Annotated in this window: 101 protein-coding genes, 2 tRNA genes, 3 rRNA genes and 5 pseudogenes (2 of these 111 running past the window's edge); 71 read left to right on the forward strand and 40 right to left on the reverse strand. The window is 63.0% G+C overall.

What is annotated here, in order from left to right; genetic code table 11:
* Positions 1 to 49, reverse strand: the start of a protein-coding gene (locus tag CAFEA_RS05115; RefSeq protein ID WP_063937329.1) for an NUDIX hydrolase. 962 nt of this gene lie to the left of the window's left edge; only the first 49 of its 1011 coding nucleotides appear in the window; it begins with the start codon at positions 47 to 49; its stop codon lies off the left edge, out of view.
* 102 nt (positions 50 to 151) lie between these two features.
* Here CAFEA_RS05115 and CAFEA_RS05120 point away from each other — a divergent pair, with 102 nt between their 5' ends.
* Together CAFEA_RS05120 and CAFEA_RS05125 are read left to right on the forward strand one after the other, a co-directional pair.
* Positions 152 to 1150: an NAD(P)H-dependent glycerol-3-phosphate dehydrogenase gene (locus CAFEA_RS05120; RefSeq protein ID WP_034999887.1), complete on the forward strand. Its 999-nt coding sequence runs from the start codon at positions 152 to 154 to the stop codon at positions 1148 to 1150.
* A 21-nt stretch (positions 1151 to 1171) separates the two neighbouring features.
* Positions 1172 to 2212: a D-alanine--D-alanine ligase family protein gene (locus tag CAFEA_RS05125; protein ID WP_076589935.1), complete on the forward strand. Its 1041-nt coding sequence runs from the start codon at positions 1172 to 1174 to the stop codon at positions 2210 to 2212.
* On the opposite strand, the gene CAFEA_RS05130 is transcribed toward CAFEA_RS05125, so the two are convergent.
* On the reverse strand, positions 2213 to 3139 hold the full coding sequence (locus CAFEA_RS05130) for a DUF3515 domain-containing protein (protein WP_063937327.1): 927 nt from the start codon (positions 3137 to 3139) through the stop codon (positions 2213 to 2215). It lies immediately after the preceding gene.
* A 34-nt stretch (positions 3140 to 3173) separates the two neighbouring features.
* Here CAFEA_RS05130 and CAFEA_RS05135 point away from each other — a divergent pair, with 34 nt between their 5' ends.
* Genes CAFEA_RS05135 through CAFEA_RS05165 form a run of 7 tightly spaced genes read left to right on the forward strand, consistent with a single transcriptional unit; the run spans position 3174 to position 10257 of the window.
* Positions 3174 to 4136 carry a thiamine-phosphate kinase gene (locus CAFEA_RS05135; protein WP_253704934.1) on the forward strand — a complete coding sequence of 321 codons (963 nt, stop codon included), beginning with the start codon at positions 3174 to 3176 and terminating at the stop codon, positions 4134 to 4136.
* A complete protein-coding gene (locus CAFEA_RS05140; RefSeq protein ID WP_172796711.1) occupies positions 4136 to 4777 on the forward strand; it encodes a uracil-DNA glycosylase in 642 nt (213 codons plus the stop codon). The genes CAFEA_RS05135 and CAFEA_RS05140 overlap by 1 nt, the downstream gene beginning before the upstream one ends.
* Before the next feature lie 24 nt (positions 4778 to 4801).
* Positions 4802 to 6334, forward strand: a complete 1533-nt coding sequence (locus tag CAFEA_RS05145; protein ID WP_063937325.1) for a DAK2 domain-containing protein — start codon at positions 4802 to 4804, stop codon at positions 6332 to 6334.
* Entirely contained in the window at positions 6335 to 8437 is a 2103-nt protein-coding gene (locus CAFEA_RS05150) for an ATP-dependent DNA helicase RecG (protein WP_063937324.1), read from the forward strand.
* An 18-nt stretch (positions 8438 to 8455) separates the two neighbouring features.
* The gene (gene rsmD / locus CAFEA_RS05155) at positions 8456 to 9046 is read left to right on the forward strand and encodes a 16S rRNA (guanine(966)-N(2))-methyltransferase RsmD (RefSeq protein WP_063937323.1); all 591 of its coding nucleotides are present in this window, start codon (positions 8456 to 8458) and stop codon (positions 9044 to 9046) included.
* Positions 9047 to 9523, forward strand: coding sequence for a pantetheine-phosphate adenylyltransferase (gene coaD, locus CAFEA_RS05160; RefSeq protein ID WP_034999893.1), 477 nt, complete (start codon positions 9047 to 9049; stop codon positions 9521 to 9523).
* Positions 9523 to 10257 (forward strand): sulfite exporter TauE/SafE family protein, encoded by a 735-nt coding sequence (locus CAFEA_RS05165; protein ID WP_034999894.1) that lies wholly within the window; start codon positions 9523 to 9525, stop codon positions 10255 to 10257. Before coaD ends, CAFEA_RS05165 begins: the two co-directional genes overlap by 1 nt.
* On the opposite strand, the gene CAFEA_RS05170 is transcribed toward CAFEA_RS05165, so the two are convergent.
* The 11 genes and pseudogenes from CAFEA_RS05170 to CAFEA_RS05220 form a co-directional block, all read right to left on the reverse strand.
* Positions 10254 to 11027: an amino acid ABC transporter ATP-binding protein gene (locus CAFEA_RS05170; protein ID WP_034999895.1), complete on the reverse strand. Its 774-nt coding sequence runs from the start codon at positions 11025 to 11027 to the stop codon at positions 10254 to 10256. The genes CAFEA_RS05165 and CAFEA_RS05170 overlap by 4 nt on opposite strands.
* Positions 11027 to 11992, reverse strand: a complete 966-nt coding sequence (locus tag CAFEA_RS05175; RefSeq protein WP_051106483.1) for an amino acid ABC transporter permease — start codon at positions 11990 to 11992, stop codon at positions 11027 to 11029. Before CAFEA_RS05175 ends, CAFEA_RS05170 begins: the two co-directional genes overlap by 1 nt.
* A 2-nt stretch (positions 11993 to 11994) precedes the next feature.
* Entirely contained in the window at positions 11995 to 12894 is a 900-nt protein-coding gene (locus CAFEA_RS05180; protein WP_034999896.1) for an ABC transporter substrate-binding protein, read from the reverse strand.
* Positions 12895 to 13010: 116 nt separating this feature from the next.
* Positions 13011 to 13646, reverse strand: coding sequence for a hypothetical protein (locus tag CAFEA_RS05185; protein ID WP_063937322.1), 636 nt, complete (start codon positions 13644 to 13646; stop codon positions 13011 to 13013).
* A gap of 22 nt (positions 13647 to 13668) precedes the next feature.
* Positions 13669 to 13905: a hypothetical protein gene (locus CAFEA_RS05190; protein ID WP_200803044.1), complete on the reverse strand. Its 237-nt coding sequence runs from the start codon at positions 13903 to 13905 to the stop codon at positions 13669 to 13671.
* Positions 13887 to 14747 (reverse strand): annotated as a pseudogene (locus CAFEA_RS05195) (MFS transporter). The gene CAFEA_RS05190 and the pseudogene CAFEA_RS05195 overlap by 19 nt, the downstream one beginning before the upstream one ends.
* A 53-nt stretch (positions 14748 to 14800) precedes the next feature.
* Positions 14801 to 15256, reverse strand: coding sequence for a MarR family winged helix-turn-helix transcriptional regulator (locus CAFEA_RS05200; protein ID WP_063937321.1), 456 nt, complete (start codon positions 15254 to 15256; stop codon positions 14801 to 14803).
* An 84-nt stretch (positions 15257 to 15340) separates the two neighbouring features.
* Complete coding sequence (locus CAFEA_RS05205) at positions 15341 to 15844, reverse strand: hypothetical protein (protein WP_063937320.1); 504 nt, start codon at positions 15842 to 15844, stop codon at positions 15341 to 15343.
* Positions 15844 to 16053 carry a helix-turn-helix transcriptional regulator gene (locus tag CAFEA_RS05210; protein WP_063937319.1) on the reverse strand — a complete coding sequence of 70 codons (210 nt, stop codon included), beginning with the start codon at positions 16051 to 16053 and terminating at the stop codon, positions 15844 to 15846. The genes CAFEA_RS05205 and CAFEA_RS05210 overlap by 1 nt, the downstream gene beginning before the upstream one ends.
* A 1576-nt stretch (positions 16054 to 17629) precedes the next feature.
* Positions 17630 to 18855, reverse strand: a protein-coding gene (locus CAFEA_RS05215) for an IS3 family transposase (protein WP_143313387.1) whose coding sequence is annotated in 2 segments (ribosomal slippage) — positions 17630 to 18576 and positions 18576 to 18855 — 1227 coding nt in all. Because the reading frame shifts where the segments join, the coding sequence is not laid out codon by codon here.
* Between the two features lie 171 nt (positions 18856 to 19026).
* Positions 19027 to 19434, reverse strand: a complete 408-nt coding sequence (locus CAFEA_RS05220; protein WP_143313315.1) for a hypothetical protein — start codon at positions 19432 to 19434, stop codon at positions 19027 to 19029.
* Positions 19435 to 19719: 285 nt separating this feature from the next.
* On the opposite strand from CAFEA_RS05220, the gene CAFEA_RS05225 reads away from it, so the two are divergent.
* A complete protein-coding gene (locus CAFEA_RS05225) occupies positions 19720 to 19986 on the forward strand; it encodes a hypothetical protein (RefSeq protein ID WP_063937318.1) in 267 nt (88 codons plus the stop codon).
* Between the two features lie 271 nt (positions 19987 to 20257).
* On the opposite strand, the gene CAFEA_RS05230 is transcribed toward CAFEA_RS05225, so the two are convergent.
* The 4 genes and pseudogenes from CAFEA_RS05230 to CAFEA_RS05245 all read right to left on the reverse strand — a co-directional run.
* Entirely contained in the window at positions 20258 to 20602 is a 345-nt protein-coding gene (locus CAFEA_RS05230) for a hypothetical protein (RefSeq protein WP_063937317.1), read from the reverse strand.
* 659 nt (positions 20603 to 21261) lie between these two features.
* Positions 21262 to 22215, reverse strand: a complete 954-nt coding sequence (locus tag CAFEA_RS05235) for a hypothetical protein (RefSeq protein WP_076590015.1) — start codon at positions 22213 to 22215, stop codon at positions 21262 to 21264.
* Positions 22216 to 22340: 125 nt separating this feature from the next.
* Positions 22341 to 22574 (reverse strand): hypothetical protein, encoded by a 234-nt coding sequence (locus CAFEA_RS05240; protein WP_063937315.1) that lies wholly within the window; start codon positions 22572 to 22574, stop codon positions 22341 to 22343.
* A 451-nt stretch (positions 22575 to 23025) separates the two neighbouring features.
* Positions 23026 to 23604 (reverse strand): annotated as a pseudogene (locus CAFEA_RS05245) (transposase-like zinc-binding domain-containing protein); the annotation flags it as partial.
* 307 nt (positions 23605 to 23911) lie between these two features.
* Here CAFEA_RS05245 and CAFEA_RS05250 point away from each other — a divergent pair.
* Positions 23912 to 24607 (forward strand): hypothetical protein, encoded by a 696-nt coding sequence (locus CAFEA_RS05250; protein ID WP_143313317.1) that lies wholly within the window; start codon positions 23912 to 23914, stop codon positions 24605 to 24607.
* A 460-nt stretch (positions 24608 to 25067) separates the two neighbouring features.
* On the opposite strand, the gene CAFEA_RS05255 is transcribed toward CAFEA_RS05250, so the two are convergent.
* From CAFEA_RS05255 to CAFEA_RS05270, 4 genes are all read right to left on the reverse strand, one after another.
* Entirely contained in the window at positions 25068 to 25262 is a 195-nt protein-coding gene (locus tag CAFEA_RS05255; RefSeq protein WP_126858284.1) for a hypothetical protein, read from the reverse strand.
* 226 nt (positions 25263 to 25488) lie between these two features.
* Positions 25489 to 26100: an ATP-binding protein gene (locus CAFEA_RS05260; protein WP_253704933.1), complete on the reverse strand. Its 612-nt coding sequence runs from the start codon at positions 26098 to 26100 to the stop codon at positions 25489 to 25491.
* A gap of 157 nt (positions 26101 to 26257) precedes the next feature.
* Positions 26258 to 26971, reverse strand: coding sequence for a Mu transposase domain-containing protein (locus CAFEA_RS05265; protein ID WP_253704929.1), 714 nt, complete (start codon positions 26969 to 26971; stop codon positions 26258 to 26260).
* 166 nt (positions 26972 to 27137) lie between these two features.
* Entirely contained in the window at positions 27138 to 27896 is a 759-nt protein-coding gene (locus CAFEA_RS05270; RefSeq protein WP_253704927.1) for a DDE-type integrase/transposase/recombinase, read from the reverse strand.
* A 587-nt stretch (positions 27897 to 28483) separates the two neighbouring features.
* Between CAFEA_RS05270 and CAFEA_RS05275 the strand changes: the two genes are divergently transcribed.
* Entirely contained in the window at positions 28484 to 30343 is a 1860-nt protein-coding gene (locus CAFEA_RS05275) for a DUF4365 domain-containing protein (protein ID WP_063937314.1), read from the forward strand.
* Between the two features lie 155 nt (positions 30344 to 30498).
* On the opposite strand, the gene CAFEA_RS05280 is transcribed toward CAFEA_RS05275, so the two are convergent.
* The 5 genes from CAFEA_RS05280 to CAFEA_RS05300 form a co-directional block, all read right to left on the reverse strand.
* Positions 30499 to 31134 (reverse strand): hypothetical protein, encoded by a 636-nt coding sequence (locus CAFEA_RS05280; RefSeq protein ID WP_143313320.1) that lies wholly within the window; start codon positions 31132 to 31134, stop codon positions 30499 to 30501.
* Between the two features lie 6 nt (positions 31135 to 31140).
* Positions 31141 to 33729 carry a DEAD/DEAH box helicase gene (locus tag CAFEA_RS05285; protein ID WP_063937312.1) on the reverse strand — a complete coding sequence of 863 codons (2589 nt, stop codon included), beginning with the start codon at positions 33727 to 33729 and terminating at the stop codon, positions 31141 to 31143.
* A gap of 2 nt (positions 33730 to 33731) precedes the next feature.
* Positions 33732 to 35741: a site-specific DNA-methyltransferase gene (locus CAFEA_RS05290; RefSeq protein WP_063937311.1), complete on the reverse strand. Its 2010-nt coding sequence runs from the start codon at positions 35739 to 35741 to the stop codon at positions 33732 to 33734.
* 251 nt (positions 35742 to 35992) lie between these two features.
* Positions 35993 to 36066: transfer RNA gene (locus CAFEA_RS05295), tRNA-Leu, on the reverse strand.
* 74 nt (positions 36067 to 36140) lie between these two features.
* Positions 36141 to 38249, reverse strand: coding sequence for a metallophosphoesterase family protein (locus CAFEA_RS05300; protein ID WP_063937310.1), 2109 nt, complete (start codon positions 38247 to 38249; stop codon positions 36141 to 36143).
* 193 nt (positions 38250 to 38442) lie between these two features.
* Between CAFEA_RS05300 and polA the strand changes: the two genes are divergently transcribed.
* Positions 38443 to 41046 carry a DNA polymerase I gene (polA, locus tag CAFEA_RS05305; protein WP_063937506.1) on the forward strand — a complete coding sequence of 868 codons (2604 nt, stop codon included), beginning with the start codon at positions 38443 to 38445 and terminating at the stop codon, positions 41044 to 41046.
* Positions 41047 to 41457: 411 nt separating this feature from the next.
* Here the strand turns inward: polA and CAFEA_RS05310 are convergent, their stop codons facing one another.
* The gene (locus CAFEA_RS05310) at positions 41458 to 42690 is read right to left on the reverse strand and encodes a YkvI family membrane protein (protein WP_063937309.1); all 1233 of its coding nucleotides are present in this window, start codon (positions 42688 to 42690) and stop codon (positions 41458 to 41460) included.
* A gap of 307 nt (positions 42691 to 42997) precedes the next feature.
* On the opposite strand from CAFEA_RS05310, the gene rpsA reads away from it, so the two are divergent.
* From rpsA to CAFEA_RS05340, 6 genes are all read left to right on the forward strand, one after another.
* Positions 42998 to 44461, forward strand: coding sequence for a 30S ribosomal protein S1 (gene rpsA / locus CAFEA_RS05315; protein ID WP_034999903.1), 1464 nt, complete (start codon positions 42998 to 43000; stop codon positions 44459 to 44461).
* Positions 44462 to 44566: 105 nt separating this feature from the next.
* On the forward strand, positions 44567 to 45160 hold the full coding sequence (gene coaE, locus CAFEA_RS05320) for a dephospho-CoA kinase (RefSeq protein WP_063937505.1): 594 nt from the start codon (positions 44567 to 44569) through the stop codon (positions 45158 to 45160).
* Positions 45161 to 45228: 68 nt separating this feature from the next.
* Positions 45229 to 45579 (forward strand): DUF4259 domain-containing protein, encoded by a 351-nt coding sequence (locus CAFEA_RS05325; protein ID WP_063937308.1) that lies wholly within the window; start codon positions 45229 to 45231, stop codon positions 45577 to 45579.
* Between the two features lie 134 nt (positions 45580 to 45713).
* Positions 45714 to 47813 carry an excinuclease ABC subunit UvrB gene (gene uvrB / locus CAFEA_RS05330; RefSeq protein ID WP_063937307.1) on the forward strand — a complete coding sequence of 700 codons (2100 nt, stop codon included), beginning with the start codon at positions 45714 to 45716 and terminating at the stop codon, positions 47811 to 47813.
* 15 nt (positions 47814 to 47828) lie between these two features.
* A complete protein-coding gene (locus tag CAFEA_RS05335) occupies positions 47829 to 48287 on the forward strand; it encodes a universal stress protein (protein ID WP_063937306.1) in 459 nt (152 codons plus the stop codon).
* Positions 48288 to 48346: 59 nt separating this feature from the next.
* The gene (locus tag CAFEA_RS05340; RefSeq protein WP_034999907.1) at positions 48347 to 48790 is read left to right on the forward strand and encodes a universal stress protein; all 444 of its coding nucleotides are present in this window, start codon (positions 48347 to 48349) and stop codon (positions 48788 to 48790) included.
* 3 nt (positions 48791 to 48793) lie between these two features.
* On the opposite strand, the gene CAFEA_RS05345 is transcribed toward CAFEA_RS05340, so the two are convergent.
* From CAFEA_RS05345 to CAFEA_RS05355, 3 genes are all read right to left on the reverse strand, one after another.
* Positions 48794 to 50947, reverse strand: a complete 2154-nt coding sequence (locus CAFEA_RS05345) for a HelD family protein (RefSeq protein WP_063937305.1) — start codon at positions 50945 to 50947, stop codon at positions 48794 to 48796.
* Positions 50948 to 51023: 76 nt separating this feature from the next.
* Positions 51024 to 52064, reverse strand: a complete 1041-nt coding sequence (locus tag CAFEA_RS05350) for a DoxX family protein (RefSeq protein WP_063937304.1) — start codon at positions 52062 to 52064, stop codon at positions 51024 to 51026.
* An 87-nt stretch (positions 52065 to 52151) separates the two neighbouring features.
* Positions 52152 to 52745: an MBL fold metallo-hydrolase gene (locus CAFEA_RS05355; RefSeq protein ID WP_063937303.1), complete on the reverse strand. Its 594-nt coding sequence runs from the start codon at positions 52743 to 52745 to the stop codon at positions 52152 to 52154.
* Positions 52746 to 52830: 85 nt separating this feature from the next.
* On the opposite strand from CAFEA_RS05355, the gene uvrA reads away from it, so the two are divergent.
* The 4 genes from uvrA to rplT all read left to right on the forward strand — a co-directional run bounded on the left by uvrA (position 52831) and on the right by rplT (position 57166).
* A complete protein-coding gene (gene uvrA / locus CAFEA_RS05360; protein WP_063937302.1) occupies positions 52831 to 55689 on the forward strand; it encodes an excinuclease ABC subunit UvrA in 2859 nt (952 codons plus the stop codon).
* A gap of 240 nt (positions 55690 to 55929) precedes the next feature.
* Positions 55930 to 56502, forward strand: coding sequence for a translation initiation factor IF-3 (infC, locus tag CAFEA_RS05365; RefSeq protein WP_082855650.1), 573 nt, complete (start codon positions 55930 to 55932; stop codon positions 56500 to 56502).
* A gap of 33 nt (positions 56503 to 56535) precedes the next feature.
* Positions 56536 to 56730 carry a 50S ribosomal protein L35 gene (gene rpmI, locus CAFEA_RS05370; protein WP_034999913.1) on the forward strand — a complete coding sequence of 65 codons (195 nt, stop codon included), beginning with the start codon at positions 56536 to 56538 and terminating at the stop codon, positions 56728 to 56730.
* A 52-nt stretch (positions 56731 to 56782) separates the two neighbouring features.
* Positions 56783 to 57166 carry a 50S ribosomal protein L20 gene (gene rplT / locus CAFEA_RS05375; RefSeq protein ID WP_034999914.1) on the forward strand — a complete coding sequence of 128 codons (384 nt, stop codon included), beginning with the start codon at positions 56783 to 56785 and terminating at the stop codon, positions 57164 to 57166.
* Positions 57167 to 57300: 134 nt separating this feature from the next.
* On the opposite strand, the gene CAFEA_RS05380 is transcribed toward rplT, so the two are convergent.
* Positions 57301 to 57621 (reverse strand): hypothetical protein, encoded by a 321-nt coding sequence (locus CAFEA_RS05380; RefSeq protein ID WP_143313322.1) that lies wholly within the window; start codon positions 57619 to 57621, stop codon positions 57301 to 57303.
* A 148-nt stretch (positions 57622 to 57769) separates the two neighbouring features.
* On the opposite strand from CAFEA_RS05380, the gene CAFEA_RS05385 reads away from it, so the two are divergent.
* The 37 genes and pseudogenes from CAFEA_RS05385 (at position 57770) to CAFEA_RS05565 (ending at position 99055) form a co-directional block, all read left to right on the forward strand.
* A complete protein-coding gene (locus tag CAFEA_RS05385; RefSeq protein ID WP_063937300.1) occupies positions 57770 to 58582 on the forward strand; it encodes a TrmH family RNA methyltransferase in 813 nt (270 codons plus the stop codon).
* Between the two features lie 134 nt (positions 58583 to 58716).
* Entirely contained in the window at positions 58717 to 59787 is a 1071-nt protein-coding gene (pheS, locus tag CAFEA_RS05390; RefSeq protein ID WP_238635432.1) for a phenylalanine--tRNA ligase subunit alpha, read from the forward strand.
* A 14-nt stretch (positions 59788 to 59801) separates the two neighbouring features.
* Complete coding sequence (pheT, locus tag CAFEA_RS05395; protein ID WP_063937299.1) at positions 59802 to 62309, forward strand: phenylalanine--tRNA ligase subunit beta; 2508 nt, start codon at positions 59802 to 59804, stop codon at positions 62307 to 62309.
* Positions 62310 to 62362: 53 nt separating this feature from the next.
* Complete coding sequence (gene argC / locus CAFEA_RS05400; protein ID WP_063937298.1) at positions 62363 to 63418, forward strand: N-acetyl-gamma-glutamyl-phosphate reductase; 1056 nt, start codon at positions 62363 to 62365, stop codon at positions 63416 to 63418.
* Between the two features lie 55 nt (positions 63419 to 63473).
* Positions 63474 to 64634: a bifunctional glutamate N-acetyltransferase/amino-acid acetyltransferase ArgJ gene (argJ, locus tag CAFEA_RS05405; RefSeq protein WP_063937297.1), complete on the forward strand. Its 1161-nt coding sequence runs from the start codon at positions 63474 to 63476 to the stop codon at positions 64632 to 64634.
* Positions 64635 to 64646: 12 nt separating this feature from the next.
* Entirely contained in the window at positions 64647 to 65582 is a 936-nt protein-coding gene (argB, locus tag CAFEA_RS05410; protein WP_394326886.1) for an acetylglutamate kinase, read from the forward strand.
* Positions 65579 to 66757 (forward strand): acetylornithine transaminase, encoded by a 1179-nt coding sequence (locus tag CAFEA_RS05415; protein WP_063937295.1) that lies wholly within the window; start codon positions 65579 to 65581, stop codon positions 66755 to 66757. Before argB ends, CAFEA_RS05415 begins: the two co-directional genes overlap by 4 nt.
* Positions 66735 to 67703 carry an ornithine carbamoyltransferase gene (gene argF / locus CAFEA_RS05420; RefSeq protein WP_063937294.1) on the forward strand — a complete coding sequence of 323 codons (969 nt, stop codon included), beginning with the start codon at positions 66735 to 66737 and terminating at the stop codon, positions 67701 to 67703. The genes CAFEA_RS05415 and argF overlap by 23 nt, the downstream gene beginning before the upstream one ends.
* On the forward strand, positions 67700 to 68197 hold the full coding sequence (locus CAFEA_RS05425) for an arginine repressor (protein WP_034999923.1): 498 nt from the start codon (positions 67700 to 67702) through the stop codon (positions 68195 to 68197). The genes argF and CAFEA_RS05425 overlap by 4 nt, the downstream gene beginning before the upstream one ends.
* Positions 68198 to 68287: 90 nt before the next feature.
* Positions 68288 to 69502: an argininosuccinate synthase gene (locus CAFEA_RS05430; protein ID WP_063937293.1), complete on the forward strand. Its 1215-nt coding sequence runs from the start codon at positions 68288 to 68290 to the stop codon at positions 69500 to 69502.
* A gap of 3 nt (positions 69503 to 69505) precedes the next feature.
* Positions 69506 to 70942: an argininosuccinate lyase gene (gene argH / locus CAFEA_RS05435; RefSeq protein ID WP_063937503.1), complete on the forward strand. Its 1437-nt coding sequence runs from the start codon at positions 69506 to 69508 to the stop codon at positions 70940 to 70942.
* Between the two features lie 278 nt (positions 70943 to 71220).
* A complete protein-coding gene (locus tag CAFEA_RS05440) occupies positions 71221 to 71883 on the forward strand; it encodes a hypothetical protein (protein WP_063937292.1) in 663 nt (220 codons plus the stop codon).
* A 239-nt stretch (positions 71884 to 72122) separates the two neighbouring features.
* Entirely contained in the window at positions 72123 to 72302 is a 180-nt protein-coding gene (locus CAFEA_RS05445; RefSeq protein ID WP_063937290.1) for a Trm112 family protein, read from the forward strand.
* Positions 72303 to 72314: 12 nt separating this feature from the next.
* Positions 72315 to 73577, forward strand: a complete 1263-nt coding sequence (gene tyrS, locus CAFEA_RS05450; protein ID WP_063937289.1) for a tyrosine--tRNA ligase — start codon at positions 72315 to 72317, stop codon at positions 73575 to 73577.
* 625 nt (positions 73578 to 74202) lie between these two features.
* Positions 74203 to 75719 (forward strand): 16S ribosomal RNA (locus CAFEA_RS05455).
* A 390-nt stretch (positions 75720 to 76109) separates the two neighbouring features.
* Positions 76110 to 79191: ribosomal RNA gene (locus CAFEA_RS05460) — 23S ribosomal RNA — on the forward strand.
* Between the two features lie 170 nt (positions 79192 to 79361).
* Positions 79362 to 79479 (forward strand): 5S ribosomal RNA (gene rrf / locus CAFEA_RS05465).
* Together the 16S, 23S and 5S rRNA genes form the textbook arrangement of a ribosomal RNA operon.
* A gap of 632 nt (positions 79480 to 80111) precedes the next feature.
* A pseudogene (locus tag CAFEA_RS05470) lies at positions 80112 to 80321 on the forward strand (transposase); the annotation flags it as partial.
* 93 nt (positions 80322 to 80414) lie between these two features.
* The gene (locus CAFEA_RS05475; protein WP_290183921.1) at positions 80415 to 81524 is read left to right on the forward strand and encodes an IS30 family transposase; all 1110 of its coding nucleotides are present in this window, start codon (positions 80415 to 80417) and stop codon (positions 81522 to 81524) included.
* Between the two features lie 844 nt (positions 81525 to 82368).
* On the forward strand, positions 82369 to 83094 hold the full coding sequence (locus CAFEA_RS05480) for a tetratricopeptide repeat protein (protein ID WP_350308272.1): 726 nt from the start codon (positions 82369 to 82371) through the stop codon (positions 83092 to 83094).
* Positions 83095 to 83098: 4 nt separating this feature from the next.
* Positions 83099 to 84082 carry an HAD-IIA family hydrolase gene (locus CAFEA_RS05485; RefSeq protein WP_063937223.1) on the forward strand — a complete coding sequence of 328 codons (984 nt, stop codon included), beginning with the start codon at positions 83099 to 83101 and terminating at the stop codon, positions 84080 to 84082.
* Between the two features lie 5 nt (positions 84083 to 84087).
* Positions 84088 to 84258 (forward strand): hypothetical protein, encoded by a 171-nt coding sequence (locus tag CAFEA_RS05490; protein WP_172796708.1) that lies wholly within the window; start codon positions 84088 to 84090, stop codon positions 84256 to 84258.
* A gap of 21 nt (positions 84259 to 84279) precedes the next feature.
* Positions 84280 to 85104 carry a TlyA family RNA methyltransferase gene (locus CAFEA_RS05495; protein WP_063937222.1) on the forward strand — a complete coding sequence of 275 codons (825 nt, stop codon included), beginning with the start codon at positions 84280 to 84282 and terminating at the stop codon, positions 85102 to 85104.
* Positions 85105 to 86025 carry an NAD kinase gene (locus CAFEA_RS05500; RefSeq protein WP_063937221.1) on the forward strand — a complete coding sequence of 307 codons (921 nt, stop codon included), beginning with the start codon at positions 85105 to 85107 and terminating at the stop codon, positions 86023 to 86025.
* A gap of 21 nt (positions 86026 to 86046) precedes the next feature.
* The gene (gene recN / locus CAFEA_RS05505; protein WP_063937220.1) at positions 86047 to 87774 is read left to right on the forward strand and encodes a DNA repair protein RecN; all 1728 of its coding nucleotides are present in this window, start codon (positions 86047 to 86049) and stop codon (positions 87772 to 87774) included.
* 52 nt (positions 87775 to 87826) lie between these two features.
* Positions 87827 to 89059, forward strand: coding sequence for a putative cytokinetic ring protein SteA (gene steA / locus CAFEA_RS05510; protein ID WP_063937231.1), 1233 nt, complete (start codon positions 87827 to 87829; stop codon positions 89057 to 89059).
* A gap of 14 nt (positions 89060 to 89073) precedes the next feature.
* Entirely contained in the window at positions 89074 to 89922 is an 849-nt protein-coding gene (locus CAFEA_RS05515; RefSeq protein ID WP_051106396.1) for a copper transporter, read from the forward strand.
* 19 nt (positions 89923 to 89941) lie between these two features.
* On the forward strand, positions 89942 to 90589 hold the full coding sequence (locus CAFEA_RS05520; protein ID WP_063937219.1) for an NUDIX domain-containing protein: 648 nt from the start codon (positions 89942 to 89944) through the stop codon (positions 90587 to 90589).
* Between the two features lie 3 nt (positions 90590 to 90592).
* Positions 90593 to 91513 carry a site-specific tyrosine recombinase XerD gene (gene xerD / locus CAFEA_RS05525; RefSeq protein WP_063937218.1) on the forward strand — a complete coding sequence of 307 codons (921 nt, stop codon included), beginning with the start codon at positions 90593 to 90595 and terminating at the stop codon, positions 91511 to 91513.
* Between the two features lie 45 nt (positions 91514 to 91558).
* Complete coding sequence (locus CAFEA_RS05530) at positions 91559 to 92689, forward strand: hypothetical protein (protein ID WP_082855643.1); 1131 nt, start codon at positions 91559 to 91561, stop codon at positions 92687 to 92689.
* A 61-nt stretch (positions 92690 to 92750) separates the two neighbouring features.
* Entirely contained in the window at positions 92751 to 93620 is an 870-nt protein-coding gene (locus CAFEA_RS05535; protein ID WP_034999074.1) for a ParA family protein, read from the forward strand.
* Complete coding sequence (locus tag CAFEA_RS05540; RefSeq protein ID WP_063937217.1) at positions 93620 to 94441, forward strand: segregation and condensation protein A; 822 nt, start codon at positions 93620 to 93622, stop codon at positions 94439 to 94441. The genes CAFEA_RS05535 and CAFEA_RS05540 overlap by 1 nt, the downstream gene beginning before the upstream one ends.
* Before the next feature lie 40 nt (positions 94442 to 94481).
* Positions 94482 to 95054, forward strand: a complete 573-nt coding sequence (gene scpB / locus CAFEA_RS05545) for an SMC-Scp complex subunit ScpB (RefSeq protein WP_063937216.1) — start codon at positions 94482 to 94484, stop codon at positions 95052 to 95054.
* An 11-nt stretch (positions 95055 to 95065) separates the two neighbouring features.
* Positions 95066 to 95995 carry a pseudouridine synthase gene (locus tag CAFEA_RS05550; protein ID WP_063937215.1) on the forward strand — a complete coding sequence of 310 codons (930 nt, stop codon included), beginning with the start codon at positions 95066 to 95068 and terminating at the stop codon, positions 95993 to 95995.
* Complete coding sequence (gene cmk / locus CAFEA_RS05555) at positions 95996 to 96697, forward strand: (d)CMP kinase (protein ID WP_063937214.1); 702 nt, start codon at positions 95996 to 95998, stop codon at positions 96695 to 96697.
* On the forward strand, positions 96694 to 98337 hold the full coding sequence (gene der, locus CAFEA_RS05560; protein WP_082855642.1) for a ribosome biogenesis GTPase Der: 1644 nt from the start codon (positions 96694 to 96696) through the stop codon (positions 98335 to 98337). Before cmk ends, der begins: the two co-directional genes overlap by 4 nt.
* Before the next feature lie 4 nt (positions 98338 to 98341).
* Positions 98342 to 99055 carry a CE1 family esterase gene (locus tag CAFEA_RS05565; RefSeq protein WP_063937213.1) on the forward strand — a complete coding sequence of 238 codons (714 nt, stop codon included), beginning with the start codon at positions 98342 to 98344 and terminating at the stop codon, positions 99053 to 99055.
* On the opposite strand, the gene CAFEA_RS05570 is transcribed toward CAFEA_RS05565, so the two are convergent.
* On the reverse strand, positions 99052 to 99834 hold the full coding sequence (locus CAFEA_RS05570) for a class I SAM-dependent methyltransferase (RefSeq protein WP_101494236.1): 783 nt from the start codon (positions 99832 to 99834) through the stop codon (positions 99052 to 99054). The two genes, CAFEA_RS05565 and CAFEA_RS05570, sit on opposite strands and share 4 nt — an antisense overlap.
* Positions 99835 to 99854: 20 nt before the next feature.
* Between CAFEA_RS05570 and CAFEA_RS05575 the strand changes: the two genes are divergently transcribed.
* The 5 genes and pseudogenes from CAFEA_RS05575 to CAFEA_RS05590 all read left to right on the forward strand — a co-directional run bounded on the left by CAFEA_RS05575 (position 99855) and on the right by CAFEA_RS05590 (position 103268).
* Positions 99855 to 100796 (forward strand): CE1 family esterase, encoded by a 942-nt coding sequence (locus CAFEA_RS05575; RefSeq protein ID WP_143313345.1) that lies wholly within the window; start codon positions 99855 to 99857, stop codon positions 100794 to 100796.
* A 48-nt stretch (positions 100797 to 100844) separates the two neighbouring features.
* Positions 100845 to 101810 carry a diacylglycerol/lipid kinase family protein gene (locus CAFEA_RS05580; RefSeq protein WP_159437636.1) on the forward strand — a complete coding sequence of 322 codons (966 nt, stop codon included), beginning with the start codon at positions 100845 to 100847 and terminating at the stop codon, positions 101808 to 101810.
* A gap of 42 nt (positions 101811 to 101852) precedes the next feature.
* Positions 101853 to 101936: pseudogene (locus CAFEA_RS11370) on the forward strand (gamma carbonic anhydrase family protein); the annotation flags it as partial.
* Positions 101937 to 102033: 97 nt separating this feature from the next.
* Positions 102034 to 102342, forward strand: coding sequence for a gamma carbonic anhydrase family protein (locus CAFEA_RS11375; RefSeq protein ID WP_394326880.1), 309 nt, complete (start codon positions 102034 to 102036; stop codon positions 102340 to 102342).
* 200 nt (positions 102343 to 102542) lie between these two features.
* Positions 102543 to 103268, forward strand: a complete 726-nt coding sequence (locus tag CAFEA_RS05590) for a 3-hydroxyacyl-CoA dehydrogenase NAD-binding domain-containing protein (protein WP_338080124.1) — start codon at positions 102543 to 102545, stop codon at positions 103266 to 103268.
* Here the strand turns inward: CAFEA_RS05590 and CAFEA_RS05595 are convergent.
* Together CAFEA_RS05595 and CAFEA_RS05600 are read right to left on the reverse strand one after the other, a co-directional pair.
* The gene (locus CAFEA_RS05595) at positions 103265 to 104494 is read right to left on the reverse strand and encodes a type II toxin-antitoxin system HipA family toxin (RefSeq protein ID WP_063937212.1); all 1230 of its coding nucleotides are present in this window, start codon (positions 104492 to 104494) and stop codon (positions 103265 to 103267) included. The two genes, CAFEA_RS05590 and CAFEA_RS05595, sit on opposite strands and share 4 nt — an antisense overlap.
* A 2-nt stretch (positions 104495 to 104496) precedes the next feature.
* Positions 104497 to 104793: a helix-turn-helix domain-containing protein gene (locus tag CAFEA_RS05600; RefSeq protein WP_159437635.1), complete on the reverse strand. Its 297-nt coding sequence runs from the start codon at positions 104791 to 104793 to the stop codon at positions 104497 to 104499.
* Between the two features lie 68 nt (positions 104794 to 104861).
* Here CAFEA_RS05600 and CAFEA_RS05605 point away from each other — a divergent pair, with 68 nt between their 5' ends.
* The gene (locus CAFEA_RS05605) at positions 104862 to 105221 is read left to right on the forward strand and encodes a VOC family protein (RefSeq protein WP_063937211.1); all 360 of its coding nucleotides are present in this window, start codon (positions 104862 to 104864) and stop codon (positions 105219 to 105221) included.
* A gap of 35 nt (positions 105222 to 105256) precedes the next feature.
* Here CAFEA_RS05605 and CAFEA_RS05610 read toward each other — a convergent pair.
* The 3 genes from CAFEA_RS05610 to CAFEA_RS05620 form a co-directional block, all read right to left on the reverse strand.
* Positions 105257 to 105330: transfer RNA gene (locus tag CAFEA_RS05610), tRNA-Pro, on the reverse strand.
* A gap of 97 nt (positions 105331 to 105427) precedes the next feature.
* Positions 105428 to 105826 (reverse strand): YchJ family protein, encoded by a 399-nt coding sequence (locus CAFEA_RS05615; protein WP_063937210.1) that lies wholly within the window; start codon positions 105824 to 105826, stop codon positions 105428 to 105430.
* Complete coding sequence (locus CAFEA_RS05620; protein WP_082855638.1) at positions 105826 to 107052, reverse strand: bifunctional alpha/beta hydrolase/OsmC family protein; 1227 nt, start codon at positions 107050 to 107052, stop codon at positions 105826 to 105828. Before CAFEA_RS05620 ends, CAFEA_RS05615 begins: the two co-directional genes overlap by 1 nt.
* Before the next feature lie 109 nt (positions 107053 to 107161).
* On the opposite strand from CAFEA_RS05620, the gene secA2 reads away from it, so the two are divergent.
* The 5 genes from secA2 (at position 107162) to CAFEA_RS05645 (ending at position 111993) form a co-directional block, all read left to right on the forward strand.
* Complete coding sequence (gene secA2, locus CAFEA_RS05625) at positions 107162 to 109453, forward strand: accessory Sec system translocase SecA2 (protein WP_063937209.1); 2292 nt, start codon at positions 107162 to 107164, stop codon at positions 109451 to 109453.
* A gap of 87 nt (positions 109454 to 109540) precedes the next feature.
* Entirely contained in the window at positions 109541 to 109966 is a 426-nt protein-coding gene (gene odhI, locus CAFEA_RS05630; RefSeq protein WP_063937208.1) for an oxoglutarate dehydrogenase inhibitor Odhl, read from the forward strand.
* A gap of 20 nt (positions 109967 to 109986) precedes the next feature.
* A complete protein-coding gene (ftsR, locus tag CAFEA_RS05635; protein WP_063937207.1) occupies positions 109987 to 110748 on the forward strand; it encodes a transcriptional regulator FtsR in 762 nt (253 codons plus the stop codon).
* Positions 110748 to 111308 carry a bifunctional nuclease domain-containing protein gene (locus CAFEA_RS05640; RefSeq protein ID WP_063937206.1) on the forward strand — a complete coding sequence of 187 codons (561 nt, stop codon included), beginning with the start codon at positions 110748 to 110750 and terminating at the stop codon, positions 111306 to 111308. Before ftsR ends, CAFEA_RS05640 begins: the two co-directional genes overlap by 1 nt.
* Positions 111309 to 111435: 127 nt before the next feature.
* Positions 111436 to 111993 carry a MerR family transcriptional regulator gene (locus tag CAFEA_RS05645; RefSeq protein ID WP_034999379.1) on the forward strand — a complete coding sequence of 186 codons (558 nt, stop codon included), beginning with the start codon at positions 111436 to 111438 and terminating at the stop codon, positions 111991 to 111993.
* 116 nt (positions 111994 to 112109) lie between these two features.
* On the opposite strand, the gene CAFEA_RS05650 is transcribed toward CAFEA_RS05645, so the two are convergent.
* From CAFEA_RS05650 to CAFEA_RS05660, 3 genes and pseudogenes are all read right to left on the reverse strand, one after another.
* Positions 112110 to 113219 (reverse strand): IS30 family transposase, encoded by a 1110-nt coding sequence (locus CAFEA_RS05650; protein WP_290183919.1) that lies wholly within the window; start codon positions 113217 to 113219, stop codon positions 112110 to 112112.
* 93 nt (positions 113220 to 113312) lie between these two features.
* Positions 113313 to 113798 (reverse strand): annotated as a pseudogene (locus CAFEA_RS11290) (transposase); the annotation flags it as partial.
* Positions 113799 to 113907: 109 nt separating this feature from the next.
* On the reverse strand, positions 113908 to 115343 hold the 3' portion of the coding sequence (locus CAFEA_RS05660) for a vWA domain-containing protein (RefSeq protein WP_063936683.1). 16 nt of this gene lie beyond the right edge of the window; 1436 of the gene's 1452 nt are visible here — the last part of the coding sequence; its start codon lies beyond the right edge, outside the window; it ends in the stop codon at positions 113908 to 113910.

The following is a 115343-nucleotide window of genomic DNA, read 5'->3' on the forward strand; positions in this document are numbered from 1 at the left end:
CGCGCGTGTCCTTGTCCTGCTCGTGCAGTTGGCGGTCGTCATTTGGCATACATTCCATTGTGACGCAGACTCGGCTGGCGCGCTACGTCCGGGCAGGGTCCGGGCGGGGTGGTACGTTGTAGCGGTTGAAAAACGCTGGGAGGACGCACTGATGGTCAACGTGGCAGTACTGGGCGCCGGTTCCTGGGGGACCACCCTTGCCAAAGTGTTCGCGGACGCGGGCAACCCCGTGAGCCTGTGGGCACGGCGCGAGGAGCTCGCACGCACAATCCAGGACACCCGGGAAAACCCCGACTACCTGCCCGGCATCGAACTCCCGGCGGCGATTCAGGCCACCTCGAAGGCCGCCGAGGCGCTGGAGAACGCGGCGATAGTCGTCTTCGGCGTGCCCAGCCAGACCATGCGAGATAACCTCACCCGCTGGGCGCCGCACTTGCCTAGCGACGCCACGCTGGTGTCCATCTCCAAAGGCGTCGAATCCGGCACACACTTGCGCATGAGCGAAATCATCGCGGAAGTCACCGGGGTAGAAAACGAGCGGATCGCGGTGCTGACCGGGCCGAACCTCTCGCGGGAGGTCGCCGAGGAACAGCCGGCCGCGACCGTGATCGCCTGCGCCGACGAAAACCGCGCCAAGCTGGTCCAGGCTGCGTGCGCCACCAGCTACCTGCGCCCGTACACCAACACGGACGTGGTGGGCTGCGAGATCGGCGGCGCCACCAAAAACGTCATCGCGCTCGCCTGCGGCATGGCCGCCGGCCAGGGGTTGGGAGACAACACCCAGGCCACCCTGATCACCCGCGGCCTGGCGGAGATCACCCGACTCGGCGCGGCGCTCGGGGCGGACGCACGAACCTTCGCCGGCCTTGCGGGCATGGGGGATCTGGTGGCCACCTGCGCCTCCCCGCTGTCGCGCAACCGCACGTTCGGCGCCGCGCTGGGAGGGGGCGCCACGATGGACGAGGCCCGCGCCGCCACCAAAGGCCAGGTCGCGGAGGGTGTGGTGTCCTCGCGCAGCATCTTCCAGCTCGCGGAGGAGCACTCCGTGGAGATGCCGATTACCCAGGGCGTGTTTTCGGTGTGCCACGAGGGCATGAAGGTCGCGGACGTCATCGCCGCGCTGATGGGTCGCAGCAAGAAAGCGGAGTAGCGCCCGGTAGGCTAGCTCCCCGTGATCCGCATAGCTGTTTTGTACGGTGGCATGTCCACCGAGCACTCGATTTCCTGCATCTCCGCCGACTCGGTTATGTCGCATATGCCCGCCGAGTACGAGGTGGTTCCCATCGGCATCACGCAGGAAGGTGTCTGGGTTGAGGGTGTGGCGAATCCGGCTCAAGGGGCGGAGCTTCCCGTGGTCAAGCCTGGGCGCGAAGTTGCGCTCTCATTGAACCCGCAGCGCAAGGGATTGCTTTACGACGTCACCTCCGGCGAGACCATCACCACCATCGACGCCGTCTTCCCAGTGCTGCACGGCAAATACGGCGAGGACGGCACAGTCCAAGGCATGCTCGAGATGGCAGGGGTGCCGTACGTCGGCCCGGGCGTGCTGGCGTCCGCGTGCGGGATGGACAAGGAGTACACGAAAAAGCTCGTTGCCGCGGCCGGCATCCCGGTCACGCGCGAGGTGATCTTGGACGGCGCGCGCGAGCTGACCGAGGCGGAGCGTTCGCATCTTGGTCTGCCCGTGTTTGTGAAGCCGGCCAACGGCGGGTCTTCTATCGGCGTGTCCAAGGTGACCAGCTGGGATGCGCTGCCGGACGCGGTGTCGCTTGCGCTCGAGTCCGACGGCAAGGTCATCGTGGAGGCCGAGTTGGTTGGCGACGAGGTGGAAGTTGGCGTGCTTGAGCGCCCCGACGGCACCATCGCCGCATCCGTGCCCGCCAAGCTCAACGGCACCGAGGACTCCGCTGAGGGCTTCTACGGCTTTGAGACGAAGTACCTCGAAGAAGGTGTCACCGCCACCATTCCAGCGCCGTACTCCGACGAGCTGATCGCCCAGCTGCAGGACATGGCGGTGACGTGCTTCCACGCGCTGGATTGCAAGTCGCTCGCGCGCGTGGACTTCTTCGTCACCGACAACGGGCCGGTGCTCAACGAGATCAACACCATGCCCGGCTTCACCGCGATTTCCATGTACCCGCAGGTGTGGGCCGCCACGGGCGTGGACTACCCGCAGTTGCTGGACACCCTGATCCGCACCGCGCTGCGCTAGCTACGCCTGCGCGGTGTGCTCGGCGATGAGGTTGGTCAGGTTCGTGATCGCCTCGTTGCTCTCCGCCTGTGGCAACGACGCCGCCACCTGCACGTCGCGGCCCATCGCGTACCAGGTGGAGGCGGTGGTGCCGTTGGCCAGCTTCACGTCCTCGAACCAGGGCACGCCGTTGATCTGGTCCAAACGCGCGCCCGGGCCGTAGTTGGCCGGGTCGGCGACTCCGCAGCGCAGCACGATCGCGTCCTGGCCTGCGGCGGACCAGGCCACGGTCTGCTCACTCACGGCGTCGACGCGGGTGTAGCCCTCGGCGATGGATTCGGGGGCCGCGGCGAGCAGGCTGTCGCACTTGCTGGAATCGCCGGCGGCGAGGTCGGCGAGCGGGGCGGGGCGCTGCTCGGGGGCGGGGCCGGTCAGCGCGGCGGTGTCGATGCCGGAGACGGGGGCGGTGCCGTCGCGAAGCTGCTGCGTATCGGCGGTGACGGCGAGGACGGGGGAGCGGTCCACAGTGAACCAGGTGGTCAGGGTGGAGCCGGGGGTGGCGTCGTTGACGCGCAGCCAGCGGGCTCCTTCGATGTCCTCGGTCTGCGCGTACGGGGTGTACTGCGCGGGCGCGTCCACGCCGCAGCGCAGGGTGATGCGCTCGGTGGAGGAGGCATGCCACGCGGCGGCGCCCTCGGGGGCGGGCTCGGCCAGTTCGGCGCGTTTGAGGTTTGCGAGGGTGGACGGGAGGGCGTCGATAAGCGATGTGCACTCCGCGGAAGACGCCTCGGGCGCAGGCAGCTGCGTCATCGCCACCGGCTGCAACGCAACGCGGTTGAAAAACACGCGAGCGCCGACGAGCACGCCGAGCACCAGCGCCACCGCCAGCCCAAGACTGACGTAGATGGTGGTGCGGTTAAATTGAGCATTATGCGCCGTGGAACCCATGGCGGCTGAGTCTAGTGAAAGGGTGCGCGCAGACGTGATCGAGACAGGCTTTCCCACCGGCGGGCCGACACTGGGCGAGCTCGGCGAGCGCGAAGTCATCGCGCTCATCCGCGCCCAGGCACCGTCCCCGCTCAACGGCGACGACGCCGCGGTGCTCACCCAAGCGGCACCGAATTCGCGTGTGGTGGCCAGCACCGACATGCTCGTGCAGGACCGCCACTTCACCGCGCAGACCACCACGCCGTACCTGCTGGGGCGCAAAGCGGCGCTGCAGAACTTCGCGGACATCGAGGCGATGGGGGCGCGCCCGATCGCGGCGTTGATGGCGGTCTCCGCGCACCCGGATACCCCGGCGAAAGTGCTGGAGGAGCTCGCGCACGGTGTGGGCGAGATGGCGTCGGACTACGCCTGCGAGCTGGTCGGTGGCGACGTCACGGGCGGCGACTACCTGGTGGTGTCCGTCACCGCCATGGGCGCGCTCGGCGGCAACCGCCCGCCGCTGACCCTGGACGGGGCCCGCCCGGGTCACCGCGTGATCGCACATGGGCGCATCGGGTACTCCGCGGCGGGGCTGGCGCTGCTGCAGGCTGGCGTGGACATCCCGCCCCAGCTAGAGCCGCTGGTCGCCGCGCACCAGGTGCCGGAGCTCACCCCGGGCCGCGGCGTGGTGGCGCGCGCGGCGGGGGCGTGCTCTATGACCGACAACTCGGATGGGCTGATCCGGGACATCACCCAGCTTGCGGCCGCGTCGGGTGTGGGCATCGACCTTGCGTCCAACGCGCTCGCCCCCGACCAGCTGTTGGTTCAGGCCGGCACGCTGCTCGGCGTGGACCCCTGGGAGTGGGTGCTTGGCGGCGGGGAGGACCACACGCTCATCGGCACCATCGAAGGCTCCGCGCCGGTGGGCTTCCGCTCCATAGGCGCGGTGACCAAGAAGCAAGGCGTGCGTATCGACGGCTCCTCACCCGCCACCGACACCGGATGGGAGAGTTTCTGATGTTGCCCGTACACGAATCCTGGCAGGCACCCCTGGCGCCGGTGGAAGATCAGATCCACGCCATGGGCGATTTCCTGCGCGCCGACGGCAGCTACCTGCCGCGCGGCAACGACATCCTGCGGGCGTTTGCGGACCCGTTCGAGGATGTGCGCGTGCTCATCCTGGGCCAGGACCCGTACCCGACACCGGGGCATCCGATGGGGCTGGCGTTTTCCACCCAGCCCGGGGTGGCCGCGCCGCGCTCGTTGGTGAACATTTACAAGGAGCTGCAGGACGATCTCGGCGTCTCGCCGCGCAAGGACGGGGACTTGAGCTCGTGGTCGAACCAGGGAATCTTGCTGCTGAACAGGGTGCTCACCGTGCGTCCGGGCGCGCCGGCGTCGCACCGCGGCAAGGGCTGGGAGGCCGTGACACAGGCGGCGGTCGAAGCACTGGTGGCCCGCGACACCCCGCTGGTGGCCATCCTGTGGGGCCGCGACGCGCAGACGGCCGCGAGGTTTTTGGGCGACACCCCACGCATCGAGTCGCCGCACCCGTCGCCGCTGTCCGCCTCCCGCGGGTTCTTCGGCTCGCGTCCGTTCTCGCGGGCGAATCAGGCGCTGGAAAAGATGGGTGCTCAGGCGGTCAACTGGGCACTCTAAGCGGAACCTGTAAACTCTCTCAGCATGTCTGCATCTCCGCTTTCCGACGGCGCACGCCTGCTCGCATGGGCCCGCCGTGCCTCCGGCGAGCTGGAGCGCAAGCGCGCGGAGATCAACGAACTCAATGTTTTCCCAGTTCCGGACGGTGATACCGGCTCCAACATGGCGCACACGATGGCTGCGGCGGTCGAGGCCGCTGCGGAGCTGCCGGACGGCGCGGGCCTGACCGAGGTCGCCGAGGCGCTGGCCGTCGGCGCGGTGCGTGGCGCGCGCGGCAACTCCGGTGTCGTGCTCTCCCAAATCCTGCGCGGGTTCGCCCAGGCCGCCGACAACGGGGCAACAGAAGGGGAGATGCTCGCCGTCGCGCTCACCAACGCCGTCGGGTTTGTGGACCGCGCCATCGCGGAACCGGTCGAGGGCACCATCATCACGGTGCTGCGCGCCGCCGCCGACGCCGCGCGCCCCAACGCGCACCTCCCGCTTGTCGACGTCGCTGCCGCCGCCACCGCCGGCGCCCAAGACGCACTGCGGCTGACGCAGACCCAACTGCCAGCACTGCACGAGGCCGGCGTGGTCGACGCCGGCGGGGCGGGCCTGGTGGCGGTGCTGGGCACGCTGACGGTTGAAGGGGAAGGCAAGGGGTCGCCGGAGGACGTCGATAGGCAGACGTCCGAAACCCAAGGCACCCAGGGCGAACTGGAGGTGATGTTCAGCTTCCGCGGCGACCTTGATGCGCTGAAAAGCGAGCTTGCGGGGCTGGGCGACAGCCTGATTGTCGCGCCGCTGAACGATAGCGAGGCCACGGTGCACATCCACTCCCGCGACGCCGGAAAGGTCATCGAGACTGCCTTTTCCGAAGGTGAGGTGAGTGATCTGCGCTTGGAGGTGCTCACGAGCGCGGTTCCGGCCGGTGCGCCGGAACGGTTGATCATCGCGGTGACCCCGCCAGGGTCCGTGACCAGCCTGTACGCCGCCTCCGGGGCGGTGACCGTGGTGCCGGGGCCGAACGTGGCGGCGGACATGCTCGACGCGATCACGCGCTCAGGCAGCAACGAAGTGATCGTCCTGCCGAACGGACAGCTGAGCAGCAGCGAGCTCGCGGCGGTGGAAAACGCGGCGCGCGCGGTGGAGCAGTCCATCACCATCCTGCCCACGGTGCGGCTGGTCTCCGGCATCGCTGCGCTGTCCGTGCACGACCCGGCGCAGCCGCTGGCCACCGCCGCGTTCACCATGTCCGAAGCCGCCGGCGAGATGCGCACAGCACTGGCCTTCCGCGCCGAGAAGGGCGCGCTCACCCTGGGCGGCGCGGTGGCGAAGGGCGACGTGGTGGTCACCTCACGCGGCGAGCACCTCCTCATCGCCGACGAGCCGATGGAGGCCGTCGAGCGCGCCTGCCGCCGCCTGCTCGAACACGGCGGGGAGCAGGTGAGCGTCCTGTTCGACCCGAGCGAGCTGCGCGCCGACGGGCTGGAGGAGCTCGCGGGCAAACTCGGTGTCGACGTGATGGTTTATCCTGCGGACGGACTGCAAGCCTGCGCGGAGATTGGGGTGGAGTAGATGCTGGGTTTCGAGGACACGCGCCCGCTCAACCTGGTCATTCCCCTCAAGCAGGCCAAGGCGATAGGCAAGCACCTCGACATCCACACCTGCGGCGAGTTGCTGCGGCACTATCCGAGGCGGTACCTGCACTACGGCACCGGCGCCGACCTTTCCGGGATTCGCCCGGGCGACACGATTAACGTCATCGGCACGGTCGTCGGCACCGAGCAGTTCACCTCCAAGAAGCAGCCGAAGCGGCCCATTTACAAGGTGCACGTGGACGACGGCCGCCAGGTATTTTTGGCCGCCTTCTTCGGCTCCCACTACGCCCAGCGCGTGCTCAAAGAGGGCCGGCGGGTGATGCTCACCGGCAAGTACGACGTGTTCCGCAACCAGCCACAGCTCTCGCACCCAGACTTCGTGCTTTTAGACGGGCCCACGCAGGCCACCGGCGCGCTGCGGCAGCTCGGCCACTTCGGCGACATCGAACAGATCATGAGCGGCCGCGAGTGGCTGCCCATCTACCCGGCAGTGAAAAACGTCAGCACCTGGACCATCATGGGGGCGGTGCATGCGGTGCTCAAGGAGCTTCCGCCTATCGACGAGCCTCTCGGCTTCACCCCAATAGGGTTCTTGCCCCTGAAATCGGCGGTCCACCAGATCCACGAGCCGGGCCCGCCGGGTCCTGCCCGTGCGCTGGAGCGGCTGAAGTACGACGAGGCGCTGTCCGTGGCGTTGGCGATGGGCGTGCGTCGCGCTGACGCGGAGGCCCGCAGCGCCAAGGCTCTGCCGCGCGTGAAAGGCCGCGACCAGGACTTGCTGGTGCAGCGCTTGCCGTTCCCGCTGACCGCCGGCCAAAACGAGGTGGTCGCGGAGATCACCCGCGACATGGCGCGCACCGTGCCCATGAGCCGCCTGCTGCAGGGTGAGGTCGGCTCCGGCAAAACCATCGTGGCGCTGATCGCCATGCTCCAGGCCGTGGACAACGGCGCGCAGTGCGCCTTCCTCGCGCCGACGGAGGTGCTGGTGCTGCAGCACGCCCGTTCCATGACCAAGGTGCTCATGAACGCCGGCCTGCCCACCCGCGTGGTGGCCCTGACCGGGTCGATGACGGCGGCGCAGAAGCAAGACGCGCTGCTGAAAATCGTCACCGGCGAAGCCGACATCGTGGTGGGCACCCACGCGCTGATCCAGGACGGCGTGGAGTTTTTCCGCCTCGGGCTTGTGGTGGTGGACGAGCAGCACCGCTTCGGCGTGGAGCAGCGCGACGCGCTGCGCGCCAAGGCGGGGGATGAAACCCCGCATCTGCTGGTGATGACGGCGACGCCGATCCCGCGCACCATCGCCATGACCGTCTTCGGCGATTTGACCGTGTCCACGCTGCGCGAGCTACCCGGCGGACGCAAACCGATCCAGTCCGCGGTGGTGCCCGAGTTCAAGCCGCGTTGGGTGGCGCGCGCCTGGGAGAAGATCCGCGAGGAAGTCGCCGCCGGGCACCAGGCGTACGTGGTGTGCCCGCGCATCGACGGTGAAGGCGGCGTGCTCGAGGTCTTCGCCGAACTTGCGTCCACGGAGCTCGAGGGCCTGAACGTGGCGTTTCTGCACGGCCGGATGAAGGGCGAGGAGAAAGACACCGTGATGGCGGACTTCGCCGCCGGCGGGGTGGATGTGCTGGTGGCCACCACGGTGATCGAGGTCGGCGTGGACGTGCCCAACGCGACGGTGATGATGGTGCGCGAATCCGAGCACTTCGGTGTGTCCCAGCTGCACCAGCTGCGCGGGCGCGTGGGCCGTGGCGGCAACCAGTCGCTGTGTTTGTTCCACACGCAGGCGGAGGAAGGTACCCCGTCGTTTGAGCGCGTGTCCCAAGTCGCGTCCACCACGGACGGGTTCGCGCTGGCGGAGCTGGACCTGCTCAATCGCCGTGAGGGCGACGTACTGGGCACGCAGCAGTCCGGCATGCACCGCACGCTGAAGTTGCTCAACCTGGTGGAGGACTTCGAGCTGGTGCGCCGTGCGTACGACGACGCCGCGCGTCTGGTGGCGGACAACCTCGAGTTCGCCCGCGCCGCCACTGCGGATTTCATTCCAGAGGACTTCGAGTATTTGGACAAGAGCTAGGGCGTTAGAGTTGTGGCCATGAACCGCATCATTTCCGGCGAGGCCCGCGGCCGCAAGATCAAGGTGCCGCCAGAGGGCACACGTCCCACCTCAGACCGAGCGCGCGAGGGCCTGTTTTCCTCCCTGCAGGTCCGATTCGGGTTCGTGGATATGAACGTGCTTGACCTGTTCGCCGGTTCCGGTGCGCTGGGGCTGGAGGCGGCCTCCCGCGGCGCTGCCGAGGTGGTGCTGGTGGAAAACAACCCGGAGGCCGTGCGCGTCATCGAATACAACTCCGGTGTGGTCGGCCACCCGAATGTGACCGTCGAGCCAGTGAAGGCGTCGACGTATCTCGCCCGCGCGCCGCGCAACCACTTCGACATCGTACTCGCGGATCCGCCGTACGAGCTCGCGGATGAGGCCGTCGCGGAAATGGTGGAGGCGCTTAAGCCCGTGCTTCACGACGGCGCCGTGGTCGTCGTCGAGCGCCACCGCGAAAGCCCCGAAACGGACTGGCCGAAGGAGTTCACCCCGACTGGCCAGAAGCTGAAGAAGCGCCTGTACGGCATCGCGCGCATGGACATGGCCGTGTACTCGAATCCGGAAACTGAAGCAGAGGTGGAGGAGTAAATGACTACCGCAGTGTGCCCGGGCTCGTTCGACCCGATCACGAACGGCCATCTGGACATTGTCACCCGCGCTTCGCGGCATTTCGACGAGGTGGTGGTCCTGGTTACCGGTAACCCGACGAAGACCTCGGGACTGTTTTCCATCGACGAGCGCGTCGAGTTGATCCGCGAGGTTATCGCGCACCTGCCCAACGTGCGCGTGGACAGCTGGGGTGGGCTGCTGGTGGACTACACTTCCGCCCACCACATCACCGCCCTGGTCAAGGGCCTGCGTTCCTCGTTGGACTACGAGTACGAGCTGCCGATGGCGCAGATGAACCGACGCCTGACCGGCGTGGATACCTACTTCCTGCTCACGGACGAGAAGTACGGCTACATTTCCTCCTCGCTGACAAAGGAAGTGGCGAAGTTCGGCGGCGACGTCACTGGCCTGGTGCCGGACACCGTGCGCGAGGCGATGGCGGAGAAGTACCGCTAGTGCTCGTCGCGTTGGGCGTCGGCATTGCCGTCGCGGTGGGCGCGTGCATGCAGCGCATCTCCGGCATGGGCGTGGGGCTGATCGCCGCGCCTGTGCTCTCGCTGTTGCTCGGGCCTGTCGACGGCATCCTGCTGGTCAACCTCCTCGCCGTGATCAACGCTGCGACGAACACCTGGGGCATGCGCGCAGACGTGGACTGGAAAAAGTTCGCTCCGATCGCGCTCGCGCTAGTCTTTGGCGTGGTCCCGGGCACCTGGGTGGTGGCGAACGCGCCGACCAACGTGTTGCTCGTGCTGGTCGGCGCTTTGCTGCTGCTGGCTTTGTCTGTGGTCACGCTGGGCAAACGATACGTGCCGCGCGTGGAGGGTGCGGTGCCGGCGGCGCTGTCAGGTGTGATCGGCGGGTTCATGAACACCCTGGCCGGGGTGGCAGGCCCGGCGATCACGGTCTACGCGGAGGCCGCGCGCTGGCCGCAGCGGGTCTACGCCGCCACGCTGCAGCCGATTTTCTTGGTTGCTGGCACGCTGTCGTTCACGGTGAAGGTGGTCGCCGGCGCCGCGGACGTCGCCGGCATCGAGCCTGCGCTGTGGGTCGCCACGCTGGCCGCTTTGGCGGTGGGCATTGGCGCGGGCAAGCGGCTGGCCCCGCGGGTGCCGTCTACAACCGCGCACCGCATAGCGCTGGGTTTAGCTTTCGCCGGCGGGGCCACAGCGCTGGTGCGGGGGCTTATTTAAAACAGGGTGGACACGAACGCCTTGGTGCGCTCGTGCTGCGGGTTGTCCAGGACCTGCTCCGGGGTGCCGTACTCGATGATCCGGCCGCCGTCCATGAACGCGACCTTGTCGGCCACCTCGCGGGCGAACGCCAGCTCGTGGGTGACCACCAGCATGGTCATGCCCTGCTCGGCGAGCTCGTGCATCACGCGCAGCACTTCGCCGACGAGTTCGGGGTCGAGGGCGGACGTGGGTTCGTCGAAAAGCATGAGCTTCGGATCCATCGCCACCGCACGCGCGATGGCCACGCGCTGCTGCTGGCCGCCGGAAAGCTGGATCGGGTAGGCGTCCGCCTTGCTGGCTAGGCCGACCATCTCCAAAAGCTCCATGGCGCGCGCCTTGGCCTCGTCCACTGGCTGGCCCTTGACGTGCACGGGCGCCTCGATGATGTTGTCCAGCACGGTGCGGTGGCCGAAGAGGTTGAAGCTCTGGAACACCATGCCGATGTCGCGGCGCTGCTTGGCGGCGTCCTTCTCGCTCATCTCGTGCAGCACGCCGCCGCGCTCGTTGTAGCCGATGAGCTCGCCGTCGACGTAGAGGCGGCCGGCGTTGACCTTCTCCAGGTGGTTGACGCAGCGCAGCAGGGTGGACTTGCCGGAGCCGGACGGGCCGATCAGGCAGGCGACCTCGCCGGGGTAGACCTCCAGATCGATGCCTTTGAGCACGTCGAGGTTGCCGAAGGACTTCCACACGTCCACGGCCTGGATCATTGGCTTTTGCTTGACGGTCATTAGCGCTGCCCCTTCTTCTGCGGTTCTTCCACGATTTCAACGTTGTTGGGGATGGTGCCCTCGGCGTCGGCCAGGCTGGCCAGTTGGCGGGAGGTGAGCTGGCGGGTGGCACCCCGGTCGAAGTAGCGCTCCAGGTAGTGCTGCGCCACCATGAGCAGCGAGGTGATCACCAGGTACCAGGTGGCGGCGACCAAAAGCATCGGCACCGGCTCAAACAGCGCGGCGGCGATGTCCATGGAACGGCCGTAGAGCTCCAACGAGTAGGGGATAGCCACCACGAGCGAGGAGGTTTTCAGCAGCGAGATGAACTCGTTGCCGGTGGGCGGGATGATGATGCGCATCGCCTGCGGCAACACGGTGCGGCGCATGGTCTGACTCCAGCTCATACCCAGCGCCTTGGATGCCTCCACCTGGCCCTCCGGCACCGCGGAGATGCCGGAGCGGACGATCTCGGCCATGTAGGCGGCCTCGTTTAAGCCCAGGCCCACCACGGCGAGTGCGAACGCCGAGGAGGTGAACGGGTCCAGCGGGATCTCGGTGAAACCGAGGTTGATCGTGTCGTAGATCGCGCCGATTAGGCCCCAGAACATCAGCTGGACGTAGACCGGGGTGCCGCGGAAGATCCACAGGAAGATCCAGCCGACGGTTTTGAACACCGGGTTCGGGCTCATGCGCATCACCGCCAGCAGCACGCCGCCGACCACGCCGAGGAGCATGGCCAGCACTGTGATGGCGATGGTGTGCAGCGCCGCGGTGGCGATGCGGGTGTCCAGAAGGTAGGAGAAGTAGGTGTCCCAGCCGTAGGCGTCGTTACGCGCGGCGCCGATGACAAACCAGACCACCAGCACCACGAGCAGAGCGGCGATCGCCCAGCGGCCCGGGTGGCGCAGCGGCTTGGCCTGGATGCGCTCGGGGCGGGTGCGCTCTTTCTGGCTCGCGGCGTACTTGGAATAGGGGGTGCTCATGCTCACTGTCCTCCCAGAGGTTGTTCATTTTTCAGGGCCTGGTCCAAAAGGCCGGTATCGATGTTCCACTGCTCGAGAATCCGCTCGTAGTCGCCAGTGTCGATGAGGTGCTGCATCGCCGCCGCCATCGCGTCGGCAAGCGGCGAGCCTTTCGGCACCGTGAAGCCGTAGGGGGCTGCGTCGAACATCTCGCCGATCATCTCCATCTCGCCGTCGGAGCGCTCCACGGCCCACGCAGAGACAGGGGAGTCGGCGCTGTAGGCGTCTGCGCGGCCCACCAGCGCGGCCAGGGCGGCGTTATCGGCGGTGTCGAACGCGAGCACCGTGATCGGGTCCTTGCCGGCGGCCTCGCAGGCCTCGGACTTCGGGCGCACGTCGTCGGTGTCCGACACCGTTGTGCGCTGCACCGACACGGTGAGCCCGCAGGCGTTATCCGGGTCCACGCCCGAGCCCGGCTGGGCGGCCCACTGCACGCCGGCGTAGAGGAAGTTGACAAAGTCGAAGGACTGGCGGCGTTCCTCGTTGTCCGTGAAACCGGACGCGCCGGCATCCAGGCTGCCTGCCGACACGGCGGGCAGGATCATGGCGAAGTCCATGTCGTCGGCCTGGAAATCCATGCCCATGACGCTGGCGACGGCGCGCGCGAGGTCCAGTTCCACGCCGATGAGCTCGCCTTGCGAGTCCTTGAACTGGAAGGGGGCGAACGGCGGGTTCGTGCCCACGTTGAGCACGCCGTCTGCGGCAACCTCTGGCGGCACCATGGCCGCGATTTCGGGCACAGCGTCCGGGACGATTGGTTCCCAGCCGTCGGGGGTGCCGCCCTCCTCGTTGGTCACGCAACCCGCGAGCAGCGCTGTCGCGCCCAGGCACGCGGCAACGCGTAGGAAGGTGGTGTGTTGCATACCGGCTCCAATACACGATGAATATTTACAATGAATCGTATATTACACCCGGATGCAAATGCTTATCGACGGCCCCAAGGTCACCCCTGGGGCCGTCGAAAAGCAAAGGTTTTTGGCTAGCGCTGCGCCATGCGAACGCCGCGCATGACCAGCTCAATCAGCGAGCCGATGACCAGCAGGCCGAGGAATACTGGGATGAGCACCGAGGTGGCCTGGCTGGAACCTGCGGAGGACTGCGCGAAATCGCCGGTGAAGAAACCGGACGACATCATCGCGGAGCCCTGGGCCTCCTGCTTCCACAGCTCCGCAGGGTTGGCGGTGTCCGGGACGGAGGAATTGCGCGCCCATGCTTGGACGAAATCCTTGCCGTCGCCCTCTTCCATGCCGTCGGTCCACTCGAGGAACATGTCGGAGGAGGAGACCTCCTTCAGCGGGTTCTTCTCCGGGTCGAGGTAGAGCGGATCATTCTCCGGATCGTGGTCCAGCGCCTCGAGTCCCGGCGACGGGTCGCCCGGCTTCCGCGGGCCCTTCTTCTTGTTGTCGGTCTTGCTCGAGGAACTTTCCTCGCTGCTAGACGAGTTGCCCTCGGCCGAGAGTTTTTCAAACGCGTCCGCGGTGTTGCGGAGAGCCTCGGCATCTTCGGTGGTGATGCCGGTGCCTGCTGGCTTCGTCTGCGAGGTGGCAGACGGCGCGTTCAGGCCTGCAAGGACGAGTGCTCCGGCGGTTACGCCGGCGATGAGAGACTTGCGCATGGGGCGTATCTTAACCAATCCGTTAGAGAATGCGATTCAGAGTCTTGCGGCCTGCAAAGAGGATCAAGAGCGAAACTAGGAGTGAGCCTGCGCCGAACCAGTACGGCACGCCGGCACCGAGAGACGCAGCCAGCGGGCCAGAAGCGGCCGGCGCCACCGCACCGCCGAGGAAGCGCATACCCGAATAGCTCGACGACGCCACGTTTCGCGGCATCTCCGTGGCCTCCATGACAGCTTCAGTCAGCACCGTGTTGAACACGCCGCTGAAGAAACCCGCGAGGATGACCAGGACCACAACGACTCCCAACCGGTGAGCGCCGAAGCCAGTCGAGGCGCGATGAACACCGAAGAGACAGCCAACGCCAGGCCCCAGCCGAAGAAGACGTAGCCCAGCTCAGTCGCGCCGAAGTTGCGCCCGCTTAGCGCGGCAGCTTCCTCAATGGGGTAGGGCGAGTAGGCGAGCAGGGTGAAAAATCCGAAGTTGTAGAAAAACGCCACCAAGCCGAGCGTGAGCAGAGCCGGATCCTTGGCTGCGGCGAGCCCCGCCGTCAGCGCGACGGGCTCCGGTTTGCGCTGCGTCTTGGCCAGCGGCGTCGCAATCGCGATAAAGCCGGCCGCCATGAGCACCGCCGTGCCGTAGAAGGGTGCGCGCCAGCTGATCTCGCCCAGCACGCCGCCGACGAGGGGGCCGATGGCCATACCGACGCCGATCGCGGCCTCTTACAGGATCACTGCCTGGCCCGCGTGCCCGGCCTCCGCGCCGACGATGGCCGCCAGCGCCGTCGAGATAAACAGTGCGCTTCCTAGACCCCAGCCAGTGCGGAACCCGACGATTGCGTCGACCGAACCCGCAGCACCAGACAGGGCAGAGAAGGCGACAATCAGCGCCAAACCGATCAACAGGGTGGTCTTGACACCGACGCGCGAAGAGATGAACGCGCTGAAGAACATGGCCAGCGCGGTAATAAGCAGGTAGCTGGTAAACAGCAGCATCGTTTGCGTCGGGGAGGCGTCAAGCTCCCGGCTAATCGCCGGCAGGATCGGGTCCACCAACCCGATGCCCATGAATGACACCGCGCAGGCAAAGGCCAGCGCCCACACAGCGACGGGCTGTTTAAGGATTTAATGGTTTTCCGGTGTGTGCTGCGAGTCTGTCACTCGCAACCTCCTTTACGTTGTTTCAACTCTGCGGTCAGCTCCGGCAGAAGCTCCGCCGCACGCTTGAGCGTCGCGACATCCTCCGGCTTCAACGGCTCGAACACAGGCGCCACCGCCTCGGCTGCTGCTGTCCTGTAGCTGCGTAGCACCTCGCGTCCGGCGTCGGTGATGGTCAGCGCTGTTGCGCGGGCATCGTCGTCGGCGGTGTGTCTGGCGGCGTAACCGTCGTTCACAAGCCGCTTCATGGCCTGGCTCATGGAGGGCTGGCGGATGCCTTCCCGCGCTGCAAGCTGTCCAATCCGGAGCCCCGGCTCGCGCTCGAGGGCCGCAAGCGCGCGCATGGAAACGTTGGAAAGCTCCATGCCCGACGCCTGGTACGCGGCGCGTGTGAAGTGGCTGCCTGCTGCAATGAGCTCAACAGCGAGCGCGGCGAGTTCCTCGTTGGAGTGCATAGGAGAACTATATAGGTTGCCAATGTATAGCAAAACCCCGCAGGCCAGCGAGGCGTGCGGGGTGTGTTCGTGGCGGAGGAGGGGCTAGTCCTCGGCCTCCGCGTCGAGGCGGGCCTGGTCGCGCTGGCGGCGCTTCTTGCTGATCTGGTGGCTGGTCACTCCGGCCACTACAGCGCCCACGACGGCACCGACGATTGCACCGGTAGCGCCTGCGCTGTCAAAGCTGCCCGAGGGGTCGAAGCCGCCAGTGACGATGAGGCCTGCTAACCAGACCGCGCACAATGCGAAGTAGGTGATGAGCACGCCACGGGGAGTATCACGCAGGCGGATGACTGGTGAGGCAACGTAGTTACGCATCCACTGCGAGCTTGCCGCGCTGCTGATGATGGGGATGAGTAGCACGACGACGGTCCACAGGGACTGCTGTCCTGGAAGTACCCACGCGAGGATCGCGCCGACGAGCGCCATGCCGATCAGCGAGGTGTAAAAGCCCACCGAGTTGGCCTTGTGGTACGTCGCGGCCTCGAACTCGTCGGTGGCAGTGCCGTCGACGTAATTGACGATGGAGTCTCCGAAATTCTTGAACATCATTCCTCCTTGGTCTGGCCAAAGATTTCTTCAACGGACTTTTCAAACTGACGGCAGATGTCGAGCGCTAAGTAGACGGAAGGCGAGTAGTTGCCCCGCTCGATGTTGGCGATGGTCTGCCGGGAAACGCCGACGCGGTCAGCGAGCTCCTGCTGCGACAACTCGTGCCAGCGCCGCCATTTGCGAACTGTGTTGGTGTGGTCGCCCATGTGGCCTCCTTCCATTTACACAATGTAAAAGGAACGACCCGTAGTGTCAAGGGAACTTTACATTTGGGTGATGGGTTAGGAAAACTCCTGACCACTGTCAACGCGGGCAAGTTGCGGGCCCAGTTCCATGGTCTTGCGTGTTTGGTTCCAAACTGACAACGTGAGTGGAAAACAGGGGTGAAAGCGAAACACCGGTCCACTCAGCTGCTAGAGAGACCACTTTGAGTCGCGCAGCGGCGATACTCGGGCTACCCTTGCCCCGTTGCGTCTGCGCCTGACGAGTAGCTGGAGGTGCAAATTGTGAATCTACAAAAATTCTTGTGGATTTGCGCAGGCATGGGGACTCTGCTTGCGGGGTATTCAAGCGGGGCCCCTCCTCTTTTGCTAATCACTCTTCTTTTCATCGCTTCCATCCCGACGGCACTACTAGTTACGTCATCTTTAGAGCCGCAAGGTGGACTTAAGGTCGTAGGTTTGCTTGCGATCTGTATTGCTTTAGGTACCTTCGTTCCGCTCGTTCTCGTCTTCGCTTATGCCGTTTATATGTCTGTGAGCTGGTATTCGGTTACCCCAGCCGAGTCACTTTAGAATTCTGTCTCACGGAAAGACCGGCTGGAGCAAAGGCGAGCACCCATGAACAGTAGATTCCCCTGCCCGGGTCTCAGGTAAGGGCACCGCCCCACCTCCCAGCGACCACCGTCGCGATCGCTGCGTCCGCCGTCGCGGCATGGCCAGCGGCGGTGGAGTGCACCGGCAGGGCCTCGTCACCCGTTACAGGTCTCAGTGCCGAGAACCTCCGCTCACCCCACGCCGCGCACACGCCCCGGCCGTCGTTTGGAGGGGCGATGTGGCCTCTCCGCCTGTAAAGCCGCCGCAATCGTACCGTTGAGCGAATCCACGAACCGGGACAACACTGCGACGGCCCGGCCATCGGCTCGTTCGCGCACCGGATAGCTCACCCCACCCCGCGGAGCTAACGGGGACGCAGCCTCCCAAAGATGCGCACCCGTGGTGCCCGCTCCTTCGCGTCCGCCACGGTCCCCACAATTGTTCTTTGGCAGCAGCGGTGTCCACCCCCGCACCAGCGGCTTCACACAGCCCCCGAAGGCAGCGGGGAAACTAGATTGCGCGAGACAACGTTCCGTACCACGGTGGTAAGGCCTTGAGCGGGAACGGAGAGCTCGTCGATAAGCAAAAGGCTTCTGCCTGCGCTTCCCTGGGTCGCAACGCAACGCCATAACGGGCTCATGCCGCATCACCGCATCTCGGATGCAGCCCCAATGCGTCTGGGGCAATCAGCTGTCCGCCCAAGCCGGCCAGGATGAAGCGCTGAAAAGCTCGCAGAACCCGCTGTACACCCCATCTCGGGGCAGGGTTAAGGGTCAAAATGTGTGTCCGGAATCGCCGATTTTCATGGGGTGACCTGTAGGTTTCAGGAAAGTATATGCTTCCGGGGCATATATCTGGGTCTCGAGCGTTCAATCCTCGGTGTGGCAGCGTTGGTGTGCTATGTGCGGCGTGGTGTGGTGTCGCAATGTCAAAGAACTGAAGCGTCCTGGGTTTAGTTCCGCTTCTTTTACGGCCCTGTGTTGATGGGCTGGGTGAGATAGTACTCGGTTTCTACTTCCTGTGGGGTGGCGTAGTCCAAAGCTTCATGAAGCCGCTTGGTGTTCCACCAATGCACCCACCGCAAGGTGGCCAGTTCGACTTCTCCGACCGACGTCCACGGACCTTGGGCATGAATCAGTTCCGCCTTGTAGAGACCATTGACTGTTTCGGCTAGAGCATTGTCATAAGAATCGCCGACTGTTCCCACACTCGGACGGATTCCGGATTCCGCTAGCGCAGTGGAATACTTCAGTGACACGTACTGGCTGCCCCGATCACTATGGTGAATTAACTGGTTTCCATGAATTCGCCCTGCAGTCGTTAACGCATGCTCCAAAGCCTCCATCGGCAGCGCATCGGTACGCATCGTCGAGCGTGTAGCAACACCAACAATTTTCCGACTGAAGACATCAACTACAAATGCGGTGTAGGCGAATCCCGACGAAGTGCGAACATAGGTAATGTCGGCAACCCACAACCTGCCTGGTGCTTGTGCACGAAAGTTTCGCTGTACTAGGTCTGGGCGATGATCCGGTGCCTTCGGGCTAATCGTTGTCACAGGGGTTCGTCCACGTCTGCGGCCAGAAACACCTGCTAGCTTCATCAGTCGTGCAGCCTTGTCACGACCGATATGAAAACCTTCACGGTTCATCGCGTGCCACATTTTGCGGATACCGTAGACCGAGAAGTTCTCCGCATGCACACGCTGTATTTCTGGGATGAGAAGGCTATCGCTTAAGGCCCTTGCACTGGGAACGCGTGTGGTGGCTTTGCGGTAGCCGCGTGAAGTAATGAATCCACGATCTGCTTGTTTCAGGACTCGGCAGATGGCCTCGACCCCAAACTGATCTTTATACGTGTCGATGTAAGAGATCATTTGGTCGTGGGTCGGTCGAGTTCCGCTGCGAAAAAAGCCGAAGCTGTCTTAAGAATCCCGTTTGCTCGCTTCAGTTCACGGTTCTCTCGGCGCAAACGCTTGAGTTCTTCTTCCATTGTTTCGCTATCCGGCGTTGTGCGGCCATCTCGTGTGGAGGCGCTGTCGCGGTACCACGCCCGCAATGTGTGGCGTGATACGCCGAGGAGCTCTCCGACCTGTTCGTAGGCACGCTGCAATGAGCAGGACTCCAAGCGGACCATTTCGATGATCTGATGGACCGCCTTCTCCTTGAACTCGACGGAATACTTTCTAGGCATAGTTCAATCCTTCCTTAGCTGAGGTAGGAACTAAACCCAGGACGCTTCAGAACCAACCCCCCGCACACAAAGAATCGGACACTCTCCGCCGAGCTAGTAAGCATAAATTCCATTCAGCTCGACAGTCTTGACTCAACACCTGCATGCACATGTCGGTGTAGCGCGCGTTCTCTAGGGGATATTTTGCGGGATCTCCCAATCCTCTATGGGAGATCGGCGTGCGCCCCAATAGTCAATTCCCCACTCTTGAGAGGGGGGAATTGACTCAACTCTCCCGCCGTAGATAAATGTCTTGGGCATGTAATCGCTCTGAGGGATCTTCTCCTGATTTACACGCTGCTCGGGGAGCCACTCAAATGCTCCGATTTGATGCCAGATTTTGTACTGTTTGACGAAGGAAGAGAAATCGCTATAACCGTATAGATGTACTAACTCATTTACGGTAAATTCTGCAAAACTATCTTTGTCCTCAAAGCAGCGGATTCGTAGCAGAAGATTCCCGATTGAAGTACGCGGTTGTGACTCGACTAGCTCGTCCAGGCGCCAAATAGGCAGTTCACTTACCGCTAAAATAGTCAAGAATGTCTTCCTTTCACGCTGTCGGTTATCTAAAAATCGGAGCTTCCCCCAGCTCCCGCAAACCCCGAAGAGCTTGTTCTACGAAGCTCAGCCGCTCCACCCGGCGTCGCGTTCAACCCTAACAGCACTGCACGCCTTGCGCAGCACAACTCGTGTTCGAACTCCGCACCTGGGCCCACTGCGAACAGGCTAGGTTTATTTTTGCCCCTGAGCGTGGTTAATGTGCTGGTAGGGGCGTTGTGAAGAGTGCTGCGGTTTATATCGAACGTTCGATATGGTGGGGGTATGATTTCTCGCGAATTCGAACTGAAGTACGGCTCTCCCGCCGAGTCGTCAACGCTCGACTTGTCCCGCGAGACCCTGCTAAATGACGCGCAGGAAGCGAATGTGCTGATGAAAAGCGCGGCGAGATTCCTTCGCGTACTCGACGCTGCGGACGGCTGGGATGATCACGATTGGCTGGCGGCGGCGGACGCGCTCGACAACGCTGCCGACGATTGCAGCGACGCTGCGGACGTAGAGCAGGCCGCATTGGGCAGCGAGCAGGCGTGACGGGCGGGCGCACCGCGACACAGCCGTCAACGTCGCCGCTTTCGTGCCAATAGCGACAGGTCGCGAAGCGCGGAAAATAGACTTTTACCGTTCATTCGGTAAAGCCTGCGCCGCGCCGCAACTGTTCGGAACGGGCACGCGTTGGCGGCGGGTGCCGCAGAGAGCATTATAACCAAGGCTGCCAGAGGGCCATTACAAATTTCTTACTGAGACTCATCATGAGACCATGATGCCCCGTTCTGGTTCACACCCCGAGAACTTAACCTAATGTTCACAGCTTTTTCATCCCCCATTCCCATCCCCCACGATCAGCATCAGGAGAGGGGGGAGCGTAGCAATGGGAAATCTTTGAAGCGTGAAAGTAGTCCGTGAACGGCTTTTGCTCAAGATGCACACATTCCTCAGAGTCCCATTCGAACGATGCCAATTCATGCCAGACCTCAAATTGTAGCCGCAAACAATGCAGATCCTTAAGGCCAAAAAAGCTGCATAGCTCTGAAATCGTAAACTCCGCAACGACTTCATCTTTGTACAGCTTAATCCGAACAACATGATGGTCAACGTCTGCCGGTTCGCCACCCTCTAGGTTCCAGAGTGGGGTTTTTAACAATTTCATTAGAGCTTCCTTAATTGGACTCCCCTGTAAAGTCTCCCTGGCACCGTTCCAGTTAAAGGAATGGGGATGGTGGTGCCACGTTCTATCCAGCGCAACCTCTTGTGGCCAACACACTTCACTCACGTTCCCTTTCAATTAGGGTACAGCCAAATGAGACGCGGACAGTAGTGCCCGAGAACGGGTAACACCCCGCCACCTTGGTTTTTGTTGGTGGCGGGGTGTTGCGGGGGGTTTCGGAAAACCCCCTGACCACCACCAACGCGGCGCAGTTCCAGACTTAGTTCCACGACGATTTTGGTTTAGTTCCAAACTTCAGCGTAGTCGGACGAATTTGCCACGCATTAGACGTGGGCCATCTTCCACCTGTCGTCCTAAAATATTAGAAAGATCACGTAACTCACGGAATATCGAAGGAGACACCATGAACCTCGGAATCGGTGAAGTTTTTATCATCCTGCTAATCATCGCCCTGTTCGCCGCGCTGGGCTACGCCCTCTGGAGGATTGTGCGTTCCGCAAGTCAGAAATAGCCCGCCGGCACCACGGAGCCCGTTTGCCCACCGGAATCTCTGCGCTCGCTATTTTGTTCCCCGCCGTCCAACGACTGGCGGGGTTTCGCGCCAGCGTGGCCTTCGCTGACGGCCCTTTTCAATGCGCCTCTTAAGACCGTTCTCTCCTGTGCTTCTGCAACTCGGCTTCCAGCACGTCGCCCGCGCCGACAAACTTCTCGGTGAACGATTCGACAAGTCCTAACGAAACGGACTGCGCGCTCAAAATGTCGGCCTGGTCAAGGTTGCCCCGCTTTTTCCACTTCGCAACTTTCTTTTCGAAGTCGTTGTCACGCATCGGCTTGCGTTTGATGACAAGCGAGTGCGGAAGCATAAACCGAAGCATCGAGTATCGTGCCGCCTCCTTTTCACTGGCAATGTCTTTGCCGATAGTCCAGTCGCCATGGACTAACATGTTGCGGATTTTCAGAGCCTCTTCGAGGCCACGCGCCGTTTCTCGGCATGTTTCACACTCAGACCTTTTCGCTATAGCCTCTCGCATGGTGCTGACCTTTTGCTGGGCTTCAATAGTTGCCCCGAAGTGCTCATCTCTGCTGAACTCCACGTCGCAGAGGTCAGCAAGCAGGTTTTCCACTCGTCCTGAGGCAAGGAAAAACGAACCGTAGGCGACAAGGAAGTCGTTATGAAACCGTTCGAGAAATGGCAGCGGGTCGTCAAGTTTGAATGCCTTTCCGATGTAAGACTCGGCTGACGAGGTCGCGGCATCGAGAACATCGCCCAAGTCGAGTGTTGCTTCGACTTTCTTGGCAACGCTGCGCATGGTGGCGGCAAGTTTCGAGTTGACAGCTTCAGCAAGTGACGGAGTGCCGGGTATCGAAGCGAGAATCGACGCGTTAATTGTCGGGTCCATGTCAGGAAGAATTGATTTCGCGTCGAAACCGAGGTTCGGTTTGGGCACCGACGCGAACACGCTGGGGTCATAGGAATTCCAGACGATGTCCCGTAGCCACTGCTCAAGACGAGCACTGCGGGCGTGGTCGGTACCGGGCTGCGGTTGTGACGGCTGATTGTGGTCGTATTCCTGCTCATCGTTGTGGTCGGTCATGGTTCGAAACGTACCCATACCCGTAGGCCACGTCACTCGATACTGAAAAAGAGACTGCCTCAAACGCGAAACCTGCCCAGCCAAGGTGTGTGCCTTAGGCCAGGCGGGTGAAAAGCGAAGAACTGCTAGACGGTGTGGAACGAGCGGGCTGTCTTGGTGAGCACGGCGTTCATGCCATCGCCTCGAAGCCGGAGCACAATGTGCTTGCCCGTCTCATACGACTTGGCGCGGCCCAGCAGTTCGGTGCCGGTACAGTCCCAGACTTCCCATACGTCCTCTGTGAACAGCGTGTCGTTTGTGGCCCGGTACCCGTCCTCCGAAGGCGCGTCGGTCGCTAAACAGCGGCTTGAACTAACCATTTCTGACGTGTCCGGTTTCTCTGCTGCGCCACCCGCGATTTGCCGTCAGGCGTCGGTGACTATCAAAAACTCCATCGAGGACGGCGCTAGGTGGCTCCAGCAAGGGCCAGCGTACGGCACCCCGGAGTGGCAGGAAGTCTACGGCCAGCGAAATATGATTAAGTCTCGCAACGACAAGTTGAAGAACTCACGAGGTATCGGAATCGGCGACTCCACGGTTCGTCTCACGCGAGGCTGGGTCGGCCAGCTGCTGGCGACTGTAATGTGGAGGTCAAAGCACACACTGGACGCAACAAGGTGAGATTGCAGATGTTACGGGGGCACAGCACCGCCACATCCGCTAGGGGAGGGCAGCGGCCTAGAAGTCGTGTTCGAGCAGAGAAAAACGCTCCCAAATTGACGAATCGTTGTCGTTTTCAGGGCATTTTCGCATTGGCGGCAGAAGGGAATGGGTGCGTGGCCGGGACGTGGTGTAGCGGCGCACCACCCGTTGGGCATGCACGAGGCAGCGTTGGATCTTGGTTGTGGGCCAGCACTATTTAATCGCGCTCAATGCTCCTTGGCCGCCGTCGATGACGGTGATGAGTGGGGCTTCGATGCGTTCGAGCAGTCGTTGGTAGTCGCGGGTGGTTTCGTGTTTGCACCAGTGCCAGGCAATGACGTGGTCGATCGTCGCCGCGACGATTAAGCAGCCGCCGGCGGTGTAGGTGCCGTCGAGAAACACCTGGTCGTAGACCCGCCCGACGTGCCCGGTGGTGGGATCCGGCACATCGACGAGCCAGCACGGTTCAAAGCGGCGTTGCAATGTTCGCGGCGAGCATCCCAGACGGCGGGCAGCAGTATCGAGGTTGACGCCAGTGGTGAGGTGATCGATGAAGGCGCTGAATACTGCTGCGTTGGTGATGTCGCTGCGGCGCTTGACGCTGGAGGCACCGCATTGTTTGCAGCGCCACCTAGTGGTGCCTTTGCTAGTAGTGCCGTTGCGTTTCATTTCGCCGTCGCAGAAGCAGCGTGGTCGGTTCTTTGGCATTGCGACACCACACCACGCCGCGTGTAGCACACCACGGCAACCACACCGTGGATTTCCCGTCCGGGAGCCAGATATATGCTCCTGGAGCATATATATTCCTAAAACCCAGAGGTCAACCTCTGAAAATCAGCGATTCCGGACACACTTTTTGTCGTTTAACCCCCAAGGCACGCATTCTTCGCTACCCTAAAAAGGGGTGGAAACGAAAGTGCCTAACATGTGGCAATGAGCTGTGCACAGTTCGTTTCAAAGCTAGCGTCTGGCATGCGCACTAACAGCGCCCCCATCATAAGAAAGGTTCCATCATATGCAGAATCCCACTCGTAAATGGTCGAGGGATGCACGCCTTGCAGCTTCGGTGGCTCTCGCCGCTGGCCTATCACTTTCGGCAATAACCAGCCCTGCCCAAGCGGCCGAAACACCCCAAACAGGCGCCTACGTGGTAGGAGCAGAAACGCGACAGAAGTTGTCGCCTGAAGATGTCCAGTTCGTAAAGAATGTGTCGAAAGCCGGACCGACATTCGTCGACGAAGAGGGCAAGATTGCAACCACCGCTTCAGATCGCGAGCTGTCGGACAACTACGGCTTCAGTGACCAAGACCTGGAACGTTTGCATGAGTCCGTTCTGGGGAAGCCAATGAACTTGAGTAGCTCTTCCAACGACGCGCCCATCAGTTCAAGTAGCTCGACCACCCCCGTTGAGTACGCTTATCGTGACGGCTCATCAGTTTGCTTCACCCACAATGACCTGTTAGTCGGTGCTGGGGCAGCAATCGTCGCCGCTGCTGACGCAGGACCGGTTGCCCTTGCCGCAGCTTTTGAGGCCGCAGCCACCGCGTTCGGAGGACCTGTAGGTACAGCGATTGGTTTCGTGCTTGCCGCAGCCAGCGCACCTAGCCTGGTCGAGCTCGGCGGACGTGCGGTCACTGCGGTTGCCACCAATCGTGGCCTCAAGATAGGAGTTCAGGCGGACTACCCGCCCGTGTACTCAGACTACTGCTGAGAGGAGATCCCATGAATCAGCGAGTAGCTTTACTCCAAGTCGTTTTCCACATCCTCACCCTCACGGGATGTACTCTTTTGTCGACCCACTTCGAAGCTGGGAGCACCAGGCCAGGGGATCAATTAGCCCTTGGATTAATTCCGCTCATTCTGGGAGTCGGCGGAACGGCTTACCTTGCAATCGTGAAGAAGCATCGCGACAGCTGGCGTTATGGAATTCCGACTATCGTTTTCGGCGTAGTCATATCGGTATTCTTTCCGTCTTTCTTCTCTCGTATAGTAGTTCTGATCCTCTTCCTACTGCTTATCGGCGCTACTGCATTGAAGACGCAGCGGACCCCAGTTAGGGCATAGATCTCTTACGACTTGGGTACACGACGCCAGCAAGTAAAGACGCGGCCCTGGACTTACCTCGGGCGGCGTCTTTACTTGCTGGACATAAACACATTGTGCGGGAGTTTTTAGGGGGTAGCCATGGGTGACGCAGCGACGTCCTCCCACCGCACACCTGCCCGCACGGCCCGGCAGAACGTGCGGACGTATGTACGGGTAGCACTCGCTCCGGTCTCGCCACGCTCGCCGGATTGCTCGTAGGCACGAATCTGGCCACATCGCTCCGCAGCGGCCTGCTCCGCGTCGCGTGCGACGTGCTCCATCCACGCGAGCGGGTCTTAATGATCTCTTCTTCGACATATGCCGTCACAACCGGGATGGATAGATCGCGCTCAAGGTGCATGTAGTTCGCCAAAGACAACGGAAATGCGTTAGTGAAAATGTTCTTGCTGTTTAGACCACGTGTTTAGTAACGGTGTGGTGAGTATCGGGTAACGCCCGGGTGAGTATCGAGTAACACCCGGGCGTTTTGGGGTTTCGGTGGGGTTATTAGTCCAGTCGCATGTTGGTGCCTTCGAGTGTGATGATTTCGGCGCCGGCGACGAGTCGGTTGAGGATGGATTCGGCGATGACGGCATCCGGGATGGATTTGTACCACTCGTCGGGTGTGTACTGGGATGTCACGATGGTGGATCCGCGGGGTTCGCGCTCTGCGAGGATGTTGAGCAGTTGGTGTGCGGTAGCGGCATCGATTGGGGTGGTCAGGAAGTCGTCGAGGACTAACACGTCTGTGTGGTGGAGGTCTTCGAGGAATGTGATGCGGGCTGGGTCGTCGTGTTTGAGCACGGCGAGGTGGTTGGCGAGTGTGTCGGTGCGGAAGAAGCGTGCGGAGTAGTCGTTTCGGCACGCCGCTGTGAGCAGTGCTTGGGCGAGGTAGGTCTTGCCGACGGAGGATTTGCCCAGGATGACAATGTTTTGTGCGCTTTGGCACCATTGGCAGTGAGCGAGTCGGGTGATTTGTTCTTTGTTGATGGTGCGGCCGGGCGTGTAAGTGATGTCTTCGATACAAGCATCGGGGTTTGGCGATCGGGATGCTTTGAGCAGTTTGTTGACTCGCCTCTCACGCTTGGCCGCTACCTCTTTATCGAGTGCGTAGAGCACTTTGTCTTAAGAAGCTCCAGTCGTCGAATGCGGGATCGGTGGCGATGTCGATGACGCTTTGTCCGAAGGCGGTCATGCGCAGGTCGGTAAAGATCGGCAGGACTGATTCGTCGAGGAAGCGAGCAGATGCTGATGCTGGTTGTGGGTGGGGCATGGGTTATGCAGATCCCTTCTTGGTGAGGTTTTCGAGGCTGAACTGGGCAGCACCACCGAGGTAGGCGCCGCGGGTGTCACGCGCTGTCGGGGCAGGCGCGCCGTCAGCGGGTCTGCCGGTTGGTTGATCGGTTGGCAGGTCAGTGCCGGTAGGTCGTGTGGAGGTGTCTTTGCGCACGGCGGCCATCATGTTCTTCACCGCGGTATACGACACAGCACGCCTGGCGCCGTCGGTGGACACCAACCGCCTGCAGGCTTCTTCGAGGATTGGCTTGTTGGTGTGTTTGCCCATGTTGAGCACGTTGCGGCACGCTTGGTACGCCTGGGCAGGGATCGCTTTGGCTTCGATGAGCTCAGCAATCACCTGGCGGGTGGCCGGCCCGATCTTGGCGGCTTCGCGCAGGAAGTACTCGCTTGTCCATAACCCACGGGTGTCACCTATATTCGCCGGGATGTGGTCGGTGTCGGTGACATACACCCCGCGGGCACGTGCGAGTTGGTGGGTGGCCACACGTTGCCCTGCGTTGAAGACGGCGAGGCTGTCACCGGTGATACGCACGTCCACGGTGCGGCCCACCAGCTGGTTGGGCACCGAGTAATGCGCGTTGTGCACTCTGCTGTGGAAATTGGGCGCGACTTTGGCGCGTTTCCATTCGGTGCGCTGCCACGGTGTTTCAGGCAGCGCGGTGAGCACGTCGCGTTTGAACTGATCGAACAATGCGCGTCTGCTCGTCGCATTGCCGCGAAACGGTTCGGCAGCGTTGATCCCATCGACCAGGACGGTGATTTTTGCGTTGAGCTCGTCTATTCCGGCGCACTGGTGTCCATCGAGTGCGTGGATGACGTGCTGGGTGACAATCTTGACTGCAGCTTCAACGCTGGCCTTATCCTTGGCGTTTCGCCCGAGCCGGCAACGCGGCGGTGTTGTAGTGCTCCAAAAACTCCTCGTAGGTGGAGTTGACCCGGCGATTCCTGTCCGCGGCACTGATCGCATTCGAAGCCGTTGAGGCATTATCGGGCACGATGACCTCGGCAACCCCGCCGAAGTACTCGAACGCGCGGATATGAGCTGCAAGCCACGCGTCCTGGCGCTCATCCGCGCACGCGCAGGCGAACACCATGCCCGAATACGGCAGCGAGGCGACAAAGATGCTGACCTTCGAGCCTTGTCCGCCGGTGGGGTCAAACAACCGCATCGTCGTGCCTGCCCGGTCCACCTGCATCGTATGGCCCGGGGCATGGGTGATCCTGGCGGTCAGCCCGGCTGCATCAACGTGTTGAGCCACAAGTTGGCGAAACCGCTCGTAGCTGTAGTACCGCTGGCCTGTGCCCGCAGGCTGTGCGGTGTAGCGGCCCCACAGCACCTGCAGGGTCACCTTGTTGCGCCCGGTGCGCGCTTTGGCGACAGCGTCGAAATCGATCGGGACGAAATCCCCCTGAGCATGGCTGCGCCCGTCGACGAACCAGTCCGCCAGCTCATGATCCACAACCCCACGAAGTTGCTCACGGGTTGTGATGTTGTGTTCCACCAGCGCATCACGAGCCTTTTGCACCGTGGTGTGCGAGCACCGCGAACTCGAACAGCTTTGGCGGACAGACCAGCCTTTCAGCACTTGATCCATTACCGCCCGGTAGTCAGTCACAATCAGACTCCTCTGGTAACGCCGCGTGCCCTGAAGTCACGCGGTCACCAGAATCCTCCCCCGGACTGTTACTGGATGCTCACCAATGCGTTACTCGATACTCACCACGGTGTTACTAGATACGACCGCACAACAGCTGCCACCGCAGCACTCGTGGAATGAGAGGTTGCCCTGTTGGTGATGAAAAGCGAGGCAGCGCGCGCGACGGTGCCTCGTGAAAATCCAGTGGGTCTCAGATGAGCCTCGAAATTGAAACTAGTTCACTATCCAGCATCACGAGCGAGCTGCCGAATGGGGCTTTTGTGCAGTTGCGAGGACCGAGTCCGCAGCAAGAACCGCTTCAATAATGTGTTTTTGTGTGAGTAGGCTAAATGTACACAAAATCCGCGAACTGTTGCACCGTTTTAACGGATCCTTGTTGACACTGGTGTAGGTGGCAGAAAAATTTTAGTGCACTGCTCATCTGCTTCGACGGCTTAAACGCGAACCAAATTTGGAGCAGACACTTGGGTGGTCCTGCTTGGTAGTCTTTACTAAAAATGCCCAAGGACTCAAGTGGAAATTCAACCCTGAGACGGATTTGTTTATTGAACAACGACGATATTGAGGACGCAGCTGTCGCTTACATCAAGCATATCGTGCGGCAGAATCAGACCCTCGAAGCAGATTTGCAAACAAATGACAAAACTCCTTTAGTCGACGGAGAGTTTCGTCATTACCTACCCGACAAATCGAAAAAGGTAGACAATTTTAAATGGGCGGTACGAGCCCAAGTTAAGGGGCATGAACTGAAACAGAAAGAACGGTTCGCAAACCGGGCAAAGTTCAAGATGAAGAAGAAGTATTTGCGAGCGTTCGAAGGTTATAATGGTGTGATTTTCGTCGTTGTGCACATGAAAAACGAAGAGTGCAGGGCATATTTTCGGATATACGGTCCGTTTGATATTCAAGAAGAACTAAAAAGAATGGGTGGGAGAAAATCCATGCAGGTAGTCATGGATCCTTTTCCTACAGATCACATAGCCCAAAACCGAATTCTCTCTCTAGCAAGTAAAAAATGTCAACGGTTCGATATCGTCCTTACTGACGAGATGGTAGCGTCAGCAACCGGTTTGGAGATTAATACCGTAGACCCAATCGATTTTTCGAAACCAGGAATGGTCGGTATAGGCACCAGCACGCCATCGCACATCCAGATTGAGTTAGACGACGGAAACAAGATTCCAGTTCCAGGCGTGGTTGAATACTGGCCGGAGGATTACCTTCCACAAGAAATGGCAGTGTCCCTTAAAACCGGGGACATTGTTGTCACCGATGCGCACCGCCACTTTATAAATAACGAGCTATTGGAAATCGCGATTACACCGACGCTCCGCGTTGAAGTGACTAAGGGAAAACGAACGGGCAATGTACGGCTAAGTTTCGAATCTAGCTTCAAAGAAACGCTGACTAACCTCGAGTTCTTAAGCAACTGGGTCCAAACCGGTGTCGTTGAAATTGGTGGGAAGAAGGTTTCGAGCAGTCTGAACTCAAAGTCACTCGAAGGACTGACTGGAACTTTAGAGTTTGCGCGAAAGGCCAACCAGTTTTTTCGTAAATTGGAAGTAGATACTTCGTTAATGTCTGCTCAAGACGTGCTAGAGCCGTCTGTACTGCTCAGGCACCTGATCGAGCATTTCGTGGACTCTCAAAATTTGCAAATGTCTTACGCTCCGCCTCAACAATTTGTTGTTGAGGTGGGGGAGAAACAATTAAGGCTTATCGCCCATGACACCGATGAACGCGGGCAATTGAAGGTTTGTGGAATTAACGATTTGGGGCCTGGGCAGCTCTGGTGGATACCTAGCGACGGATCTGAAGACTATCTGCGAGTATCGGTATTCGAAATCCTCGACGTGGAAGCCATCGGCAAAACTTTGAACTTGGGGCTTTCCGACATTCAAGATAAGTACCTTACGTATGTAGACGAATGCAACAGATCGTCATGGGCGAACGATACGGTGCTCAAATTGATCGAAGCTGCCGATTTCTATGCGGATAGACGAATGGAATTCCTTGAGGCTGCGCTTGAGCTATCCGAATTGGTGGCTAGCGATCCTGGCATGAAAGACATTGCACAGATCAATAAGTGGCAGATCCAAGCGAGGCTTAATGAACTCGGGGACGTTGACTATAAGAAAATTAGAGAGTTTCGCGAAATGCTGCCGTCCGATGGGCAATTCTCGTCAGCTTTGAAGGCTGGTGCATCTGTACTTTTGGGCCAATCAGGAGAAGTGGATTTCTGGCTTTCCCGTACTGAAGATGGGGATAGATCTCGATTCAAAGAGACCCCCATCTACCGGTTCCACACCAACCGATCTGACGTGATCGCGGATCGTAAGCGAGGCTCGGAACCGGACAAGTGGGAGGAATATCGGCAGCGTTGTATGTTGAGATCTACTCTCTAACGGTAAACGACTTCTATTCCGCGTCAGGAGACTGGGAGAGACGGAGCTTCGTAAGTGGGAGCGGGCCGAAGTCGACCCCGTGAAGTTCATGGGTAAAGAGGATGAACTGCCATCGGGGTGGAAATTACAGACGATTTAACTCCGAGCGTAATTCGTCAGAAGAGTCCCAGAAGTGCAGTTGCGACTGGACCGAGAATGGCTGTGGCACTGCCGGCGTCACCGAGCACTGAAAGCCCCTTTCGAAGCGCGGTTGGAAGATTGTTTGTTCGAGTGCCGCCTTCGGTTTCTTGGTCGATGATCTCGGCGACTTGACCGTGTCCGCTTTCGCGCAGGGCGTCGATGAGGTGTTGGATCTGAGCGGTGCTGACGTTGATCGTTACGCTGTGCTCATTGTTGATTCCAACCTGTCCGCCGTGGACATCACCATGGACATTTACAGCGGTGTTCTGTTGTCCCCGGTTAATTCCGTAGTCCGCTACAGATGTTCCAGAGAAAACCAGGTGTTGGCCTGTGCCGGTGAGTCGCCCGTAGAAGAGGTCTTGATTCCAGCCCGTTTTGCATGTTAGAAGTTCGAGGCTTTCAAGCATCTTCGCTGAACGGTGTAGGTCTTCGTTCGAGAAGCCGGACTCGGTCGATAGATGTTGAAAACTGGTTGGACTCATGGGGTTTTCATCCACCCAGCGGAGCAGCCAGTCTGCTACTTCGAATCTGTTTGTTGTCATTTTTCCTCTATTTCGTTGGCATCCAGGTTGACCTGCATAGCCACGTTCCGCATCGGTCGTCGCGGCCACGCCGCCTCACGCCCCGGGGTTCGACTTCCGCTTGAGGTCTTCCCACGACTCAGACGCTCGAATATCGGACTCGTAGGCAATGACGTAGCCCCACTTCTGGCCGACGAAGTCCTCTTCGCCAAGCAGTTCCCGGACGAGCACCCGAGCCGCGGCTCGTTTCGCTTGTACCGTTTCGTCATCTCGCCCCTTGTCGGACTTGCCCTCGATAATCCACATCGTGCCGTCGGAGTCCTGGGCGACGAAGTCGGGGTAGTAGGTGTCGCGGGTGGTGTACATGATCGACGCACCGTCAGTTGAGTAGAGGCGCTTCCACCACACGATGTCCGAGGTGTAGTTCAACAGCAGCGCGAGGAGATACTCTCCGCCCCACGAGTCGAAGCTCGCTGCGGGGAACAGTCCGCGGTTCCAGCCGTCGTAGAACTCGCGAGGCTTGAACTTCGCCTGCTGGTCTTTAGAGAGTTGCTGGAGCACCTCTTTGCCAAACGGCAAGGTCACGACCTCGTCAATTGGCAGTTCGACCGGAACGATGGTCGTTTCGGTTTGCAGGCTGCTGGCGTGCTGTTGTGCCTTGTCGTTTACAAGTGCGACGAGCTCGTCTACTGCGGACTGCTTCGCCTTCTCCGTCCAGTGGTCGATACCGGCGTTCGCCATGAAGGTCGGAAGGACGTATTGCGCCAGTGTGATCGCGTTCTTTTTGTCCTGGGTGACGACCCCAAGACCGAATACGCGGCGGGTAAGTTCGCCGATGACATCGTCTTCCGCTACGGGTGCCGATTCGACTTCCGCGTCGGTGGTACGTTTCGTGTCGAGTTTCGACCTTCGCACCACGATTTCTTCGCGCGTGAGTGCTTCTTTCGAGTCGGCGACGCGGCGGGCTGCCCGGATAATGTCCTCCTCGTGGATGTGGGTGAGAAGGAACGGCGTGGTTGATTTCGCCATGACCGCGGACGGAAACAGGAAGGTCTTTCCTGCGAAGTGTTCGTTGACCCTGATTTCCGTTGCCGGGATGTAGTCGGCGCGCTGCATGGTCTCGTTGTCACCGACTCGTCGGAATGAGACACCTCCGGCGTTGCCACCAGTGACCTGGGTAGTTTCGCCGGCCTTGGTGCCGATGTCGCTCGCGCCGTCCGTCGCTTCGGCTGTCGGAGTGTCAGGCCACGCGGTTGAGCCTGAGCCCGAACTCGTTTCAGCCTCGGATGAAAGACCGTTCGGGTTTGGCTGTACCTGCCCTTCGCCCTGGCGGAAGCTTTCTTCAACGTCCATGCCGGAGATAGCGCCCTGGGCGGCATCTCCGAGACCGAAGGAACGGAGCACGTCCTCGTCCTTGAGGAGAGACTTGAACGACTTGTGGCTCAAGATGTCCAACTGGTCCAGCTCAGCCACACCAGTGCGGGCACCAAAAGGCAGACGCAGGCCGCGGCCCATGGTCTGCTGGGTGAGAATGTCCGACGACATAGCGCGCAGCGCACACATCACCGCGACTCGTTTGGTGTCCCAGCCTTCTTTGAGACGGTCAACGGAAACAATGGCTCGCACCGTCGAGGCAGGGCTATCGAGCTCGTCTAATCGGCTCAGCGTGACCGCGTCATTGTGTTTGTTGTCGAACTGGAGCACCGCGTCAGGATCGCCGAAATAGCCTGGCCCCTGGAGGATCTTGGTGACTTCTCCGGCATGCGCGACGCTTTCGCAAACGACGAACAGCAGAGGCTTCGTCCGCTTTTTCTCGCCTGCTTCTCCGGGGAAGTTCGCTTGGCCGTACGCCTCGTAGGCCGCCTCTTTGTTCCGCAACAGTGAGACCGCGTCGAGCAGTTGCCTTTCCTCAGCTGAGTCCTTGGGGTAGCCGTTCTCGCGGTAGACCAGCATCGGCGACTTCACGTAGCCGTCTTCAATCGCGCTATACAGCGGGTAGTGGAAGATGACGTGGTCCGTATCGGATGCCGAAGCGGTAAGCCCAATCGTGGCAGCGGGACGGAGATCCTTCAGCGCCTGGTTAAACGCCTTAGCCGAGGTGCCAAACAGGTGAGACTCGTCCGCGATAACCACGAGGTCATCGAGGTTGACCAGGTAATCGTAGAGCGAGCCGGACTCTTCCTGGTGGTCGCGAATCTTTCGGCGCATGCCCTCTTCGGTGCCAGCGCGAGCATTGACTTTCTTCGGCTCGATAAGTTGCGACACGTTAAAGACGTAGACCATCGGACCGTCTGCGGCATTGCGGAAAAGCTCAGACTGGCCGGAACGCCACGCGCCGTAATTGCCAGGCGAAACCACCTGGGGAGCAGAGGAGAAGCCGTCAACGTAGCGACGCGACCCCTGGGTGAAGTTTTGGACAGTCTTGTTTTCCAATACCGTCGAGGGTGGGACGACCACCATGACGTTTTTCACCCCGAAGCGCGAGAGGTACTCAATGAGCGCGGCCATGAGGTAGGTCTTGCCCGCACCTGTGGCCATGTGCATGACCATCGGCTCTAGCGGGTTAAAGTCGCCCGTGAGGTGGTAGATGAGCTTGCGCAGCGCACGCTTATTGGGATCTCGTAGCTGGAACTCTGTCGCAATGCTGTCGATGAGTCCTTGGTCAAGTGCGATTGGAAGTGCCATGTCTACTTGCCCTCCTGCGTTGCCGAGTAGGTGAAGATGTCGTTCGGAATGTGGACAATCTGGCACGGCTTGCCCGTTGTCCTCGCGAACTGCCTGATTCCCGGTTCGAGCTCCGTTGCGGCGAGCGTGACACCTTCGCCGTCGTCGAGATGTGCGAGAAGCTCTTCGGTCTTGTCTCTATCGAGTCGGCCTTCGACTACTTTGATGAACATCGAGCCTCGTTTGCCGTCGAAATGGCGGTTGTCCGGGGTGAGCGAGAAGTTGAGGTTCGCTGCGACAGAGTTGGCGAGCGCCGCACCGGTTGCCGCTTCGGTAAGCGTGACGAGACCCAATTCGGGGACGTAGTCGAAACACTGCGGTGCAAGGTGGGCGACTGCAAAACCGCCGCCTCCGCGCCAGTTGACGACGCCTTTCTGGTTCTTGGTCTTCGTCGCAGTCTTGAGCGCTTTGACTACCGCTTCGGTTTTCAATTCGGCGTTCGCTGCGAGCACCTTATTGAGAGCGCTGTTGAACTTCTGGGCGTCTTCCGGTGAGAGCCCCTCGGGCAGACCTTCCTCGGTCGCGTCAACGCGCTCTTGCTTCTGGATGCTGATTCCGCCCTGGTCTTCGTTATTGATGACCTTCTCAAGGCGGGGGCGAGTAAAGCGCGTGAAAGTGTCTTCGACTAATTCGCAAGTAACCCAGCGACGTCCCATTTTATGGGCTACCGCGGCGGTTGTTCCCGAACCGGCGAACACATCGATGACGACGTCTCCAGGGTTCGTGGCGATGTGGATGATGCGCTCTAGCAGGCGTTCGGGTTTGGGGGTGGAGAACGCCGAAGTTCCCGGGAAGAGAGCTCGAATTTCCTTGGCCGCAGTGTCCGTGTGACCCACGTCTTCGTAGGGGAGCAGGCTGACTGGGACTTTGCCCGGCTTCTCATCGAGGTAGGACTTGTAACGGAAGCGCCCTTCACCGCCCTGGGTGAGCCAGAAACGGGGCCAGTTCCCTTGCGTGTAACGCTTCTTGCCATCCTGAAGGGCTCGACCCACATCGCCAGTTAATACGATGGCTTTGACGCCCCTCCGGACCTCATCAACCTCAATTCCGCAAAGTTGGGCTCTTGTTTCTTCATCTCCAATGTCTACCAGAGCATATTGAGTTGAGTAGTGCTTCATCTCCTCCAGTACGTCTTCTTGACCTTGTGCCCAGTGACGTCCGCGCGTCGGGTACAACAGTTCCCCGTTAATTGGGTGCTGGATAGCGTAAACCATTCCCTGGTGGGTGCTGGCGCCGGAAGCGGTTGCATCGGAGTTTGCCCATACCCCTCGGTGGTCCCCATCGGGATTTGAGTATCTAGAGTCCATGTCGGCAGTTCGTGGGAGCCGATTAGGAATGAACGCCGAAGACTTCCGGTAGACCAAAATCACATCTGTCACACTCGGGATACCCTTTGAATCATTACGAGGAGAGTATGTCTTCTCCCAGGTCATCTCCGTGACGAAGTTCCCGCTGCCGAATACCTCATCCATAAGAACTCTCATCCGGTGGTTCTCAACGTCGTCCAGGTGAACCCAGATCGAACCGTCATCGCTAAGAAGCTTGCGTAGGTGAACCAGGCGGTCACGCATCATGGTGAGCCATACGGAATGTTCGAGGTTGTCCTCGTAGTTAGCGAAGGTTTGCGCGGTGTTAAAAGGAGGGTCGATGTAAATGCACTTCACCTTGCCGAGGTACTTCTCGCGTAACTCCGGCACGCGAGTGAGGGCTTCAAGCACGTCGCCGGACTCACCGAGGATCAGCAAATTGTCCTCAGTCGGGGCTAGATCTGCCCGCTCCGAGTATTGCGTGTCCTCGTCCTTTGGCGATTGCTCGCCCGTGACTACTTCGTCAACAACGAGTGCCCGAGTCTCGCAGTACCGCGGGTCTTTCGGGTCAACCCACTCGTATGCGTAGCGTCCTTCTTCACTGGGAATGAGCGCCTTTTCCTTGTTGTACCAGGTCAATTCAAGTAGTTGCTTCGCTCCGGCCACCGTTTCGCTGCCTCGTTTCGTCTGTCGGGGCTGTCCAATAATTCGCACTTTATGGTAGCCGGGGCAGCGACAGGCACGGAAGAAAATACGTCCAGAGACGAACATATTCTTGGATCGCGAGTGTGGTGGGCGCGTCACCGATCGAAACGGTGTACCGGATTATTTCGACTAAGCGGTCCAAGACGACTCGTCGCCCCGTTAAATTTGAGCGAGAGCTCCGGAAAAAGTTTCCGAAACCCTCGAGAAAAGCGTGCCCCAGGTGAGACTCGAACTCACACTGGACGGGTTTTGAATCCGTTGCCTCTGCCAATTGGGCTACTGGGGCATCGCCGGAAAGTATAAAGCAGCGTCGCCCCTGAGCGTGAATCGCCCTGTGGGACAAGCCCACAGGCAGCGAAATCAGAACGGAAGCTGGCCGCGGACCTGATTAAGTGCAGACTTTGCGGCCGGCGGCAGCGGCAGAGAGTCCGCGTTGAGAACTGCGAAACCGAGCGCGCCTAGCAGTGCGGCCAGGACGCCGATTGCAACGGCGATAATGCCACCGGTCGAAGAACCCTGGTTGTCCGTTTCGGACGATGCCGAGCTCGAGTCACTCGGAGTCTCATCCGGCACCGGATCGCACTCGGCGTCGCGTTTAGCCGGGGTCCCGTCCTTGGTCAGCAAGATCTCCTGCACGTCGTTGTACACGCGGCGCTCGACCTTGACTAGCTCGTAGTCAGAGTCGAGGACCGGGAACAGGTACACCGGCGAGGTGGTCAGCTTCGCCGCGATGTCGTTGGAGCACTTCAGCGGCTCGAGATCCATCTGCAGGTGTCCGTAGTGCTTGCCACCGTCCTTGAGCTGGCGGACGCCGTTCTCGTCGTCGACCCACATCTCCGGTTCGTTCGCCTGGGCCATCCACTCGCGGTAGGTGTTGAAGTTGATTGGGGAGTAGGTGCCGTCCTCGTTCTTCACCCGGTAGTCGCCACGCAGGCCGTCGGCTGCAACGCCGACGTCGAAGTTATGGAAGCCTACGCCGTCACCGTTGTCGTCGATGAAAGAACGCTCGAACATCTCGTCGTGGCCCGAGATCACGGTAGCTACGCCGTACTTTTCAAACAGCGGGGTGTACACGCGCATCGGCGTGCCCGGCTGTGCATCCGGGTTGGCGGATGCCGTAGCGGTGCCGTGCACTCCGGAGGAGTATGGGGTGTGGTGGAACTGGACGATGATGAACTGCCCCTTTGCGCGGGCATCAGCTAGCTGCTTTTCCACCCACTTCCATTGCTCCGAGCCCTCGCCGAAGTCGGGCTGGCTGGTGGCCCCAGCTTTGTGCATCCCGTCCAACGTGAACGACGTGTTTGTGTCCGTGCCCCAATCGCCCTTGGTATCGAAGAACTCATTATCAGTGCCCGGGATCGCCTTTTCCTTCTCTACGGCTGCGTTCTCGTCAGGCAGGCCATTGGTGGAATCCAGGGTGAGGACGGTCACCGGACCGTGGTCCACCCGGTAGTACGAATCCTGATGGTCTGGGTTGTCGGATCCGAAGGTGTCGAAGTAGGTCATGTACGCATTGCGACCCTTCGCGGCACCCCATGCGACGCCGTCTTCGTCCTGGTAGGAACCGTTGGATGCGCCGAACGTCTCCCAGTTGCCCAGGGCTGTCAGCATTGGGGTGGAGCCCGCGATATCGCCGTGCTCGCCGGCGACATAGCCGAAGTATTCGTCCCAGCCCGGTTGGTAGCCGCCGCCCTGGCCGAGGTCACCCGCCACAAGGAGCAGGTCCGGGTTTTGCTTCGTAATCTCCCGGATGTTGTGCTTCATCGCTTCGTCCTGGGTGAGCGGGTAACGCGGCTCGAGGACCTCCTGGCGCTTGTTGCTGCCGAACTTCTCAAACCACTTCGAGCCTTCGCTCGGGCGGTCCAGGGAGCCCTCGGCGAACGTGCGGTTGCGCTCCCACTCGCGTGCGCCGTTCTTTTTGGGGCGGCCCGCAGGTTCGGTCTCGGTGTCCGAGAACGCCACGATGCGGATGTTGCCCCAGTCGTCGGCGGTGGGGGCGGTGGTGAAGGAATTCGTTTTCGCTTCACCGTCGAGTGTCGCGGTGTACTTGTACGTCGTTGCGGGCTTCAGGCCAGAGAACGTCACCGAGTACTTGTAGTTGTTGTTGGACTTCAGCCAGGACCCCTGCTCCAGGCCATCGATCTCTTGGGCGCGCTCGCCCTCGGTGTAACGCAGGTTATCTTGCAGCTTGCCTTTGACGGTCTCTTTTGCAAGCTCCTTGCCGGATTCCTCGAGAGTCACTGTCGCGTCGGTGCCCAGTTCGCCGAAGAAGTTCAGAGTCATCTGATTGGCCGCCGGCATTTGCAGATAGGGCAGCACGCGGAACCCCGGCTGCGGTTCCTTCGGGTGTTCATTGATGTCCAGGTAGGTGAAGTTCGGGGCCTCTGCGGCGGTAGCGCCGGGTGTAGCAACCGGAGCGAGAAGCGCCGCGGCCGCGATGACGGTGGCAGGAATGCGGTGGCGGAACATGAAAGGATCCTTTCCTTAACAATGGCTGGGAAACTTCATTGAATCTCAGGGACGTGAACTGCAGGTGATTTCCATGGGAAAAGTAGGTGAACCACGGCCACCTAGATGGTTGCGGAGGGTGGCAGGTAGCTTTGATTCCGTGAGCGATACACCCGAGAACACGAAGCGACTGTTGCTTATCGACGGCCACTCGATGGCCTTCCGCGCCTTTTACGCGCTGCCCGCGGAGAACTTCTCCACCTCAGGTGGCCAGCACACGAATGCGGTCTACGGGTTTCTATCCATGTTCGCCAATATCTTGGCGGACGAGAAGCCGACGCACGCCGCCGTCGCCTTCGATGTGGGCCGTAAGACGTTCCGCACGGAGCGTTTCCCGGAGTACAAGGCGCAGCGCGAGGCCGCGCCGCCGGAGTTCAAGGGCCAGGTGCCGATCATCGAAGACGTGCTGGGCGACCTCGGCATCACCACCTTGAGCAAGGAGAACTTCGAGGCGGACGACATCGTCGCCACGCTGGTGACCCAGGCGCGTGCCGAGGGCGACTTCGAGATCGTGCTGGTCAGCGGCGACCGTGACTACATCCAGCTTGTGGACGGCATCACCACGCTGATGTATCCCACCCGCGGCGTGTCCACCATGACCCGTTTCACCCCGGAGGAGGTGGAGCACAAGTACGGCCTGACGCCTGCGCAGTACCCGGACTTCGCGGCGCTGCGCGGGGATCCGTCGGACAACCTGCCCAGCGTGCCGAAAGTGGGGGAGAAGACCGCCACCAAGTGGATCACGCAGTACGGCAGCCTCGAAGGGCTCATCGAAAACGCCGACGAGCTCAAGGGCGTCGCCGCCAACAACTTCCGTGAGCGCATCGACCAGGTGCGCCTCAACCGCGAGCTCACGCAGATGGTCACCGACGTCGAGCTGCCCGTCGCCCCGAACGATCTGGAGCTCAAGCCGGCGGACGTCACCCAAGTCGCCTCCCGCTTCGACGACCTCGAATTCGGCGTTAATCTCCGCGAGCGCGTCCTCGCCGCCGTTCCTACCGACGGCACCGCGCCCGAGACAGAGACCGTCGAACTTGAAGACGTCACTATCGACGACGAACCGCTGGACACCTGGCTCAGTAGCCGTCAGGACGACGGTCTTGCCGTCTACGTCTCTGGCAATGCCACGCCCGGACAGGGCGATGTGGTGGCGCTGGCGATCGTCGATAAGCAAAGGCACGGTGTGTCCAAGCTCGCCGCAGACTTGAGTGCCGCGGAGGACGCCGCGGTGAAGCAGTGGCTCGAGTCGGACGCGCCGAAGTACATGCACGAGGCGAAGGCCGCCTACCACATGCTGCGCGGCCGCGGCATCGAGCTCGCCGGCATCGCGCACGACACCGCGATTGCCGCGTATCTGCTGCGCCCGGGCCAGCGCACGTATGCATTGGAGGATATTTACCAGCGCCACCTGCAACGCCAGCTCAACGTCGGCTCGGACCAGATGAGCCTGCTCGGCGATACTGCGGACGTGGATGCGGCCGCTGCGATCCTGGAGCTGTCAGCGGAGCTGACGAAGGAGCTGCGCGAGATCGACTCCTACGAGCTCTACGCGGACCTGGAGCTGCCGCTGGTCACCGTGCTTGCGGAAATGGAGCACACCGGCATCGCCGTGGATCTGGACGTGCTGGAAAACCAGCGCAAGGAGCTCACGCTGAAGGTGGAGCAGATTGAACAGGAGGCGCGCCAGCTTGTGGACGAGCCTTCGCTAAACCTGTCTTCGCCGAAGCAGTTGTCCGCAGTGCTCTTTGACAAACTCGAGCTGCCGAAGACGAAGAAAACCAAGACTGGGTACTCGACGGCCGCGGGCGAAATCGAGGCGTTGGCGGAGAAGAACCCGCACCCGTTTTTGGACCACCTGCTGGCGCACCGCGAGCACCAGAAACTCAAGTCCACCATCGAGGGCCTGATTAAAACGGTGCAGCCGGACGAGCGCATCCACACCACGTTCAACCAGACCGTGGCATCCACAGGCCGCTTAAGCTCCGCGGAGCCGAACTTGCAGAACATCCCGGTGCGCACCGAAGCCGGCCGCGTCATCCGCTCCGCGTTCGTGGTGGGCGAGGGCTACGAGTGCCTGCTCACGGCGGACTACTCGCAGATTGAGATGCGCGTGATGGCGCACTTAAGCCAGGACGAGGGGCTGATTGAGGCCTACCGCGCGGGCGAGGACCTGCACAACTTTGTGGGCTCGCGCGTGTTCGACGTGCCCATCGACCAGGTCACCCCGGAGCTGCGCCGCCGCGTCAAAGCGATGTCCTACGGGCTGGTCTACGGACTGTCGGCGTACGGGTTGTCCAACCAGTTGTCTATCTCCGCCGGCGAAGCAAAAGACATTATGGCCAGCTACTTCGAACGCTTCGGCGGCGTGAAGCGCTACCTGGATGAGGTGGTGGAGCAGGCGCGTCGCGACGGCTTCACGTCCACCGTGTTCGGCCGCCGCCGCTACCTGCCGGAGCTGAACAGCGACAACCGGGTCGCGCGCGAGAACGCAGAGCGCGCCGCCTTGAACGCGCCGATCCAGGGCACGGCCGCGGACATCATCAAGGTGGCCATGCTGCGTGTGGCCGCGGCGTTGGAAGGCAAGAAGTCCCGCGTGTTGCTCCAGGTTCACGACGAGCTTGTTGTCGAGATCGCCCCGGGCGAGCTGGACGAGGTCCGCGAGATCCTCGAGCGGGAGATGGACGGCGCCATCGAGCTGCTCGTCCCGTTGGAGGTCTCCGCTGGTACGGGCGGCAACTGGGACGCGGCCGCGCACTAGGCATTCCGAGGGAGCAACACGAAGGCGGGTAGGAACGCATCGGTTCCTACCCGCCACGCGCACGGCACCCCTCCCACCGCCGTGATCCCCCGTGGAGCCTCCCCCAGCAGCTCCGAGTGTGTATTCAATTGTGGACCTCCCCTTGGGGGAAGGGGCCGCCGGGAGTGGCCGAGACCGGGCTGGGGCTTAGATTTCACCCCTGGCCAGGTCGTCCCCCGAAAGCCAAGCGCGACCTTACCGGCAGGTAAGGAAACGCTCAACGGTTCCACAGGATCTACTCAGTATCGAACGTCCGGTGAACTTGAGCACCTGAATAGTTGGACGGCTGGCCAGCATAAAATAGCGCTCAGTTACGTGGAGTTCACTTCCGCGTAACTGAGCGTTTCGCCCCCGGTTTGTACCCCCGTGGCGCTAAAGCAGGTCGTTGAGTGACCGTCGCCCGTTGTCGTCTTCGGACGACTCGATCTCCTCCTCGAGTGCTTCCTTGAACTCGTCCTCTTCCAGGTTCGATTCGCTGGCGAGATCGTCGACTTCCTTACCGTCCCCGGCCTCGACCGCATCGGCGCGGCGCTCGCCTTCGTCCTTCAACTCACTGCGGTGGCGCAGATAGGTCACCGTCATCACTGCCATCACGAACAAGCCAAGGTAGCCCAGGATCGGATACAAGCTGCTCACCAGCGGCTGGAAGCCGGCGAAGGAAAGGCCGAAGCCGACGATGCAGGCAATGGCGTACACGGGGTAGAAGCGCTCCGGCTTCTTGCGGGTGAGGCGCTTTGCCAACGCGTAGAACATGCCCAGGCAGGTGTTGAAGACCATGAGGAAGATCACCCAGGTCATGATGAAGCCGAGCACCGGATCCACGTTGTCGATCACGGCGAGCAGCGGCATGTCGTTGCCATTGACGGACTCCACTTGGATCAGCAGCGATGCCACCAGGAGGGCCAACATCACCGCGTAAATCACGCCGCCGAGGATGCCGCCGAGACGGGTGCTTTTCGTGTCGAACTCGTCGCCTGCCATCACCAGCGCCATGGATACGCCGCACAGCGCGTTAAGGCCTGTGTGGTTGAGCGCTCCCAGCCACCAGTATGGGGTGCCGTCTGCGCGGGAGACCTCCTGCTGGGCGTAGCTGCCCACCTCACTCCAGCTCACGTCCACCTGGGTGAAGGAGTAGATGCTGCCAATCAGCACGAACACCACAAGTAGTGGGGTGGCCCAGCCGATCACCGAGGAGACCTTGTCCACGTCGAACCGGCCGACAATCAGCATGAGCGCAAGCATTGCCACAGCACCCACCCAGATAGGCCACCCAAACGACTGCCTCAGGTTCGACCCGGCGCCGGCGAACATGACAAACCCGACGGAGAACATGCACGCCACCGCGGACCAGTCCATGATGAAGGCTGCGGGCTTAGAGGTGACGTTGTAGAAGACCTCGTTGTGCTCACGCGCCAGGAAATATGAGCCGAAGGTCATGAACGCTGTCGCAGCGAACAGCATGGTGACACTAGCTAAAATCACGCCGTAGAACCCGTTGGTGCCGTAGGCGACGAAGTACTGTAGCGCCTCCATGCCGGAGGCGAAGCCAGCACCGACAACGATGCCGACAAATGATGCAGCGACTGCGAGGCTGCGTTTCCACATAAAAACTGCTCCAATTGCGTTACTTATGGCAAGTATTGGTGTCTGTTAATGCTAGCGGTCGGGGCAAACCGGAGGGGCGTCGGAAAGCACCTGCGAATTATTTGCTCTAGCTGGGCAAAGTGTCTACACTCGTGCGGGCGTGTCTACGCGTGAGCGCGGTGCCCACCGTAATAGGAGGGTGAGGTGGCCGTTGCGGCGCGAGATCGGCGCACGCGAGCTTACGGCTTCTAGCTGCGGGTTTACGTGGTCGAGAGAGGCGCTCCTGTCCAATCACGATCTCCTATTTTTTTCGGAGCACATAGAACTTATGCGCACTTCCAACGCACCCCAGGTAGCCATCAACGACATCGGTGGCCCTGAGGAATTCCTCGCCGCAGTCGACGAGACCATCAAGTACTTCAACGATGGCGACATCGTCACCGGCACCGTGGTCAAGGTCGACCACGACGAGGTCCTGCTCGACATCGGCTACAAGACCGAGGGCATCATCCTCACCCGCGAGCTTTCCATCAAGCACGACGTCGACCCGGAAGACGTGGTCGAGGTCGGCGATGAGATCGACGCACTTGTCCTGACCAAGGAGGACAAGGAAGGCCGCCTGATGCTGTCCAAGAAGCGCGCTCAGTACGAGCGCGCTTGGGGCACCATCGAGGAGCTGCAGGCCAACGACCAGCCGGTTACCGGTACCGTCATCGAGGTTGTCAAGGGCGGCCTCATCCTCGACATCGGCCTGCGCGGCTTCCTGCCGGCATCGCTGGTGGAGATGCGTCGCGTCCGCGACCTGGATCCGTACATCGGCCAGGAGCTCGAGGCGAAGATCATCGAGCTGGACAAGCACCGCAACAACGTGGTCCTGTCCCGCCGTGCCTACCTGGAGGAGACCCAGTCCGCGGTCCGCTCCGACTTCCTGCACCAGCTGCAGAAGGGCCAGGTCCGCAAGGGCGTCGTGTCCTCCATCGTCAACTTCGGTGCGTTCGTCGATCTCGGCGGCGTCGACGGCCTGGTGCACGTCTCCGAGCTGTCCTGGAAGCACATCGACCACCCGTCCGAGGTTGTCGCAGTGGGCGACGAGGTCACCGTCGAGGTGCTCGACGTCGATCTCGACCGCGAGCGTGTCTCCCTGTCGCTGAAGGCGACCCAGGAGGATCCGTGGCGCGTGTTCGCCCGCACCCACGCTGTGGGCCAGATCGTCCCGGGCAAGGTCACCAAGCTCGTCCCGTTCGGCGCGTTCGTCCGCGTCGAGGAGGGCATTGAGGGCCTCGTCCACATCTCCGAGCTGGCTCAGCGCCACGTGGAGGTCCCGGACCAGGTTGTCAACGTCGGCGAAGAGGTCATGGTCAAGGTCATCGACATCGACCTGGACCGTCGCCGCATCTCCCTGTCCCTCAAGCAGGCTGACGAGGACTACGTCGAAGAGTTCGATCCGTCCCGCTACGGCATGGCCGACTCCTACGACGAGCAGGGCAACTACATCTTCCCGGAGGGCTTCGACCCGGAGACCAACGAGTGGATGGAAGGCTACGACGAGGCTCGTCAGGCATGGGAGGCACGCTACGCCGAGGCAGAGCGTCGCCACCAGGCCCACACCGCTCAGATCGAGCGTCACCGCGCCGCTGCCGCCGAGGCTGCGGAGCAGGAGGGCGAGCAGGCCAACTACTCCTCCGAGTCTGCAGCTGCAGCTCCGGCAGCTGACCAGGCTGAGGAGAACATCGGCTCCCTCGCCTCCGACGAGCAGCTCGCGGCTCTGCGCGACAAGCTCGCCGGCAACTAAGCACTCGCAGGCTCGTGCTTAGGAGAAACTCTTAAGCATCTCGCTTAGCGACGAGCGCTCCGCACACCACCTCGGTGGGCGGGGCGCTTTGCTATGTTCGGCCCCATGGAGAAAGTTGGGCTGACAGGCGGTATCGGCAGCGGTAAATCCACGGTGGCGCGAATGCTTGGCGGCGCCGCCTTTGCCGTGGTTGACGCCGACCAAGTCGCGCGCGACATCATGGAACCCGGCTCACCGGTACTGGAGGAGGTCGCCGCTGCGTTCGGCGCGGACCTCATCGGCGACGACGGTGCACTGGACCGAGGGGAGCTCGCGCGGCGCGCGTTCGCCACCACGGAGGACACGCAGCGCCTCAACGCTATTACGCACCCTGCTATCCGTGCTGAGTCCGAACGTCGCTTCGCTGCCGCCGAGGAAGCGGGGGAGCAGGCCGTCATCTACGACATGCCGCTCCTCGTGGACCTCGGGCTGAATCAGGACATGGATCTCACCGTTGTCGTGGATGTGGACAAGGAGGAGAGGATCCGGAGGCTCGTCGATAAGCGAGGGCTCGACGAGGCCGACGCGAGGGCACGCATGGCGCAGCAGATCGACGATGCGACAAGGCTCGCGGCTGCAGACGTCGTGATCGACAACAACGGCCCGCTTGACACGCTCGAACCGCAGGTGGCTGCGCTTATTAAGAAAATCAAAGATTAGTGAATTGTACTGTCGAATTTAACCGTTGTGACATGTTTCATTTACCTTTCTGTCTTAACTTGCTGTGCATGGGAACGTGGAACACGGGGCCGTTCGACAACGACTCGGCCAATGATGCCGTTAACGCACTGGTTAACGGCACGTTCTGTATGGCCCAGTTCCGCTTCGAATGCGGGCTCGGATCCTTAGGCACGGACGAGGCGGAATCCGTGATCGCGCTCGCCGCCCTCATCAACGGCCACCTGCCGGAGGGGTTCGAGGACACGATCGACTACCCGTTTACCTTGGATGACAAACAGTGGATCCGCCGCCGCGCGCAAGCAGTGTTACGGCCCGGCGGATCCGCGTTGTACTCCATGTGGGAAGAGACCGGCGAGCTGCAGGAGTGGCTGGAGGCTTCCCGCAAGTACGCCGCGTAGGCTCTCGTAAAAGTTAACGAGGTGGGGGTTCACAGCCCGAAAATCGTCCTCTTGTCAACCTTTACGAATCCGGGAGCCATTGCCTATCGACGAGCAATGCCTCGACCGACGCACTTGGCGATACACTGACCGCTATGGCTTTTGCTGCTGAACATCCCGTCCTTGCGCAGTCCGAATTCCGCCCAGTGGGGAAGATTGAGCGGCGCGAAAAACCCTTCGAGGTCGTCTCCGAGTTTGAGCCCTCCGGCGACCAGCCCACGGCGATCGCGCAGCTGGACGAGCGGCTCAACCGCGGCGAGCGCGACGTCGTGCTAATGGGCGCGACCGGTACCGGTAAGTCAGCCACCGCCGCGTGGTTAATTGAGAAGCAGCAGCGACCCACGCTGGTGATGGCACCGAACAAGACGCTGGCGGCGCAGCTGGCCAACGAGCTGCGCCAGCTGCTGCCGAACAACGCGGTGGAGTACTTCGTGTCGTACTACGACTACTACCAACCAGAGGCCTACATCGCGCAGACGGACACCTACATCGAGAAGGATTCGTCTATCAACGACGACGTGGAGCGCCTGCGCCACTCCGCCACTTCCGCGCTGCTGAGCCGGCGCGACGTGGTTGTGGTCTCGTCGGTGTCCTGCATCTACGGCCTCGGCACGCCGCAGTCCTACCTGGACCGCTCCATTGTGCTGCGCGTGGGCGAGGAGGTGGAGCGCGACCGCTTCCTGCGCCTGCTAGTGGACGTGCAGTACGAGCGCAACGACATCGACTTCAAGCGCGGCACCTTCCGCGTCAAGGGCGACACCGTGGACATTATCCCGGCCTACGAAGAGGTGGCGGTGCGCGTGGAGTTCTTCGGTGACGAGGTGGACTCGCTGTACTACATCCACCCCCTCACCGGCGATGTGATCAGCCAGGAAGATGAAGTGCGCATCTTCCCGGCTACGCACTACGTGGCCACGGACGAGCGCATGGAAAAGGCTATCGAGGCCATTAAGGAAGAGCTCGCGGACAGGCTCGAGGAGCTGGAGAACAAGGGCAAGCTGCTCGAGGCGCAGCGCCTGCGCATGCGCACTGAGTACGACCTGGAGATGATCCAGCAGGTCGGGTTCTGCTCCGGCATCGAGAACTACTCGCGGCACATGGACGGCCGCCCGGCAGGGTCCGCGCCGGCGACGTTGATCGACTACTTCCCGGAGGACTTCCTGACCATCATCGACGAGTCCCACGTCACCGTGCCGCAGATCGGCGGCATGTTTGAAGGCGATATGTCGCGAAAGCGCAACCTGGTGGAATTCGGCTTCCGCCTGCCGTCCGCGGTGGACAACCGCCCGCTGACCTTCGACGAGTTCGAGGCCCGCGTGGGGCAGACCGTGTACATGTCCGCCACTCCCGGCGACTACGAGCTCGAGGCCACCCAGGGCGAGTTTGTGGAGCAGGTGATTCGCCCGACCGGCCTGGTGGATCCGAAGGTCACCGTCAAACCCACGAAGGGCCAGATCGACGACCTGATCGACGAGATCCGCACCCGCACCGCCAAGGACGAGCGTGTCCTAGTGACCACCCTGACCAAGCGCATGGCCGAGGACCTCACGGACTACCTGCTGGACAACGGCATCAAGGTGCGTTACCTGCACTCGGACATCGACACCCTGCAGCGCGTGGAGCTGCTGCGCCAGCTGCGCCTGGGCGAGTACGACGTGCTCGTGGGCATCAACCTGCTGCGCGAGGGACTGGACCTGCCAGAGGTCTCCCTGGTTGCGATCCTGGATGCGGACAAGGAGGGCTTCTTGCGCTCGACCAAGTCGCTGATTCAGACGATCGGCCGCGCGGCGCGAAACGTCTCCGGTGAGGTGATCATGTACGCCGACCAGGTCACCGAGTCCATGCAGGAGGCCATCGACGAAACCGAGCGCCGCCGCGAGAAGCAGATCGCCTACAACGAAGAACACGGCATTGACCCGCAGCCGCTGCGCAAGGCGATCGCGGACATTTTGGACCAGGTGTACGAAGATGCGGACGCGGATGCGTCGGCAAGCTTGAGCTCCGATACGGCCGTTGCGGAGCGCGCGGACGTGTCCAACATGGCCTCCGACGAGGTGCAAAAGCTTATCGACGACCTGACGGTCCAAATGCGCGACGCCGCCGGCGAACTCAAATTTGAGCTTGCCGGAAGACTTAGGGACGAGATTGCGGATCTCAAACGAGAGCTGCGTGGTATTAAAGACACAGGCAATTAGCGAAAGGAACCTGCTTTGCACACCTACAAGTCGATCGCTGTCGGCACCGACGGCTCCGCCACCTCCATGGTCGCAGTGCGCGCCGCAGCCAGCCTCGCCCGCGTTTACGGCGCTGAGCTGACCATCATCTGCGCCCACTACACCGCGTCCGGCTCGATGCTGAACTCCACCAACGCGGAATTGTCCCGCGTGGACATCGTCACCGCCACCAACGCGCGCGACATTCTGCGCAAGGCGGACGAGATTGCCAAGGAGGAGCAGGCCGAAAAAATCAACCTTGTGTCCAAGGGAGGACAGCCCGCAAACGTACTGGTGGAGGCCGTCGGCGAGTACGACGTCGACCTGCTCGTGGTGGGCAACAAGGGCATGCGCTCGATGGCCGGCCGCATCTTCGGCAACATCCCCGGCAACGTGGCCAAGAAGGCCCCGGTGGACGTCATGCTCGTGGATACCCGGGCAGAGGGACACGATTAAACCGCCAAGGGGTACACTAACCACGCTAACCGCGTCGCATTTTTGAAAGGTGATTTCACATGGCCGATAACTACAAGACCATCGTCGTCGGCTCCGACGGTTCCAAGTCCTCTCTGCTGGCCGTTGAGCGCGCCGCGAAGATTGCCGCAGCGTTCGGTTCCACCCTCGTCATCGGCACCGCCTACTACGAGAACGAAGAAGAGGCCGCGAAGACGCTGCGCCAGGATTCCGTGACCATTCTGGGCGACGACAAGGCGCTGGAGAACCTCGAGGGCGCAGCTGAGCACGCCCGCGCCGCAGGCGCACCGGACGTGCAGACCGCAACCCGCCCGGGCACCCCGGTGCAGGCCTTGATGGCCATCGTCAACGACAACAAGGCTGACCTGCTCGTGGTGGGCAACCGCGGCATCAACTCCCTGACCGGCCGCCTGCTGGGTTCCGTGCCGGCGGACGTCGCGCGTCAGTCCGACTGCGACGTCATGATCGTTCACACCGTGAACTAGCAGTTATTCGCCGACCACCGTCAGCGTCTGCGTGGCGCGGGTGACGGCGACGTAGAGGTCTTGCCACCCTTGTGGCGAGGCCTCTTTAATTTTGCTCGGCTCCACCACCACGACGTTGTCGAACTCCAGGCCCTTCATCTCGCCTACGTTGTCCGCATCAATGACGGCGGTCAAGCCGTCGCGCTTTTCGACGTCCTCCGGTCTGCCCACAAACTGCACCGGCACACCGGATTCGCGGATCGCCTCCGGGACAGCGGCGTCCGGGTCGATCTCGGCCAAGAGCTCGGCGGCGTAGTCCGCGATCTCCTTCGGCGTGCGGTAGTTCACGGTGAGCTCGTGGAGGCGGAAGCGGTGGCCCACGAAGGGCGCCAGCGCGTTCGTCCAATCGTCCACGCCGGCGGGGGAGGACGTCTGGGCAGTATCTCCCACGAGCGTCATCCACCGCGACGGGCAGCGGCGGAACACCATGCGCCACTCCATAGGGGACAGCTCCTGGGCCTCGTCGACGATGATGTGCCCGTACGCCCACGTCTGATCCGCCCGTGCGCGCTGTGCGGTTGAGCGGGTGTCAGTCTCGCGCTGGCGGCTGGCGAGTGTCTCCGCATCGATGACATCCGCGGCGGAGAGGATCTCGGCCTCGAACTGGTCGTCGTCATTGTCCGTGGATTCAGAGGAGGACAGCACGTCGAGCGCGCCCTCAGCCTCGGCGACGAGCTCGCGCCATTCCTCTTCTTCCTTCCGGCGCTGCTCTTCGGGGTCGACGGTACCGATGAGCACGGCCAGCTCGTCCACGAGCGCGGTGTCCGCGCGGGTAAACGGGGAGTCCGGCGCACGGTACAAAGCGTCGCGGGTGTAGTCGTCGTAGTCGTGCGCTACCTCGGCGATGGCGTCCTTGTCGGTCAGCAGCGCGCCCAGCACCTCGACGGGGTCTAGCTCCGGGAAGTGCGTGTCGATGAGTTGCTCTACCTGGGGGTCGTCCGCGAGGTCGTCGTGAAGCTGGTCCACATCCGCGTCCGAGAGCAAGTTCGCACCGCCGAGCGGGTCCTCGCCGATGCGCTTCGCCAGCGCCTCCGCGAGTAGTTGCGTTAAGCGCTCCGCGAAGTAGGCGCGCGCCTGGTTATGCGGGCGGCGGGAGCGCCGCGCCCGCGTGCGGGCGGCCTTGACCATCTGCGGGGTGGCATCCACCGGCACCGAATCGAAGGTGAGGCGCACCGGCTCCTCCGGCACCGTCTCGTAGGCATGTACAGCTCGCTTCAGGATGGACACCATCTCCTCGGAGCCCTTCACCTCGCGCGCAGCGATGGAGTCCTCGCCGGTGGGGGCAAAACCCGGCACCAGCTGCTCGGCGGTGGCCAGCACCACGCCAGTTTCGCCCAGCTCCGGCAGCACGCGGGAGATGTACTCGAGGAACGTCGGGTTCGGGCCGACCACCAGGACACCAGTGCGGGTGAGCTGCTCGCGCCATGTGTAGAGCAAATACGCGATCCGGTGCAGCGCCACCGCCGTCTTCCCGGTGCCCGGTCCGCCCTGGACCACCATGACGCCGCGGGTGGTGTCGCGGATGATCTCGTCCTGCTCGCGCTGGATCGTTTCCACGATGGAGCGCATGTGGCCAGTGCGGGCCTCGTTCATTGCTCGGCGCAGCGCCGCCTCGGAGCCGACGCCGGCGTTGGAGGTTTCCGCGCCGTCGCCGGAGAGCGCCTCGTCATCAACCGCCGTGACTGTGCGCCCCCGCATGCGGATGTTGCGGCGCGTTTCCACGCCCTCCGGGTTCGCGGTGGTCGCCAGGTAGAACGGGCGCGCGAGGGGAGCGCGCCAGTCCAGCAGGAGGGTGCGGTAATTGTCCTGCCTGTCATCGATGCCCATGCGGCCGATGTAACGCCGCTCCAGATCCGGCCGGCCCGGCACCGGGTTCTCCGGGTCGTCGTCGGCGACGTCGATACGGCCGAAGACTAAGCCGGTCTCGGCCACGTTAAGCGCATCCAGCTTCGCGTTGAGCCCGTGGTACTCCGTTTCGCGGCGCACCAGCGCGTCCGAATCCGGGTTGTCCGGGTCCACGTCGCGCTGTACTTCTTCAAGGCGCGCTTGCGCTCGCGCCACCTCGCCATCCAGGTGCGCGAAAAGCTGATCCACGTACGTCTGTTCTGTTTCCTGCATCCTCACAACAAACGGCCCCGGGACTGGGAATATTCCCAGCCTCAGGGCCGCCAAGTAATTGAAGTAGTTACGGGTCTTAGGCGAACTTCTTCTGCGCCTTCTTCACCAGCTTCTGCGCCTTCTTCTCGGCCTTCTTCGCCTTGCGCTTCCACTTGAGCTTGGTAATCCAGGACGGGTTAGCGTCCAGCTTGTCCCAAGCGTTCTGTAGGGCATCGACCGCGTTCTGCGCCTTGTCCTGGGCCTTGGCGGAAGCCTTGTTCACCTTGCGCTTCGCCTTGAATTTGTCGAGGGCGGACGGCTGCAGGTCGTCCAGCTGGTCCTGCAGGTCGCCGACGACGCTGTTGACTTTGCGCTTCGCCTTGAACTGCTGGATCTTGGACGGCTTGATGTCGCCGTACGCGTCTTCGGCCTTGTCGGTGGCCTTCTCAGCAGCGTCGTCCAGCCAATCGCCCGCGTCGGACAGGAAGCTGGACGCCTGCTTCTTGGCGTCGCCGAGCCAGTCGTTGGCAGCGTCGCCCGCCTTGGATGCCTTCTTCTTCCAGTCGCCCTTGTTATCGTCGACGTAGTCGGTGACCTGGTCGGTCGCGTCGGAGAACCAGTCGGACGCCTTGTCCCACGCCTTCTCGGTCTCAGACTTGGTCGGCAGCGCCTGCTTGACGTTCTTCTGCGCGGCCTCAGCAGCGTGCTGCGCGCGCCACTTCAGGTCCGGCTTGCCGTTGTTGTCCACGGTGGCCAGCAGCACACCGCCAGCAAGCCCAAGGTCTGTCAGGGCACCGGTGCGGAGGCGTGCCTTCTCGTCATCGTCCTCAGCCTCCCAGAATGCGTGGCGGCCCATAACGGTCGGCAGCGCAGTGGCGGCGAGCAGGGTGGCGGACAGGCGCGGGAACTTGCCGATGGCGAAGGACGCGCCAGCGCCAGCCTTGGTAGCGCCGATGATCTGCGCGGCAGTCTCCGGGCTCTTCGGCAGGAAACCGCGGTACTCGCGCGGGGTCAGGGCGCGCAGCTTCTTCAATACGCTGTCCGCGCTGTCCTTGTGGCCAGCCGGGTTCAGCAGGGTCTCGACACCGTCGATCACGTAGACCGAAGCCAGCATCGGGCGTGCGATTTTCCGGATCATACTTTTACCCAATCCTTACTTTTTGTAGCTGAATGTGCTCCCGTCGAGTGTAGCGATTTTGTGCCACCCCGGTAGCGGGTTTTGTCCTTACCAGCGGCGATCCCACCAGTCATCCAGGTGCGGACGCTCTTCGCCGAGCGTGGTGGGTTTACCGTGGCCCGGCCAAACGATGGCCTCGTCCGGGTAGACGTCGAAGACCTTCTCTTTGACGTCGTTGAACAGGCGGACAAAGTCGCCCTCGGACTGGGTTTTGCCCAGCCCGCCTGGAAACAGCGAGTCGCCGACGAACAGGTTGACGGTGCCGTCGATCTCTGCCGCCACGCAGGCGCCGCCCGGGGTGTGACCACGCAGGATGGTCACGGGGAGGCGGTGGCCGGCGAACTCGATCCTGTCGCCGTCGTTGAGCTCCACATCCGCCGGGGCAGGAATTGCCGGGGCGTCCAAAAAAGGCGCGTAGTGGGTCGCGCCAGTGGCCTCGAGCACGTCCTTGAGGGCCCGGGTGTGGTCGTAGTGCCGGTGCGTGGTCAGCACCGCGGTGATCTTCACGCCGGCGTCGTCGGCCATGGCCAGAAGCTCGGGGGCGTGCGAAGCTGCGTCGATAAGCAACCCTTGCCCCTCGCTGCAGAGGAGGTAGCAGTTGTTGTCCATGTCGGAGACAGAAATATGGCGAAGAGAAAGCATGCGGCCAAGACTAGTGAGGAATGTTTAATCGCACCGGTGCGTTGGTAGCGTCTTGGGAGTACTAATCGACGAAAGCGAGAGTGACGTGGCCGAAAAGCTGACAGTGCGCGGCGCGCGCGAACACAACCTCAAGGGCGTGGATATTGAGCTGCCCCGCGACAAGATGGCGGTGTTTACCGGCCTGTCCGGCTCCGGCAAGTCCTCGCTCGCCTTCGACACAATCTTCGCCGAAGGGCAGCGCCGCTACGTGGAATCGCTGTCCTCCTACGCCCGCATGTTCTTAGGCCAGATGGACAAGCCGGACGTGGACTACATCGACGGGTTGAGCCCGGCGGTGTCTATCGACCAGAAGTCCACCAACCGCAACCCGCGCTCCACCGTGGGCACCATCACGGAAATCTACGACTACCTGCGCCTTTTGTACTCGCGCGCCGGCACCCCGCACTGCCCGGTGTGTGACGCGGTGATTGAGCGCCAGACCCCGCAGCAAATTGTCGACCGTGTGCTCGAGTTGGAAGAGCGCACCAAGTTCCAGGTACTCGCGCCGATTGTGCGCAAGCGCAAGGGCGAGTTTCAGGACCTTTTCGCCGACCTGTCGTCGCAGGGCTACTCGCGCGTGAACGTGGACGGGGAGACCTACCAGCTTTCGGACCCGCCGAAGCTGGAAAAGCAGATCAAGCACAACATCGACGTGGTGGTGGACCGCCTCACCGTCAAGGCCAGCCAGAAGCAGCGCCTGACGGATTCCGTGGAAACGGCGCTCAAGCTTGCCGACGGCCTAGTCGGCTTCGATTTTGTCGAACTGGAGGCCAACGACCCGGAGCGCGTGCAGATCTTCTCTGAGAAGATGGCCTGCCCGAACGGCCACAAGCTCAACGTGGAGGAGTACGAGCCGCGCGCGTTTTCCTTCAACTCGCCGTTCGGCGCTTGCCCGGCCTGCGACGGCCTGGGCGTGCGCAAGGAGATCGACGTGGACCTGGTCATCCCGGATCCGGACGCACCTGCGGTGGATGCGTTCCAGCCGTGGAACTCCAGCCCGAACAAGAAGTACTTCACCAAACTCATTGAGGCGCTGGCGAAAGAAGAGAACTTTGACGCCAATGCGCCGTTGAGCTCGCTGACCAAGACGCAGCAGAAGCACCTGATCCACGGCTCGTCCACGAAGGTGAACGTGCGCTACAAGAACCGCTACGGGCGCCAGCGCTCCTACACGGCAGCCTACGAGGGCATCGTGGGCTACCTGGAGCGCAAACTGGAGCAGACCGAGTCCGAAACGCAGAAGGAACGCCTGCTCGCCTACACCCGCGAGGTGCCATGCCCGACCTGCAACGGCGCGCGCTTGAAGCCGGAGATCCTGGCGGTGCGCCTGGCATCGACCACGCACGGGGAGCGCTCCATCGCAGGCCTGACTGAACTGTCGATCGAGGACGCCTCCGAATACCTGGACAACCTGGTGCTGGGGTACCGCGAAGAAATGATCGCCGGTGCCGTGCTGCGCGAAATCCAGGCTCGCCTGCACTTCCTTTTGGACGTGGGGCTGAACTACCTCACCCTGGCCCGCTCCGCCGGCACGCTGTCCGGCGGCGAGGCGCAGCGCATCCGCCTGGCCACCCAGATCGGCTCCGGCCTGGCTGGTGTGCTCTACGTGCTGGACGAGCCGTCCATCGGCCTGCACCAGCGCGACAACCAGCGCTTGATCACCACCTTGAAGAAGCTGCGCGACCTGGGCAACACTCTGGTCGTGGTGGAGCACGACGAGGACACCATCCGCGAGGCCGACTGGCTCATCGACATCGGCCCGCGCGCCGGCGAGTACGGCGGGGAAGTGGTCTACCAGGGCAAGCCGGAAGGCATTCTCAAGTCCAAGGACTCCATCACGGGCGACTACCTGTCCGGCCGCAAGGTTATTGAGGTGCCGGAGCACCGGAGGGACGTCGATAAGCAAAAGCAACTGAAGATTATCGGCGCGCGGGAGAACAACCTCGACAACGTCAGCGTGGACATTCCGCTCGGCGTACTGGTGGCCGTGACCGGCGTTTCCGGCTCCGGCAAGTCCACGCTGGTGAACCAGATTCTGGCGAAGACGCTGCAGAATCAGCTCAACGGCGCGCGCCAGGTTCCCGGCCGTGTGAAGAAGGTCGAGGGGCTGGAGCACCTGGACAAACTCGTGCAGGTGGACCAAAGCCCGATCGGGCGCACCCCGCGCTCCAACCCGGCGACGTACACCGGCGTGTTCGACAAGATCCGCAACCTGTTCGCCGAGACCCAGGAGGCAAAAGTGCGCGGCTACAAGGCCGGGCGCTTCTCCTTCAACGTCAAGGGCGGGCGCTGCGAAGCCTGCCACGGCGACGGCACCATCAAAATCGAGATGAACTTCCTGCCGGACGTGTACGTGCCGTGCGAGGTGTGCGAAGGCGCGCGCTACAACCGCGAGACGCTCGAAGTGCTCTACAAGGGCAAGAACATCGCTGAGGTGCTGGAGATGCCCATCTCGGAGGCCGCTGAGTTCTTCGAGCCGATCAACTCCATCCACCGCTACCTGCAGACGCTTGTAGACGTCGGGCTGGGCTACGTCCGCCTCGGCCAGAGCGCTACCACGCTGTCCGGCGGCGAGGCGCAGCGCGTGAAGCTCGCCGCGGAGCTGCAGAAACGCTCCAACGGCCGCACGATCTACATCTTGGACGAGCCGACGACGGGCCTGCACTTCGAGGACATCCGCAAGCTCATGCTGGTGCTCAACGGCCTGGTGGAGAAGGGCAACACCGTGCTGGTGATCGAGCACAACCTGGACGTGATCAAGTCCGCGGACTGGATCGTGGACATGGGGCCCGAGGGCGGCTCGGGCGGCGGCACTGTGGTCGCACAGGGCACACCGGAGGACGTCGCAAAGGTGCAAGGCTCCTTCACTGGACAGTTCCTGCAGGACGTTTTAGCGAAGGGGTAGCGCGCCCGATTTGGTTTGTGCAGGCATGAGCATGTATATTGCTGCCTACACCGCCCAGCGCGCCCGTGTCATGCGGGTGCGGGGGCCGCAAGAGGAGTGAATCCCACCCCAAGCCGCTCAGTCAACTGAGTTGGATACGGGTCAAACGGTGCGCCAGGCGAGACAACTGTCTTGGCGTGCTTTGGACGAACTCCCGCCACCCGTCAGGGTGAGCGGGTTTTTCGCGTGGGATGAGTCTGATTGCGGTTCAAGTGCGGCACGCATTGTTTCTTTAAGTCTCTAGGAGTTCTCATCAGCGCTGAAGCTCGGATCAATGAACGAATCCGCGTCCCTGAAGTTCGCCTCGTCGGCCCGTCCGGCGAGCAGGTGGGCATCGTCCGCACGGACGACGCCCGCAAGCTGGCGTACGAGGCGGACCTCGACCTGGTTGAGGTAGCCCCGAAGGCCAAGCCGCCCGTGGCCAAGATCATGGACTACGGCAAGTTCAAGTACGAGCAGGATCAGAAGGCCCGCGAGGCCCGCAAGAACCAGCAGCAGACCGTGGTCAAGGAACAGAAGTTCCGCCCCAAGATTGATGAGCACGACTACCAGACCAAGAAGGGCAATGTTGAGCGCTTCCTGGAGAAGGGCAACAAGGTCAAGGTCACCATCATGTTCCGCGGCCGCGAGCAGGCCCGCCCCGAGCTGGGGTACCGCCTGCTGGAGCGTCTGGCTGAGGACATCGGGGAGCTCGGCGTTGTCGAGTCCCGTCCGAAGCAGGATGGCCGAAACATGACGATGGTCTTCGGACCGGCTCGCAAGGGCAAAAAGTAGTTCCAACAATCGACACTCTGAAGGGCTTTCACCATGAAGCAGAAGACCCACAAGGGCACCGCAAAGCGCATCAAGGTCAACGGCAAGGGCAAGCTGCGCCGCGAGCAGGCTGGTAAGCGCCACCTGAACGAGAAGCTCTCCTCGAAGCGCCGTCGCAAGCTGTCCGGCTCCACCGACGTCGCTAAGGCTGACGTCAAGCGCGCAAAGCGCCTCCTCGGCATGTCCTAAGCACTGCCCGTTCAATCAACCGATTACGAGAAAAGAAAAGGAAGTTTGACTCATGGCACGTGTGAAGCGTTCAGTCAATGCTAAGAAGAAGCGCCGCGCAATCCTCAAGTCTGCGAAGGGCTACCGCGGCCAGCGATCCCGCCTGTACCGCAAGGCGAAGGAGCAGTGGCTGCACTCCCAGACCTACGCGTACCGCGACCGCCGCAAGCGTAAGAGCGAGTTCCGCAAGCTGTGGATCCAGCGCATCAACGCCGCTGCCCGCATGAACGACATCACCTACAACCGCCTCATCCACGGCCTGAAGCTGGCCGAGGTCGAGGTCGACCGCAAGATCCTGGCCGAGCTGGCTGTCAGCGACTTCGCTGCATTCTCTGCTCTGTGCGAGGTTGCGAAGAACGCGCTGCCGGAGGACGTCAACGCTCCGAAGGCTGCATAAGCACTTTCGCTTAACGACGAAGCTCCCGCCCACCCCCGAACAATCGGGACGGGCGGGAGCTTTTTCGTGCGTGGTAACGAAAAGGCGCACCCACCACGGGGGTGGGCACGCCATTCGTGGTTGTTGGGGCTGTTTTAGAAGATGCCCTCGTTCTCGATGGCCTTCTTGGAGCCGTTCACGGAAGCGGAGATGGTCTGGGTGCGTGAGAGATCCTGCTGCAGCGGGATTGCCTCGTCGGAAAGGTTCGTGGTGGAGATGGTGACCACCGGTAGGAAGTAGTCCTTCACCTTGTACACGACGGTGCGGTACTCGGGTGCTATCGCGGAAAATTGCAGCAGAAAGCCGTATCCCAACCCGGCGGTGACCGGGGCGAAGAACGCGGCGAAGATGAGAAAGACCGCGTAGAGCGCCACCACAAATCGGGACCACTCAACGGCAATAGGAGCCCCGAGCATAGTTAGCAGCCCAAGAGCGAAAAGGAGAACTGCGAGCGCAAAACCGATGCGCCAAGGGCGCGCCGCCGGTGAAAGAAGGCGGGCGCTCACGAGCTCCTGAAACGTAGGTACGGCTAACAGCGTAGCGCCCGCAACGTAGTCTGGAGCTATGCCATTGGATTTCCAGCAGCCGTTCACAGAACGCACTCCGCGTGTGGTTAATGCGGGGAAGTTAAAGAGGGCGCAAGCTCGTCGTAAAGCGAAGGCTTTCTTAGCGGAAGGCGAAAACGCTGTGGAAGCCGCCGTGGCAACGGGGGCGGCAACCGACCTTTTTGTCACCGAAGATGCCGCCGAGCGCTTCGAGGAAATCGTGCGGGCGGCGGGCTACATGGATGTGTACACGCACGCGATCACGGACAAAGCTGCGGATGCGCTCGCGGACGCGGTGACCTCGACCGGCATCTTCGCCGTGTGCCGCCCGGTGCTGTGGACCGTGCCGAAGATCATGAAGGGCCGTCCGAAGCTGGTGGCGGTGTGCGTGGAAACCAACGACCCTGGCAACGCTGGCACCATCATCCGCATTGCAGACGCCGTGGGCGCAGACGCGGTAATTTTTGCGGGCGACACCGTGGACCCAGAGTCGCCGAAGGTGGTGCGATCGACCGCGGGCACGCTGTTTCACATCCCCGTGGCGCGCGACCGCGACGTGCGTCGCGTCATCGGGCAGCTCGAAGACGCCGGGCTGTCCACCTTCGCCACCACCATGAACGGCGAGGTGAACCTGGCGGCCCCGGGGGAGACGCTCGCGCAGCCAACTGCGTGGCTGTTCGGCAACGAGGCGCATGGGCTTAGCGACGACATCCTCGCGGCCGCCGACCACCGCGTTTCCATCCCCATCCAGGGCAGCGCGGAGTCGCTGAACCTGGCCACCGCAGCGAGTATCTGCCTGTGGGAGTCGTCGAAGACGCTCTCTGAGGAATAGCTGCGACTGATAGATTTTGCGCGCCCGCCCTCGCGCGGGCGCTGTGTCGAACGATAGGTAGAGTAGTGGACGCTTTTGAACCGACACTGCTGCGGTCTGTATGAACAGCGCAGCGCACTTGTGGAAAGGTGCGGGTGAACACAAGCGTGGCCGACAACGCAAACCCAACTCCGGAAATTGAACTGACCGAGGACGCCCTGAACAAGGCGGCGGACGAGGCGATCGCTGCCTTTGAGGCGGCCGAGGACCTCGCTGCGCTGGAGGAGGCGCACCGCGCGCACCTGGGGGAGAAGGCCCCGATCCTGCAGGCCCGCCGTGCACTCGGGACGCTGCCGAAGGATCAGCGCAAAGATGCCGGCCGGTTCGTGAACATGGCCCGCGGCCGCGCAGAAAAGGCCTACGCCCAGTTGCGCGTGCAGCGCGAGGCGGAGCACCGCGAGCGTCAGCTGCGCGAGGAGAAGGTGGACGTCACCCTGCCCACCTCCCGCACGCAGGCTGGCGCGATGCACCCGATCACCACGCTGTCCGAGCACATCGCGGACATCTTCATCGGCATGGGCTGGGAAGTTGCGGAAGGCCCGGAGGTGGAAGCGGAGTACTTCAACTTCGACGCGCTGAACTTCATCCCGGACCACCCGGCCCGCACGCTGCAGGACACTTTCTACATCGGCGAGGAGGACTCGAAGCAGGTCATGCGCACCCACACGTCGCCGGTGCAGGTGCGCACCATGCTTGAGCGCGACGTGCCCATCTACATCGCATGCCCAGGGCGCGTGTTCCGCACCGACGAGCTAGACGCCACCCACACCCCGGTGTTCCACCAGGTGGAGGGTTTGGCCGTGGACAAGGGTCTGACCATGGCGCACCTGCGCGGCACCCTCGACCACCTGGCCAAGGTGCTGTTCGGACCGGAGACGAAGACGCGCATGCGCACGAACTACTTCCCGTTCACCGAGCCGTCCGCAGAGGTGGACGTGTGGTTCCCCAACAAGAAAGGCGGCGCGGGCTGGATCGAGTGGGGCGGCTGCGGCATGGTCAACCCGAACGTGCTCCGTGCCGTCGGCATCGACCCGGAGGTCTACTCCGGCTTCGCATTCGGCATGGGCTTGGAGCGCACCCTGCAGTTCCGCAATGGCCTGTCGGACATGCGCGACATGGTCGAAGGCGACGTCCGTTTCACCATCCCGTTCGGCGTGCAGGCGTAAAGGAGACACTGATAATGCTCATTTCCAAAAATTGGATCGTCCGCCTGCTGCAGAACGCAGGTAACAAGGACTTCAATCCCACCGACGAGGAGCTCGACGCGGGCTTCGTGCGCGTCGGCTTCGAAACAGAGGGCTACGAACCGCTTCCAGAAGTCACCGGCCCGCTGGTCATCGGCCGCGTCGCCGAGATTGAGGAGCTGACCGGTTTTAAGAAGCCGATCCGCTACTGCCAGGTGGACGTGGGCCAGGCCAATGGCACCGGCGAGCCGCAGGGCATCATCTGTGGTGCCCGCAACTTTAAGCAGGGCGACCTGGTCGTCGTGTCGCTTCCGGGCGCGGTGCTGCCGGGCGGATTCGAGATCTCGGCGCGTAAGACCTACGACCACATCTCCGCCGGCATGATGGCGTCTGCGGCTGAGCTTGGGCTCGCCGCAAAGAGCGAGGGCATCATCACGCTTCACGACGGCTCCGCCACCCCCGGCCAGGACGCGCGCGAGATTCTGGGCTCGGACGACACCGTCTTTGAGGTCAACGTCACCCCGGACCGCGGCTACGCCCTGTCCGCCCGCGGCCTAACCCGCGAGATCGCCTCCGCCTTCGACCTCGAGTTCGCAGACGTGGCGCAGAATCCCGCGATCGCCGGCATCGACCTCTCTGGTGTTCCAGCCCCGGCAGGTGAGACCATCCCGGTGACCGTGGAGGAATCCACCAAGGCGAAGCGTTTCGGCGTGCGCACTGTCGCAGGCATCGATGCGAACGCGACGGCACCGTTCTGGATGCAGCGCGAGCTCATGCTCGCCGGCGTGCGCTCGGTCAACGCCGCAACGGACGTGACCAACTACGTCATGCTGCTTACCGGCCAGCCGATGCACGCCTTCGACGCCGACAGAATTGCCGGCGGACTGCGTGTGCACAACGCCGCCGACGGCGAGAAGTTTGAAACGCTCGACCACGTCGAGCGCACCTTGACCGCTGAAGACGTGGTGATCAGCGACGACAACGGCATTCAGTCGCTCGCTGGCGTCATGGGTGGGACCACCTCCGAGATTTCGGACGAAACGGTCAACGTCCACTTCGAGGCCGCAACCTGGGATCCGCTGACCGTGGCGCGCACTGCGCGCCGGCTGAAGCTGAGCTCAGAGGCGTCGCGCCGATTCGAGCGCGGCGTGGACCCGCAGCTGGTGGAAAACGCCCTGGACATCGCGTGCGCGCTGCTGGTGGAGATCGCTGGCGGCACGATTCATGCGGGCAGGACGCTGGTCGGTGACGTCGAGAAGCGTGACGCCATTGCGATGCGCGCCGCGCGGCCGGCTGAGCTGATCGGTGTGGATTACGCGCGCGAGACCGTGGTCCGCCGCCTGCAGGAGGTCGGCTGCGAGGTCGCTGGCGACGGCGACGAGCTTCAGGTCACCCCGCCGACTTGGCGCACCGACATCACCGTGCCGGTGGAGCTGGTCGAAGAGGTCGTGCGCCTGGAGGGGCTGGACGACATCCCGTCGATCCTGCCCACGCCCCGTGGAGGCCGTGGTTTGAGCCCGCTGCAGCGCCGCCGTCGTGCGGTGACCCACGCGCTGGCGTACTCCGGCTACGCGGAGATCATCCCTACGCCGTTTATCGCCAACGACACCTTCGACACCTGGGGCCTGGACGCAGAGGATCCGCGCCGCAACACCGTCAAGGTGCAGAACCCGTTGGATGCGGACTACAGCATCCTGGGCACTACGCTGCTGCCGCCGATGCTGGAGGCCGCCGGCCGAAACGTCGCGCGCGGTCGCGGTGATTTGGCGATCTACTCCGTGGCGCAGACCTCGGAAAAGCGCGCTGATGTCTCGCCGCTGCCGGACGTGTCCGAGCGCCCGGCGGATGAGGTCGTCGCGGAGCTCGTCGAGTCGCTGCCGAAGCAGCACCTCCACGCCGCGACCGTGGCACTGGGCAACACGGAGCTGGAAGGCCCGTGGGGCGCCGGCCGCGCCTACGAGTGGTCGGACGCCATCGAGGCAGCCCAGCTCGTTGCCCGTGTCTGCGGTGTTGAGCTGGACGTCCAGGCGGCCGAGTACCTGCCGTGGCACCCAGGCCGCTGCGCTGAGCTGCAAGTCGACGGTGAGGTTGTCGGCCACGCCGGCGAGCTGCACCCGCAGATCCTTGAAAAGCTGAATCTGCCGGCGCGCACCTGCGCGATGGAGATCGATCTGACCGCGATCCCGCTGGCAGAGCGCCTGCCGGCACCCCGGCTGTCGGCGTTCCCGCTGCTCAACCAGGACATCGCCCTGGTCGTCGACGAGGCTGTGGCAGCCGAGGATGTGCGCCGAGCCGTCGAGGAAGGCGCGGGCGAGCTCGTCGAGGCAGTCACGCTTTTCGACGTCTACCGTTCCGAGAGCCTCGGCGAGGGCAAGAAGTCGCTCGCATTCGGCCTGGCGTTCCGCGCCCCGGACCGCACGCTGACCGAGGAGGATGCCTCCGAGGCGCGTCTGAAGGCGGCCGAGTTGGCCAAGGAGCGCTACGGCGCGGAAATGCGTGGCTAAATTTCTTCCGTGAATAACTTCCACGCGACTGCATAACTGTTACACTGACGGCCATGTCAGAAAGCAAGGTTGTCAAAGTAGCGGTCGCGGGGGCCACGGGCTATGCGGGCGGTGAGATTCTCCGCCTGCTGCTGGGCCACCCGGCGTATCTCGCGGGGAGGCTAAAGATCGGCGCGCTCACCGGGGCGTCCAGCGCCGGCCAGAGCGTCGGCGAGCTCATGCCGCATCTGCCGGAGCTTGCAGACCGGATCATTGAAGAGACGACCGTCGAGGTGCTTTCCGGCCACGACGTGGTCTTTTTGGGGCTCCCGCACGGCCACTCCGCTGCCATCGGCGCCGCACTGGGCGAGGACGTCATGGTCATCGACTGCGCGGCCGACTTCCGCTTGCGCGACGCTAGGGCGTGGCGTGCCTATTACGGCTCGGAACACGCAGGCTCCTGGCCCTACGGTCTGCCGGAGTTGCCGGGGCACCGTGAGGACGTCGCAAAGGCAACGCGCATCGCTGTCCCCGGGTGCTTTCCCACGGGTGCCACGCTCGCCGCATGGCCGGCGGTGCAGGCTGGGTTGGTCGAGCCGGACCTGACGGTTGTGGCCGTCACCGGCGTTTCCGGGGCCGGCAAAAAGGCCAAGGTGGACATGCTCGGCGCCGAGACGATGGGCTCGCTGAAGGCATACAGCGTCGCAGGCGCACACAGGCACACTCCAGAAATCGCGCAAAACCTCGAGGAAGTCGCGGGCGGCCAGGTCGCGGTAAGTTTCACCCCCGTGCTCGCGCCGCTGCCGCGCGGGATCCTCACCACCGTCACCGCGCCGCTGGCGCAGGGCACGGACGTGGAGACGGTGCGCGCTGCCTACGAAAGCGCCTACGCCGAGGAACCGTTCGTGCACCTGCTGCCCGCCGGCCAGCAGCCGCAAACGCAGCACGTGGTGGGTTCCAACATGTGCCACGTCCAGGTTGAGGTGGACCAGGCAGCCAGCAAGCTTGTTGTCACCAGCGCCATTGACAACCTGACCAAGGGCACCGGGGGAGCGGCGGTGCAGTGCATGAACCTCGCGCTCGGGTTCGAGGAGGGGGCGGGTCTGTCGCGAGCCGCGGTGGCTCCGTAACCGCCGACGAGACCCCCAAACTAGCTTCCTCATTTCCCGAAAGGATCCCTCCATCATGAGTGCTCTTGGAGTCACCGCACCTCAAGGCTTTTCCGCCGCCGCCACAGGCGCGGGCCTGAAAGCATCCGGCAGCCCGGACATCGCCGTCGTGGTCAGCGAAGGCCCCGAGTTCGCCGCCGCCGCCGTATTCACCCGCAACAAGGTCTTCGCCGCGCCCGTGAAGGTCAGCCGCGCGGCCGTGGCCGCAGGCGAGCTGAAAGCGGTGGTGTTTAACTCCGGCAACGCCAACGCCTGCACTGGAGAGCAGGGGCTGCATGACGCGCAAATTATGCAGCAACTCACGGCCGAAGGTGTGGGCGCGGAGCCCACGCAAGTCGCTGTTTGTTCGACCGGCATCATCGGCGATCTGCTGCCGATGGAAAAGGTGGAAAGCGGCATCGCAGCCGTCGTCACGCAGCTCGGCGACCACGGGGCAGACGCCGCCGATGCCATCCGCACCACCGACACCATCGCCAAGGAAGTCTTGGTCAAGGGCGACGGCTGGACTGTCGGAGGCATGGGTAAAGGTGCCGGCATGATGGCGCCGTCGCTGGCGACGATGCTGGTGTGCCTGACCACCGACGCGAAGGTAGATGCCCAGGCGCTGCAGACAGCGCTAGAGCGCGCCAACTCAACCACCTTCAACACCCTGGACATCGACGGCTCCACCTCCACCAACGACACCGTTATCGCGATGGCTAGCGGTGCAAGCGGGGTGGCCCCGGACCAGGACGAGCTGGACGCTGCGGTACACGAAGCATGCGCGCAGCTAGCCGGGATGATGCAGTCCGACGCCGAGGGCGTGACCAAACGGGTGAGCATCACCGTCGAAGGCGCCGCGGACGACGAGCAAGCGCTGGATGCCGCGCGCGCCATCGGGCGCGACAGCCTGGTCAAGACCGCCATGTTCGGTTCGGACCCGAACTGGGGCCGCGTGCTTGCCGCCGTCGGCATGGCTGACGCGGAAATGGACGCGGACAACATCTCGGTGACCTTCAACGGGCACACCGTCTGCGAATACTCCACCGGTGCCCCCGGCGCGCGAGACGTGGACCTAAGTGGTGCGGACATCGCGGTTGTGGTGGACCTGGGCACTGGCGGCGAGGGCCGCGCGACGGTGCGCACGACGGACTTGTCGCACGCCTACGTTGAGATCAACTCGGCCTACACCAGCTAAGGAGTGCGCGAGATGATGCCGAATTTGTCCAACGAACAGCGCGCCACCGTGCTGGCGGAGGCGCTGCCGTGGCTGCAGCACTACCGCGACAAGATTGTCGTGGTCAAATACGGCGGCAACGCCATGATCGATGAGGACTTAAAGGCCGCGTTCGCCGCCGACATGGTGTTCCTGCGCACCGTGGGCGCGAAACCCGTGGTGGTGCACGGAGGCGGTCCGCAGATCACCCAGATGCTCGCCCGCCTGGGCTTGGACGGCGGAGAGTTCATCGGCGGGTTCCGCGTGACTACTCCGGAGATCCTGGACGTGGTGCGTATGGTGCTCTTCGGCCAGGTGGGCCGGGACCTTTTGGGCAAGATCAACTCGCACGGGCCCTACGCAGTAGGCACGTCGGGCGAGGACGCCGGGTTGTTTACTGCGAAGCAGCGCAAGGTGGTAGTCGACGGCGAGCCGCAGGACATTGGCCTGGTGGGCACAATCACGGATGTGAACCCGGAAGCGGTGATGGACATCATCGAGGCCGGCCGAATCCCGGTGGTCTCCGGAATCGCCCCGGGGGAAAACGGCGAGGTCTACAACATCAACGCTGACGAAGCCGCCGGCGCGCTCGCCGCCGCAATCGGTGCCGAGCGCCTCGTGGTGCTCACCAATGTTGAAGGGCTGTACACGGACTGGCCGAACAAGGACTCGCTGCTGTCCAAGATCGAGGCGGGGGAGCTGGCCAAGATGCTCCCTGGCTTAGACACCGGCATGATCCCCAAGATGGAGGCCTGTCTCAACGCGGTCAAGGGTGGGGTGAAGGCAGCGCACGTCATCGACGGCCGCGTGGCGCACTCTGTGCTGCTGGAGCTTCTGACCATGGGAGGCGTTGGCACCATGGTGCTGCCGGACGATTACGACCGAGCGCACTACCCGGACGGCACGATCTTTAGAAAGGACGATGCATGAGTGAGTTTTCGTCGCGCTGGACTTCCGCGCTGTTAGATACCTACCCGACGCCGCCCGTGGAGCTTGTCTCCGGCGAAGGCGCCACCGTCACTGACGCGGACGGCAACACCTACATCGACATGCTCGCAGGCATTGCCGTCAACGCGCTCGGCCACGCGCATCCGGCGATAGTGGACGCCGTCAGCGCGCAGGTGGCGCGCTTGGGGCACGTGTCCAACCTCTTCGGCTCCCAGCCGGTGGTGGAGGTCGCCGAAGCGCTGCGCGCCCGGGTTGGCGACGACACTGCGCGGGTATTTTTCTGCAACTCCGGCGCCGAGGCCAACGAGGCCGCCTTCAAGCTGGCACGTCTGACCGGCCGCCGCCGCATCCTCGCCGCGGAGCGCGGCTTCCACGGCCGCACCATGGGCTCGCTGGCGCTGACCGGCCAGCCGGATAAGCGGGCCCCGTTCGAGCCGATGCCGGCAGGCGTGGAATTCTTCACCTACGGCGACATCGAGGCGCTGGAAGCACTGGTGCAGCAAGACCCGGGCAACACCGCCGCGATCATCCTGGAGCCCATCCAGGGCGAAACGGGAGTCATCCCCGCACCGGAGGGCTTTCTCACAAAGGTGCGCGAGATTTGCGACGCCCACGGGATCCTCTTCATCACCGACGAGGTGCAAACCGGCGTCGGCCGCACCGGCGACTTCTTCGCCTTCCAACACGACGGCATCGCGCCGGACGTGATCACCATGGCGAAAGGCTTGGGCGGCGGACTGCCCATCGGAGCGACCATCGCCCGCGGCAGGGCGGCGACGCTTTTTACCCCGGGCTCGCACGGCACCACCTTCGGCGGCAACCCGGTGGCTTGTGCTGCAGCAAAAGCAGTGCTGGGCGTTATCGACGAAGCCTTCCTCGCGGAAGTTCGCCGTAAGGGGCAACTGCTTATCAGCGCCGCTTCGCAGGTCCCTGGTGTCGCCCAGGTCCGCGGGCGCGGGCTGATGCTCGGGGTGGTGCTGGATGAGGCGGTGGCGAAGCTCGTCGTCAAGCATGGGCTTGAAGAAGGCCTGATTTTGAACGCACCGGGCAGCGACGTCATCCGCCTGACACCGCCCCTGGTGATTACCGACGATGAAATTGCTGAGGCGATGAAGCGCCTCGCCCGCGCAATCGATGCAGCGAAAGAAAGGAGCTAGACCGATGGTCAGACACTTCCTGTCAGACGACGATCTGACACCCAACGAGCAAGCCGAGGTGCTCGCGCTTGCCGCGGAGCTGAAGCGCGACCCCTTCTCGCGCCGGCCGCTGGAAGGGCCGAAATCCGTCGCCGTGCTGTTCGACAAGACGTCTACCCGCACGCGCTACTCCTTCGACGCCGGCATCGCGCAGCTCGGCGGACACGCGATTGTCACCGAAAGCGGCAACTCGCAGATGGGCACGAAGGAGAACTACCAGGACACCGGCGCGGTGCTTTCACGGTTTGTCGAGGCGATTGTGTGGCGCACATACTCCCACAACAACCTGCGGGAAATGGCGGAAACCGCCACCGTGCCAATCATCAACGCCCTGTCCGACGACCTGCACCCGTGCCAGATCCTCGCCGACCTGCAAACGGTGGTGGAAAACTTCTGCCCGGACCAGGGCCCGGCGGGGTTGAAGGGGCTGAAGGCCGTCTACCTGGGAGACGGCGACAACAACATGGCAAACTCCTACCTCATCGGTTTTGCCACTGCCGGCGTGGACATCACCGTCATCGCGCCGGAAGGCTTCCAGCCGCGCGAAGAATTCGTTGCCCGCGCACGGCGCCGCGGTGAGGAAACCGGTGCTGCAGTGGCATTGACCTCCGATATCGCCGCTGCGGAGGGCGCGCAGGTGGTCATCACGGACACGTGGGTATCCATGGGCATGGAGGAGGACAGCAAGGACCGTCGCACCCCGTTTTTGCCGTACCAGGTGGATGCTGCCCTGATGTCGCGCGCGGCCGAGGATGCAATATTCTTGCATTGCCTTCCCGCGTACCGCGGGAGCGAAGTCGCCGCGGAGGTCATCGACGGGCCGCAATCGCGCGTCTTCGATGAAGCGGAAAACCGCCTGCACGCCCAAAAGGCGCTGCTGGCCTGGCTATTGGAGCACCAAGTATGACCCAACCTGTATCCCGCACCGCGCGGCAGGCGAGAATCCTCGAGCTGCTCGAATCAACCCGCGTGTCCTCCCAGGTGCAGCTGTCCGAGCTGCTGCTGGACGAGGGCATCGACATCACCCAAGCCACCCTCTCGCGCGACCTGGACGAGCTCGGCGCGAAGAAGGTGCGCCCCCGTGCGGGCGGCCGCGCCTACTACACCGTGGGCTCGGAGGCGGACTCGCTGGAAACGGCGCACTCCGGCCCGCGCGAAAAGCTGCGTCGCATGATCGAGGAGCTGGTCGTCTCCGTCGACTACTCCGGGCAGATCGCCGTGGCGCGCACGCCACCCGGGGCGGCCCAGTACCTGGCCAGCTATATCGACCGCGTGGGGCTCGACCAAGTGGTCGGCTCCATCGCTGGCGACGACACGGTCTTCGTGGTCGGGCGCGAGCCACTCACCGGAAAAGAGCTGGCGCAGCAGCTGTTCGGGCTGAAAGAAAGCGTCGGCGAGTAGACATCGCCACACCGATCGCATAATTTTACGTACACTGTATAATACTGAATAACTCTGAATCATCCTGGACTTCGAAGGAGATCTTTCACTATGACTAACCGCGTTGTGCTCGCGTACTCGGGCGGCCTGGACACCTCTGTCGCCATCCCTTACCTCGCCGAGATGACCGACGGCGAGGTCATCGCCGTCTCTCTGGACCTGGGGCAGGGCGGCGAGGACATGGAGTCCGTTCGCCAGCGCGCGCTGGACTGCGGCGCTGTGGAGTCCATCGTGGTGGATGCCAAGGACGAGTTCGCTGAGGAATACTGCCTGCCCACCATCAAAGCCAACGGCATGTACCAGGGCGAATACCCGCTGGTCTCCGCCATTTCCCGCCCGCTGATTGTCAAGCACTTGGTGGAGGCCGGCCACAAGTACGGCGGCACCCACGTCGCCCACGGCTGCACCGGCAAGGGCAACGACCAGGTCCGCTTCGAGGTCGGCTTCCTCAACCAGGACCCGGACTTGGAGATCATCGCCCCGGCCCGCGACTACGCCTGGACCCGCGACAAGGCTATCGAGTACGCCGAGGGCAAGGACCTGCCGATTGAGCAGTCCGCCGCGTCTCCGTTCTCCATCGACCAGAACGTCTGGGGCCGCGCAGTCGAGACCGGCTTCCTGGAGGACCTGTGGAACCCGCCGACAAAGGACCTCTACGCCTACACGGAGGATCCGGCGCTGGGCAACGCCCCGGACGAGGTGATCATCTCCTTCGAGGCCGGTAAGCCGGTGGCTATCGACGGCCGCAAGGTCACCGTCCTCGAGGCCATCGAGGAGATGAACCGTCGCGCCGGCGCCCAGGGCATCGGCCGCCTGGACATGGTGGAGGACCGCCTGGTGGGCATCAAGTCCCGCGAGGTCTACGAAGCACCGGGTGCTGTTGCGCTGATCACCGCGCACAAGGCGCTTGAAGACGTCACGGTCGAGCGCGAGCTGGCCCGCTACAAGCGCCTCATCGACGCCCGCTGGTCTGAGGAGGTCTACGACGGCCTCTGGTTCGGCCCGCTGAAGCGCTCCCTGGACGCGTTCATCGAGTCCACCCAGGAGCACGTCACCGGCGACATCCGCATGGTGCTGCACGCCGGCACCTGCACCGTCAACGGCCGCCGCTCCAACCACTCCCTGTACGACTTCAACCTGGCCACCTACGACACCGGCGATTCCTTCGACCAGACCCTGGCCAAGGGCTTTGTGCGCCTGCACGGTCTGTCCTCCCAGATCGCCAACAAGCGCGATCGTGCCGCTGGCGCCGACCAGGAGAAGTAGTTGATGCAGCAGCACAAGACCAATGAGGGCGCACTGTGGGGCGGCCGTTTCTCCGGCGGCCCCTCTGAGGCGATGTTCGCCCTGTCCGTGTCCACCCACTTCGACTGGGTGCTCGCACCCTACGACGTGCTCGCGTCCAAGGCGCACGCGAAGGTGCTCAACAAGGCAGGTTTGCTTAGCGACGACAACCTCGCGGTCATGCTCGACGGCCTCGACCAGCTTGGACGCGACGTCGCCGACGGCTCGTTCGGCCCGCTGCCCACGGACGAAGACGTGCACGGCGCGATGGAGCGGGGCCTGATCGAACGCGTCGGACCCGAGATAGGCGGACGCCTGCGCGCGGGCCGGTCCCGCAACGACCAGGTTGCGGCGATGTTCCGCATGTGGCTGCGCGACGCACTGCGTGGTGTGGCCCAGGACGTCTCGGACCTGGTCGACGCAATCGTCGAGCAGGCCGAGGCCCACCCGGACGCGATCATGCCCGGCAAGACCCACTTCCAGGCCGCGCAGCCGATCCTGCTGGCGCACTCGCTCCTGGCGCATGCCCAGCCGCTGCTACGCGACTTAGAGCGCATCCAGGACGCGGACAAGCGGCTGGCGGTCTCGCCGTACGGCTCCGGTGCGCTGGCGGGTTCCTCGCTGCACCTGGATCCGGAGGCGATCGCCGCAGAGCTCGGCTTCGATTCCGCCACGGACAACTCGCTCGACGGCACCGCCTCGCGCGATTTCGCCGCCGAGTCCGCCTACGTGCTGGCCCAGATCGCCATCGACGTCTCCCGCTTCGCCGAGGAGATCATCGCCTGGTCCACCCCGGAGTTCGGCTACGTCACGCTGCACGACGCGTGGTCCACAGGCTCATCGATCATGCCGCAGAAGAAGAACCCGGACGTGCCGGAGCTCGCCCGCGGCAAGGCTGGCCGCTTGATTGGCAACCTCACCGGCCTTCTGTCCACGCTGAAAGCGATGCCGCTGGCGTACAACCGCGACCTGCAGGAGGACAAGGAGCCGCTGGTGGATTCGGTGACCCAGCTGTCCATTCTCTTGCCGGCGTTTACCGGCCTGGTGTCCACCCTGACGTTCCACGAAGACCGTATGCGCGAGCTGGCCCCGGCAGGGTTCACGCTGGCGACGGATCTGGCCGAGTGGATGGTGCGCCAGGGCGTGCCGTTCCGCGAGGCCCACGAGGCGTCCGGTGCCTGCGTGCGCATCGCGGAGTCCCGCGGCGTGGATCTGGTCGACCTGACGGATGAGGAACTGCAAAGCGTCGATAAGCGACTGCTTCCGGAGGTCCGGGAGGTGCTCACCGTTGACGGTGCGGTGGCATCCCGCGACACCCGCGGCGGCACCGCGCGCCCGCGAGTGGAGGAGCAGCGCGAGCGTGTGCGCGAGGCGAACAAGGCTGCGCGCGAGTGGGCGAAAACACCGGTGCGCTCGCAATAGTTGTTCGATTGTGGCGCGCATCTCGGCCCGGCCATTTAGCATGTGAGGCATGAATGTGCCGAGCAGCCATGACGCCAAGCCCCGGGGACGGAAAGTCTCCGTGGTGCTTGGCGTCATTTTAGTTGGGGTGGTCATCGCCGCCGTCGCGCTGGGTCGGGGGGCTGCTGCCCTTCGGCGACGGGGATGAGGGGGAAACAACCGGCGGGCCCGGCGGCAAGCTGACGCAGCTGCACGGCGTGATCGGCTAGGAAAAGCGGGCCTACTTCGAAGATCCCGACGTGGTGGCCCGGCTGGAGGAGCTGGGGTATAGCGTCAGCGTCACCACCGCCGGCTCGCGCCAGATCGCCACCACCACGGACATTGCGGAGCAGGACTTCGTCTTCCCGTCCTCGGCGCCGGCGACGCAGAAGGTGCGCGAGCAGGGCAGCGGCTACTCCGTGGACTTCCCGTTCTTCACGCCGATGGCGGTGGCGAGCTGGAAGCCGATCGCTGACCTCCTCGTCGCAGAAGGCGTGGTCAGGGAAGAAAACGGCGCCTACACCCTGGATGTGAACAAGTACATGGACTTGGCCCGCTCCGGCAAGCGTTGGCGGGACCTGGGTGAGGCGTACCCGTCGCCACGCAATGTGCAGATCCGCTCCACGGACATCCGCACCTCTAACTCTGCGGCGATGTACCTGTCGCTTCTGGCGTGGGAGGTGGCCGAGCGTGACCCGGAGCGCAGGGACGACGTCGGCTTTCCGGCGGAGCCCACACCGGTGGTGCTAGACCGCTCGCTGCGGGAGACGTCCAAGCGCCTCGGCGGTGCCCGTCCGCCGCGCCAGGTGATGGCCCAGGCGCGTGCGCTCGAAGACACTGTCCGGTTTGTGCTCTCCGAGTGGGAGCATTTGGAACCCACCCCGGAGCACCGCCAAACGATATGGGATGTGGTGAAGGTGTAATACCCGGAGGTCGTCGACACGTATCTCGATGCTCCGCAGTACCGCGACGCCTCTGCGGTGTGGGTGGTTGTGGACTCTTTGACCACGCTTACGCGCGCGGCAGGACGGGTGCGGCAGGGCATATTGGACGACAACCTGCGGGCGATGGACTCCCAGGCGCAGTTTTTACGAGAGGAGCTCGGCGAGTTGCCCGGACTCGACGACAGCTACCACGGTGGCGACGGGTACGATCCGAAACCATGAGTCTGGATCCGAAGCTTCTCAGCGTCCTCGCGTGCCCCAAGGACAAGGGCCCGCTGGAATATAACCAAGAACAGCAGCTCTTGGTCAACGAACGCCTCGGAATTGCCTATCGTATTGATGACGGCATCCCGGTTCTGCTCATCGACGAAGCAGAGCCCTACACCCCAGCGAACTAGAAGAAAGCGACCATGACTTCCACCAACATCATTGATGAGCTGACCTGGCGCGGCCTGATCAACCAGTCCACCGACCTGGATAACTTGCGCGAGGCAACCGAAACGCCGATCACCCTGTACTGCGGCTTCGACCCGACGGGTCCGTCGCTGCACGCCGGCCACCTCGTGCCGCTGTTGATGCTGCGGCGCTTTCAGGAGGCTGGCCACACCCCAATCGTGCTCGCCGGCGGCGCCACGGGCATGATCGGCGATCCGCGCGACGTGGGGGAGCGCTCCATGAACTCCGCGGACACCGTTAAGGACTGGGCGGGGCGCATCTCCGGCCAGCTTCAGCGCTTCGTGCATTTCGACGGCGACAACGCAGCAAAGCTGGTCAACAACAACGACTGGACCAAGGATCTCGGCGTGATCGAGTTCCTGCGCGACATTGGCAAGCACTTCTCCCTGTCCACAATGCTTGGACGCGAGACGGTGAAGCGTCGCCTGGAAAACGACGGCATCTCCTACACCGAGTTCTCCTACATGTTGCTGCAGGCCAACGACTTTGTGCAGCTGCGCCGCGAGCACGATTGCATCCTGCAGATCGGCGGCGGCGACCAGTGGGGCAACCTCGTTGCTGGCGTAGACCTGAACCGCCGCATCGACGGCGCACAGACCCACGCGCTGACCGTTCCGCTGGTCACCGACTCCGAGGGCAAGAAGTTTGGCAAGTCCACAGGCGGCGGATCGCTGTGGCTCGACCCGGAGATGACCAGCCCGTACACCTGGTACCAGTACTTCGTGAACACCGCGGACGCCGACGTGATCCGTTACCTGCGCTGGTTCACCTTCCTGGACCAGGAGGAACTCGCCCGCCTCGAGGTGGAGGTTGCGGAGCGTCCCTTCAAGCGCGAGGCGCAGCGCCGCCTTGCCCAGGAGATGACGGATCTGGTCCACGGCGTGAAAGCGCGCGAGGCCGTCGAGCTCGCCTCCCAGGCGTTGTTCGGTCGCGCGGAGCTTTCGGATCTGGATGAGGCGACTCTTGCCGCCTCCGTTTCCGAGACCGACGTCTTCGAGTTCTCCGGCGAAACCACCATCGTGGATCTACTCGTCGGTGCCGGGCTGGCGGATTCCAAGGGCGCCGCCCGCCGCTCCATCAAGGAGGGCGGCGCGTACGTGAACAACGTCCGCATCGAAGACGAGGCGTGGGCGCCCACCGAGGACGACTTCCTCCACGGTTCCTGGCTCGTGCTGCGGCGCGGCAAGAAGAACTTCGCGGGCGCGAAGCGCGTGTAGCACCCAGCTTTACGACGAGCTATCGGCCAGGCCAGTTTTACCCTCTGGCCTGGGCGTTTTGTGTTGTGTTTGCGTTCGTGGTTATATTTCCCTCCGTTGCTTCCGAGCGGTTCGGCCGGTTGGGAGGGACGAGTTAATTTGAATAGGGGTTACGTTCTGGTTAACCGGGGTTTAACGTGAGTTTGACTTGTGGTTGGTTGGTTGTGTAGCTTCTGACGAAGCCGCTTTTTCCGGCTGGGGCCGTGTTTGGTTCTGGTTGGTGGGTGTGCTGGTGTTGTTTGAGAACTCGATAGTGTGCCAATGTACTTTTGTTGCGTGGGTGTGTTTGCCTGTCTCTTTTTGTGCACTGTGTGGTGGACGCCTTTTTGGGTGTGTGCCGGTGGTGGCGTGGTTGAATTCCAATGATGGATCGCGTCATCTTTTTTGGTTCATAGTGTGCGTGGGGTGTGGTTGAACATGTTTCACGTATTTTTGGCCGACCCCTGTTTTGCCCCGTCGGGTTGGGGTCGGTTGTTGAACCTTGTAATTTTTGGATTTTTGCCAGTCCGGCGCCTGTTTGGGTGTTGGTTGGTTTGTTTTTGGTTGGGTATTGGGCTTTTCACGGCCTGTTTCTGCTGAAACATATTTTGTGGAGAGTTTGATCCTGGCTCAGGATGAACGCTGGCGGCGTGCTTAACACATGCAAGTCGAACGGAAAGGCCAGTGCTTGCACTGGTACTCGAGTGGCGAACGGGTGAGTAACACGTGGGTGATCTGCCCTGCACTTCGGGATAAGCCTGGGAAACTGGGTCTAATACCGGATAGGACCACATTTTGGATGGTGTGGTGGAAAGTTTTTCGGTGTGGGATGAGCTCGCGGCCTATCAGCTTGTTGGTGGGGTAATGGCCTACCAAGGCGTCGACGGGTAGCCGGCCTGAGAGGGTGTACGGCCACATTGGGACTGAGATACGGCCCAGACTCCTACGGGAGGCAGCAGTGGGGAATATTGCACAATGGGCGCAAGCCTGATGCAGCGACGCCGCGTGGGGGATGACGGCCTTCGGGTTGTAAACTCCTTTCGCTAGGGACGAAGCGTATTTGTGACGGTACCTGGAGAAGAAGCACCGGCTAACTACGTGCCAGCAGCCGCGGTAATACGTAGGGTGCGAGCGTTGTCCGGAATTACTGGGCGTAAAGAGCTCGTAGGTGGTTTGTCGCGTCGTTTGTGTAAGCCCGCAGCTTAACTGCGGGACTGCAGGCGATACGGGCATAACTTGAGTGCTGTAGGGGAGACTGGAATTCCTGGTGTAGCGGTGGAATGCGCAGATATCAGGAGGAACACCGATGGCGAAGGCAGGTCTCTGGGCAGTAACTGACGCTGAGGAGCGAAAGCATGGGTAGCGAACAGGATTAGATACCCTGGTAGTCCATGCCGTAAACGGTGGGCGCTAGGTGTGAGTCCCTTCCACGGGGTTCGTGCCGTAGCTAACGCATTAAGCGCCCCGCCTGGGGAGTACGGCCGCAAGGCTAAAACTCAAAGGAATTGACGGGGGCCCGCACAAGCGGCGGAGCATGTGGATTAATTCGATGCAACGCGAAGAACCTTACCTGGGCTTGACATACACCAGATCGCCGTAGAGATACGGTTTCCCTTTGTGGTTGGTGTACAGGTGGTGCATGGTTGTCGTCAGCTCGTGTCGTGAGATGTTGGGTTAAGTCCCGCAACGAGCGCAACCCTTGTCTTATGTTGCCAGCAATTCGGTTGGGGACTCGTGAGAGACTGCCGGGGTTAACTCGGAGGAAGGTGGGGATGACGTCAAATCATCATGCCCCTTATGTCCAGGGCTTCACACATGCTACAATGGTCGGTACAACGCGTTTGCGAGCCTGTGAGGGTGTGCTAATCGCTGAAAGCCGGTCGTAGTTCGGATTGGGGTCTGCAACTCGACCCCATGAAGTCGGAGTCGCTAGTAATCGCAGATCAGCAACGCTGCGGTGAATACGTTCCCGGGCCTTGTACACACCGCCCGTCACGTCATGAAAGTTGGTAACACCCGAAGCCAGTGGCCTGTTAAAGGGAGCTGTCGAAGGTGGGATCGGCGATTGGGACGAAGTCGTAACAAGGTAGCCGTACCGGAAGGTGCGGCTGGATCACCTCCTTTCTAAGGAGCTTTTATTTTGTGTGCCCACAGTTGTGGGTGTGTGGTTGAGTCGCCGAGTGTGTGACTGCCACTGTGTTGTTTTTGCCGGGTGGAGGCATACCCGTAGGTCGCCGTGTCACCGAAGAAGGTGGTGATGGTGGTGCCTGGTTGGGGTGTGTGCTGCGTGGTGTTGGGTTGGTGGATACACCATATTGCGTGACAAAAGGGTTTTTCGTTGGTGCACTGTTGGGTGTCTGGGGCAGCATTGGTTGTTCCTGTTGGGCCCTGCGTACACGGCTGCAGTGTTGTGGTTGGTTGTGTGTGGGGTTGTGTTGTGTGAGAACTGTATAGTGGACGCGAGTATCTTTCTTTTTTGTGTTTTGGTGTTTATACCTGTTTGTTTGTGTGTCCGTGTGTTTTGTTACGGGCGTATGGTGGATGCCTTGGCATGCTGAGCCGATGAAGGACGTGTGAGGCTGCGTTATGCCTCGGGGAGTTGCCAACAAAGCGTTGATCCGAGGATGTCCGAATGGGGAAACCCAGCACCGGTTGTGTGGTGTTACCCGCAGGTGAATTCATAGTCTGTGTGGGGGTTGACGCGGGGAAGTGAAACATCTCAGTACCCGTAGGAGAAGAAAACAATTGTGATTCCGTGTGTAGTGGCGAGCGATAGCGGATGAGGCTAAACCGTGTGCGTGTGATACCTGGCAGGGGTTGCGTGTGCGGTGTTGTGGGGCGCAAATGTTGCAGGCTGCCGACTGCAAGCGCAATTTGCATGCATCAGCGGAAGCATCTGGGATGGTGCGCCGGAGTAGGTGAATAGTCCTGTACGTGAAGGTGTGTGTGGTTGTGTTGTTTGTGTTCCCGAGTAGCAGCGGGCTCGTGGAATCTGCTGTGAATCTGCCGGGACCACCCGGTAAGCCTAAATACTCAGTGTGACCGATAGTGGATGAAGTACCGTGAGGGAATGGTGAAAAGTACCCCGGGAGGGGAGTGAAAGAGTTCCTGAAACCATGCGCTTACAATCCGTCAGAGCATGTTTTTGTGTGTGATGGCGTGCCTTTTGAAGAATGAGCCTGCGAGTCAGCGGCATGTCGCGAGGTTAACCCGTTTGTGTGGGGTAGTCGTAGCGAAAGCGAATCCGAATAGGGTGGCAAGTGGCATGTCCTGGACCCGAAGCGGGGTGATCTACCCATGGCCAGTGTGAAGCAGCTGTAAGAGGTTGTGGAGGCGCGAACCCACTTAGGTTGAAAACTGAGGGGATGAGTTGTGGGTAGGGGTGAAAGGCCAATCAAACTCCGTGATAGCTGGTTCTCCCCGAAATGCATTTAGGTGCAGCGTGATGTGAGCTTGCCGGAGGTAGAGCTACTGGTTGGTTGAGCGGGACTATCATCTTAGCGACGTCAGCCAAACTCCGAATACCGGTTGAAGTGGTGCATTGCAGTGAGACTGTGGGGGATAAGCTTCATAGTCGAGAGGGAAACAGCCCAGATCGCCGGTTAAGGCCCCTAAGGGTGTGCTAAGTGGAAAAGGATGTGGGATCGCGAAGACAGCCAGGAGGTTGGCTTAGAAGCAGCCATCCTTGAAAGAGTGCGTAATAGCTCACTGGTCGAGTGGTTCCGCGCCGACAATTCAGTGGGGCTCAAGCACACCGCCGAAGCCGCGGCAAACTTTTTTGTTTGGGTAGGGGAGCGTCGTGTGTGGGGTGAAGCCGTATCGGAAGGAGCGGTGGACTGCATGCGAGTGAGAATGCAGGCATGAGTAACGAATGGCAAGTGAGAATCTTGCCCGCCGGATGACTAAGGGTTCCTGGGTCAAGTTCGTCTTCCCAGGGTGAGTCGGGTCCTAAGGCGAGGCCGACAGGCGTAGTCGATGGTTAACGGGTTGATATTCCCGTACCCGTATGTGCGCGCCCAGTATCGAAGCGGTGAGACTAACCACCCTGATCTGCCGATCGTTGCCATCCCTTCGGGGATGGTTGGTTGGTGGTGATGCGTGGGGCCTGATCCGTGGTAGGTCAGTGATGGGGTGACGCAGTGAGGTAGCTAAGCCGCTTATTGGATTGCGGTGCAAGCGTGTGGCACGACAACATTGGTCAAATCCGGTTGTCATGAGTGTGAGGCGTGATGCGTAGCCCTTATGTGGGTGATGTTGGTGATCCTGTACTGCCGAGAAAAGCCTCTAGCGATGTGCATGTACGGCCCGTACCCATAACCGACACAGGTGGTCAGGTAGAAAATACTAAGGCGAGCGGGTGAACTGTGGTTAAGGAACTCGGCAAAATGCCCCCGTAACTTCGGGAGAAGGGGGACCACAACCGGTGACACACATTCGTGTTGAGCTGGTTGGGGTCGCAGAGAGGAGAGGGGAGCGACTGTTTATCAAAAACACAGGTCCGTGCGAAGACGGTTAAGTTGATGTATACGGACTGACGCCTGCCCGGTGCTGGAAGGTTAAGAGGACCCGTTAGGACATTGTCCGAAGCGGAGAATTTAAGCCCCAGTAAACGGCGGTGGTAACTATAACCATCCTAAGGTAGCGAAATTCCTTGTCGGGTAAGTTCCGACCTGCACGAATGGCGTAACGACTCCCCTGCTGTCTCAACCACAGGCCCGGTGAAATTGCAGTACGAGTAAAGATGCTCGTTTCGCGCGGCAGGACGAAAAGACCCCGGGACCTTCACTATAGCTTGGTATTGGCATTCGGTGCGGTTTGTGTAGGATAGGTGGGAGACGTTGATGCATGCACGCCAGTGTGTGTGGAGTCGTTGTTGAAATACCACTCTGACCGTAGTGGATATCTAACCTTGGCCCATGATCTGGGTTGGGGACAGTGCCTGGTGGGTAGTTTAACTGGGGCGGTTGCCTCCCAAAATGTAACGGAGGCGCCCAAAGGTTCCCTCAGCCTGGTTGGCAATCAGGTGTGTAGAGTGTAAGTGCACAAGGGAGCTTGACTGCGAGACTTGCAAGTCGAGCAGGGACGAAAGTCGGGACTAGTGATCCGGCACCTACTTGTGGATGTGGTGTCGCTCAACGGATAAAAGGTACCCCGGGGATAACAGGCTGATCTTCCCCAAGAGTCCATATCGACGGGATGGTTTGGCACCTCGATGTCGGCTCGTCGCATCCTGGGGCTGGAGTAGGTCCCAAGGGTTGGGCTGTTCGCCCATTAAAGCGGCACGCGAGCTGGGTTCAGAACGTCGTGAGACAGTTCGGTCTCTATCCGCCGCGCGCGTTGAAACTTGAAGAAGGCTGTCCCTAGTACGAGAGGACCGGGACGGACGTACCTCTAGTGTGCCAGTTGTTCCGCCAGGAGCACGGCTGGTTGGCTACGTACGGGAGGGATAACCGCTGAAAGCATCTAAGCGGGAAGCCTGTTTTAAGATGAGGTTTCATTTGAGGTTCCCAGGAGACTACTGGGTTGATAGGCCGGACCTGGAAGCACAGCAATGTGTGGAGGCGACCGGTACTAATACACCAATAAACACCAACACCAAACAATACGTTTGATGGTGTAAACACCGCGAAGAAACACGAAGAAACGTTTTGCTTGCGCCCACTGTGCAGTCACTGACACAACACACCAACCCGGTTTGCACCGGGATGGCCAACATAATTGCATAACGCTGAATTGTTGATCAGCCGTACATGCCCCTATAGGTGTGTCGGTGGTTGATGGCGGCGGGGAAACGCCCGGTCCCATTCCGAACCCGGAAGCTAAGCCCGCCCGCGCCGATGGTACTGCTCCCGGGAGGGAGTGGGAGAGTAGGTTACCGCCGACCCAACAACTTCACACAAGCACCCGCCGCACCAACACTGATGGTGCGGCGGGTGCTTTGCTATGCCTGGCCCGAACCCACCTGGCTAGACTCCGCATTGCGGACAACCACAGTGGCACCCATCATTGGTGCACACCAACCAATTCCGTGCCCGGGCCTCACTCCGCTTTGCGGACAACCACGACGGCACCCATCATTGGCGCACACCCATGAAATCCCCGGGGCGAAATCACCCGGCGGGACGCGACCTGCCAACTAGGGGCCACATAGGTCGCGGGGACAGCAGCAACGACGATGCCTACTGCGGGACGAAAGTCGAGTACCGGACGTCGAGTACGCCCGGAGTTGTCAGTGGGTGAATGCGCCACCTCGACTTGGAGGTTGTTGTGGCTGGTCGTTGGACTCCGAAGGATGTGAAGGCTGCGTCTGTGGCGCGGCTTGTTGCAGGCGATGATGTCGGCGAGATTGCTCGTGAGGCCGGTGTGGCAGAGGCCACGGTTTATGAATGGGTCAAGCAAGCAGGCGTGCTCCCGCCGAAGAAGGCGTTGGCACGTGCACGCGACCAGCTCATCGACGAGGCGGTGGCGCTGGTGGCTTCAGGTATGTCGGTACCGGATGCGGCTGCGACGTTAGGCATGTCACCAGGGGCGTTGTACCAGCGGTTGGCGAAAGTCGGTGTGCTGACCGAACTGCAGCAAAAGCCCCGCATCACCCCGCAGCAGAAAGCTGACGCGGTCGCACGGGTGCTGGCTGGTGAGCCGGTTGACGAGGTTGCGGCGGCGTTCGACCGGTCTGCGAATTCGGTGTATCGCTGGGTGCAGCAAGCACGCCAGGAGAAGGCGGGCGGAAACCGTGATGCGTCACAGCGCGCGGACACGCCGGAGGCTTGCACGGTAAAACCACCTGCACACAGCAAAGTTGATTCCGTGCCAGCACCAATGAAAACACAGGCAGGCCACGCGCCTGCCGACTATGCCGAGGACCGTGTGAAAGTCGGCCGCGGGGTCCGACTGTCGTATGAAGACCGCCTGACGATCCAACATGGGTGCAACCAGGGAATGTCAGCCAGGCAGATCGGAGCACTTCTGGGGCGCCACCATAGCGTGATCAGCCGGGAAATCGCCCGCAACGGGTGGGAAGTTCCCGGCGAAGACGGTGAGGCCACGGTGTACTACAACGCCCGGCAAGCCGGCCTGGGCGCCAAGGCGCGTGCGCACCGGCCGAAGGTGCGCAAGCTCGACGACAACCCGGCACTTCGTGCTGTGGTGGTGACGTGTCTTGCCCGCCGGTGGTCGCCCGGGCGCATCAGTGTGTGGCTTCAGCATGCTTTCGCCGATGATGAAAGCATGCGTATTTCCCACGAAGCGATCTACAGTGCCTTGTACATCCAGGGCAAAGGCAGCTTGCGCGCCGAGCTTGAAGCGGTGATGAAGACCCAAGATGTGCTCATCCGCGGCGGCAAGCGGCGAAAAGCTCGGCCCCGTAATGCCGGTGTGCTCACCGGTAAGCCGTGGATCAAAGGTGCTGAAATCACCAAGCGCAGCCCAGAGGCTGACGACCGGGCAATCCCCGGGCACTGGGAAGGCGATCTTGTTATCGGCACCGGCGGCAAAAGCGCGCTGATTACCCTGGTGGAGCGCACCAGCCGCTACACCCTGCTTGGTCATCTGCCCACCGAACACACATCGATGACGGTGATTGCAACGATCCAGCAGATGGTCAAAGACCTCAACGCTGAACAGCTCAAGACCATCACCTGGGATCAAGGCGTGGAAATGGCTGAAACCGCAAGTGTGCGCATCAAAGACGGCTGCGAGGTGTACTTTTGCGATCCGCACGCGCCGTGGCAGCGACCGACCAACGAGAACACCAACGGTGAGATCCGCCGCCGGTTCTACAAGAAAGGCACCGACTTCGCCGAAGTAACCCCCGAGCACGTCGCCTGGGTACAAGACGAACTCAACGACACACCACGACAAGTCCTCGGCGGAGCAACCCCACGTGAGATACTCCAGCAAATATTCAATCGTGGCGCATTAACCGCTTGATCCCGCCCCCGCATACACCGACAGACTCGACCTCCACTACTCGACCAACAACGCACCCACAACAACCCAGGTACGGTCCACACTCCGCATTGCGGACAACACCGGGAACACCAACAATGGGTGCCTACCCACGGACAATGTAGCTGGCGGTCTCGTAAAGGTTAACGCCGGCGATTTCCCATCTGGGTAAACACCGGTCGAAAACGGCTGGACCGTCAACGTTTGCGAAAGCCGCCCCCGCGAACTCCGCATTGCGGACAACAAGAGCCGGCCCCATCATTGGTATGCACCCACGAACTGCAGATCGGGGCGATACTCCGCAATGCGGACAACCCCAGATACACCCATCATTGGTGCACCCCCACAAATATTTCCGAGTGGCACCCCCACAAACCGACAATCCACCAGGGCAAACACGGCGCGACGTGTACGACCAGTGCGATAGCCCTTAGGTAGGTTCTGGTTGCGGGGGCTGCGAGCGCGGGAGCGCGCGGCGGATCCTGCAGGTGGTGGGAGCAGTATGTGCCCGAGTGCCCAGCTTTCCTATAATGGTCGAGATTAGAAACGGAGGTCCCCTATGGCAGATGTGGACGAGGGAAGAGGGCAGGAGCGCTCTTTCGGTGACAAGGGTCGCGAGGACCGTCGGCGCGGGGAACGCGGTGGCCGCGATGCCCGTAACCGTGATGGTCAGGGCGGATCCCGTGGTGGTCGGTCCCATCGGGGTGAAGGCCGTGGTCGAGACGGTGAGCGTCGCCAAGACGGAGGACGCAACGGCCGGCGCGGCGACGCCCGTCGTGGAGAAGGCCGTGGCCGGGATGGCGACCGCCGCCGGGGTCGTGGCGGCGTGCGCCACGACCGATCCAACCCGCGCCGTGAGGGCTTCCGCGAGGATCGCATGGCGCAGAAGGAGCAGGAGCCCGATCTGCCGCAGGGCCTGGAAATCTCCGACCTGGATCCTTCTGTACTGCAGGATTTGAAGGTGTTGTCGAAGGATAATGCGGAGCGTGTCGCAAAGCATATGCTCATGGCGACCGACCTGCTTTACGACGACCCGAAGCTCGCGCTTCAGCACGCGCGCGCGGCGAAGAACCGCGCGGGGCGCGTCGGTGTGGTGCGCGAGACCAACGGTGTCGTCGCGTACCACGCCGGCGAGTGGAAGGAGGCGCTGTCTGAGCTGCGCGCCGCTCGTCGTATCTCCGGTGGTCCTGGCTTGCTGGCTGTGATGGCGGACGCTGAGCGCGGCCTTGGGCGCCCGGAGAAGGCGCTGGAGCTTGGCCGCAGCCCGGAGGCGCGCGAGTTGGACGAGGCCGGCCACATTGAGTTGGCGATCGTCCTGGCTGGTGCTCGTCATGATCTCGGCCAGCATGAGTCTGCTGTTGCGCAGCTGCAGCGGTTGAACCCGTCGCTGGGTTCCCAAGGCTTTGAACAGGCCCGCCTGAGCTACGCCTACGCGGACGCGCTTCTGGCTACTGGTGAGAAGGCTGAGGCGAAGCGGTGGTTCGAGCACGTGGCCAAGATTGACGTCGACGGCATGACTGACGCGTCCGAGCGTGTGGCGGAACTGGGCTAGGCATATGACGCTTGCGGCGAACCACGACGGCCTGCTGCTGGACCTCGATGGCACCGTCTGGTCTGGCGGTGAGGCGATTGAGCACGCTGTCGAGGCGATTAACGCCTCGGGCCTGCCGGCGATGTGTGTGACCAACAACGCCTCTCGTAGTGCCAAAGATGTCGCGGAGATGCTCCGGGCCATTGGCCTTGATGCGGCTGAGGGGGACGTGCTTACGTCCGCGATGGCGGCGGTGACCATGGCGGCGCGCTACCTCGATCAGGGCGATGCGGTTTATGTCGTGGGCGCGCCGTCGCTGCGCCAGCTCGTTCAAGAGGCCGGCTACCGGATCGTGGACAGCGCCGACGATGCGCCGAAGGTGGTGCTGCACGGCCACAACCCGGACACCGGGTGGCGCCAGCTGTCGGAGGCGGCGCTGAGCCTGCAGCAAGGGGCGAAGTACCTGGCCACGAATCTGGACACCTCGCTGCCGATGGAGCGCGGTTTCATGGTGGGCAACGGGTCCATGGTCGCGGCTGTGACTTCGGCGACTGGGGTTGTGCCGGAGGCGGCGGGCAAGCCGGAGCCGGCGATGTTTATCCAGGCTGCGAAGGCGCGCGGTATGAATAAGCCGCTCGCTGTGGGCGACAGGTTGGACACGGACATTGCTGGCGGCGTCGCCGCGGAGATGCCTGCGCTGCACGTGCTCACCGGCGTTTCCGGCCCGCACGCGCTGCTGCAGGCGCCGCCGGAGCACCGCCCGACCTACATCGCGGCGGACATGCGCGGCCTCAGCGAGTCGCCTGAGCAACTCTCCCCGGGTGTGCAGGAGGGCTTCGAGGCGCGTATCGACGGCTCCGCCATCGTCCTCACCGGCGGCAACGCCAACGCCTCCGGCTTGGCTGCCCTCCGCACCGCACTCGACGTGGCGTGGCAGCAGCCTGACCCGCCGGCTGAGGTGCGTGCGGAGTCTGACGCCGCTGAGGCGGCGCTCGCAGAGTGGTGGTGACGCTGATGAGCCCGGCTCCGATTCCCCGCGACCCGCGGGCACCGAAGGTCAGCGCTGAGGAAGTGACACAGCGCGTTGAGTCGATTCTGGCGGAGGCGACGGATGGCCTCGCAGCGGAGGTGGACGCGCTGACTCGGGCGCACGCGGTGCTGCACGAGGCGCTGTCCGACAATTAGTTAAGAAAGGGGGCCGCTACCGTGGCACCGAAACGCACCCGGCTCGACGCGGAACTGGTCCGCCGTAAGATCGCGCGCTCGCGTGAGCAGGCGCAGAACTGGATCAAGGAAGGTCGCGTCCAGGTTGGTGGGTTCACCGCGACCAAACCCGCGACGGTGGTGGAGCCGGATGCTTCCATCAAGGTCAACACCGCCGATGTGGACGATTGGGCGTCACGTGGTGCGCATAAGCTGCTGGGTGCGCTTGAGGTGTTTGGCGGGGGCGGGCTTGTCGTCGAGAAGCGAAAGGCGTTGGATGCTGGTGCCTCGACCGGTGGGTTTACTGATGTGCTGCTGTCGCGTGGCGTAAGTGAGGTCGTGGCGGTGGACGTGGGCTACGGCCAGCTGGTGTGGCGGCTGCAAAACGACGAGCGCGTGCGTGTGCTTGACCGGACCAACATCCGCAATCTCACCCCGGAGATGATGGGCGGGCCGGCGGATCTCATGGTCGGTGATCTGTCGTTCATCTCCCTGAAGCTGGTGCTGCCGGCGCTGGTGGAGTGCATGGTCGACGGCGCGGACATGCTGACCATGGTCAAACCGCAGTTCGAGGTGGGCAAGGACCGCCTCGGCAGCGGCGGCGTCGTGCGTTCGCCGGAGCTGCGCGCGGAGGTCACGCTGGACGTCGCGCGTTTCGCACAATCGCTGGGATTGTCGGTGCGCGGGGCGACGGCATCCCCGCTGCCGGGGCCGAGCGGCAACGTGGAATACTTTTTGTGGTTGGTGAAAGACGGGGGCGAGCAGCAGCTTGACGACGACGCACTGACCGCGCTGGTCAATCGCGCGATCGAGGAAGGACCGAAGTAGATGGGTGACGCAACACGCCGCGAGATCCTGCTGGTGCCGCACCTGTTCAGGGCCTCCAACATTGATTCGGCGGCCCGGGCAGCGCAGCTTTTGCAGCAGGCGGGCATTGAGGTCCGCCTGCTCGAACAGGAGCAGATGGACGTCATTGAGACCAACCCGGTGCTGTGCGGGGTGACCCGCGCGAAGGCGGACGACTCCGCGGCTGCGGGGTGCGAGCTGGTGCTGGTGCTCGGCGGCGACGGGACGTTTCTGCGGGCGGCGAGCTACGCGCGTGCGCAGGACATTCCGGTGCTGGGCATCAACCTGGGCCACGTGGGGTTCCTCGCGGAAGGGGAAGCGTCGAGTTTGGAAAAAGTCGTCGGCCAGGTGATCGACCGCTCGTACCGCGTGGTGGAGCGGATGACGTTAGACGTTTCTGTGCTTGGCGAGGGCGGCGAGGTGCTCGGCCGCAGCTGGGCGCTCAACGAGTGCAGTATTGAGAACTCGGACCGCACCCGCGTGCTGGACGCGACGCTGGAGGTGGATTTCCGCCCCGTGTCCTCATTCGGCTGCGACGGCGTGCTCATTTCCACGCCGACGGGCTCGACCGCGTACGCGTTTTCCGCCGGCGGGCCGGTGATGTGGCCACAGCTGGAGGCGATCCTGGTGGTGCCGAACAACGCCCACGCGCTGTTTGCCAAGCCCCTGGTGGTCGCGCCGACGTCGACTGTGGCGGTGGAATCGGAGCGGCAGACCACGCAGGCCACCGCGGTGATGGACGGCCAGCGCCGCCTGACGGTGCCCGCCGGTTCGCGCGTTGAAGTGGTGCGGGGCGAGCGCGGGGTGCGCTGGGTACGCTTGGACGACAGACCGTTCACGGACAAGCTCGTGGACAAGTTCCAGCTCCCGGTTTCCGGGTGGCGCGGCCCGCGCGGGGCGTAAATCTGACAGGGAGGCACGTTTTTGCTCGCTGAGATCGCTATCTCCAACCTTGGCGTGATTAGCCACGCCTCGTCCGAGCTTTCGCCGGGGTTGACTGTGCTCACGGGCGAGACGGGCGCGGGTAAGACGATGGTGGTCACAGGTCTGCGCCTGCTCACCGGCGGGCGTGCGGACGCCTCCCGCGTGCGCACCGGCGCCGACGGCGCGGTGGTGGAGGGCGCGTTTGGCACCCAATGCCTGCCGGATGAAGTGCGCGAGGCTATCGACGCTATTGCGGCCGGTGCCGGAGCCGAACCGGACGAGAACGGTGAGTACCTGGTGTCGCGCTCTGTGAAGGCCTCGGGGCGCTCCAGCGCGCACCTCGGCGGGCGCAAGGTGCCGGCGGCGACGCTAAGCGAGCTAGCGGGCCACCTGCTTACCATCCACGGCCAGAACGACCAACTGCGGCTGATGGCGCCGGAACAGCAGTTGGCGGCCCTCGACCGCTTCGACCCGGCCATCCAGGCCAAGCTGGACGCGTACCGCGAGGCGTACACCGCGTGGCGCAGCGCCGCGAAGGAGCTGAAGGAGCGCACGGAAAAACGCCTGGAGCTGGCGCAGGAGGTGGACCGCCTCCAGTTCGCCATCGACGAGATCGATGCGGTAGCACCGCAGGCCGGCGAGGACGAGGAACTGGTGGCCACCATCAACCGTCTCCAAGACGTGGACGCGTTGCGCGAGGCCGCCGAGACCGCGCTTGTGGCTATCGACGGCGCGGACGCCGTCGGCGGTGTCGGCGGGGAAGAAGAGCCAGCCTCCGACCTGATCGGCCGCGCCCAGGCCGCGCTCGAAGGCGCAAGTGACCAAGAGCTGCGGGACCTGGGGGCCAGGCTGGGCGAGGTCGCTGGCGTGCTCTCGGACGTCTCGGCGGAGCTGGGCAGCTACACCAGTAGGCTGCCGTCCGACCCAGAGGAGCTGGAGAAGCTCCTGCAGCGCCAGCAGGAGATCAAGGGCTTGACCCGCAAGTACGCTCCGGACGCGGCAGGTGTGGTGGCGTGGCGTGACAAGGCGGGGGAGCGGCTGGCCAAGATCGATACGTCGGAAGGTGCCGTCGAAAAGCTCAAGGCGAAGGTGGCCGAGCTCGAGCGGTCGATGAGAAAGCATGCAGCCGCGCTGACGAAGGCGCGCACCAAGGCCGCGGGCAAGCTGGGCGCGGCGGTGACCGAGGAGCTGCACGGGTTGGCGATGCCGAAGGCGCAGCTTTCCGTCAACGTCACTCAGGCACAGTACGGCCGCGACGGCGCCGACGCGGTGGAGATCCTCCTCGCGCCGAACAGCGCGCTTGAGCCGAAGCCGCTGGCAACGAGCGCGTCCGGCGGCGAGCTGTCGCGCGTGATGCTCGCGCTGGAGGTCATCTTGTCTGAATCCTCCAGTGGCGCAACACTCGTTTTCGATGAGGTGGACGCGGGCGTGGGCGGGCGCGCAGCAGTGGAGATTGGCCGGCGCCTTGCGCGTCTGGCCCGCGGCAACCAGGTCATCGTGGTCACGCACCTGCCGCAGGTCGCAGCCTATGCTGACACGCACCTGCACGTGTCCAAGGACATCGGTGACGTGGCCGTGACCTCCGGTGTTGCTGCGTTGCAAAAGGAAGAACGCATCGAGGAGTTGGCCCGCATGATGGCCGGGATGGACGATTCGGACACCGGCCGCGCCCATGCCGCCGAGCTGTTCGAGCGCGCACAGGGTGAGGTGGCGCAGTTGCGCGGTTAGTTCCCCGCGCGCCTCCCCGGTTCAGGCAGGTCATCGTTGCACAATGGTGCGCATGACTGTTGCACCCTCCGCTCAAGAACCGACCAAGGAACCGCCCGCGTCCGAGCTGCGCGGCACCTTGCGCGACTGCACCCCGCAGGGCAAGGGACTGGGCAAGCTTAGCGAGGGCGACATCGTATTCGTGGACGCACCCGACATGCAGCGACGCTTGGCTGAGCAAATCATCGCGCGTCGCCCGGCGGCGGTGGTCAACCTCGCGCCGTACTCCACCGGCACGCTGCCTACGTTCGGTCCGCACTTGCTTCTCGACGCTGGCGTTCCACTGTTCGAGGCAGCTGGCACGGACCTGCGCGGGAAGATCCGCGACGGCAAGAAAGCTACTGTCTCGCCCACAGGCCAGATCACCGTGGGGCGCAAGGCTGCGGGCCAAGCGCAGCCGGTGACCCGCACCGAGGTCGACGCCACGTTCTCCCAGGCCCAGCGCGGCCTAGTGGAGAACATGGAGGCATACTTCGGCAACACCATCGAGTTCATCCACTCGGAGGCGGCGCTGCTTATCGACGGCGTCGGTGCCCCGGAACTCGGCGACATCATGACAGAGCGCAAGGTGTTGGTGGTGTCGCCGGCTCCCGACACTCGCCAGCGCATGGAGGAACTGAAGAACTTCATGCAGGAATACACGCCGGTTGTCATCGGCGTTGGTGCTGCCGCGGACACGCTTGCGTCCATGGGCTACGCGCCGGACATCATCGTGGGCGACCCGAAAAACGTGGCGTCCGAGAACCTGCGCTCGGATGCGAAGGTGATTTTGCCCGCGGAGCCGGACGGCTACGCGCCTGGTTTGGAACGCATTCAGGATCTGGGCGTGGGGGCCATGACGTTCCCAGCCGCGACGGATTCCCCGACGGACCTTGCGATTTTGCTGGCGACGTTCCACGACGCCGAGATGATCGTCACTGTGGGCCAGCCGGTGGAGCTGGACCGTATCTTCGCAGATTCGGCTACCACCGCGGGCACCCCGGCCACGGAACCGGCGGCGCTGCTCGCGCGGCTGAAGGCGGGGCGCAAGGTCGTGGATTCCTCCGTGATTACCAACCTGTACGCTGTCGAGTCCGGCGCAGGTGTGGCATGGGCGTGGGCGATCCTCGGCGTGCTGGTCGCCGCCGCGGTGGCGATCCTGATCGCCGGGCTGGGCGGCAACGGCAACTTCGCCGACAACCTCGTGGACACCTGGAACACCATCGCGCTGACGGTGCGCGGCTGGTTCGATGGCTGGACTAACTAGGAGGGCAGTGTCTGATGGCGAAGACTCAAGGCAGGGTAGGCCTCATCGCAGCTGGCCTGGGCTGGGGCGCAGCGCTTGGAATCGCGCTGGGCGCTTTAGTGCTGGCACCAGCGATGCCGGGAAAGGTGGACCTCGGCTTCTCCCAGTACAAGGCTGACGCCCCCGCGAAGCCAGCCGTAGATAATTCGGAACTTGAGGCGGCGCAGGCGCGAGCAGAGGAGGCGAACGACCTGTTGGCGCAGGAATCCGGCTCCATCGTCTCGGGTGCGCTGAAGGACGTGCCGGTGACCATCGTGCGCACGGCCGCGGCGGACTCGGAAGATGTCGAGTCCGTGCGCTGGCTGCTCAACGCCGCCGGAGCGTCCGACTCCGGCGAGCTGACACTGACGGAGCGTTTCTCCGACCAGGCGGGCGCGGACGAGCTGTCCAGCATCGTCGCAAACACGCTGCCCTCGGGTGCGAAGCTGTCGGTGGAGGACCGTTCCCCGGGACTTCACGCAGGTCAGTCTCTCGCGACCGTGCTGTTCGACGACGGCACTTCCGGCGAATCCAAAACTTTGCCGGATGACCGCACGCTTGTGCTGGACTCGCTGCAGCAGGCCGGGTTTATCGAATTCAGCGGTTCCATCGTGCCCGCCGGCGCGGTGGTGATCGTGGATGGGCCGGCGCGAAGCAGCGACTTCAGCGCACAAGTCATCGGCGACTTTGCCAAGGCGCTCGGGGCGGAAGGCAAGACCGCGCTGGCTACCCAGGGCGCTGAGCCCGATGCGATCAGCGGGGTAAAGACTGTCGGCGGTGTGGACGCGGAAGCTGGGCGCATCAAGTCCGTGCTTGCGGTGTCCAGTGGTGGCGGCGAGGCCTAAGGCTCGTAGGCTTGTGCCCATGAGCCACGAATTCACTGTCACTGGGTCCGAAGTCGTCCTTGACGCGCCGATCATCGCGGTGCGCCGCGACCAGGTGGTTATGCCGGGAGGCAACGAGGCTGCGCGCGAAATTGTGGAGCACTTCGGCGCCGTCGCCGTGGTCGCGCTGGACGATCAGGGACGTGTGGCGCTGGTGGAGCAGTACCGCCACAGCGTGGGTGAGCGTCTGCTGGAGCTTCCCGCCGGGCTGTTGGACATTCACGCGGAGGACGAGCTGAGCTGCGCGAAGCGCGAGCTGCAGGAGGAGGCGGGCCTGGCTGCCAACGAGTGGGGCGTGCTGGTGGACTTAGCCACCTCCCCAGGGTTCGCGGAGGAAGCAGTACGGGTGTTCATCGCCCGCGGCCTGCACGAAGTGGAACGTCCCGAGGCCGAAAACGAGGAGGCCGACATGGACTTTGCGTGGGTGGACCTGGAGGAGGCCGCCGATAAGGCGCTGCGCGGCGAAGTGGTCAACTCGATTGCGGTCTCCGGCATCCTCGCGGCCGCGCGTCTGGTCGCCCGGGGCGAAAAGCCCAGGCCTGTCGACGAGCCCTTCCACCTGCGCCCGACTTCGTTGGCCTACCGCCGCGCGGAAAAAGGCATCGTGCCGGACATGAAACGGGTCTAGCCGGTGGACGCGGAGGCGCTGGCGCAGCGCTGGCTGACGCATCTTGCCGTCGAAAGGGGTGTGTCACCCCACACGCTGAGCAATTACACCCGCGATGTGCACCGATACACTGCGTGGCTGGCCGCGGCTGGCAAAACGGATTTGAGTCAGGTTAGCGCCACCGACATCGAGGCGTATGTCGCGGACCTGCGCCGGGGTGTGGACGGGGCGAAGCCCTTGGCCGCGTCCTCGGCGGGGCGGGCGCTGACCGTCGCACGCGGTCTGCATAAGTTCGGCGTGGGCGAGGGGGTTCTGCCAGCTGACGCAGCCGTTGAGGTCTCGCCGCCGCGGACCGGCGAGCGGCTGCCAGACACGTTGAGCATCGAAGAGGTGGCCAAGCTTCTCGACGCATGCCCGACCGAAACCCCATCCGGACTGCGCGACAAAGCACTGCTGGAGACGCTCTACGCCACCGGCGCCCGTGTCTCGGAGGTGCTGGGCTTAAGCGTCGACGACGCCAGCGCCGCCTTAGACGGCGAGTACGGCGGCGTGCTCGCGGTAACCGGCAAGGGCAACAAGCAACGTTTGGTGCCGCTGGGATCCAAGGCGCAGGAGGCGCTGGAGGCGTACTTGGTGCGCGGGCGTCCGGCGTTTGCCAACGGCACCTCGCACGCGCTGCTGCTAAACAAGCGCGGCGGAGCGTTGTCCCGCCAAAGCGCGTGGAACGCGATCAAGGCTGCGGCGGCCCGGGCGGGGATTGATAAGGACATCTCGCCGCACACCCTGCGGCATTCGTTTGCCACGCACCTGCTGGAAGGCGGGGCGGACGTGCGAAGCGTTCAGGAACTCCTCGGGCACGCCTCAGTGACCACCACGCAGATTTACACCCACATCACAGCCGATAACCTGCGCGAAGTTTGGCGCAGCACGCACCCACGTGCGTAGACTCGGCTGCTTGATTGACCCACACAATTAACGGGAGAACTATCTATGCGACCCGCACCTTTTTCACCGCGCACCTCGCGCCGCGCTGCGCTGCTCGCCGTGCCTGCGGCTCTGCTTCTTGCGGCTCCGATCGCTCCGGTGGCGCACGCGCAGCTTCCAGACGGCATGAGCCCGGAGGAGGTGCAGTCCATGATCCCCGGGGAGATCTCTGTTCCAGCGGGCGAGAGCACGACCGTGGATGTGGGCGTTCCGGTGGACGTGAACTACTCCTCGGGCGGATGGACGGTCACGTCCTCGGGCACGTCCGTGACCGTGAGCGCGCCGAACCAGCCGGGTGTTACGGCGGCGGTGCCAGCTAGCGCGGGCGGCTACTCGGCGACGGTAAACCTGGTCGCTGTCGGCGATGGTTCCGCGGATGTCGGCGGGGACTCCGGCGAGTCCGGCGGTTCCAGCGGGGGAGGCAGCGGTGCCGCTGCTGACGGTGAAGCCGCGGGTAGTGAGGCTGACGGCGGCGCGTCCCGCGGGGAGGGTAGTGACACTAGCTCCGGCGGCGGGGCCAGCGACGGTCGAGATGGCCGAGGTGGCCAGCCCGGCGAAGTCAGCGCAGACGACAACCGTGACGGCAGCGCCCCGGCGGTGTCGCACCCGTCGCGGTCCAAGGCGGAGCCCGCTGACGATACTGCCGCGACCAAGCTGTACTTCGACGGCGAAATTCGAGACAACACGATCGTGGTGAAGGTACCGCTGAGCCGTGTCAAGGACCTGATGAAGTACGCCAGCTACGACACGGAGGGCGCCACGCTGCGGTACCTGGACGTCAACGGACAGGTCATTGAGGGCGTGGAGCGCGAGATTGATAAGGGCAAACGCACGATCACACTGACCTATCCGGAGGGGGAGACGCCGGACAACCCGTTCATCATGGAAATGGTGCGCGACGGCAAGGCGGATTTCGTCGCGGTGATCACCTCGACCAACGTCCCTGTGGAGCAGGCCGGCGACAGCAACGAGGACAACCAGTACGGCAACTACGCGAACCAGGATGGTCAAGGTCGTGGGTTTGACGAGACGTCGTCGTTAAGCGATGTTGTGCCCCTTGTGATCGCTGGAGCTGCGTTGCTGGCAGCAATCGCGGTGTTGATTGTGTTCCTGCGCCGGAGGCGCGCGCAGGCGTAATGACAACGTTGTAAGATGGCGGAAGTCAAGGGTTTGGACGTGATTGAGGGAAGGACCGGCCATGGCGGACGAGGCGCTGTTTGACGCTGCGGACCAGAAAACGTTTCTGACCGGGCGGCCGTGGCGCGAATTTGCCCAGCCGAAGGAGCTGGACAAGCACGGGCCTGCCACGGTGATCTCCATGGTCAACCAGAAGGGTGGTGTGGGCAAAACCACCTCGACGATCAATCTCGGCGCTTGCCTGGCGGAACAGGGCCGCAAGGTACTTCTCGTGGACCTGGACCCGCAGGGCGCGCTCTCAGCGGGGCTCGGCGTTTCCTACGAAGAGGAGCAGGTCACCGTCTACGACCTGTTGTTCGACAACACCGCAAGCATCCACGCCGCGATTAACACGACCAACGTCTCCGGCCTGGATGTGGTGCCCGCCAACATCGACCTGTCGGCGGCGGAGATTCAGCTGGTCAACGAGGTTGGTCGCGAGCACACGCTCGCCCGCGCTCTGCGTCCGGTGCGAAACGAGTACGACTTCATCATCCTCGACTGCGGGCCGTCCCTCGGCCTGCTCACCGTCAACGCGCTCGCCTGCTCCCACGGCGTGATCATCCCAATGGAGTGCGAGTACTTCTCCCTGCGCGGCTTGGCGCTGCTCACGGACACGGTGGAGAAGGTGCGCGACCGCATCAACTTCGACCTGGACATCGTGGGCATCCTGGTGACCATGTTTGACCGCCGCACCACCCACGCCCGCGAGGTGATGGACCGGGTGGTGGAGGTCTTCGGCGAGCGCGTCTTTGACACCGTGATCACCCGCACCGTGCGTTTCCCGGAGACGTCTGTGGCCGGCGAGCCGATCATCACCTGGGCGCCGAACTCCCAGGGCGCGGACCAGTACCGCAACCTTGCGCTCGAGGTGCTGGAGCGCACCAGCTAGTGGCGGCGGCAGCGCCCGAGCAGTACCCCCAGCCGGAGATCACCGGGTTCACCCTGGCTCTGCAGAACTTCGAGGGGCCGTTCGACCTGCTGCTCACGCTGATCCAGTCGAAGAAGCTGGACGTGACAGAGGTGGCGTTGGCAGAGGTGACCGACGAGTTCATCGCGTATACGCGCGCGCTCGGGGAGACGGAGGCGCTGGACGAGGTCACCGAGTTCCTCGTCGTTGCGGCGACCCTGCTGGACCTGAAGACCGCGCGCCTGCTTCCGGGAAACGACGGCGAAAACATCGAAGACCTCGAGCTTTTGGAGGCACGCGACCTGTTGTTCGCCCGCCTGCTGCAGTACCGCGCCTACCAACGCGTGGCCGACCAGTTCGCCGAGTGGCAAAAACTCGCGCTGCGGCGCTACCCGCGCGCGGTGTCCATGGAGCCTAGGTTCGTGGACCTGCTGCCGCCGGTGGATCTCGGGCACACAGCTGCGAGTTTCGCCGAACTTGCCGCCAGCGTGTTCCGCCCCCGGCCGCCGGAGGAGGTGCGCACAGACCACCTGCACGCACAGGCGGTGTCCGTGCCAGAACAGGCGGGCAAGATCCTGGACACGCTGAGACTGGCGGGTACCGGCTCCTGGCTGACGTTTGCGGCGCTCACGCGCGATTGCACCCGTTCAATGGAGGTGGTGGGCAGGTTCCTGGCACTGTTGGAGCTGTATAAGGCCAAGGCCGTGGAGACGGAGCAGCCGGAAGCGCTGGGACGCCTGGACGTGTCCTGGACCGGGCTTGAGGTGGATCCAGCGGTCGTTGCCGCCTCGAACTGGACGTAACCGCCGGGCCGGCGCACGGTACCCGATACACTGCCGAATCATGGATAGCTTGCCCATGGTCTCCCAGCTGCGCTCCCGAATTGAGTCGGTGCTGCTGGTCATCGACGCGCCCGTCGCCGTGGAGCAGCTGGCAAGTGCACTCGGTGCAACTTCCGAGGAGGTCTCTGACATACTGCGGGAATTTGCCCGCGAGCTGGACGAGCGCGGCTCCGGCATGGACCTGCGCGAAACCGCGGAGGGCTGGCGCCTGTACACCCGCACTGACAACGCCGACGCGGTCGAGGCGTTCCTGCTGGACGGCACGCAAAAGAAGCTGTCTCGCGCGGCGATGGAAACACTCGCGGTGGTGGCCTACCGTCAGCCGGTCACCCGCGCGCAGGTCGCGGGTGTGCGCGGCGTGAACGTGGACGGCGTGGTGCGTACGCTCACACTGCGAGGCCTGATCGCCGAGGTGGACCCGGGCGAGGCCGGGGAGGACGTGCCGGATCACGGCGCGCACCGCTACGTCACCACCGAGCTGTTTTTGGAGCTTTTAGGCATCGATTCCTTGGAGCGCCTGCCGGAGCTTGCGCCGCTGCTTCCGGACATCGATTCCATCGAGGATGCCTGGTAAACTCCCGGGGCATGACACCACCCGCTCGCCGAGATGGCACACCGGATAAGCGTGGGAAGGACGATACGTTCTACATCTCCTACGCCAAGCCGGCTAAGAAACAGAATGTCCGCCTGAACAAGAGGCGCCAAAACGCCGCGAAGAATCAACCGAACCCGCTGGACGATAACTGGTGGGACGAAGACCCAGCAGCGGCGAAGGCCGCGGCTGAAGGCGTTCGACTGCAGAAGGTGCTCGCGCAAGCGGGCGTAGCTTCCCGTCGTCACGCAGAAGCGATGATCGAGCAGGGCCGCGTCGAGGTCAACGGCGAAATCGTGATGCGCCAGGGCATGCGCGTGAACCCGAACGTGGACATCATCCGCGTCGACGGCGCGCGCATCAACGTCAACGAGGAGCACGAGTACTTCGTCTTCAACAAGCCCCGTGGCGTGCACTCGACCATGAAGGACGAGATGGACCGCGTCTCGGTGGGTTCCTACCTAGCGGAGCGCACCGCGTCCGGCCAGCGCCTGTTCCACGTCGGCCGCCTCGATGCGGACACCGAGGGCCTGCTGTTGCTCACGAACGACGGCGAAATGGCCAACCGCCTGACCCACCCGAAGTACGAGGTGGCCAAGACCTACTTGGCCACGGTGCTCGGCGAGGCCAACAATGCGGTGGTCAAGCAGCTCAAGGGGGGCATCGAGCTTGACGACGGCCCCGCGAAGGTGGACTACGCGCAAATCGTGGACGTGCACAACGGCCAGTCCATCATCCGCGTGGAGCTGCACGAAGGCCGCAAGCACATTGTGCGCCGCATGCTGAAACAGGCCGGGTTCCCGGTGCAGCGCCTCGTTCGCACTAAGTTCCACACGGTACAGCTCGGCGACATGAAGCCGGGCTCCATGCGCGCGCTGAACTCTTCTGAGCTGGCATCGCTGTACAAGGCGGTGGGGATGTAAATGGCGGACACACTTTCCAATATGGATAACGGCGGGCTCATCGTGGCTGTGGACGGGCCTTCGGGCACCGGCAAGTCCACAATGTGCCGCGCGCTGGCGAAACGCCTGGACGCGAAGTACGTGGACACTGGGGCGATGTACCGCGTTGCCACCTTGGCTGTGCTGCGCGCGGGAGTAGACCCGGCCGACACGGCGAAGGTAATTGAGGCGACCGCGGACTTGCCGTTGGAGGTCTCCGACGATCCGGATTCCACCGAGGTGCTTTTTGCTGGCGAGGACGTCAAGGCGGAAATCCGCGGCGCCGAGGTGACCAAGCACGTCTCCGCCGTCTCCGCCATCCCCGAGGTGCGCGTGAACCTGGTGGAGTTGCAGCGCAAGCTCGCCCGCGAGTCCGGGCGCGCGATCGTGGAAGGCCGCGACATCGGCACCGTCGTTTTGCCGGATGCACCCGCGAAGGTGTTCATGACGGCGAGCGCAGAGGTGCGTGCGAAGCGTCGCTACGACCAGGACGTTGCGGCGGGGCGCGAGGCGGACTTCGACGCGGTGCTTGCGGACGTGCAGCGCCGCGACGAGGCAGATTCCTCGCGAGCGACCAGCCCGCTCAAGCCCGCGGACGATGCGGTGCTTGTGGACACCTCCGAGATGACCCCGGACGAGGTCCTGGCGGCACTGACCGAGGTCGTGGAAAGGAGCGCGCGATGAGCGAGCGCAACAACAACCCCAGTTCCAACGACGGGCACCTCGAGCCGGAGACGCAGTTCATCCAGCCCGGCATCGACCGTTCCGGCTACACCGACGTGGACGCCTACGTGGTCGGCGCCGATAGCGCCGAGTACTACGAGAACAAGGACTTCAACGCGGAGGAGGACCTGCAGGGCTTCGAAGACGCCGGCATCGACGAGTCCGAGTTCGGCGAGGCCGACTTTGGCGAGGGCTACGACTCCGACGACGAACTGACCGAGGAGGAGTGGGCCGAGCTCGAGGCGGAGTACGGCATTGCCCAGCCTGACGTGGTCACCGAGGCGCTGCCGACGGTCTCTATCGTGGGCCGTCCGAACGTGGGCAAGTCCTCGCTGGTCAACCGCTTCATCGGCCGCCGCGAGGCCGTGGTGGAGGACCACCCGGGCGTCACGCGCGACCGTGTCAGCTACATCACGGACTGGGGCGGGCGCCGCTTCTGGGTGCAGGACACCGGCGGCTGGGACCCGGACGCGAAGGGGATCCACGCCGCGATCGCCCGCCAGGCGGAGGCCGCGATGGCCACCTCCGATGTCATTGTCATGGTTGTGGACGCGAAAACCGCCATCACGGAGACGGACGCGGTGATGGCCCGCAACCTGCAGCGCTCCGAGGTTCCCGTGATCCTGGTGGCGAACAAGTTTGAGTCCGACAGCCAGTGGGGCGACGTGGCCGAGTTCTACGCGCTCGGCTTGGGCGACCCCTGGCCGGTCTCCGCGCTGCACGGCCGCGGCGGTGCGGATGTGTTGGACGAGATCATGCGCCTGTTCCCGGATGAGCCGCGGGTGAAGGAATCCATCACCGGCGGCCCGCGCCGCGTCGCGCTGGTGGGCCGTCCTAACGTGGGCAAGTCCAGCCTGCTGAACAAGCTGACTAAGTCCAACCGCTCAGTGGTGGACAACGTTGCCGGCACCACCGTGGACCCGGTGGATGAGCTCGTGCAGCTGGACGAGGATCTGTGGACCTTCATCGACACCGCCGGCCTGCGCAAGAAGGTCAAAAACGCCCAGGGCCACGAGTACTACGCGTCGCTTCGCACCCGCGGCACTATCGAGGCCGCTGAGGTGTGCATCGTGCTCATCGACGCCTCGGAGGAGATCTCTGAGCAGGACCAGCGCGTGATCTCCATGGTGTTGGAAGCCGGTAAGGCGATGGTCATCTGCTTTAACAAGTGGGACCTGATGGATGAGGACCGTCGCTACGACTTCGACCGCGAATTCGACGAGACGATGGGTCAGCTCAAGTGGGTGACCAAGCTCAACATCTCCGCCGACACCGGCCGCGGCCTGCACCGCCTGGAGCCGGCGATGAAGGAGGCGTTGGAGAACTGGGATAAGCGCATTTCCACCGGTCAGCTGAACAATTGGCTGCGCGAGGCGATCGCGGCGAACCCGCCGCCGATGAAGAACAACCGACTGCCCAAGTTGCTGTTTGCCACCATGGCCAGCACCCGTCCGCCGACAATCGTGCTGTTTACCACCGGGTTCCTCGACGGCGGGTACCGCCGCTACCTGGAGCGGAAGTTCCGCGAGCAGTTCGGCTACCACGGCACCCCGGTGCGCATCGCGGTGCGCGTGCGCGAGCGGCGCGGCAAGAAGGGCTAGACCGATGCGGCAGCGCACACTCAACGTTGGTGGCGTGGAGCGCAGTTACCACGTCAGCGTTCCCGCAGGTCACACTGGCGCGTTGCCGGTGATCGTCGCGCTGCACGGCAAGGGCGACAATGGCCGCGATTTCCTTGCCGGCACGGGCCTGCACCGGGCGCGCGCCATCGTCGCCGCGCCAACGGGTGCGGGCCTTGCATGGTCGCCTGCGCCGTACGCGCGCACCACCTTCGATGAAGATGCGGCGTTTGTGCGTGCGCTTATCGACGACCTCCGGTCCACCTTCGCCACCACCAACACCTACCTTGTCGGCTTTTCCAACGGCGGGGGACTGGCGGTGCACCTGAGCCTGACCGACCTCGACCTCGCTGGCGTCGCCACTGTTGCAGCGGCTGTGCGTGCAACCCCGGACGAGCTGGCTGCAGCAGCACAGCCGCTGGATTACCTGAACATTCACGGCACCTTCGACGACGTGGTGCCGTTTGCCGGCGAGAAGCGCTCCCCGTACAGCGGGGGAGAAGACGACACCACTTACGGCGCACCCGACGTGGTGGCGGCGTTTGAGCGCCGCAACGGCGACCGCGCCAGCGCCGATCTGATTGCGGTGGAGGGCATGGGGCACGAGTGGCCCACTGGGCCGTGGGCTGCCCGGCGCGGCCTGGACGCCACCGAGGCGATTGTTGAGTTCTTCGGGCTGGAGTTCAACCGCGCCGGCTAGGCGCGCTCGTAGACGAACGCGTCGGTGCGGTACGGCAGCGGGATGGTGTCGCCGGGGTCGAAGCCGAGGCGCTCGTAGAGGTACCAGGCGAGGTTCGCCTCCATCTTGGCGCGAGTGCGCTCGTTCGCTTTCAGCCAGTAGGAGCGGGTAGCCATGAGCTCGAAGCAGCCCTCGACGGCGATGGGGTGGAGCCACTCCCGGCGCAGCTCGTCTGTCAGCTGCCAAGGGGAGGCGACCTCCGGGTAGAAGCCCTCGCGCTGTACGTCTCCGGAATGCATGATGCGGCTGAGCCTGAGCACCCAGGGGTGGCGCACGGCCAGGGTGTTCCAGCACAGCACCAGGCGCCCGCCGGGCCGGATCACGCGGTCCGCCTCCGCGCTAGCGGCGTGTACATCCACCCAGTGCCAGGTCTGCGCGCACGTCAATGCATCGACCGCGTCATCGACCAAGCCGGTCGCCTCGGCGGTGGCGCGCCACACGGGCACTTCGGGAAGCACCGTGTGGAACACGCGGGTCATGCCTCCGCTGGGATCGCAGGCGAACACGGAACGTGAATCGTCGCAAAGCAATTGTGTGAACTTGCCGGTACCTGCGCCAATGTCGCAGACAGTGCCGGGGCCGACGAGCTTACCTAATGCGTCGGGGTAGGTGGGGCGGGCGGTGTCGTAGCGATTTGCGTCGCGGGTGAACGCCTCGGCGGCGCCGCTGCGGTGCGCGGAGTTTCTGAACGTGGGGCCAGCTTTCCTGCTGGGGCCTGGCTGTGTTCTGCTCGCGTGCACAATGGTCTAATCTACCTTGCGTGTTTCTCCGCCAAAAGATCCGCGCCGCGGCCGCCATCGGCTTGGCCGTCACCTGTTTTAGCGTCGCAGGGTGCGCGGGGGATACGGCACGGCTGCGTACTGCGATAACCACGCAGCCGGATCCTCCCCGGGACGTCGTGCGCGAGGTGGAGCCGTGGTCCGACCCGGCGATAGAACACCGGCAGATGACGTCCGCCGGGCTCAAGCGCGACTACATCCTGTCGGTGCCGAGGGGCGCGAAGCAGCGCGACAGGCTGCCGCTGATCCTGGTGTTCCACGGCTACATGGAAGACGCGGAGCGGATCCGCCAGCACTCGCAGCTGGACAAGGCGGACGCCGTTGTGGCGTTCATGGACGGAGTGGGCAAAGCCTGGGCGCCTGCCCCGTACGCGGAAACGACCGGAGAGCAGGACCTGGCGTTCGTCGACGATGTGCTTGGTCAGGTGGAGGGCGAATACTCCATCGACCGCACCCGCATCTTCGCCGCCGGTTTTTCCAACGGCGGCGGGTTCGCGACGTTTGTGGGCTGCCAGCGACCGCAGGAGTTCAGCGGCGTGGCCACTGTGGCCGGCGCGTTTTACCAGCGCGTTTCCTCCGGGTGCTCCAGTATCCCGATGAAGCACGTGGACATCCACGGCACCGCCGACCCGATCATCTCCTACGACGGCGGCGAGCGACACGAGACGGTGTACAACTCCACACCCGAGATGCTCGAGGAAGCGGCGGTGCGCAACCACTGCGCGGGGCGCAGGGAAGACGTTGCGCTGTCGCCCACGGTGACGAAGCTGAGCTGGGAGGACTGCGATGCCGCGCTGTCGCACTACCGCATTGAGGGCGGGCCGCACGTGTGGCCCGGCGGCACCTCCGACAAGACCGGCCTGGTGTCCGACGGGTTTGCCGCCCGCACGCTGCTGGAATTTTTCGGCGTCGGGTTGTCGTAGCCGCGCGGTGTGACGCGGTTGTGCCCAGGCACCGCTACGATGAGTCGCGTGAATGTCGCGTCTAGTTCCCGGGTAACAGTGGTGTTCAACCCTGTGAAGGTCCACCTGGGAAGGCTGCGCCGCGCCGTGGAGCGCTACGCCTGGGAGGGTGCGGATATCGAGTGGGCAGAAACGACCGCGGAGGGGCCCGGGTTTTCCCAGGCCGTCCGCGCGCTCGAGCACGGCACCGACTTGATCATCGCCGCTGGTGGTGACGGCACGGTGCGCATGGTCGCGCTGGCCGTGTCCGGTTCCAAAACTCCCATGGCGATCGTGCCGGCGGGCACAGGCAACATGCTCGCGCGCAACCTCGGGGTGCCGCTTGTGCTGGAAGCGGCGGTGCGCCGGGCGTTTTCCCGCACCGACCGGCTCATCGACCTCTGCCGCGCCGAGATGGTCTACTCCGACGGCCGCACTGAGCACTCCGGCTTCGCCGTCATGGCCGGTGTCGGTGCGGACGCTGGCATGATCCACCGCACCCGCGACGGCCTCAAGGCTGCGGTCGGGCCGCTCGCGTACGTTCCGGCCGTGCTCCAATCGCTCGGCGGCGGCAATAGCGTGGACGTGAGCATCACAGTCGATGGCGATCCTTCGGTCACCACCTCCCTGCACACGTGCATCGTGGGCAACTGCAGTGACCTGGTGGGCGGGGTCCCGCTGCTGCCGGACGCGCTGCCTGACGACGGGGTCCTCGACGCCGTGGTTCTGCGTGCCGAAGACGTCGCCGACTGGGCAGGTATCGGTGGCAAGATCGCGCTGGACACCGTCCGCGACGGCATCAACGCGCTGCTGCCTGGCGAGGCGCAACCGCGCCCGCCAGCGTCGTTGCCTCCGACCATGGAATACCTCGCGGGCCGGCGGATCACGCTCGAGTTTTCAGAACCCGAGCAACTCGAGCTTGACGGCGATGCCGCCGGTACCGTCAGCGCTGTCAGCTTTAGCGTGATGCCTGGCACCCTGCGCGTGGTGAGCTGAAACCTTCTGCCGTCGCTTTGGCGTACAGACACAATGGTGCGCATGATCTACAGCTTTGAGGGCAAAACCCCGCGGATCCATCCCTCGGTGTTTATCGCCGATGAGGCCACCATCATCGGCGACGTGAGCATCGGCGAAGACGCGAACATCTGGCCCGGCGTGGTCATTCGCGGCGACGTGGGCGCGATCCACAACGGACGGTCAAACGGTGCTAGAAGACGACGTGACCATTGGGCATCTGGCCATGGTACACGGCTGCCACATCGAACCCGGTTGCCTGATCGGCATGAGCGCGACGGTGCTGTCGCGCTCGCGCGTGGGCAAGGGCTCCATCGTCGGTGGCGGGGCAGTGGTGCTCGAAGGCCAGCAGTTGCCGGAGTTCTCGCTTGCCGCCGGTGTGCCAGCAAAGGTCAAGCGCACACTGGAGCCGGACACCTTTGAGGCGCGGTTGAGGCACGCGGCTTACTACGTGGAGCTGGGCCGGCGGGCAGCGAGCGGTCTCGTGGCGGTGGACCGGGCGTCGCTTGCGTAAAAGTTCACCATAGAACTGACGTCGAAGTCACATCAGCAGGAGTAACGTGACGGGCATGACATTCAAGAACGTAACAGTACTTGGTGCAGGCGTCCTGGGCGCGCAGATCGCTTTCTGCTCTGCGTTCGCGGGCAAGAAGGTAGTGTCCTACGGAGGCCCTCGCGGCCGGCAAACAGCGTTTCGACGCTATCGGTGAACAAATGAAGGCGGAGCTCGAATCCGCCAACGACGAAACCATCGCGGCGGCGCACGAAAACCTCACCCAGACCTCGGACCTCAAGGAAGCGGTAGCGAACGCGGACCTGGTCATCGAGGCGATCCCGGAAAACCTCGAGCTCAAGCGCAAGGTCTGGGCCGAAGTGGGGCAGTACGCCCCGGAGACCACCGTCTTTGCCACCAACACGTCCACGCTCATGCCGAGCAAGTTCGCGGACGCGACGGGTGCGCCGGAGCGCTTCTTAGCACTGCACTTTGCCAACCACATCTGGATCCAGAACACCGCCGAGGTGATGCCGCACGAGGGCACCGACCCGAAGTATGTGGACCAGCTCGTGGAGTTTGCGGAGCAGATCAACATGGTGCCGGTCCCGCTCAAGCGCGAGCAGCCCGGCTACGTGCTAAACACGCTGCTGGTGCCGCTGCTCAGTGCTGGCATGTACCTGCTGCACCACGACATCGCTGAACCTGCGGACATCGACCGCGACTGGTGCAACTCCACCGGCTCACCGCGCGGCCCGTTCGAGATCATGGACCTTATCGGCGTGCGCACCTTGGTCGCCGTGATCGAGTCCAACGAAAACGCCCCGCAGTGGCAGAAGGACTTCCTTGAGACGACGCTCAAGCCGATGGTCGCAGAAGGCAGGATCGGCCTGGAAGCTGGGCAGGGCTTCTACACCTACGACGCGAACGGCAAGATCGTTTCCTAAGCGCGTTGCTCGCGGATAAGCACTTGAGCTCGCTGCAGATGCCCTCCGTCAAAACTGGGCGCAACCTGTTTGTCCTCGGCGACGGCGATTTGGTTTCTGCGTGCGAGCTCTTTCCATTGTTTCACTGCGTCGACTGCGCGGCTGAGTCGTTCGATGGCTTGATTGTCATTGAGACCAAACCAGCCCGCGGCACCCATGAGTGTGTCTACTGAATCGTCGCCGACAACGTCCACGGAAGTGGCAAAATTGGTTTTAGTGGTGGCGGGCGTGATATCGAATACGGGGGAGAGTCGCCACGCGCCATCTACGCGAATGAATCCGTGGTTTCGCAGGTGGTTGTCGGTGTTGCCCACCAGGAGGTTGATCGCCGTCCTGCTGAAAAGCTCAGCCGCGGAATCGCCATTGATGCTCAGCAGCCGAAGCTCCTCAGCGATCTCGACCATGGATGCACGGTCACCGTCCGTACGATTGAGCAGAGTCATTGCGGACATGTAGGGGATACGGGCTTCGCTTCCATCCTCACCGTAGGCTCGGTCGAACCTTTCCAGAAGCAATACGGACCGCCCGTTAATCTCCAAAAGTCTCGAACTCGGTGTGGAGATGCCCGCAAGTTCTGCGATATCCAAACAAACCTTTTCCCAGGCAACCGCGTCGATAGTGTCTGCGGATGAGGAGAACTTCGCCATCATCAGTTTGCCTTCGTCATCAATGACTGTGGCTTTCGGGCGGGCGCCACCCAGAGAGGATCCGGCAACAGCGATGCGTTTCAGGGCATCCACTGCATCATCGTCTTCCTCAACGGCGCGCGAGGCACGCTCAATGTCAGCGAGGTTCACAAGTTTGGGCACCCGGCTGCTCGGCGATTGGGTCACCCCGTTCACTTCGAAACGCAACGCTCCTAGGCGAAGGCGATCATCAACACCGAGGAGGTAGTCGACTTCTGTCGGCTGTTCACCCTGCCGCGCAAACTGCTTTTGAATCAGCATTCGCCCCCAGCGATCCGGAGCAGAATCAGAAAGAGCGGTGGGCAGATGCCCGCGATCAGAGACGAGAGGTTGCTTTCCGCCGTGAAGGGGAAGCGCAGGGCTGATCGCGTACGCGCCTGGAAGTTGTATCCACTCCTTTTCGTACTCGAGCGTCCCACCGTGCTGGTGCGGAAAATAGGTTGCGACAGAGAGCTTGCGGTCTTCGACCTCCGTCCAGATGCGTATAGACGTGGGTGCCATCGCTAAATCATCTGCTCAATCAAAGCCCGACCGCGATCGTGCTCCATCGGATCAACCGCGTCTCTCACCCGGTCAAGCAGTTGAAACGCACGGCACACCCGGAGGAAGTTTTCCAGTGTTGCGCCGTGGCCTTGCTCTAAGCGCCGCAGCGTGGACACGCTCACGTCAGCGCGGTACGCAGCCTGCTCGATCGTGAGACGGTTGAGGCGGCGCCAGCGCTGTAGATCTTCGCCGATCTCTATGAGCCCACCTGCGACCGCGCGAGGGGTTCGACGGCTACCCATTTGTGACGTACTCATGCCCATATTCTTTCATATTTGAGTAGTCTGTGGGATGACAGTTCATTCAGAAGGAGAAGGGTGCCCAAATGAACCGCGAAATCGTCTTCATCGTTTACGTGACCGACATTGATAGATCGGTCGAGTTCTACTCAGACCTCCTGGAGCTGGAAACTGACTTTGTTTCACCCCGCTATGTGACGTTCGCTTTGGCGGACGGTGTGGCTCTCGCACTGTGGACTGGGAACTCCGAAGTGCTTGCAGACGCTCCCGCACGCACCACCGAAGTGTGCCTCAACGTCAACGGGGACGAAGTCATGGACGTGTTCCAGGCCTGGACTGGCAAGGGGGTCGACGTCATCAAAGAACCCCACCAGGACGTCTTCGGAACGACGTTCGTGGTTGCCGATCCCGACGGGAACCAGATCCGAGTGGCACCTATCGACTAGGCAAAGAGAAACCCCGACCCCGAAAGAAAACTTTGTCGGACTGACAGGATTTGAACCTGCGACCCCCACACCCCCAGTGTGGTGCGCTACCAAACTGCGCCACAGCCCGATCCGCTACCTAAACGGTAACTGCGCAAATATTACAGCACTGTCATACGGACCCAAAACCGGCAGGTCACCAGACAGTCACTGCTGACACCCCAGGGTTAGCGGACCACGCCGTCGACGTACACCCACCGCCCGGCGCGGCGCTCGAAGCGGGAGCGCTCCCGCATCACGCCGCCGGGGTGGTGCGCGGCGAACTCGACTACGCCCTCGGCGTCGAAGGGCCCGCCGCCGGAGGTGCCCAGCACTTCCAGGCGAGTAAACGGCTCGCCAGACGGGTCCACAGCCAGATCCGCCGGCCGCGTCTCATCCGCCCAAGTCTCCGCGACGTAGGAGCCCGCGCCGCGCACGTAGGCGGTGTAGCGCGAGCGCATCAGCGCCTCAGCGGTGGGCGCCGCGGCAGCGCCGTCGATGTAACGCCCGCAGCACGCCTCGTACGGCAGACCCTGCCCGCAGGGGCACAAACCCCGCACGTCCGCCCACAACCCGGATTCAGCCATTACTTGCCCAGGCGCTCCGCGCGGTGGAGCTTGTTCTGGCGGCGTCGGCGCTCAAGCGAGGCGGTCTCCGCAGTCGTTTCGATTTCGCCCTTGGCCACGTAGCCGTCCACGGTGGAGGAGGCACCCGCGGCGCGCAGGGTCTCCACCTCGTCGTCGGTCAGGTCGCCGTAGAGGGTGATCAGGCGGGTGAAGGTGCCGTCGCCGTTGTGGTTGACTTCCACGCGGACGTCGTCAAGCTGCATGCCCTTGGCCGCCTCACGCACCGCCTGCGAGCAGCTGACCGCGAGCGCGGACATGTACAGGCCGGTGGAGGTGACACCCTGGCCCTTGCCACCGGTGTTCTTGGAACGGTCGGTGGTGATCGCGCGGTCGGAGGTGCGCACCACGTCGCCGTACTTCGTGCCGCGCGCGGAGTAGGACACGGCGTTGGTGTCCGTGGTCTTCGCGGGGACGAACAGCGGCTGGATGTATTGCTGCGCCCAGGAGCCGATGATGTCCGCGGCGCGCTGCGCGGTGCCCTGGCGGGTGAGCAGGTGGTCCGCCTTGTCCAGCGCCATCAGGGACTTGGGGTAGCGAGCCAAGGAGAAGATGTTCTGGGCGTTGTCGATGCCGACGGTGACGTCGATAGGCGAGTGCACGACAAGCAGGGGCTTGCGCAGCTTCGGCAGGTACTCCTCCGGGTTGGTCTCAGCCAGATCTTCGAGGAACTCGCGCGAGATGGTCAGCTCGCGGCCGCCGAGCACCACGCCGACGGAGCCGTTCGCATCCGCCTCACCGATGGCGTGGGCGTAGTGCAGTACCGAGTGCGCTGGGTCGAACGGCGCGCCGACGGTGGCCACCGCCTTGATCATCTTCTTCAGCTCGGGGCGGGTGGCGGCCTTCAGGGTGGCGGCGCCGCCGAGTGAGTGGCCCATGAGCAGCTGCGGGGCCTTGTAGTTCTCCTCCAGCCACAGGGCAGCGGCGACGATGTCGTCCACATTCTCAGAAAACGAGGTGTCCTTGAACTCTCCCTCGGACTGGCCCAGGCCGGGGAAGTCGAAGCGCAGGGTAGCAATGCCGTGCTCGGTCAGGCGTTTGGCGATGCGGGAGGCACCGGGCGTGTGGCGGGAGCCGGCGAAGCAGTGGGCGAAAATGGCGTAGGCCTGCGCGGGTCCGTCGGGGCGGTCGATGGTCGCAGCCATCATGTGGCCCTTGGACGACGGGACTTTCACGTTCATAGACAGCATGGGTAGCCGTTTCCTCCTGCGGCTCGGCGGTTCAACGCAACGGTTACTTTCGCTGCAAGACTAATCGTCGCACCAACTGTTTGGCACGTTGGCGTTATTCTTAGCCCTTATGGGCAAGTTTGACTGGTTCTGGAAGGCCATGGGCTCCACCACGGAGCGCAACAACAAGAAGTCGAAAGCCGTTGTCGCCAACGCGCACGGGTTAATCGAGGAGCTATCGCTTCTCGACGATGCTTCGCTCGCCTCCGCAGTCGCCTCCACCGTGTGCGACGGGGCCATCGCTGACAAGCCGCGCTTTCTCGCCGGGCTGTCCGTCGCCTCCCAGCGCACCCTGGGCATGACGCCGTTCGAGGTGCAGAATCAGGCCGTGCTGCGCCTGCTGGAGGGCGACGTGATCCAGATGGCTACCGGCGAGGGCAAAACGCTCGTCGGCGCGATGGCTGCCACCGGGTTCGCGCTGCAGGGCAAGCGCGTCCATCTGATCACGGTGAACAACTACCTAGCCGCGCGCGATGCAGAGTGGATGCGCCCGCTCGTGGAGTTCTTCGGGTTGACGGTGGCGGCGGTCACGGAGTCGTCGACACGCGAAGAGCGCGTCACGGCGTACCGCAGCGACGTGATCTACGCGCCGGTGACCGAAATCGGCTTCGACCACCTGCGCGACAACCAGATCACCTCCCGCGAGCAGACGGTGCAGCTGCCTGCAGACGTCGCGCTGGTCGACGAGGCGGACAGCGTGCTTGTGGACGAGGCGCTCGTGCCGCTCGTGCTCGCCGGCTCCGAAGGCTCCAAGCAGGCGACCGGCCAGATCACCGAGGCCGTTTCGAAGCTGGACGAGGACACCGACTACACCATCGACGCGGACGGGCGAAACGCCTTCCTCACCGACGACGGGGCGAAGAAGGTGGAGCGCCTGCTGGGGATTGACTCGCTGTACTCCGACGAGCACATCGGCACCACTCTCGTTCGTGTGAACCTGGCGCTGCACGCGAAGGCGCTGCTGATCCGGGACGTGCACTACATCGTCGACGACGGCAAGGTCGCGCTCGTGGACGCCTCCCGCGGGCGCGTGGCGGAGTTGCAGCGCTGGCCCGACGGCCTGCAGGCGGCGGTGGAGTCCAAGGAGGGGCTGGACGTGTCCGAAGGCGGGCGCATCCTGGACTCCATCACCCTGCAGGCGCTCATGCGCCGCTACCCGCTGGTGTGCGGCATGACCGGTACCGCCGTGGAGGCGACCGACCAGCTGCGCAGCTTCTACGGCCTGCACGTGTCTGTGATCGACCGCGCCAACGAGCTGCAGCGTTTCGACGAAGCCGACCGGATCTACGCGACGATGGAGGAGAAGAACTCGGCAATCGTCGACGAAATCGCGCGCATCAACTCCACCGGCCAGCCGGTACTCGTGGGGACCCACGATGTGGCGGAATCCGAAGCTTTGGCAGAGGCATTGGAGGCCCGCGGCATCGCGGTCAACGTGCTCAACGCTAAAAACGACGCGGAAGAAGCCCGCATTGTCGCGGAGGCCGGCGACGTGGGGCGTGTGACCGTCTCTACGCAGATGGCGGGCCGCGGCACCGATATCCGCCTGGGTGGTGCAGATGAGCGCGACCACGACAAGGTTGCCTCGCTCGGCGGCTTGGCCGTCATCGGCACCGCGCGGCACCGCACCGCCCGCCTGGACAACCAGCTGCGCGGCCGTGCTGGCCGCCAGGGCGATCCCGGATTGAGCGTCTTCTTCGTCTCCCTCGACGACGACATTGTCACCTCCGGCGGCGACGGCGAGCAGTTTTCCGCCCAGCCGGAACCGGACGGCCGCATCTCGGGCAACCGCGCGCAGCACTTCATCGAGCACTGTCAGCGCGTCACCGAAGGCCAGCTTTTGGAGATCCACTCACAGACCTGGAAGTACAACAAGCTGCTGGCGGACCACCGAGACATCCTGGACGAGCGCCGCGCCGCCCTGCTGGACACCGACACCGCCTGGCGCGAGCTGTCGGAGCGCTCCCCGCAACGCGCCGCCGAGCTTTCGCGCCTGCCACAGGACGTGCTCGAGCAGGCCGCGCGGGAGATCATGCTGTTCCACCTGGACGCGGAGTGGTCCGAGCACTTGGCGCTGATGGACGACGTCCGCGAATCCATCCACCTGCGCGCCATCGCCCGCGAAACGCCGATCGACGAATACCACCGCATCGCCGTGCGCGAGTTCAAGGATTTGGCTAACCGCGCGGTCGCCGCGGCGGTGGAAACATTCAACTCGGTGGACATCGACGCCGACGGCGCGCACCTGGCAGATGCAGGGTGGAAGCGTCCGAGCGCGACGTGGACATACATGGTGTCCGATAACCCGTTGGCGGGTTCCGGCAACTCCGTGATTTCCGGAATCGGCAACATTTTCCGCTAAGCATTCTTCGGTAGCCGCCCCTTCGGGCGGGCCGGACGCTATTATGGCGAGAGATCTCAACCACGACTCGAAAGTCAGGAGTTACCCATGAGCGACAACATGCCGCAGAACCAGGTCGAAACCACCTCGGTATTCCGCGCAGACCTGCTCAAGGAGATGGAGTCCGGAGCTGCGACGTCTGCGGACACCGCCGCCGGTGCGGACCAGCTGTCGGATGGGGAGGCGCTCCTCGTAGTCAAGCGCGGCCCGAACGCAGGTGCGCGCTTCCTGCTGGACCAGGATTCCACCACCGCAGGCCGCCACCCGGAGGCGGACATCTTCCTCGACGACGTGACCGTGTCGCGTCGTCACGCAGAGTTCCGCCGCAACGACGACGGCTACGAAGTCGTGGACGTGGGCTCGCTCAACGGCACCTACGTCAACCGCGAGCCGCGTAACTCCCAGGAGCTGACCAACGGCGACGAAATCCAGATTGGTAAATTCCGTCTGGTCTTCATCACCGCCGGCAACTAGTTAGAGAAGAGTTCGATCACGTGAGCGCAATCCGTCAGACGGCACCTGCCGCTACCCCCGCGAAGCCGGCAAAGGCTGCCAAGGCAACCAAGACCGCGAAGACCATGTCCATCGGCGTGGTGCTTGAACGTCTGCGCACCGAGTTTCCGGACGTGACCGTCTCCAAGATCCGCTTCCTCGAGTCCGAAGGGCTCATCACTCCGCAGCGCACCGCCTCCGGCTACCGCCGCTTCACCGAGGAAGACGTGGAGCGTCTGCGCTACATCCTGGTCACGCAGCGAGACAACTACCTGCCGCTGAAGGTCATCCGCGAGCAGCTCGAGGCGATGGATTCGGGCCACGTCACCGCGATCCTTTCCGCGGGCGAGTCCGAGCCGATGATCTCCCCGGAGAACTTCCGCGCGCCGGCGGCGACGCAGCTGACCGACATGGACGTGGCGGAGCAGGCCCAGGCGGATCCGTCCACTGTGGAGGAGTACATCAAGGTCGGCCTGATCACCCCGGATGCTGCCGGGCTGTTCACGGCCGACGACGTTCGCACCGTCACCACCGCGCTGTCGCTGTCCGAGTTCGGCTTCGACGCCCGCCACCTGAAAACTCTGCGCACCGCGGCGGCCCGCCAGGCCGACATGATCAACCAGGTTGCGGAGCCGGTGTCGAAGTCCGGCAAGGTCACCGCGAAGCAGAAGGCTGAGGAGATTGGCCAGCAGATGTCCGCGCTGGTGGTGTCCCTGCACGCGTCGCTGGTGAAAAACGAGCTGCGCAAGCAGCTGGGGAGCTAATGGAGGCTGTCAACCTCATTGGCGTGTTTCCGGTCGGCCCGGAAGATTTTCTGTGCGCGTTGCTGCAGCGCCCCACGAACGGGCGGTGCATCCCCGTGTGGCTTCCGCCGATGGAGGGCGCTGAGCTGGCCGCACGCTTGGACGGGTGGGCCCCGAACCGCCCGCGCCCCGTCGACGCGATGGCAGAGATCATCCGAACGTCCACAAGCGGCGCCGAGGGGCTTGAGCTGTCCAGCTATGTCGACGGCACGTTCATGGCCACGTTGACGCTTTACGGCGGCACCGAGATTGATCTGCGTGCCTCAGATGCGCTGCTTTTAGCCAGCGAGCTGGACATGGAGCTGACTGTCGACGACACGGTCGCCTCCCAAGCCTCAGTATTTTTGTCGCAGGAGGACGCCGAGCGCTACCTGCAGGCGGAGATCGAAGTTGAGGGCTTCACCGATGAGCCCGCATCCGCCAGCGGCGACGCCCAAGCGGACGCGGATTTCGAGGCGTTGATGCGCAGCCTCGGCGTGGAGGACTCGGATTTGGGGGAGGATAACCCCGAAGAGGAGTAAAACCCTCAAGTATTCCTTGAGAGTTTCGGCGTGTTACGCATGTGACTATTGACCAGCTACGTATACTTACCCTTTAATAGTCATTAGGCTTCGAGCTAACTTTCATGGGAGTAATTACGTGAGCATCATCGAGGAAAATCAGGACGGCCTGTTCGACGCTGTGCAGGAGTCGCTTTTCGACGTCGGCCCGTCCGACGAAGTCGGCTACCGCGTGCCGATCGCCTGCCAGGTCGCCGGCATCACCTACCGCCAGCTCGACTACTGGGCACGCACCGGCCTGGTGCGCCCGTCCATCCGCGGCGCCAAGGGCTCCGGCTCCCAGCGCCTGTACTCGTTCAAGGACATCCTGGTTCTGAAGATTGTCAAGGGCCTGCTCGACACTGGCATCTCGCTGCAGAACATCCGCCTCGCAGTGGATAAGCTGCGCGACCGCGGCGTCTCCGACATCGCCGAGATCACCCTCGTCTCGGACGGCGTGACCGTCTACGAGTGCCGCTCCAACGAGGAGATCATCGACCTACTCGGCGGCGGGCAGGGCGTGTTCGGCATCGCCGTGCCGCAGATCATGAAGGAACTGACCGGCACCATCTCCGCATTCCCGTCGGAGCGCGTGATCGACGACGGTGCAGACAACGTCATCGGCTTCGACGAGCTGGCGGACCGCCGCCGTCGCAAGACCTCCTAAGAGGCACACAGACCTTCAAGGCCCGGGCTGGGATCACTCCCACCAGCCCGGGCCTTCTTCTGTGCTCTCGCCCCCCACAAACCCTGGGAGGCAGAGCCTGGGTTCGCTCGGCGGGATCAAGCGGTTAATGCGCCACGATTGAATATTTGCTGGAGTATCTCACGTGGGGTTGCTCCGCCGAGGACTTGTCGTGGTGTGTCGTTGAGTTCGTCTTGTACCCAGGCGACGTGCTCGGGGGTTACTTCGGCGAAGTCGGTGCCCTTTTTGTAGAAGCGGCGGCGGATCTCACCGTTGGTGTTCTCGTTGGTCGGCCGCTGCCACGGCGCGTGCGGATCGCAAAAGTACACCTCGCAGCCGTCTTTGATGCGCACACGTGCGGTTTCAGCCATTTCCACGCCTTGATCCCAGGTGATGGTCTTGAGCTGTTCAGCGTTGAGGTCTTTGACCATCTGCTGGATCGTTGCAATCACCGTCATCGATGTGTGTTCGGTGGGCAGATGACCAAGCAGGGTGTAGCGGCTGGTGCGCTCCACCAGGGTAATCAGCGCGCTTTTGCCGCCGGTGCCGATAACAAGATCGCCTTCCCAGTGCCCGGGGATTGCCCGGTCGTCAGCCTCTGGGCTGCGCTTGGTGATTTCAGCACCTTTGATCCACGGCTTACCGGTGAGCACACCGGCATTACGGGGCCGAGCTTTTCGCCGCTTGCCGCCGCGGATGAGCACATCTTGGGTCTTCATCACCGCTTCAAGCTCGGCGCGCAAGCTGCCTTTGCCCTGGATGTACAAGGCACTGTAGATCGCTTCGTGGGAAATACGCATGCTTTCATCATCGGCGAAAGCATGCTGAAGCCACACACTGATGCGCCCGGGCGACCACCGGCGGGCAAGACACGTCACCACCACAGCACGAAGTGCCGGGTTGTCGTCAAGCTTGCGCACCTTCGGCCGGTGCGCACGCGCCTTGGCGCCCAGGCCGGCTTGCCGGGCGTTGTAGTACACCGTGGCCTCACCGTCTTCGCCGGGAACTTCCCACCCGTTGCGGGCGATTTCCCGGCTGATCACGCTATGGTGGCGCCCCAGAAGTGCTCCGATCTGCCTGGCTGACATTCCCTGGCTGCACCCATGTTGGATCGTCAGGCGGTCTTCATACGACAGTCGGACCCCGCGGCCGACTTTCACACGGTCCTCGGCATAGTCGGCAGGCGCGTGGCCTGCCTGTGTTTTCATTGGTGCTGGCACGGAATCAACTTTGCTGTGTGCAGGTGGTTTTACCGTGCAAGCCTCCGGCGTGTCCGCGCGCTGTGACGCATCACGGTTTCCGCCCGCCTTCTCCTGGCGTGCTTGCTGCACCCAGCGATACACCGAATTCGCAGACCGGTCGAACGCCGCCGCAACCTCGTCAACCGGCTCACCAGCCAGCACCCGTGCGACCGCGTCAGCTTTCTGCTGCGGGGTGATGCGGGGCTTTTGCTGCAGTTCGGTGAGCACACCGACTTTCGCCAACCGCTGGTACAACGCCCCTGGTGACATGCCTAACGTCGCAGCCGCATCCGGTACCGACATACCTGAAGCCACCAGCGCCACCGCCTCGTCGATGAGCTGGTCACGTGCACGTGCCAACGCCTTCTTCGGCGGGAGCACGCCTGCTTGCTTGACCCATTCATAAACCGTGGCCTCTGCCACACCGGCCTCACGAGCAATCTCGCCGACATCATCGCCTGCAACAAGCCGCGCCACAGACGCAGCCTTCACATCCTTCGGAGTCCAACGACCAGCCACAACAACCTCCAAGTCGAGGTGGCGCATTCACCCACTGACAACTCCCTCGATTCTGACACGCTCCCAGGATGAGCCTCCCAGGGTCTGTGAGGCAGGCCAGCCGGGGGGAGCCGGGCAGCCGGGGCAGCCGAGGAGCTTACAGGCCGGAAGCCTGCTTCACGGCACCCTCGATGGCGTCGGCCTGCGCAGCGTCGACAGCCTTGGCGGAAAGGGCCTCGACCGCCTGGTCCGCCTCACCCTCGCCGACGCGGACAACGGTGATCTCCACCTTGTCGCCGGCGGCACCGCGAACTGCATTTTCGAAGGCATTGTCGTCGCCGGCGTCTGCCGTGCCAGTGGTAACCAGGACGATGCGGGTTTTCGCATCCCCGGTGCCATAGGCACCCGCGGCGGCTTCAACTGCCTGGCGGGTCTGGGGCACACCACCGGTGAGGAAGCGGCGCACTGCCACGGCAACGGAGTCGGCATCGGGGGAGACCGTGATGTTCTGGCGATAGCCCACCACAACACCCGGGTTTAGCGGCGAAGAGTAGTTCCACAGTCCGACCTGCTTGCCCTGGGCGCCGAGCTCGAGCGCGGCGTTCGCGATTGCGTCCTTCGCTGGCTGGATGTACGGGCTCATCGCGTCGGAGGTGTCCAGGAGGAACAGGGTGTTCTCGGGCTGCAGGGCGGCGGCGTTGGAACCGGCTTCGTCCGCCGCCTTGTCCGCATCCGCGGCGTTTTGGGGGTCGCTGTCCTCCTTTTCGTCCGCGGTGATGGCCTCGCCGCCAGCGGGCAGGGCTGCGGCCCAGACCAGGTCGGAGACGGCCGGCTGGTCCTTAGCAGAGCCGTCGAAGTGCTCGGAGGCGAATCGGGCGAAGTCCTGGCCGGCGCGGGCCTGGTTCTCGTCGACCTTGTCGTTCTGGTTCAGCGGGAACGCGGTGTAGACAGCGTCAGCGCCGACCGGGGTGAACTTCAGGCCCTCCGGCACGGCATCCTCGGCGGTGGCGAGGTACTCGCCGGCGTCGGCGTTGAGCTCTGATGCGCTGGCGATGCGCTGGTCGGTCAGTGCCTGCACGGCGTCGTTGCCGTTGCCGACCACCTGAGACGCCACCAGCGCCGAGGCGGCGGATTCCTCGGCGACGGCGAAGCGGAGTTTATCCGCAGTCAGGTCCTCGAACTTGATTTCGTCCTTGCCTGCCACGCCGACGGCTTCGCTGTACGCGGGCTGCGCATCTGACACGGCGGGGGTGCGGCCGGCGCTATCCAACGACTGGTGCGTCACCGCCGTGTTCGGCGCGACAAAAACTGCGGCGTCAGCGACGGAATCCACCAGCTGGGGCTTCACGCAGTAGTCGCGGACGACGGGGGAGGACGCACCGTAGGCGTCGACAAGCGATTGGCCCGCCCCCTTGTCGGAGGCCGCAACAGGAAGCATCAGCTCGCCCGCAACGCAGTCCTCCGGCTGCGCCGCAGCACTGTCGGCGTCATCCCCGCGCGTAGACAGCCACCAGATAACGGCCGCTGCGATCAGGGCCAGCACCACCAGTAAGGCAATGAGCTCTCCGGATAGCCTGTAGTTGTTTTTGCCGC

It is taken from the genome of Corynebacterium afermentans subsp. afermentans (assembly GCF_030408355.1).
In the GTDB taxonomy this organism is placed as follows: Bacteria; Actinomycetota; Actinomycetes; order Mycobacteriales; family Mycobacteriaceae; genus Corynebacterium; species Corynebacterium afermentans.

Coding starts and splice junctions, on each gene's coding strand:
- CAFEA_RS05130 (WP_063937327.1), bottom strand. CDS start 3,139: ATGGGTTCCACGGCGCATAATGCTCAATTTAACCGCACCACCATCTAC.
- CAFEA_RS05200 (WP_063937321.1), bottom strand. CDS start 15,256: ATGCACTCCAACGAGGAACTCGCCGCGCTCGCTGTTGAGCTCATTGCA.
- secA2 (WP_063937209.1), top strand. CDS start 107,162: ATGGGCAAGTTTGACTGGTTCTGGAAGGCCATGGGCTCCACCACGGAG.
- argB (WP_394326886.1), top strand. CDS start 64,647: ATGATGCCGAATTTGTCCAACGAACAGCGCGCCACCGTGCTGGCGGAG.
- CAFEA_RS05150 (WP_063937324.1), top strand. CDS start 6,335: ATGCTGGGTTTCGAGGACACGCGCCCGCTCAACCTGGTCATTCCCCTC.
- CAFEA_RS05345 (WP_063937305.1), bottom strand. CDS start 50,947: ATGCAGGAAACAGAACAGACGTACGTGGATCAGCTTTTCGCGCACCTG.
- CAFEA_RS05550 (WP_063937215.1), top strand. CDS start 95,066: ATGACACCACCCGCTCGCCGAGATGGCACACCGGATAAGCGTGGGAAG.
- CAFEA_RS05250 (WP_143313317.1), top strand. CDS start 23,912: ATGCAGAATCCCACTCGTAAATGGTCGAGGGATGCACGCCTTGCAGCT.
- CAFEA_RS05255 (WP_126858284.1), bottom strand. CDS start 25,262: ATGGAGCACGTCGCACGCGACGCGGAGCAGGCCGCTGCGGAGCGATGT.
- CAFEA_RS05620 (WP_082855638.1), bottom strand. CDS start 107,052: ATGCTGTCTATGAACGTGAAAGTCCCGTCGTCCAAGGGCCACATGATG.
- CAFEA_RS05600 (WP_159437635.1), bottom strand. CDS start 104,793: ATGAGTACGTCACAAATGGGTAGCCGTCGAACCCCTCGCGCGGTCGCA.
- CAFEA_RS05180 (WP_034999896.1), bottom strand. CDS start 12,894: ATGCAACACACCACCTTCCTACGCGTTGCCGCGTGCCTGGGCGCGACA.
- argF (WP_063937294.1), top strand. CDS start 66,735: ATGCAGCGAAAGAAAGGAGCTAGACCGATGGTCAGACACTTCCTGTCA.
- CAFEA_RS05415 (WP_063937295.1), top strand. CDS start 65,579: ATGAGTGAGTTTTCGTCGCGCTGGACTTCCGCGCTGTTAGATACCTAC.
- CAFEA_RS05380 (WP_143313322.1), bottom strand. CDS start 57,621: ATGCTCGGGGCTCCTATTGCCGTTGAGTGGTCCCGATTTGTGGTGGCG.
- polA (WP_063937506.1), top strand. CDS start 38,443: ATGGCCTTCCGCGCCTTTTACGCGCTGCCCGCGGAGAACTTCTCCACC.
- CAFEA_RS05515 (WP_051106396.1), top strand. CDS start 89,074: ATGGCGAAGACTCAAGGCAGGGTAGGCCTCATCGCAGCTGGCCTGGGC.
- CAFEA_RS05485 (WP_063937223.1), top strand. CDS start 83,099: ATGACGCTTGCGGCGAACCACGACGGCCTGCTGCTGGACCTCGATGGC.
- CAFEA_RS05310 (WP_063937309.1), bottom strand. CDS start 42,690: ATGTGGAAACGCAGCCTCGCAGTCGCTGCATCATTTGTCGGCATCGTT.
- CAFEA_RS05205 (WP_063937320.1), bottom strand. CDS start 15,844: ATGTTCAAGAATTTCGGAGACTCCATCGTCAATTACGTCGACGGCACT.
- odhI (WP_063937208.1), top strand. CDS start 109,541: ATGAGCGACAACATGCCGCAGAACCAGGTCGAAACCACCTCGGTATTC.
- CAFEA_RS05235 (WP_076590015.1), bottom strand. CDS start 22,215: ATGACCGACCACAACGATGAGCAGGAATACGACCACAATCAGCCGTCA.
- CAFEA_RS05230 (WP_063937317.1), bottom strand. CDS start 20,602: ATGAAATTGTTAAAAACCCCACTCTGGAACCTAGAGGGTGGCGAACCG.
- CAFEA_RS05140 (WP_172796711.1), top strand. CDS start 4,136: ATGTTGCCCGTACACGAATCCTGGCAGGCACCCCTGGCGCCGGTGGAA.
- CAFEA_RS05240 (WP_063937315.1), bottom strand. CDS start 22,574: ATGGTTAGTTCAAGCCGCTGTTTAGCGACCGACGCGCCTTCGGAGGAC.
- CAFEA_RS05590 (WP_338080124.1), top strand. CDS start 102,543: ATGAAGGCGGAGCTCGAATCCGCCAACGACGAAACCATCGCGGCGGCG.
- coaD (WP_034999893.1), top strand. CDS start 9,047: ATGACTACCGCAGTGTGCCCGGGCTCGTTCGACCCGATCACGAACGGC.
- CAFEA_RS05650 (WP_290183919.1), bottom strand. CDS start 113,219: ATGAAAACACAGGCAGGCCACGCGCCTGCCGACTATGCCGAGGACCGT.
- pheT (WP_063937299.1), top strand. CDS start 59,802: ATGCTCATTTCCAAAAATTGGATCGTCCGCCTGCTGCAGAACGCAGGT.
- CAFEA_RS05170 (WP_034999895.1), bottom strand. CDS start 11,027: ATGACCGTCAAGCAAAAGCCAATGATCCAGGCCGTGGACGTGTGGAAG.
- CAFEA_RS05145 (WP_063937325.1), top strand. CDS start 4,802: ATGTCTGCATCTCCGCTTTCCGACGGCGCACGCCTGCTCGCATGGGCC.
- cmk (WP_063937214.1), top strand. CDS start 95,996: ATGGCGGACACACTTTCCAATATGGATAACGGCGGGCTCATCGTGGCT.
- rplT (WP_034999914.1), top strand. CDS start 56,783: ATGGCACGTGTGAAGCGTTCAGTCAATGCTAAGAAGAAGCGCCGCGCA.
- CAFEA_RS05430 (WP_063937293.1), top strand. CDS start 68,288: ATGACTAACCGCGTTGTGCTCGCGTACTCGGGCGGCCTGGACACCTCT.
- coaE (WP_063937505.1), top strand. CDS start 44,567: ATGGAGAAAGTTGGGCTGACAGGCGGTATCGGCAGCGGTAAATCCACG.
- CAFEA_RS05530 (WP_082855643.1), top strand. CDS start 91,559: ATGCGACCCGCACCTTTTTCACCGCGCACCTCGCGCCGCGCTGCGCTG.
- argC (WP_063937298.1), top strand. CDS start 62,363: ATGTCAGAAAGCAAGGTTGTCAAAGTAGCGGTCGCGGGGGCCACGGGC.
- rpmI (WP_034999913.1), top strand. CDS start 56,536: ATGAAGCAGAAGACCCACAAGGGCACCGCAAAGCGCATCAAGGTCAAC.
- tyrS (WP_063937289.1), top strand. CDS start 72,315: ATGACTTCCACCAACATCATTGATGAGCTGACCTGGCGCGGCCTGATC.
- CAFEA_RS05500 (WP_063937221.1), top strand. CDS start 85,105: ATGGGTGACGCAACACGCCGCGAGATCCTGCTGGTGCCGCACCTGTTC.
- CAFEA_RS05355 (WP_063937303.1), bottom strand. CDS start 52,745: ATGCTTTCTCTTCGCCATATTTCTGTCTCCGACATGGACAACAACTGC.
- CAFEA_RS05120 (WP_034999887.1), top strand. CDS start 152: ATGGTCAACGTGGCAGTACTGGGCGCCGGTTCCTGGGGGACCACCCTT.
- CAFEA_RS05225 (WP_063937318.1), top strand. CDS start 19,720: ATGATTTCTCGCGAATTCGAACTGAAGTACGGCTCTCCCGCCGAGTCG.
- CAFEA_RS05175 (WP_051106483.1), bottom strand. CDS start 11,992: ATGAGCACCCCCTATTCCAAGTACGCCGCGAGCCAGAAAGAGCGCACC.
- CAFEA_RS05605 (WP_063937211.1), top strand. CDS start 104,862: ATGAACCGCGAAATCGTCTTCATCGTTTACGTGACCGACATTGATAGA.
- CAFEA_RS05300 (WP_063937310.1), bottom strand. CDS start 38,249: ATGTTCCGCCACCGCATTCCTGCCACCGTCATCGCGGCCGCGGCGCTT.
- argJ (WP_063937297.1), top strand. CDS start 63,474: ATGAGTGCTCTTGGAGTCACCGCACCTCAAGGCTTTTCCGCCGCCGCC.
- rsmD (WP_063937323.1), top strand. CDS start 8,456: ATGAACCGCATCATTTCCGGCGAGGCCCGCGGCCGCAAGATCAAGGTG.
- rpsA (WP_034999903.1), top strand. CDS start 42,998: ATGCGCACTTCCAACGCACCCCAGGTAGCCATCAACGACATCGGTGGC.
- CAFEA_RS05325 (WP_063937308.1), top strand. CDS start 45,229: ATGGGAACGTGGAACACGGGGCCGTTCGACAACGACTCGGCCAATGAT.
- argH (WP_063937503.1), top strand. CDS start 69,506: ATGCAGCAGCACAAGACCAATGAGGGCGCACTGTGGGGCGGCCGTTTC.
- CAFEA_RS05640 (WP_063937206.1), top strand. CDS start 110,748: ATGGAGGCTGTCAACCTCATTGGCGTGTTTCCGGTCGGCCCGGAAGAT.
- CAFEA_RS05615 (WP_063937210.1), bottom strand. CDS start 105,826: ATGGCTGAATCCGGGTTGTGGGCGGACGTGCGGGGTTTGTGCCCCTGC.
- CAFEA_RS05475 (WP_290183921.1), top strand. CDS start 80,415: ATGAAAACACAGGCAGGCCACGCGCCTGCCGACTATGCCGAGGACCGT.
- CAFEA_RS05520 (WP_063937219.1), top strand. CDS start 89,942: ATGAGCCACGAATTCACTGTCACTGGGTCCGAAGTCGTCCTTGACGCG.
- scpB (WP_063937216.1), top strand. CDS start 94,482: ATGGATAGCTTGCCCATGGTCTCCCAGCTGCGCTCCCGAATTGAGTCG.
- CAFEA_RS05490 (WP_172796708.1), top strand. CDS start 84,088: ATGAGCCCGGCTCCGATTCCCCGCGACCCGCGGGCACCGAAGGTCAGC.
- uvrB (WP_063937307.1), top strand. CDS start 45,714: ATGGCTTTTGCTGCTGAACATCCCGTCCTTGCGCAGTCCGAATTCCGC.
- der (WP_082855642.1), top strand. CDS start 96,694: ATGAGCGAGCGCAACAACAACCCCAGTTCCAACGACGGGCACCTCGAG.
- CAFEA_RS05445 (WP_063937290.1), top strand. CDS start 72,123: ATGAGTCTGGATCCGAAGCTTCTCAGCGTCCTCGCGTGCCCCAAGGAC.
- steA (WP_063937231.1), top strand. CDS start 87,827: ATGACTGTTGCACCCTCCGCTCAAGAACCGACCAAGGAACCGCCCGCG.
- CAFEA_RS05385 (WP_063937300.1), top strand. CDS start 57,770: ATGCCATTGGATTTCCAGCAGCCGTTCACAGAACGCACTCCGCGTGTG.
- CAFEA_RS05565 (WP_063937213.1), top strand. CDS start 98,342: ATGCGGCAGCGCACACTCAACGTTGGTGGCGTGGAGCGCAGTTACCAC.
- CAFEA_RS05210 (WP_063937319.1), bottom strand. CDS start 16,053: ATGGGCGACCACACCAACACAGTTCGCAAATGGCGGCGCTGGCACGAG.
- CAFEA_RS05185 (WP_063937322.1), bottom strand. CDS start 13,646: ATGCGCAAGTCTCTCATCGCCGGCGTAACCGCCGGAGCACTCGTCCTT.
- CAFEA_RS05350 (WP_063937304.1), bottom strand. CDS start 52,064: ATGATCCGGAAAATCGCACGCCCGATGCTGGCTTCGGTCTACGTGATC.
- CAFEA_RS05340 (WP_034999907.1), top strand. CDS start 48,347: ATGGCCGATAACTACAAGACCATCGTCGTCGGCTCCGACGGTTCCAAG.
- CAFEA_RS05535 (WP_034999074.1), top strand. CDS start 92,751: ATGGCGGACGAGGCGCTGTTTGACGCTGCGGACCAGAAAACGTTTCTG.
- CAFEA_RS05595 (WP_063937212.1), bottom strand. CDS start 104,494: ATGGCACCCACGTCTATACGCATCTGGACGGAGGTCGAAGACCGCAAG.
- CAFEA_RS05425 (WP_034999923.1), top strand. CDS start 67,700: ATGACCCAACCTGTATCCCGCACCGCGCGGCAGGCGAGAATCCTCGAG.
- CAFEA_RS05285 (WP_063937312.1), bottom strand. CDS start 33,729: ATGGCACTTCCAATCGCACTTGACCAAGGACTCATCGACAGCATTGCG.